General features: G+C 72.0%; 100 protein-coding genes and 2 tRNA genes (2 of these 102 only partly in view). 60 read left to right on the top strand and 42 right to left on the bottom strand.

All coding sequences use genetic code 11. The features are described from left to right. The 3 genes from pflB to ACZ7DY_RS26445 form a co-directional block, all read left to right on the top strand. Positions 1-747: the 3' end of a formate C-acetyltransferase gene (gene pflB / locus ACZ7DY_RS26455; protein ID WP_471139099.1), read on the top strand. 1524 nt of this gene lie to the left of the window's left edge; the window shows 747 of its 2271 coding nt (coding positions 1525-2271); the start codon falls outside the window, past its left edge; the stop codon is at positions 745-747. 114 nt (positions 748-861) lie between these two features. Next, positions 862-1683, top strand: a complete 822-nt coding sequence (gene pflA / locus ACZ7DY_RS26450) for a pyruvate formate-lyase-activating protein (protein ID WP_471139096.1) — start codon at positions 862-864, stop codon at positions 1681-1683. Between the two features lie 49 nt (positions 1684-1732). Beyond that, the gene (locus ACZ7DY_RS26445) at positions 1733-1975 is read left to right on the top strand and encodes a hypothetical protein (RefSeq protein ID WP_471139094.1); all 243 of its coding nucleotides are present in this window, start codon (positions 1733-1735) and stop codon (positions 1973-1975) included. A gap of 43 nt (positions 1976-2018) precedes the next feature. On the opposite strand, the gene mscL is transcribed toward ACZ7DY_RS26445, so the two are convergent. From mscL to ACZ7DY_RS26415, 6 genes are all read right to left on the bottom strand, one after another. Beyond that, positions 2019-2492: a large conductance mechanosensitive channel protein MscL gene (gene mscL / locus ACZ7DY_RS26440; RefSeq protein WP_471139092.1), complete on the bottom strand. Its 474-nt coding sequence runs from the start codon at positions 2490-2492 to the stop codon at positions 2019-2021. A 138-nt stretch (positions 2493-2630) separates the two neighbouring features. Beyond that, complete coding sequence (locus ACZ7DY_RS26435; RefSeq protein ID WP_471139090.1) at positions 2631-3038, bottom strand: hypothetical protein; 408 nt, start codon at positions 3036-3038, stop codon at positions 2631-2633. A 267-nt stretch (positions 3039-3305) separates the two neighbouring features. Further along, the gene (locus ACZ7DY_RS26430; RefSeq protein WP_471139088.1) at positions 3306-4163 is read right to left on the bottom strand and encodes an S-methyl-5'-thioadenosine phosphorylase; all 858 of its coding nucleotides are present in this window, start codon (positions 4161-4163) and stop codon (positions 3306-3308) included. Positions 4164-4251: 88 nt separating this feature from the next. After that, on the bottom strand, positions 4252-4590 hold the full coding sequence (locus ACZ7DY_RS26425; RefSeq protein WP_471139086.1) for an FmdB family zinc ribbon protein: 339 nt from the start codon (positions 4588-4590) through the stop codon (positions 4252-4254). Positions 4591-4657: 67 nt separating this feature from the next. After that, positions 4658-5929: an MFS transporter gene (locus ACZ7DY_RS26420; protein ID WP_471139084.1), complete on the bottom strand. Its 1272-nt coding sequence runs from the start codon at positions 5927-5929 to the stop codon at positions 4658-4660. A 238-nt stretch (positions 5930-6167) separates the two neighbouring features. After that, positions 6168-7673: a potassium/proton antiporter gene (locus ACZ7DY_RS26415; protein WP_471139897.1), complete on the bottom strand. Its 1506-nt coding sequence runs from the start codon at positions 7671-7673 to the stop codon at positions 6168-6170. A gap of 222 nt (positions 7674-7895) precedes the next feature. Here ACZ7DY_RS26415 and ACZ7DY_RS26410 point away from each other — a divergent pair, with 222 nt between their 5' ends. After that, entirely contained in the window at positions 7896-10724 is a 2829-nt protein-coding gene (locus ACZ7DY_RS26410) for a penicillin acylase family protein (RefSeq protein WP_471139081.1), read from the top strand. Between the two features lie 96 nt (positions 10725-10820). Here ACZ7DY_RS26410 and ACZ7DY_RS26405 read toward each other — a convergent pair whose 3' ends face one another. Then, a complete protein-coding gene (locus ACZ7DY_RS26405) occupies positions 10821-11396 on the bottom strand; it encodes a 5-formyltetrahydrofolate cyclo-ligase (RefSeq protein ID WP_471139894.1) in 576 nt (191 codons plus the stop codon). A 141-nt stretch (positions 11397-11537) separates the two neighbouring features. On the opposite strand from ACZ7DY_RS26405, the gene galU reads away from it, so the two are divergent. The 9 genes from galU (at position 11538) to ACZ7DY_RS26360 (ending at position 18996) form a co-directional block, all read left to right on the top strand. Then, positions 11538-12449 (top strand): UTP--glucose-1-phosphate uridylyltransferase GalU, encoded by a 912-nt coding sequence (gene galU / locus ACZ7DY_RS26400; RefSeq protein ID WP_471139079.1) that lies wholly within the window; start codon positions 11538-11540, stop codon positions 12447-12449. A gap of 4 nt (positions 12450-12453) precedes the next feature. After that, positions 12454-13800 carry a molybdotransferase-like divisome protein Glp gene (glp, locus tag ACZ7DY_RS26395; RefSeq protein ID WP_471139077.1) on the top strand — a complete coding sequence of 449 codons (1347 nt, stop codon included), beginning with the start codon at positions 12454-12456 and terminating at the stop codon, positions 13798-13800. Between the two features lie 84 nt (positions 13801-13884). After that, entirely contained in the window at positions 13885-14421 is a 537-nt protein-coding gene (gene moaC, locus ACZ7DY_RS26390; protein ID WP_471139075.1) for a cyclic pyranopterin monophosphate synthase MoaC, read from the top strand. After that, positions 14418-14945, top strand: a complete 528-nt coding sequence (locus ACZ7DY_RS26385; RefSeq protein ID WP_471139072.1) for a MogA/MoaB family molybdenum cofactor biosynthesis protein — start codon at positions 14418-14420, stop codon at positions 14943-14945. Before moaC ends, ACZ7DY_RS26385 begins: the two co-directional genes overlap by 4 nt. After that, a complete protein-coding gene (locus ACZ7DY_RS26380) occupies positions 14942-15565 on the top strand; it encodes a GNAT family N-acetyltransferase (RefSeq protein WP_471139891.1) in 624 nt (207 codons plus the stop codon). Before ACZ7DY_RS26385 ends, ACZ7DY_RS26380 begins: the two co-directional genes overlap by 4 nt. Positions 15566-15794: 229 nt before the next feature. Next, entirely contained in the window at positions 15795-17030 is a 1236-nt protein-coding gene (sepX, locus tag ACZ7DY_RS26375) for a divisome protein SepX/GlpR (protein WP_471139069.1), read from the top strand. A gap of 85 nt (positions 17031-17115) precedes the next feature. Continuing rightward, positions 17116-17189: transfer RNA gene (locus ACZ7DY_RS26370), tRNA-Ala, on the top strand. Between the two features lie 120 nt (positions 17190-17309). Beyond that, positions 17310-17768: a hypothetical protein gene (locus ACZ7DY_RS26365; protein WP_471139067.1), complete on the top strand. Its 459-nt coding sequence runs from the start codon at positions 17310-17312 to the stop codon at positions 17766-17768. Positions 17769-17784: 16 nt separating this feature from the next. Then, positions 17785-18996, top strand: coding sequence for a sensor histidine kinase (locus tag ACZ7DY_RS26360; protein WP_471139066.1), 1212 nt, complete (start codon positions 17785-17787; stop codon positions 18994-18996). Positions 18997-19017: 21 nt separating this feature from the next. Here the strand turns inward: ACZ7DY_RS26360 and ACZ7DY_RS26355 are convergent, their stop codons facing one another. Continuing rightward, positions 19018-19530 (bottom strand): GNAT family N-acetyltransferase, encoded by a 513-nt coding sequence (locus ACZ7DY_RS26355; protein ID WP_471139064.1) that lies wholly within the window; start codon positions 19528-19530, stop codon positions 19018-19020. 161 nt (positions 19531-19691) lie between these two features. On the opposite strand from ACZ7DY_RS26355, the gene ACZ7DY_RS26350 reads away from it, so the two are divergent. After that, positions 19692-20483, top strand: coding sequence for an exodeoxyribonuclease III (locus ACZ7DY_RS26350; RefSeq protein ID WP_471139061.1), 792 nt, complete (start codon positions 19692-19694; stop codon positions 20481-20483). Between the two features lie 131 nt (positions 20484-20614). After that, entirely contained in the window at positions 20615-21643 is a 1029-nt protein-coding gene (locus ACZ7DY_RS26345) for a DUF6528 family protein (protein WP_471139059.1), read from the top strand. A 12-nt stretch (positions 21644-21655) separates the two neighbouring features. Here the strand turns inward: ACZ7DY_RS26345 and ACZ7DY_RS26340 are convergent, their stop codons facing one another. Then, a complete protein-coding gene (locus ACZ7DY_RS26340) occupies positions 21656-22282 on the bottom strand; it encodes a MerR family transcriptional regulator (protein ID WP_471139889.1) in 627 nt (208 codons plus the stop codon). 178 nt (positions 22283-22460) lie between these two features. On the opposite strand from ACZ7DY_RS26340, the gene ACZ7DY_RS26335 reads away from it, so the two are divergent. From ACZ7DY_RS26335 to ACZ7DY_RS26325, 3 genes are read left to right on the top strand one after another with little or no spacing between them, the layout of a single operon-like run. Next, positions 22461-24035: a flavin-containing monooxygenase gene (locus ACZ7DY_RS26335; protein WP_471139057.1), complete on the top strand. Its 1575-nt coding sequence runs from the start codon at positions 22461-22463 to the stop codon at positions 24033-24035. Further along, entirely contained in the window at positions 24032-24961 is a 930-nt protein-coding gene (locus ACZ7DY_RS26330) for an alpha/beta fold hydrolase (RefSeq protein ID WP_471139055.1), read from the top strand. The genes ACZ7DY_RS26335 and ACZ7DY_RS26330 overlap by 4 nt, the downstream gene beginning before the upstream one ends. Next, positions 24958-25836, top strand: a complete 879-nt coding sequence (locus tag ACZ7DY_RS26325; protein ID WP_471139053.1) for an SDR family oxidoreductase — start codon at positions 24958-24960, stop codon at positions 25834-25836. The genes ACZ7DY_RS26330 and ACZ7DY_RS26325 overlap by 4 nt, the downstream gene beginning before the upstream one ends. Before the next feature lie 74 nt (positions 25837-25910). Here the strand turns inward: ACZ7DY_RS26325 and ACZ7DY_RS26320 are convergent, their stop codons facing one another. Both ACZ7DY_RS26320 and ACZ7DY_RS26315 read right to left on the bottom strand, forming a co-directional pair. After that, entirely contained in the window at positions 25911-26117 is a 207-nt protein-coding gene (locus tag ACZ7DY_RS26320; RefSeq protein ID WP_471139050.1) for a hypothetical protein, read from the bottom strand. A gap of 103 nt (positions 26118-26220) precedes the next feature. Further along, a complete protein-coding gene (locus ACZ7DY_RS26315) occupies positions 26221-29559 on the bottom strand; it encodes a S41 family peptidase (RefSeq protein WP_471139048.1) in 3339 nt (1112 codons plus the stop codon). Between the two features lie 163 nt (positions 29560-29722). Here ACZ7DY_RS26315 and ACZ7DY_RS26310 point away from each other — a divergent pair, with 163 nt between their 5' ends. Next, positions 29723-30313: a TetR/AcrR family transcriptional regulator gene (locus tag ACZ7DY_RS26310; RefSeq protein ID WP_471139047.1), complete on the top strand. Its 591-nt coding sequence runs from the start codon at positions 29723-29725 to the stop codon at positions 30311-30313. Between the two features lie 94 nt (positions 30314-30407). Next, positions 30408-32660 (top strand): MMPL family transporter, encoded by a 2253-nt coding sequence (locus ACZ7DY_RS26305; protein ID WP_471139044.1) that lies wholly within the window; start codon positions 30408-30410, stop codon positions 32658-32660. 37 nt (positions 32661-32697) lie between these two features. Here the strand turns inward: ACZ7DY_RS26305 and ACZ7DY_RS26300 are convergent, their stop codons facing one another. Next, positions 32698-33042, bottom strand: coding sequence for an SsgA family sporulation/cell division regulator (locus tag ACZ7DY_RS26300; RefSeq protein WP_471139041.1), 345 nt, complete (start codon positions 33040-33042; stop codon positions 32698-32700). A 196-nt stretch (positions 33043-33238) separates the two neighbouring features. Between ACZ7DY_RS26300 and ACZ7DY_RS26295 the strand changes: the two genes are divergently transcribed. From ACZ7DY_RS26295 to ACZ7DY_RS26280, 4 genes are read left to right on the top strand one after another with little or no spacing between them, the layout of a single operon-like run. After that, a complete protein-coding gene (locus tag ACZ7DY_RS26295; RefSeq protein WP_471139040.1) occupies positions 33239-34303 on the top strand; it encodes an energy-coupling factor ABC transporter permease in 1065 nt (354 codons plus the stop codon). A gap of 1 nt (position 34304) precedes the next feature. Next, on the top strand, positions 34305-35066 hold the full coding sequence (gene cbiQ / locus ACZ7DY_RS26290; RefSeq protein WP_471139038.1) for a cobalt ECF transporter T component CbiQ: 762 nt from the start codon (positions 34305-34307) through the stop codon (positions 35064-35066). Beyond that, a complete protein-coding gene (locus ACZ7DY_RS26285; RefSeq protein WP_471139036.1) occupies positions 35054-35818 on the top strand; it encodes an energy-coupling factor ABC transporter ATP-binding protein in 765 nt (254 codons plus the stop codon). Before cbiQ ends, ACZ7DY_RS26285 begins: the two co-directional genes overlap by 13 nt. A gap of 50 nt (positions 35819-35868) precedes the next feature. Next, on the top strand, positions 35869-37047 hold the full coding sequence (locus ACZ7DY_RS26280; protein ID WP_471139887.1) for a serine hydrolase domain-containing protein: 1179 nt from the start codon (positions 35869-35871) through the stop codon (positions 37045-37047). A gap of 64 nt (positions 37048-37111) precedes the next feature. Here ACZ7DY_RS26280 and ACZ7DY_RS26275 read toward each other — a convergent pair whose 3' ends face one another. The 9 genes from ACZ7DY_RS26275 to ACZ7DY_RS26235 form a co-directional block, all read right to left on the bottom strand. After that, on the bottom strand, positions 37112-37636 hold the full coding sequence (locus ACZ7DY_RS26275) for a hypothetical protein (protein ID WP_471139034.1): 525 nt from the start codon (positions 37634-37636) through the stop codon (positions 37112-37114). Next, positions 37633-38109 carry a hypothetical protein gene (locus tag ACZ7DY_RS26270; protein WP_471139032.1) on the bottom strand — a complete coding sequence of 159 codons (477 nt, stop codon included), beginning with the start codon at positions 38107-38109 and terminating at the stop codon, positions 37633-37635. The genes ACZ7DY_RS26275 and ACZ7DY_RS26270 overlap by 4 nt, the downstream gene beginning before the upstream one ends. 103 nt (positions 38110-38212) lie before the next feature. Beyond that, complete coding sequence (locus ACZ7DY_RS26265) at positions 38213-39388, bottom strand: helix-turn-helix domain-containing protein (RefSeq protein ID WP_471139030.1); 1176 nt, start codon at positions 39386-39388, stop codon at positions 38213-38215. A gap of 84 nt (positions 39389-39472) precedes the next feature. After that, positions 39473-40114 (bottom strand): HAD family hydrolase, encoded by a 642-nt coding sequence (locus ACZ7DY_RS26260; protein ID WP_471139027.1) that lies wholly within the window; start codon positions 40112-40114, stop codon positions 39473-39475. 46 nt (positions 40115-40160) lie between these two features. Then, positions 40161-41012, bottom strand: a complete 852-nt coding sequence (locus ACZ7DY_RS26255; RefSeq protein ID WP_471139025.1) for an EamA family transporter — start codon at positions 41010-41012, stop codon at positions 40161-40163. Continuing rightward, positions 41009-41533, bottom strand: coding sequence for a YbaK/EbsC family protein (locus ACZ7DY_RS26250; protein WP_471139023.1), 525 nt, complete (start codon positions 41531-41533; stop codon positions 41009-41011). Before ACZ7DY_RS26250 ends, ACZ7DY_RS26255 begins: the two co-directional genes overlap by 4 nt. 91 nt (positions 41534-41624) lie before the next feature. Next, entirely contained in the window at positions 41625-43349 is a 1725-nt protein-coding gene (locus ACZ7DY_RS26245; protein ID WP_471139021.1) for a penicillin-binding transpeptidase domain-containing protein, read from the bottom strand. 117 nt (positions 43350-43466) lie between these two features. After that, on the bottom strand, positions 43467-45095 hold the full coding sequence (locus ACZ7DY_RS26240) for a penicillin-binding transpeptidase domain-containing protein (RefSeq protein WP_471139019.1): 1629 nt from the start codon (positions 45093-45095) through the stop codon (positions 43467-43469). A 121-nt stretch (positions 45096-45216) separates the two neighbouring features. Then, positions 45217-46956 (bottom strand): dolichyl-phosphate-mannose--protein mannosyltransferase, encoded by a 1740-nt coding sequence (locus tag ACZ7DY_RS26235; protein ID WP_471139016.1) that lies wholly within the window; start codon positions 46954-46956, stop codon positions 45217-45219. 62 nt (positions 46957-47018) lie between these two features. Here ACZ7DY_RS26235 and rsmI point away from each other — a divergent pair, with 62 nt between their 5' ends. From rsmI to ACZ7DY_RS26200, 7 genes are all read left to right on the top strand, one after another. Next, complete coding sequence (rsmI, locus tag ACZ7DY_RS26230; RefSeq protein WP_471139014.1) at positions 47019-47915, top strand: 16S rRNA (cytidine(1402)-2'-O)-methyltransferase; 897 nt, start codon at positions 47019-47021, stop codon at positions 47913-47915. Positions 47916-48112: 197 nt separating this feature from the next. Further along, entirely contained in the window at positions 48113-48583 is a 471-nt protein-coding gene (locus ACZ7DY_RS26225; RefSeq protein ID WP_471139011.1) for a hypothetical protein, read from the top strand. A 56-nt stretch (positions 48584-48639) separates the two neighbouring features. Beyond that, complete coding sequence (locus ACZ7DY_RS26220) at positions 48640-49515, top strand: TatD family hydrolase (RefSeq protein ID WP_471139009.1); 876 nt, start codon at positions 48640-48642, stop codon at positions 49513-49515. Between the two features lie 133 nt (positions 49516-49648). After that, positions 49649-51112 (top strand): ubiquitin-like domain-containing protein, encoded by a 1464-nt coding sequence (locus ACZ7DY_RS26215; RefSeq protein WP_471139007.1) that lies wholly within the window; start codon positions 49649-49651, stop codon positions 51110-51112. Positions 51113-51653: 541 nt separating this feature from the next. Beyond that, on the top strand, positions 51654-52520 hold the full coding sequence (gene rsmA / locus ACZ7DY_RS26210) for a 16S rRNA (adenine(1518)-N(6)/adenine(1519)-N(6))-dimethyltransferase RsmA (protein WP_471139006.1): 867 nt from the start codon (positions 51654-51656) through the stop codon (positions 52518-52520). Then, complete coding sequence (locus ACZ7DY_RS26205; protein ID WP_471139004.1) at positions 52517-53404, top strand: 4-(cytidine 5'-diphospho)-2-C-methyl-D-erythritol kinase; 888 nt, start codon at positions 52517-52519, stop codon at positions 53402-53404. Before rsmA ends, ACZ7DY_RS26205 begins: the two co-directional genes overlap by 4 nt. 83 nt (positions 53405-53487) lie before the next feature. Further along, positions 53488-54831: an acyltransferase family protein gene (locus ACZ7DY_RS26200; protein ID WP_471139001.1), complete on the top strand. Its 1344-nt coding sequence runs from the start codon at positions 53488-53490 to the stop codon at positions 54829-54831. On the opposite strand, the gene ACZ7DY_RS26195 is transcribed toward ACZ7DY_RS26200, so the two are convergent. Beyond that, positions 54809-55408 (bottom strand): Uma2 family endonuclease, encoded by a 600-nt coding sequence (locus ACZ7DY_RS26195; protein WP_471138998.1) that lies wholly within the window; start codon positions 55406-55408, stop codon positions 54809-54811. The genes ACZ7DY_RS26200 and ACZ7DY_RS26195 overlap by 23 nt on opposite strands. A gap of 167 nt (positions 55409-55575) precedes the next feature. Here ACZ7DY_RS26195 and ACZ7DY_RS26190 point away from each other — a divergent pair, with 167 nt between their 5' ends. The 4 genes from ACZ7DY_RS26190 (at position 55576) to ACZ7DY_RS26175 (ending at position 62324) form a co-directional block, all read left to right on the top strand. Continuing rightward, complete coding sequence (locus ACZ7DY_RS26190) at positions 55576-57387, top strand: ABC-F family ATP-binding cassette domain-containing protein (RefSeq protein WP_471138997.1); 1812 nt, start codon at positions 55576-55578, stop codon at positions 57385-57387. Between the two features lie 156 nt (positions 57388-57543). Beyond that, on the top strand, positions 57544-59349 hold the full coding sequence (locus ACZ7DY_RS26185; protein ID WP_471138995.1) for an outer membrane protein assembly factor BamB family protein: 1806 nt from the start codon (positions 57544-57546) through the stop codon (positions 59347-59349). A gap of 64 nt (positions 59350-59413) precedes the next feature. Next, positions 59414-61309, top strand: a complete 1896-nt coding sequence (locus ACZ7DY_RS26180; RefSeq protein ID WP_471138992.1) for an outer membrane protein assembly factor BamB family protein — start codon at positions 59414-59416, stop codon at positions 61307-61309. Between the two features lie 274 nt (positions 61310-61583). Continuing rightward, positions 61584-62324: a helix-turn-helix transcriptional regulator gene (locus tag ACZ7DY_RS26175; RefSeq protein ID WP_471138991.1), complete on the top strand. Its 741-nt coding sequence runs from the start codon at positions 61584-61586 to the stop codon at positions 62322-62324. Positions 62325-62356: 32 nt separating this feature from the next. On the opposite strand, the gene ACZ7DY_RS26170 is transcribed toward ACZ7DY_RS26175, so the two are convergent. Next, entirely contained in the window at positions 62357-62641 is a 285-nt protein-coding gene (locus tag ACZ7DY_RS26170; RefSeq protein ID WP_471138988.1) for a hypothetical protein, read from the bottom strand. Between the two features lie 23 nt (positions 62642-62664). After that, the gene (locus tag ACZ7DY_RS26165; protein WP_471138986.1) at positions 62665-64350 is read right to left on the bottom strand and encodes a sodium:solute symporter family protein; all 1686 of its coding nucleotides are present in this window, start codon (positions 64348-64350) and stop codon (positions 62665-62667) included. A gap of 214 nt (positions 64351-64564) precedes the next feature. Between ACZ7DY_RS26165 and galT the strand changes: the two genes are divergently transcribed. The 4 genes from galT (at position 64565) to ACZ7DY_RS26145 (ending at position 68304) form a co-directional block, all read left to right on the top strand. Continuing rightward, the gene (galT, locus tag ACZ7DY_RS26160; protein ID WP_471138984.1) at positions 64565-65671 is read left to right on the top strand and encodes a galactose-1-phosphate uridylyltransferase; all 1107 of its coding nucleotides are present in this window, start codon (positions 64565-64567) and stop codon (positions 65669-65671) included. Then, the gene (gene galE / locus ACZ7DY_RS26155; RefSeq protein ID WP_471138983.1) at positions 65668-66621 is read left to right on the top strand and encodes a UDP-glucose 4-epimerase GalE; all 954 of its coding nucleotides are present in this window, start codon (positions 65668-65670) and stop codon (positions 66619-66621) included. The genes galT and galE overlap by 4 nt, the downstream gene beginning before the upstream one ends. A 25-nt stretch (positions 66622-66646) precedes the next feature. Next, the gene (gene galK / locus ACZ7DY_RS26150) at positions 66647-67801 is read left to right on the top strand and encodes a galactokinase (RefSeq protein ID WP_471138980.1); all 1155 of its coding nucleotides are present in this window, start codon (positions 66647-66649) and stop codon (positions 67799-67801) included. 155 nt (positions 67802-67956) lie between these two features. After that, entirely contained in the window at positions 67957-68304 is a 348-nt protein-coding gene (locus tag ACZ7DY_RS26145) for a DoxX family protein (protein WP_471138978.1), read from the top strand. Between the two features lie 10 nt (positions 68305-68314). Here ACZ7DY_RS26145 and ACZ7DY_RS26140 read toward each other — a convergent pair whose 3' ends face one another. Beyond that, positions 68315-68770 carry a GNAT family N-acetyltransferase gene (locus ACZ7DY_RS26140; RefSeq protein ID WP_471138977.1) on the bottom strand — a complete coding sequence of 152 codons (456 nt, stop codon included), beginning with the start codon at positions 68768-68770 and terminating at the stop codon, positions 68315-68317. Between the two features lie 263 nt (positions 68771-69033). Here ACZ7DY_RS26140 and ACZ7DY_RS26135 point away from each other — a divergent pair, with 263 nt between their 5' ends. After that, a complete protein-coding gene (locus ACZ7DY_RS26135; protein ID WP_471138975.1) occupies positions 69034-69849 on the top strand; it encodes a LuxR C-terminal-related transcriptional regulator in 816 nt (271 codons plus the stop codon). Here ACZ7DY_RS26135 and tamR read toward each other — a convergent pair. Next, complete coding sequence (tamR, locus tag ACZ7DY_RS26130; RefSeq protein WP_362376856.1) at positions 69808-70305, bottom strand: MarR family transcriptional regulator TamR; 498 nt, start codon at positions 70303-70305, stop codon at positions 69808-69810. The genes ACZ7DY_RS26135 and tamR overlap by 42 nt on opposite strands. A 142-nt stretch (positions 70306-70447) precedes the next feature. On the opposite strand from tamR, the gene ACZ7DY_RS26125 reads away from it, so the two are divergent. The 3 genes from ACZ7DY_RS26125 to ACZ7DY_RS26115 all read left to right on the top strand — a co-directional run bounded on the left by ACZ7DY_RS26125 (position 70448) and on the right by ACZ7DY_RS26115 (position 72388). Further along, positions 70448-71281, top strand: coding sequence for a trans-aconitate 2-methyltransferase (locus ACZ7DY_RS26125; RefSeq protein ID WP_471138972.1), 834 nt, complete (start codon positions 70448-70450; stop codon positions 71279-71281). Then, the gene (locus ACZ7DY_RS26120) at positions 71281-71643 is read left to right on the top strand and encodes a VOC family protein (RefSeq protein ID WP_471138971.1); all 363 of its coding nucleotides are present in this window, start codon (positions 71281-71283) and stop codon (positions 71641-71643) included. The genes ACZ7DY_RS26125 and ACZ7DY_RS26120 overlap by 1 nt, the downstream gene beginning before the upstream one ends. A 124-nt stretch (positions 71644-71767) precedes the next feature. After that, positions 71768-72388 carry a Uma2 family endonuclease gene (locus ACZ7DY_RS26115; RefSeq protein WP_471138969.1) on the top strand — a complete coding sequence of 207 codons (621 nt, stop codon included), beginning with the start codon at positions 71768-71770 and terminating at the stop codon, positions 72386-72388. A gap of 31 nt (positions 72389-72419) precedes the next feature. Here ACZ7DY_RS26115 and ACZ7DY_RS26110 read toward each other — a convergent pair whose 3' ends face one another. Then, entirely contained in the window at positions 72420-73106 is a 687-nt protein-coding gene (locus ACZ7DY_RS26110) for a TetR/AcrR family transcriptional regulator (RefSeq protein WP_471138967.1), read from the bottom strand. Then, positions 73103-74137 (bottom strand): acyl-CoA desaturase, encoded by a 1035-nt coding sequence (locus ACZ7DY_RS26105; protein ID WP_471138965.1) that lies wholly within the window; start codon positions 74135-74137, stop codon positions 73103-73105. Before ACZ7DY_RS26105 ends, ACZ7DY_RS26110 begins: the two co-directional genes overlap by 4 nt. A gap of 277 nt (positions 74138-74414) precedes the next feature. Here ACZ7DY_RS26105 and ppc point away from each other — a divergent pair, with 277 nt between their 5' ends. Continuing rightward, entirely contained in the window at positions 74415-77159 is a 2745-nt protein-coding gene (ppc, locus tag ACZ7DY_RS26100) for a phosphoenolpyruvate carboxylase (protein ID WP_471138963.1), read from the top strand. Positions 77160-77237: 78 nt separating this feature from the next. Here the strand turns inward: ppc and pth are convergent, their stop codons facing one another. From pth to ACZ7DY_RS26070, 6 genes are all read right to left on the bottom strand, one after another. After that, the gene (gene pth, locus ACZ7DY_RS26095) at positions 77238-77840 is read right to left on the bottom strand and encodes an aminoacyl-tRNA hydrolase (RefSeq protein ID WP_471138962.1); all 603 of its coding nucleotides are present in this window, start codon (positions 77838-77840) and stop codon (positions 77238-77240) included. Between the two features lie 93 nt (positions 77841-77933). Continuing rightward, positions 77934-78530: a 50S ribosomal protein L25/general stress protein Ctc gene (locus tag ACZ7DY_RS26090; protein WP_471138960.1), complete on the bottom strand. Its 597-nt coding sequence runs from the start codon at positions 78528-78530 to the stop codon at positions 77934-77936. Between the two features lie 195 nt (positions 78531-78725). Further along, positions 78726-79700, bottom strand: coding sequence for a ribose-phosphate diphosphokinase (locus ACZ7DY_RS26085; RefSeq protein ID WP_125513234.1), 975 nt, complete (start codon positions 79698-79700; stop codon positions 78726-78728). A 114-nt stretch (positions 79701-79814) separates the two neighbouring features. After that, complete coding sequence (gene glmU, locus ACZ7DY_RS26080; protein ID WP_471138958.1) at positions 79815-81263, bottom strand: bifunctional UDP-N-acetylglucosamine diphosphorylase/glucosamine-1-phosphate N-acetyltransferase GlmU; 1449 nt, start codon at positions 81261-81263, stop codon at positions 79815-79817. Positions 81264-81387: 124 nt separating this feature from the next. Beyond that, positions 81388-81462, bottom strand: a tRNA-Gln gene (locus tag ACZ7DY_RS26075). A gap of 26 nt (positions 81463-81488) precedes the next feature. Beyond that, the gene (locus ACZ7DY_RS26070; protein WP_471138956.1) at positions 81489-82364 is read right to left on the bottom strand and encodes a hypothetical protein; all 876 of its coding nucleotides are present in this window, start codon (positions 82362-82364) and stop codon (positions 81489-81491) included. 167 nt (positions 82365-82531) lie between these two features. On the opposite strand from ACZ7DY_RS26070, the gene ACZ7DY_RS26065 reads away from it, so the two are divergent. Continuing rightward, positions 82532-83851: a sensor histidine kinase gene (locus ACZ7DY_RS26065; protein WP_471138953.1), complete on the top strand. Its 1320-nt coding sequence runs from the start codon at positions 82532-82534 to the stop codon at positions 83849-83851. 16 nt (positions 83852-83867) lie between these two features. On the opposite strand, the gene ACZ7DY_RS26060 is transcribed toward ACZ7DY_RS26065, so the two are convergent. Continuing rightward, positions 83868-84398, bottom strand: a complete 531-nt coding sequence (locus ACZ7DY_RS26060) for an SUKH-3 domain-containing protein (protein WP_471138950.1) — start codon at positions 84396-84398, stop codon at positions 83868-83870. Between the two features lie 80 nt (positions 84399-84478). After that, positions 84479-85060, bottom strand: a complete 582-nt coding sequence (locus tag ACZ7DY_RS26055; RefSeq protein ID WP_471138949.1) for a YwqJ-related putative deaminase — start codon at positions 85058-85060, stop codon at positions 84479-84481. 329 nt (positions 85061-85389) lie between these two features. On the opposite strand from ACZ7DY_RS26055, the gene ACZ7DY_RS26050 reads away from it, so the two are divergent. From ACZ7DY_RS26050 to ACZ7DY_RS26040, 3 genes are all read left to right on the top strand, one after another. Further along, complete coding sequence (locus ACZ7DY_RS26050) at positions 85390-86376, top strand: SMI1/KNR4 family protein (protein WP_471138946.1); 987 nt, start codon at positions 85390-85392, stop codon at positions 86374-86376. A gap of 7 nt (positions 86377-86383) precedes the next feature. Further along, positions 86384-89287, top strand: a complete 2904-nt coding sequence (locus ACZ7DY_RS26045) for an SUKH-4 family immunity protein (RefSeq protein WP_471139884.1) — start codon at positions 86384-86386, stop codon at positions 89285-89287. A 239-nt stretch (positions 89288-89526) separates the two neighbouring features. Continuing rightward, complete coding sequence (locus ACZ7DY_RS26040; protein WP_471138943.1) at positions 89527-90429, top strand: cellulose-binding protein; 903 nt, start codon at positions 89527-89529, stop codon at positions 90427-90429. A 35-nt stretch (positions 90430-90464) separates the two neighbouring features. Here ACZ7DY_RS26040 and ACZ7DY_RS26035 read toward each other — a convergent pair whose 3' ends face one another. Next, positions 90465-92003 (bottom strand): MFS transporter, encoded by a 1539-nt coding sequence (locus tag ACZ7DY_RS26035; RefSeq protein WP_471138941.1) that lies wholly within the window; start codon positions 92001-92003, stop codon positions 90465-90467. Between the two features lie 375 nt (positions 92004-92378). Here ACZ7DY_RS26035 and ACZ7DY_RS26030 point away from each other — a divergent pair, with 375 nt between their 5' ends. Beyond that, a complete protein-coding gene (locus ACZ7DY_RS26030; protein WP_471138939.1) occupies positions 92379-93167 on the top strand; it encodes an ABC transporter ATP-binding protein in 789 nt (262 codons plus the stop codon). Next, the gene (locus ACZ7DY_RS26025; protein ID WP_471138936.1) at positions 93164-95746 is read left to right on the top strand and encodes an ABC transporter permease; all 2583 of its coding nucleotides are present in this window, start codon (positions 93164-93166) and stop codon (positions 95744-95746) included. Before ACZ7DY_RS26030 ends, ACZ7DY_RS26025 begins: the two co-directional genes overlap by 4 nt. Positions 95747-95859: 113 nt before the next feature. Here ACZ7DY_RS26025 and ACZ7DY_RS26020 read toward each other — a convergent pair whose 3' ends face one another. From ACZ7DY_RS26020 to ACZ7DY_RS26010, 3 genes are all read right to left on the bottom strand, one after another. Next, positions 95860-97338, bottom strand: a complete 1479-nt coding sequence (locus ACZ7DY_RS26020) for a DUF2079 domain-containing protein (protein WP_471138934.1) — start codon at positions 97336-97338, stop codon at positions 95860-95862. Between the two features lie 67 nt (positions 97339-97405). Then, on the bottom strand, positions 97406-97852 hold the full coding sequence (locus ACZ7DY_RS26015; RefSeq protein WP_471138933.1) for a hypothetical protein: 447 nt from the start codon (positions 97850-97852) through the stop codon (positions 97406-97408). Continuing rightward, a complete protein-coding gene (locus ACZ7DY_RS26010) occupies positions 97845-98348 on the bottom strand; it encodes a SigE family RNA polymerase sigma factor (RefSeq protein ID WP_471138931.1) in 504 nt (167 codons plus the stop codon). The genes ACZ7DY_RS26015 and ACZ7DY_RS26010 overlap by 8 nt, the downstream gene beginning before the upstream one ends. Before the next feature lie 306 nt (positions 98349-98654). On the opposite strand from ACZ7DY_RS26010, the gene mfd reads away from it, so the two are divergent. After that, on the top strand, positions 98655-102185 hold the full coding sequence (gene mfd / locus ACZ7DY_RS26005) for a transcription-repair coupling factor (RefSeq protein WP_471138929.1): 3531 nt from the start codon (positions 98655-98657) through the stop codon (positions 102183-102185). A gap of 36 nt (positions 102186-102221) precedes the next feature. Further along, positions 102222-104261, top strand: coding sequence for an NACHT domain-containing protein (locus ACZ7DY_RS26000; RefSeq protein WP_471138927.1), 2040 nt, complete (start codon positions 102222-102224; stop codon positions 104259-104261). Positions 104262-104276: 15 nt separating this feature from the next. On the opposite strand, the gene ACZ7DY_RS25995 is transcribed toward ACZ7DY_RS26000, so the two are convergent. Further along, positions 104277-104717: a nuclear transport factor 2 family protein gene (locus ACZ7DY_RS25995; protein ID WP_471138925.1), complete on the bottom strand. Its 441-nt coding sequence runs from the start codon at positions 104715-104717 to the stop codon at positions 104277-104279. 169 nt (positions 104718-104886) lie between these two features. Here ACZ7DY_RS25995 and ACZ7DY_RS25990 point away from each other — a divergent pair, with 169 nt between their 5' ends. From ACZ7DY_RS25990 to ACZ7DY_RS25980, 3 genes are read left to right on the top strand one after another with little or no spacing between them, the layout of a single operon-like run. Further along, positions 104887-105591, top strand: coding sequence for an MOSC domain-containing protein (locus ACZ7DY_RS25990; protein ID WP_471138923.1), 705 nt, complete (start codon positions 104887-104889; stop codon positions 105589-105591). Further along, positions 105588-106319 carry an HNH endonuclease family protein gene (locus ACZ7DY_RS25985; RefSeq protein ID WP_471138921.1) on the top strand — a complete coding sequence of 244 codons (732 nt, stop codon included), beginning with the start codon at positions 105588-105590 and terminating at the stop codon, positions 106317-106319. The genes ACZ7DY_RS25990 and ACZ7DY_RS25985 overlap by 4 nt, the downstream gene beginning before the upstream one ends. Before the next feature lie 53 nt (positions 106320-106372). Beyond that, positions 106373-107122, top strand: coding sequence for an N-acetyltransferase (locus ACZ7DY_RS25980; RefSeq protein WP_471138918.1), 750 nt, complete (start codon positions 106373-106375; stop codon positions 107120-107122). Positions 107123-107135: 13 nt separating this feature from the next. On the opposite strand, the gene ACZ7DY_RS25975 is transcribed toward ACZ7DY_RS25980, so the two are convergent. Then, positions 107136-107921: a hypothetical protein gene (locus ACZ7DY_RS25975; RefSeq protein WP_471138916.1), complete on the bottom strand. Its 786-nt coding sequence runs from the start codon at positions 107919-107921 to the stop codon at positions 107136-107138. Positions 107922-108097: 176 nt separating this feature from the next. On the opposite strand from ACZ7DY_RS25975, the gene ACZ7DY_RS25970 reads away from it, so the two are divergent. The 5 genes from ACZ7DY_RS25970 to ACZ7DY_RS25950 all read left to right on the top strand — a co-directional run. Further along, a complete protein-coding gene (locus tag ACZ7DY_RS25970; protein WP_471138914.1) occupies positions 108098-110158 on the top strand; it encodes an N-6 DNA methylase in 2061 nt (686 codons plus the stop codon). Between the two features lie 127 nt (positions 110159-110285). After that, positions 110286-110864 carry a hypothetical protein gene (locus ACZ7DY_RS25965; RefSeq protein ID WP_471138911.1) on the top strand — a complete coding sequence of 193 codons (579 nt, stop codon included), beginning with the start codon at positions 110286-110288 and terminating at the stop codon, positions 110862-110864. A gap of 47 nt (positions 110865-110911) precedes the next feature. Next, positions 110912-112435: a protein kinase domain-containing protein gene (locus ACZ7DY_RS25960; RefSeq protein ID WP_471139881.1), complete on the top strand. Its 1524-nt coding sequence runs from the start codon at positions 110912-110914 to the stop codon at positions 112433-112435. 149 nt (positions 112436-112584) lie between these two features. Continuing rightward, on the top strand, positions 112585-113250 hold the full coding sequence (locus ACZ7DY_RS25955) for a SurA N-terminal domain-containing protein (protein WP_471138909.1): 666 nt from the start codon (positions 112585-112587) through the stop codon (positions 113248-113250). Positions 113251-113314: 64 nt separating this feature from the next. Beyond that, positions 113315-113457, top strand: partial view of a nucleoside triphosphate pyrophosphohydrolase gene (locus tag ACZ7DY_RS25950; RefSeq protein ID WP_471138906.1) — the start only. 874 nt of this gene lie beyond the right edge of the window; only the first 143 of its 1017 coding nucleotides appear in the window; it begins with the start codon at positions 113315-113317; the stop codon falls past the right edge of the window.

Here is a 113457-nt window from a genome sequence, read left to right as displayed (position 1 = left end):
GAGCGCATCGAGATGGCGCTGCACGACCAGGAGATCCTGCGCACCATGGCGTGCGGCATCGCGGGCCTCTCGGTCGCCGCCGACTCCCTCTCGGCGATCAAGCACGCCAAGGTGAAGGTGATCCGCGACGAGACGGGCCTGGCCGTCGACTACGAGATCGAGGGCGACTACCCCGCCTACGGCAACAACGACGAGCGCGCCGACGACATCGCCCGGCGCATCGTGCACGACTTCATGGAGAAGGTGCGCAAGCACCCCACCTACCGCGACGCGGTGCACACCCAGTCGGTGCTGACCATCACCTCGAACGTCGTCTACGGCAAGAAGACCGGCAACACCCCCGACGGGCGTCGCGCGGGCGAGCCGTTCGCCCCCGGGGCCAACCCGATGAACGGCCGCGACGAGCACGGCTACATCGCCTCGGCCATGTCGGTCGCCAAGCTCGACTACGACGACGCCGAGGACGGCATCTCGCTGACCAACACCATCACGCCCGACGCGCTCGGCCGCACCCCCGAGGAGCGGATCGCGAACCTCGCCGGCGTCCTGGACGGCTTCATGGCGAGCGACGGCTTCCACATGAACGTCAACGTGCTCGACAAGGCGACCCTGGAGGACGCCATGGAGCACCCGGAGAACTACCCGCAGCTGACGATCCGGGTCTCCGGATACGCGGTCAACTTCATCCGGCTCACCCGCGACCAGCAGCTCGACGTCATCAACCGCACCTTCCACGGCTCGCTCTGAGCCACCGGCCCCCTCCGGGGGGCCGCCCACGAACCGCGGCCCCGGGGCCGGGCCCTCACCTCGGCCCCGGGCGTCGCGCACACCATGTCCTGCCAGGAGTTCGGGAGTTCCGCCATGGCTGTCCTGCTCGGTACCGACATCCCCGTCCGCCCCCGCGGGGGCGATGAGGACGCGGCCACCCCCGCCGCGGCCGCCACCCACCGGCCCGTCACCGGCTCGGTCCACTCCTGGGACCTGTCGACCGGTGTGGACGGGCCCGGGTCGCGCTTCGTCACCTTCCTCGCCGGATGCCCGCTGACCTGCCTGTACTGCCACAACCCCGACACCTGGCGGATGCGCGACGGCAAGCGGACCACGGCGGACGACGTGATCGCGGAGGCCGCGAAGTACACCCGGTTCATCTCCGCCGCCGGGGGAGGGGCCACCATCAGCGGCGGCGAGCCCCTCCTGCAGCCCGTCTTCACCGGCGAACTCCTGCACCGCCTCAAGCACGAGCTGGGCCTGCACACCGCCCTGGACACGTCCGGCTTCCTCGGCGCACGCGCCACCGACGCCCTGCTCCGCGACGTCGACCTGGTCCTGCTCGACATCAAGTCCTGGAACCCCGAGACGTACCAGAAGGTCACCGGACGCCCCCTGCGCCCCACCCTCGACTTCGCCCACCGCCTCGCCGGCCTCGGCCAGGAGACCTGGGTGCGCTTCGTCCTCGTCCCCGGAGTGACCGACGACCCGGCCAACATCGAGGGCGTCGCCCGCTTCGCCGCCTCGCTCGGCAACGTCTCGCGCGTCGACGTGCTGCCCTTCCACAAGCTGGGCGAGGCGAAGTGGGACGCGCTCGGCAAGGACTTCACCCTGCGCGACACCCCCTCGCCGACCCCGGGCCAGGTGGTCGAGGCCAAGGAGATCTTCGCCGCTCAGGGCCTCACGGCCGTCTGAGACGAACCGCTCGCGGGAGCCGGCCGCGCCCCCGGCGTACCCTGGGAACATGAGCACCGCCCCCGCCCCCGAACCGCGAGATCCGGAAGAGCCGAAGACCTCGAAGACCCCGAAAGCGGCTCCGAAAGCCCCGAGGAAGCAGCCGGGGAACGGCCTGATCTTCGACGACCCGCTGTCGCAGCAGTCTTCGGACGATACGGACCGAGGGTGGGGTGAGCGGACCGAGGCCGGCCGGGACAGCGCCGCCGACCTCGGGCGCTTCCTCGACGAGAAGCCGCCCCACCACATCTGAGCCCACGCGGCCGCCCGCGCCGGGGCCCGCAGGACCGCGCGGGCTACTCCTCGCGGTGTCCCGGGCCGCGCTGCGCCACCAGGGCGTCGCGGATCTCCTTGAGCACCTCCAGCTCGGTGATCTCCATGACCTCCTTCGTGCCCTCCTTCTCGGCACGCCGGGCGGCCACCCGCGCCAGGTACTTGGACATCGGCAGCACCATCAGGAAGTACACGACGGCCGCGGTGATCACGAAGCTGAGGACGGCGCTGAGCACGGATCCCCACATGATGGGGATGCCCTTGACGACCTCCCCGCCCTTCATCTCGCAGGGCGACTTCAGGCACGAGTGGTAGTGGTCGAGATCCTTCGTACCGAAGGCGCCGACCAGCGGGTTGATGACACCCTTGACCACCGAGTTCACGATGTTCGTGAACGCGGCGCCGATGACCACCGCGACCGCCAGGTCGACGACATTGCCGCGCATCAGAAAGGCCTTGAAGCCCTCCCAGACGCCCGGTTCCTTCTTCTCGCTCACCACGAGGCCTTTCGTTGCATGTGCGGGTTGCGGAACAAACAGTTTCGCAACCTACGTCAGACCATGGTTCACCTGTCCAATTCGCGCACACCAACGGATTACTTGACAGGCTTTCAGTGCGATCGTGAACGTCTCGGATCATCGCAGCGTCACCGCCAGGCGGGTGTTCGCCCCGGCTCCCGCGAGCCGCGCCGCCGTCCTCGCCGGAGCGGAGAGGACGACCAGCGCGCCGCTCTCGGCGGGGCCCGCCCCCGGCTCGGGCACCTCGGTCACCCGCGCCCCTGACGCCACCACTCTCGGCCGCGCGGCGCCCGCGGACGGCCCGTCGGCCGCGATCACGTCGACCCGGTCGCCGGGGCGCAGCAGCCGGACCGCGTCCGCGTCCGCGATCCGCACCGGCGCCGTCACGGCCGCCTCGTCGACGGTGCCTCCGAGGGGCCGCCGCTCCCGCGCCGACTCCGCGATCGCCGCCTCCCGCGCCGGGACCGGCCCGGAAGCCCCCGGTGCCGTGGCCGCGAGGGCGACGGCGGCCGTCGCGAGCCCCACGGCCAGGGCCCGCCGTCTGTGCCGCAGGAGCCGGCGCAGCCTCGGATGACCTTCGCGCACCCGCACGGGCGGGAAAGGGGGGACCGGGGAGCTGTCCGCCGGCCGGGTCCGGGGAGGGATGTGCGACATGACGACCACCGCCTGCGGTGTGAGGAGCTCGGCTTCTGCTCCCACGATGCGGGCCCGCGCCGATCCCCGCTGAGCCCCGTGGACTACTCACCGGTTGTGGACAACTCCCTCACCCGAAGGGGCAATTCCACCCCCGCCTCAAGGCAGCCGAATCCCCGGATCCATCCCGCCCAGCGCCCTCGCGCACAGGCACTCCCGCCGCTCCGCGTCCCCCGGAAGCCCCGCCACCGCGTCGAACAGCACGCCCCGCAGCCGGTCCACATTGGCGGCGAACACCCGCAGGACCTCCTCGTGGGAGACGCCTTCGCCGGTCTCCGCACCCGCGTCCAAGTCCGTGACCAACGCCAACGACGTGTAGCAGAGCTCCAGTTCACGGGCGAGCGCCGCCTCGGGGTGTCCCGTCATGCCCACCACCGACCAGCCCTGCGCCGCGTACCAGCGCGACTCCGCCCGGGTCGAGAACCGCGGACCCTCGATCACGACGAGCGTCCCGCCGTCGACCGGCTCCTCCCAGCCGCGGCCCCGCGCCGCCTTCAGCGCGGCCGCGCGGCCCGCCGGGCAGTACGGGTCGGCGAGCGAGACGTGCACGACTTCGGGGACGCTGCCGTCGGGCAGCGGCACGCCGTCGAAGTACGTCTGCGGGCGGGTCCGTGTGCGGTCCACGAGCTGATCGGGCACCAGGAGCGTGCCGGGCCCGTACGTGGCCCGCAGCCCGCCGACCGCGCAGGGGCCGAGCACCTGGCGCACGCCGACGGAGCGCAGCGCCCAGAGGTTGGCCCGATAGTTGATGCGGTGCGGCGGCAGGTGGTGGCCGCGGCCGTGCCGGGGCAGGAAGGCGACCCGCCGTCCCGCGACCTCCCCCAGGAAGAGCGAGTCGCTCGGGGACCCGTAGGGGGTGTCGACCCGGAGCTCGGTCACGTCGTCGAGGAAGGAGTAGAAGCCGGAGCCGCCGATGACACCGATCTCGGCCCGCGCGGCGTTCGCCGTGTTCACCATGGCCCGCACAGTAGCCGGGGCCGGGAACGCCGACGACCCCGCCGTCACAGGACGGCGGGGTCACACGAAGAGCGTGCGGAAGTAAGTCCTACGCGGCCGAGCTCGACGACGTGGACGTCGCGGAGGAGCCGGACGACGCGGCATCCGAGGACGAGGACGAGGACGCGGACGACGACGCGGCCTTCGAGTCCGACGAGCCGGAGCCCGACGACTTCGACGACGCGTTCGCCGGCGTGCTGCTCGACGACGAGCCGCGGCTGTCGTTGCGGTAGAAGCCGGAGCCCTTGAAGACGATGCCGACCGCCGAGAACACCTTCTTGAGGCGTCCGTCGCAGTTCGGGCATACGGTCAGGGCGTCATCGGTGAACTTCTGCACCGCCTCGAGGCCCTCGCCGCACTCGGTGCACTGGTACTGGTACGTCGGCACTTGCTTCCTCCTGGCACTCTCACTCGATGAGTGCTAACGACGCTCCATAGTGACGTATTCCGCGAGATCAGTCCACCGTCACCGGCACGCGGTGACCGACGCCACGCGCGACGGTGCGTCCGGAGGCCTTTGGGACGAGCCGCGAACGGAGCGCCAGGAGGACCGTCAGGGCCAGTGCCGTGCCGCCCAGCGGGACCAGGAATCCGGCGCCGTCCCAGAGGCGGTCCTCCAGCTGTCCGGCGACCGTGACGGCCGCGGCCTGGCCGAGCGCGACCGCGCCCGTCAGCCAGGTGAAGGCCTCCGTGCGGCCGGTCGGCGCGACCAGCTTGTCGACCAGGGTGTAGCCGCTGATCAGCGCGGGCGCGATGCAGATGCCGACCAGCAGGCCGAGCCCGGCGAGCAGCAGCACGGAGTGCGCGGCCCACAGGCCGGAGGCCATCAGGGTGAGCGCCGTGTAGCCGACGAGGAGGCGGCGCTGCGGGGAGACCTTCCAGGCGATGGCGCCGCAGACGACGCCGGAGAGCATGTTGCCCGCGGCGAACGTGCCGTACAGGACGCCGTTCAGGCCGGGCTCGCCGATCGACTCGGTGAAGGCGGCCAGCGAGACCTGCATGCCGCCGAAGACGGCGCCGATGCCGAGGAACGTCACGATCAGGACGCGCAGACCGGGGACGCGCAGTGCGGAGACGTGCTCCACGCGCGCGTGGTCCTCGTGATGCGCGGACGGCTTCGGCTGGGTGCTCTTCTGCGCGGCGAAGAGGAGGCCGCCCACGAGGGTGAGTCCGGCCTCGGTGAGGAGCCCGGCCGAGGGGTCGATGGTGGTGCAGAGCGCGGTCGCGAGCAGCGGTCCGAGGACGAAGGTCAGCTCGTCGGTGACCGACTCGAAGGCGGCCGCCGTGGTGGCCAGGGGCGAGTCCTGGAGCTTGACGCCCCAGCGGGCCCGCACCATCGGGCCGATCTGCGGCGTGGAGGCGCCGGCGGGCACGGCGGCCACGAAGAGCGCCCACAGGGGCGCGTCGGAGAGCGCGAGCACCGTCAGGGTGACGACGGACGCGGAGTGGACCAGGACGCCGGGCAGCAGCACGGCGCGCTGGCCGAAGCGGTCGGCGAGCTTGCCGCTGAAGGGGGCGAAGAGCGCCATGGAGACGCCTGTGGCGGCCGAGACGGCGCCCGCGGCGCCGTACGAGCCGGTGGTGTGCTGCACCAGCAGCACGATGGAGATGGTCAGCATCGCGAAGGGCTGGCGCGCCGCGAAGCCGGGCAGCAGGAACGTCCAGGCGCGCGGGGTGCGCAGCAGCTGTCCGTAGCCGGGGCGGGATTCGGTGACCGTGGATGCCACGGCCCGTGCCTTTCTGCCGCCTGGTAGCGCGGTCGCCCTTGGGTGCGGGCGACGGTGCCGAGAGCTGTCCTCTTGCGCGGAACTGCGGTAGATGCCGGGGTCCACTGCGAGGACGCCACGGCCGCCATACGGTCGCGCCAGCTCTGCTTCAGGCAGAGTTGGTTCGATCTGGTGCCTTCATCGTACAGGGGGAGGTCCCATTTGACCGTGTGATTGCGGACAATGAGACCCCCGCCACCTACGATTGGTGTTTTTCTCCGTCGGTTCCCAGCCAACTGGCCAGCTTGCCGCCGTGGCCGACCGCGCGCAGCCGCTTCTCCGCGGCGTCCCGCACCGGGTCGGTCGCCACCACCAGGAGCTCGTCGCCGCGCCGCAGCACCGTCGTCGGCAGCGGCACGAACGATTCTCCCTCGCGCACCACGAGGGTGACCGCGGAGCCCGGGGGCAGTCGCAGCTCGCCGACCTCGACGCCGTGCATCCGCGAGCCGGCGGGGATGCCCACCGACAGGAGATGCCCTTGTAGCCGCTCCAGGGGAGCGGATTCGATGCCCAGGTCGGCGGCGTCCGAGGAGCTGCCGAGCCGCAGCGTCTTGGCCAGCCAGGGCAGCGTGGGGCCCTGGATGAGGGTGTAGACCACGACGAGGACGAAGACGATGTTGAAGATCCGCTGGCTGTCCTCGACGCCGTTCACCATCGGGATCGTCGCCAGGATGATGGGCACCGCGCCGCGCAGGCCGGCCCAGGACAGCAGTGCCTTCTCCTGCCAGGGCATACGGAACGGCAGCAGGCTGAGCACGACCTCAAGGGGGCGCGCCACCACGGTCAGGACCAGGCCGATGAGGATCGCGTGCCAGGTGTCGGCGAGCAGGTCGTGCGGGGTGACCAGCAGGCCGAGCAGGACGAACATGCCGATCTGGGCGATCCAGCCGAGCCCCTCGGCGAAGCCGCGGGTGGCCGGCCAGTGCGGGAGCCTGGCGTTGCCCAGCAGCATCGCGGCGAGGTAGACGGCGAGGAAGCCACTGCCGTGGGCCATGGCCCCGGCGGCGTACGCGGTGACCGCGATCGCCATCACGGCGATGGGGTAGAGGCCGGAGGCGGGCAGCGCGACGTGCCGCAGGCCATAGGCGCCGAGCCAGCCGACCGCGAGGCCGATCGCCGCGCCGATCGCCAGCTCCAGGGCGATCTCGCCGATCAGCACGTACCAGGCGTCCACCGGGCCCGCCGTGGAGAACGCCACGACGAGGATGACCACTGGGGCGTCGTTGAACCCCGACTCCGCTTCCAGGACACCCGTCACACGGGAGGGGAGTGGCACTTTCCGCAGAACCGAGAAGACCGCCGCCGCGTCCGTGGACGAGACCACCGCGCCGATGATCAGCGCCTGCCGCCACTCCAGCCCGACGAGGTAGTGGGCGCCCGCGGCCGTGACGCCGACGCTCACCGCGACGCCCACCGTCGACAGGACCGCGGCGGCGGGCAGGGCCGGTTTGATCTCTTTCCACTTCGTCCCGAGGCCGCCCTCGGCGAGGATCACGACCAGGGCCGCGTAGCCGATGACCTGCGTCAGCTCGGCGTTGTCGAAGTGGACGTCGCCGATGCCGTCCTGGCCCATGGCGATGCCGATGCCCAGGTAGAGCAGCAGGCTGGGGAGGCCGCTGCGCGACGAGATGCGGACCGCCGCCACCGCGACGAGCAGAACGAGCGAGCAGACGAGCAGGAGCTGGTTGAGGTGGTGGACAGTCAGGGGCCGTTCCTTCCTCCGTGATCGTTACTTCGTTACCTTACCTAATCGTTAACGCTTTCTTGACGCCGTCGAATGGCTATTCGATCTCCAAAGGCGCGGGTTCCTGACTCCGCGTCCGGAGCCACGACGCCCTGCGCCTATGGTTGCTCCAGCGCTCCCAGAGCCGCCCAAGTCGACAGCACAGCCCGCCCTGCCGCTCGCGTAAGGACAGCAAGGACAGCGATGCCCTCCAACACCACCGCCTCTTCCGGTCATAAGTCCGGCAAGAAGAAGGGGCGCCGAGCCCGACTCGTCGTGATCGTCCTGGTCCTGGCCATCGTCGGAGGCATCGGCTTCGGCGCGTACTGGAGCGTCAGCACCGTGCGCGCCTCCTTCCCGCAGACCAAGGGATCGATCAAGCTCGACGGCCTGGCCGGCAACGTCGACGTGAAGCGGGACGGAAACGGAATCCCGCAGATCTACGCCGATTCCGACGCCGACCTCTTCATGGCGCAGGGCTACGTCCAGGCGCAGGACCGCTTCTGGGAGATGGACGTACGGCGTCACATGACCTCCGGGCGGCTCTCCGAGATGTTCGGCAAGAGCCAGGTCAAGACGGATGAATTCCTGCGCACGCTCGGCTGGCACCGGGTGGCGAAGAAGGAGTACGACTCCAAGCTCTCGCCGCGGACGAAGAAGTACCTCCAGGCGTACGCCAAGGGAGTCAATGCCTACCTCGACGGCAAGGACGGCAAGGACATCTCCGTCGAGTACGCGGCGCTCGGCTTCAAGAACGACTACAAGCCGCAGGAGTGGACCCCCGTCGACTCCGTGGCCTGGCTCAAGGCCATGGCCTGGGACCTGCGCGGCAACATGCAGGACGAGATCGACCGCTCCCTGATGACGAGCCGCCTCGGCCCGTCGCAGATCAAGGACCTGTACCCCGAGTACCCGTACAAGCGGAACAAGCCCATCGTCCGTGAGGGCGCCTACGACAGCGCCACCGGGAAGTACGACCCCGAGGGCACCCCCGGCAGCACGGGCTCGGGCTCCGGCACGGGCACGGGTACCGGCACTGGTCTCGGCACCGGCACCGGCGGATCCACCGGCACGGGTGGCACCGGCGGCACGGGCGGCGCGGCGGGCACCGGCCTCGCCGGCGGCACCCGGCCCCCCGCCGGGATGACCTCGCAGCTCTCGGGCGTCTCCGACGCCCTGGACGAGGTCCCCGCCATCCTCGGCCCGAACGGCAACGGCATCGGCTCGAACTCCTGGGTCGTCTCCGGCAAGCACACCATCACCGGCAAGCCGCTCCTCGCCAACGACCCGCACCTCGCGCCGCAGCTGCCCTCCGTCTGGTACCAGATGGGCCTGCACTGCCGGTCGGTCTCCGACAAGTGCGGGTACGACGTCTCGGGCTACACCTTCTCCGGCATGCCGGGCGTGGTCATCGGCCACAACCAGGACATCGCATGGGGCATGACGAACCTCGGCGCCGACGTCACGGACCTGTACCTGGAGAAGTTCGCCGGGGACGGCTACCAGTACGGCGACAAGGTCGTGCCCTTCACCTCGCGCGAGGAGACCATCAAGGTCGCCGGCGGCAAGGAGAAGAAGATCACGGTCCGCGAGACCAACAACGGCCCGCTCATCTCCGACCGCGACGACGAACTGGTCAAGGTCGGCAAGAAGGCCCAGGTCGACAGCGCGGCCCCGGACCGGGGCGACGGCTACGGAGTGGCGCTGCGCTGGACCGCGCTGAGCCCCGGCAAGTCCATGGACGCGGTCTTCGAGCTCAACCAGGCCAAGGACTTCAAGGGCTTCCGCAAGGCGGCCGCTTCGTTCGAAGTGCCCTCCCAGAACCTGATCTACGCGGACCGCGAAGGCAACATCGGCTACCAGGCGCCCGGCAAGATCCCCACGCGGGGCAAGGGCGACGGCTCCCTCCCGGCGCCGGGCTGGGACCCCGAGTACCGCTGGGGCAAGCCCATCCCGCAGGACGCGCTGCCCTACGAGTACAACCCCGAGCGCGGCTACATCGTCACCGCCAACCAGGCCGTGGTCAGCGACAAGTACCCGTACAAGCTCACCTCGGACTGGGGCTACGGAGCACGCAGCCAGCGGATCGACGACCTCATCCAGTCGAAGATCAAGAACGGCGGCAAGATCTCCACCGAGGACATGCGCCTCATGCAGATGGACAACAGCAGCGAGATCGCCAAGCTGCTCGTGCCCAAGCTGCTGAAGATCGACGTCAAGGACAAGTACGTCCGCGAGGCGCAGAAGCTCCTCGAGGGCTGGGACTACACCCAGGACGCCGATTCGGCGGCCGCCGCGTACTTCAACTCGGTGTGGCGCAACATCCTCAAGCTGGCCTTCGGCAACAAGCTCCCCAAGGAGCTGCGCGTCAAGGGGCAGTGCCTGAGCGTCGAGCCGGCCGGCAACACCGGCCCCGCCGACGAGGGCGAGAAGGTGCGCGAGTGCGGTGAGCGCGACGCGGACTCCGCGCAGCCGGACGGCGGCGACCGCTACTACGAAGTCGTCCGCAAGATCATCGACGACCAGAAGAACGCCTGGTGGAAGGCGCCCGGCACCCGTACCGACGCGGAGACCAAGACCCGTGACCAGCTGTTCAAGCGGGCTCTGGAGGATGCACGCTGGGACCTGACGGCCAAGCTGGGCAAGGACGTCGACACCTGGAGCTGGGGCCGCCTGCACCGGCTCACGCTGAAGAACCAGACGCTCGGCACCGACGGGCCCGGCTGGCTGCAGTTCGTGCTCAACCGCGGCCCGTGGAACCTCGGCGGAGGCGAGGCCGCGGTCAACGCCACCGGCTGGAACGCGGCGGGCGGCTACGGAGTGGTCTGGGTGCCCTCCATGCGCATGGTGGTGAACCTCAAGGACCTCGACAAGTCCAAGTGGATCAACCTCACCGGCGCCTCGGGGCACGCGTACAACGACCACTACACCGACCAGACGGACAAGTGGGCCAAGGGCGAACTCCTGCCGTGGGCCTACACGGAGAAGGCGGTCGAGGACAGCACGAGCGACAAGCTGGTGCTGCGCCCCTGACGGCGGCGCACGCCGGCACGATCCGAAAGGGCCCTCCACGCGCGCGTGGAGGGCCCTTTCGGGCGTCCGGGCCCTCGGGCGCGGTCGTGGGCCCGCTCACCGGAAGCGGCGCACCCCGGACGGCGTCACGACGGCGTGCACCGGCCGGTCGTGCGCCTCGTCGGGGAGGTGCGGGACGACTTCGGAGTCGTACAGGAGCACCACGAGGGCGGGGTCGGCCGCCGCGCGTTCCAGGCGGGCCAGGACCCGGTCGTACGATCCGCCGCCGCGGCCGAGCCGCATCCCGCGCGCGTCGACGGCGAGACCCGGCAACAGCACGGCGTCCGCCTCCAGGACGGCGTCCGGCCCGAGCCGGTCCCCGGCGGGCTCCAACAGCTCGATCTTCCCCCGGTGTTGCACGCGGGCCAGCGAGCCCGGCCCCTCGTACACGCCCCAGGCCAGGTCGTTGTCGGCGAGCAGCACCGGCAGCAGGACGCGGGTCCCGCGCGCGTGGAGGGCGTCCAGCAGGGCGCGGGTGCCGGGTTCGCCGCCCACGGAGACGTACGCCGCGACGGTGCGCGCCCCGGCGAGCTCCGGGAGTTCCAGCGCGCGCTCGGCGAGAACCGCGGCGGCCTCGCGTGCGTCATCCACAGTCAACCCGCTCCTCACCGCGAGGAAGTCCCGCCGCAACATCCGCTTGGTTGGCTGACCGCCGGCCTCGGTACCGCTGGTTCCGCTCATGGGGATCACGCAATTCCTTCCTGATGGGCGCATATGCGCACAAATTAGCTGGACCCACAGATTCCGCACATACGCACCGGATATGGTGGCCGCATGACTGAGTCTCATCCCCCACACCACCGGATCACCAAGGCGGTCATCCCCGCCGCCGGTCTCGGTACGCGCTTCCTGCCGGCCACCAAGGCCACGCCCAAGGAGATGCTGCCGGTGGTCGACAAGCCGGCCATCCAGTACGTGGTCGAGGAGGCCGTCTCCGCGGGCCTCGACGACGTCCTCATGATCACGGGCCGCAACAAGCGCCCGCTGGAGGACCACTTCGACCGCAACTACGAACTGGAGTCCGCCCTCCTGAAGAAGGGCGACGAGGCCCGCCTCGCCAAGGTCCAGGAGTCCAGCGACCTCGCGACGATGCACTATGTGCGCCAGGGCGACCCCAAGGGGCTCGGTCACGCCGTCCTGTGTGCCGCTCCGCACGTCGGCCACGAACCGTTCGCGGTGCTCCTCGGCGACGACCTCATCGACCCGCGCGACCCCCTCCTCGCCCGCATGGTGGAGGTCCAGGAGCGGCACGGCGGCAGCGTCATCGCCCTCATGGAGGTCTCCCCCGAGCAGATCCACCTCTACGGCTGCGCGGCGGTCGACGCCACCGAGGACGGCGACGTCGTCAAGGTCACCGACCTGGTCGAGAAGCCCGACGCGGCCGACGCCCCGTCGAACTACGCGATCATCGGCCGGTACGTCCTCGACCCGCACATCTTCGACATACTGCGCAAGACCGAGCCGGGCCGCGGCGGCGAGATCCAGCTCACCGACGCCCTCCAGCAGCTCGCGGCCGACGAGAAGGTCGGCGGCCCGGTGCACGGCGTGGTCTTCAAGGGCCGCCGCTATGACACCGGTGACCGCGGCGACTATCTGCGTGCCATTGTCAGACTCGCGTGCGAACGTGAAGATCTGGGCCCGGACTTCAAGGCCTGGCTTCGCAGTTACGTCACCGAGGAGATGTAGCACTTTGAGCAGCAGCACGACGACACCGACCACCGACCGGCAGCCGTTCTGGTCGGTGGACGAGCATCTGGACGACATCCTCGAGACCGTCCGCCCGCTCGAACCCATCGAGCTCCAGCTCCTCGACGCCCAGGGCTGTGTCCTGGTCGAGGACGTCACGGTGCCCGTCTCGCTGCCGCCCTTCGACAACAGCTCCATGGACGGTTACGCGGTACGGGTCGCCGATGTCGAGGGCGCGAGCGAGGAGTTCCCCGCCGTCCTCACCGTCATCGGCGACGTGGCCGCGGGCGCGGGCGAGCGGCCCACCGTCGGCGCGGGCCAGGCCGCCCGCATCATGACCGGCGCCCCGCTGCCCCCCGGCGCCGAGGCCGTCGTCCCCGTGGAGTGGACCGACGGCGGCCTGGGCGAGGGCCCCGTCTCCGGGATGCGCGCCCACAGCGCCGCCCCCGAAGGCGCCTTCGGCGAGGTCCGCGTGCACCGCCCCGCCGAGGCACACGCGCACGTGCGCGCCCGTGGCAGCGACGTGCGGGCCGGCGACCGCGCCCTGACCGCCGGCACCGTGCTCGGGCCGCCGCAGATCGCGCTGCTCGCCGCCGTCGGCCGGGCCACGGTCAAGGTGCGCCCGCGCCCGCGCGTGGTCGTCATGTCCACCGGCAGCGAACTGATCCAGCCCGGCGAGCAGTTGGCCGAGGGCCAGATCCACGACTCCAACAGCTTCGCCCTCACCGCCGCCGCCCGCGACGCCGGAGCCATCGCCTACCGCGTGGGCGCGGTCGCCGACGACGCCGAGACGCTGCGCTCCACCATCGAGGACCAGCTGATCCGCGCCGACCTCATCGTCACCACGGGCGGCGTCAGCGTCGGCGCGTACGACGTCGTCAAGGAGGCCCTGAGCTCCATCGGCGACCCGGACGCGGAGGGCGGCATCGGGGCGGGCGGCGGCGTGGAGTTCCGCAAGCTCGCCATGCAGCCGGGCAAGCCGCAGGGCTTCGGCTCCATCGGCCCCGACCACACCCCGCTCCTCGCGCTGCCGGGCAACCCCGTCTCCTCGTACGTCTCCTTCGAGCTCTTCGTGCGTCCCGCGATCCGCACCCTCATGGGGCTGCCGGAGGTCCGGCGGCGCTCCACGCGCGCGGAGCTGTTGACCGACGAGGCGCTGCGCTCGCCCGCGGACCGCCGCCAGTTCCTGCGGGGGCGGTACGACGAGGAGGCGGGCCGCGTGACGCCCGTCGGCGGTTCCGGTTCGCACCTGATCGCCGCCCTCGCGCAGGCGAACGCCCTCATCGTGCTCCCCGAGGAGACCACGTCGGTGGAGCCGGGCGCCGAGGTCGAGGTGGTCCTGCTCGGCTGAGAGGGGCGCCCGCGCGGTACCGTGTCGCGCACAACAGGCCTGCGCGCCGCACCGCGCGGAGCCCGGACCGGGAGCGCCAAGCACATGACCGCGATTTCCCGGGGGGACACCCCCGGAGCCCCTGAGCAGCAGCGACTGACCCACATCGACGAGGCGGGCGCGGCCCGCATGGTCGACGTCTCCGCCAAGGACGTGACCGCGCGCACGGCACGCGCCAGCGGTCGCGTACGGGTCTCGCCCCGCGTGATCGAACTGCTGCGCGGGGAGGGCGTGCCCAAGGGCGATGCCCTGGCCACCGCGCGGATCGCGGGCATCATGGGTGCCAAACGCACGCCGGACCTCATCCCGCTCTGCCACCCGCTGGCCGTCTCCGGAGTCAAGCTCGACCTCTCCGTGGCGGACGACGCGGTCGAGATCCTCGCCACGGTGAAGACGACCGACCGCACGGGCGTCGAGATGGAGGCCCTCACCGCGGTGAGCGTCGCCGCCCTCACCGTCGTCGACATGGTCAAGGCCGTCGACAAGGGCGCCGTCATCACCGACGTACGGGTCGAGGAGAAGACCGGCGGCAAGTCGGGGCACTGGACGCGCGAGCAAGCGGACGAGGGAGCAGGGGCATGAGTGGTCAGGACGCGTCGGCCGGAGCCGCGCCGTACCGCGCGCTGGTCGTGACGGCCTCCAACCGCGCCGCCGCCGGCGTCTACGCCGACAAGGGCGGCCCGATCCTCGCCGAGGGCCTGGCCGCGCTCGGCTTCGCCGTCGACGGCCCGCAGGTGGTCCCCGACGGCGACCCCGTCGGAGCGGCCCTGCGCGCGGGTGTCGAGGCCGGTTACGACGTCATCCTCACCACCGGCGGCACCGGCATCTCGCCCACCGACCGCACCCCCGACGTCACCCGCGGGGTCATCGACCACGAGGTCCCCGGCATCGGCGAGGCGATCCGCGCGTACGGCAGGGACAAGGTCCCCACGGCCGTCCTCTCGCGCGGGCTCGCGGGGGTCGCTGGCCGGACGCTCGTCGTCAACCTGCCGGGTTCCACCGGGGGCGTACGCGACGGACTCGCCGTCCTGGAGCCGCTGCTGAAGCACGCGGTCGACCAGCTGCGCGGCGGTGACCACCCCAGTCCGCCGGGGGGTGCGAGCTGAACAGCCCCTCCTGGCCCGTCGAACTGACGGACGGCGATGTCGTCCTCCGTCCCATAAAGCTGCGTGACCAGCGGGCCTGGCGGGAGGTCAACCGGCGCAACCGCGACTGGCTGCGCCCCTGGGAGGCCACGATCCCGCCGCCCACGCCCAGCGGCCCGGTGGTGCACCGCCCCACCTACCGCCAGATGGTCCGTCATCTGCGCGCCGAGGCGAACGCGGGCCGGATGCTGCCGTTCGTCATCGAATACCAGGGGCGTCTCGTCGGGCAGTTGACGGTCGCCGGGATCACCTGGGGATCCATGTGCTCGGGCCACGTCGGCTACTGGGTCGACGAGTCCGTCGCGGGCCGCGGAGTGATGCCGACCGCCGTCGCGCTCGCCGTCGACCACTGCTTCCGTTCGGTCGGGCTGCACCGTATCGAGGTCTGTATTCGCCCCGAGAACATGCCGAGCCGACGGGTCGTGGAGAAACTCGGATTCCGCGAGGAGGGGCTGCGGCCGCGCTATCTCCACATCGACGGGGCCTGGCGCGACCATCTCGTCTTCGCGCTCACCACCGAAGAGGTGCCGGAAGGACTGTTGCGCCGCTGGCACCAGGCGCGACCTCGGCACACGGCATAGCGCGGCACACCCGGCGCACCCCGACCCGGGAAATGAAATATATGTTCGAAATTGCGCGATGACGGTCCGTCCGAGACGGGTATGAGTCTTGTCTCAGGCATTAATTTCATGCCGACAGCGGCCTGTTGATCGCATCAGTCGCAAAAAAAGTTCGAGATATCAGCCAGATCGTGCGACACACCGGCTCAATTGGCAGATGGCCTCACGCAAACCCCTCTACCGTGTGAGCGTGAGCAGCAGCGGCCTCATCTACGCAGTCATCGTCGGGGCCTGGGCCGCCTACTTGGTGCCGATGTGGCTCCGTAGGCAGGACGAGCTGAACGAAGCCCGTCCGACGGAACGCTTCAGCACCGCCATCCGGCTGCTGTCCGGACGGGCGGGCATGGAGCGCCGATACGCCAAGGACCTGCAAGCGCGCTCGCCCGAGGAAGGGGAGTCGCACGACGACCCGGACGTCATCACCGGCTCGGTGGACGTCCGGTCCTTCGTCGCGCCCCCGTCCGACACGGCGGAGCACCGGCCGGAGCGGGCCGAGCCCCCCGCCGGGCGGCCCGAGCCCGCGGCCCGTCCGCAGGCGCGCCCCGAACGCGAACCCGAACCCGCGGTCCGGCACGGATCCGAGTCCGAGCGCGCGGCCGCCCCGGCTCCCCGGGCCAAGGCCCCGGCCAGGGCGACGCCCGCGCAGCGGGCCGCCTCGGCGGAGGCCGCCGCCCGCGCCCGGCGCTCGAAGGTCCTCGCCCGGCGCCGGCGAACGACGGTGCTCCTCTTCCTCGCCTTCACGGCCGGCACGGTCGTCGCCGCGGTCGGCGGCCTCGCCCTGCTGTGGGCGCCCGCCGCGCCCGGGGTGCTCCTGAGCGCGTACATCGTCTACCTGCGCGGCCAGGAGCGGCGCCGCTTCACGTACACCATGGACCGGCGCCGCGCCGAGGCCGCCGCCCAGCGGTTGCGCGAGCGGCAGCCGCGCCGCAGGCCCGCGGAGCCCCCGGCCGACGAGCCGGCCGACGACGGCCCGGCGTCCGGGACGGAGACCGGCCTCTCCGCGCTGGCCGCGGACCGCCGCGCCCTCGTCGAGCAGACCGACCACGCCGAATGGGTCGACCAGCAGCGCGAGCGGCAGCACGGCCCGGGCCGCGGCGACAGCTGGGACCCGGTCCCGGTGCCGCTGCCGACGTACGTGACGGCGCCGGTCGCCCCGCGCGCCACCGGCAGCGTCGACCTGGGCTCGCCGGACGCGTGGAGCTCGGCGCGGTCGAGCACGGCGGAGCCGTCCGCCGAGCGCGCGGCCGAGCGGGAGCGGCCGGCCGAGGGCGCGGGCGACATCGACGGGAGCGACGGCGCCGACGCCGTCGGCGGCCGCAGCGACCGGCGCCGGGCGGCGTCCGCGCGGCGCGCGCGCGAGCGCGGCCGCACGCCGCTCTTCGACCAGTACGAGGACGGCGACCGGCCGCGCGCGGCCAACGAGTGAGGCGCCGTGAGATCCACCCGGCTGACCAGCCAGGAACGGATTTCCAAGCACCCGGATGGGGATGCTAGAGTTTCACTCGTTGCAAGGGCCTGTGGCGCAGTCCGGTAGCGCACCTCGTTCGCATCGAGGGGGCCAGGGGTTCAAATCCCCTCAGGTCCACTGCACATGAGATCCCGTCCAGTTCATCGAACTGGACGGGATCTTTGCGTTGTCCCGTCCCCGGGGTCACCCTCCGATCGCCCCGGGTGTGGTTTTCTCCGGTGTGGATACATTTGATCCATGTTGTCCCCTTTGAGGGTTGCCGCCGTGTGCGGTACCGCACTGGTCGCCGCGCTGGCGGGCGGGTGCGCCGAGCCTCGGGGGCTGCGGGTGGAGGGCCCCGCGCTGCGCCCCTCGCGCGTGACGGGCCCCGTCTATCTGGCCGACGTGATGGGGCGGCCGTTGCAGCAGCCGGCGGCGGTGGGGCTCACCGAGTCGGTGTCGCTCACGGAGCTGAGCTGGCACGACTGGGGCGGCCCGATCGCGCGCGCCTCCGGGAAGCTCAGCGGGGAATGGTGCCTGCCCGGGTGCGGCAGGAAGCCGTACGACGCGACGCTGACGCTCAGCGGTCTGGAGCGCCAGGAGCGCGTGGCGTACTACCGGCGGGCCACCGTCGAGCCGAAGACGCCGGACGAGCTGCCCGCGAGCGCGGTGAACGTGCAGTTCCAGGGGATCCGGCTGTCGGTCCCGGACGTCTGAGGGGGCTGGGAACGGCATGGGGCTGCGTACCAAGATCGGTGTCGCCATCGCGGGCACCGCCGCACTCGTCTCCGTCGTGATGGGGCTGCTCGTGCACCACCGCACCGCCGAGGCGCAGTACGCGGGCGCGCGCACGCAGATCGGGGACCGGCTGCGGACGGCCGTGCAGGACCACGCGGCCGGCATCGACGGTGACCGCACCCTCGTCGACCCGCCCGATCTGCCGGGGCCGCTCGCCGGTGCGGTGGCGAGGGGGAAGTGGGGCGTCTACCTGGACCGCGACGGGCGGGTCCCGCAGCTGTGGGCGGCGAGCAAGGCCGGCGAGGAGATCGTCGCGTTGAAGCGGCCGTACGACAGGGAGGCCGAGACCGTACGCGACGTGGACCGGGTGCTGTGGGTCTCCGGCGGGCTCGGGACGGCGCTGGCCTGTGTGGCGGGGCTGCTCGTGGCCACCCGGCTCGGGCGTCGGCTGCGGGCGAAGGCCGGGGCGGCGCAGCGCATCGCCGAGGGGGATCTGACGGCGCGGCTGCCGCTGCGCGGCAAGGACGAGATCACCCGGCTCGCGTCCGCCGTGAACACGATGGCCGACGCGCTCGCGGCCCGGCTGCAGGCCGAGCGCGAGGTGACGGCGAACATCGCGCACGAACTGCGGACCCCGGTGGCCGGCATGGTCACGGCGGCCGGGCTGCTGCCGCCGGGCCGCCCCTCCGAACTGGTGCGGGAGTCCGCGCAGCGGCTGCGGGAGCTGGTCGACGACGTCATCGAGGTGGCCCGGCTCGACGGCGCGGGGGAGCAGGTCGCGGCCGAGGAGTGCGGGCTGGGGGAGCTGGTGCGCACGTCGGCCGCGACCGGGGCCGCGGGGGCGCCGGGCGTGACGGTGGACGTCGTACGGGACGTGCGGGTGGTGACCGACCCGCGGCGGGTGGAGCGGGTGGTCGGCAACCTCGTCAGCAACGCGCTGCGGCACGGGGCGGCGCCGGTGGTCGTCGAGGTCGACGGCGGGCTGGTGCGGGTGCGGGACTCCGGGGGCGGCTTTCCGGAGTCCCTGCTGTCCCGGGGGCCGCAGCGGTTCCGGAGCGGGTGCGGGGAGAAGAAGGTGGGGCTCGGGCTCGGGCTGACGATCGCGCAGGGGCAGGCGCAGGTGCTCGGGGCCGGGCTGCGGTTCAGCAATCCGGTGGGCGGCGGGGCCCTCGCCGAGCTGGACCTGCGGTCGGCGGTGCGGGAGTAGTCCCGTCGTCGTGTGCCGGGGTCACAGGGCCTTCGCGTAGCAGCGGCTCAGTTCCTCGAAGCGGTAGTGGCCGAACTTGGCGGGGGCGGGGGTGTAGCCGCTGGAGGTGTAGAGGGCTATCGCCTCGGGCTGCTTGGTGCCGGTCTCCAGGACCATGCGGACGCGGCCGGCGGCTCTGGCGTCCTCCTCGAGGGCGGCGAGTATCCGGCGGGCCAGGCCGAGCCCGCGCGCCTCGGGGGTGACGTACATCCGCTTCAGCTCGGCGTCGCCGTCCTGGTATCCCTCGCCGTTCTCGTCCATGCGGCGCCAGCCGCCCGTCGCCAGGGCGGTGCCGTGCTCGTCGTAGGCGATGAGGTAGAGCCCGCGGGGCGGCTCGAACATGGTGGCGTCGAGCGGGGTGACGTCGCCGTCGTCGCCGTAGCGCTCCGCGTATTCGCGCTGGACGCGGTCGTTGAGCCGGATCGCGTCCGGGTGCGCGAAGGTGACCGTGCGCAGCTCGACGGGGGCGGTGGCCTCACGGGCTTGGATACTCATGCGCTCCATCGTACTTCTATGCGATATGGGCGGGGCTCGACCATCCAGTGTGCCGGGAGGGCCCCGCAGGCGCCGTCGAGGGTGTCGCGGGGGATGTCCGACCCGTGTGGGAGCCTGGCTCCTGGCCCGTGGAAGAGGCCAGGGAGAGTTGGGCGAGTGTTGTGCTGACAGTGACCAGCGTGAATGTGAACGGGCTGCGGGCCGCCGCGAAGAAGGGCTTCGTCGCGTGGCTCGCCGGGACCTCGGCGGACGTGGTGTGCCTGCAGGAGGTGCGCGCCGAGGCGCATCAGCTGCCGGACGAGGTGCGGGAGCCCGAGGGCTGGCATGTCGTGCACGCGCCCGCCGCCGCGAAGGGGCGCGCCGGCGTCTCGCTGTACACGCGCCGTGAGCCGGACCGGGTGCGGGTCGGCTTCGGGTCGCAGGAGTTCGACGGGTCGGGCCGGTACGTCGAGGCCGACCTGCCCGGCGTCACCGTGGCCAGCCTCTACCTGCCCTCCGGCGAGGTCGGCACGGAGCGTCAGGACGAGAAGGTGCGGTTCATGGCGGAGTTCCTCCTGTACCTGAAGGAGCTCAAGGCGCGTGCCGCCGCCGAGGGGCGCCACGTCGTCGTCTGCGGCGACTGGAACATCGCCCACCAGGAGGCCGACCTCAAGAACTGGAAGGGCAACAAGAAGAACTCCGGCTTCCTGCCCGAGGAGCGCGCCTGGCTGGACGAGGTCTTCGAGGAGTACGAGGACGTCGTGCGGCAGCAGCACCCCGGCGTCGAGGGCCCCTACTCGTGGTGGTCCTACCGCGGGCGCGCCTTCGACAACGACACGGGCTGGCGCATCGACTACCAGGTGGCGACGGCGGGGCTCGCCGAGCGCGCCGTGAAGGCGTACGTGGAGCGGGCCGCGAGCCACGGGGAGCGGTGGAGCGACCACGCGCCGGTGACGGTGGTCTACGACCTGTAGGCCGTCCTCCAACGGGGTGGTCGGCGGCGGGACACGGGCACAAAGTCCGGTAGAGGGCTGTCCCGGGACCGGACGGCATGGCAGATTGCGGTCGCGCACCTGACCAACTGCCCAGGTTCCGGGGGGATTTCATGGCTGCCGTGCCGTCGAGACGTGCCGTCGTGCTGGCTGCGGCGGGTGCCGGGATCGCGGTGGCGCTGCCCACCGCACGGGCGTTCGGGGCGGGTGACGGTGGCGGGGTGCCCGCCGGTACGCCGCCCGTGCTCCTGACCGAGCAGGCGAGCAGGCGGATCCTCGTGCTCGACCCGCGGCGCCGCGTCTGGGACCCGGCCGCCGACCCGTCCGCCGTGCTCTGGCAGTTCTCGCCGCTCGGCGACCCGCGCTACCGGGACCTGGACCCGGACGCGAGCTGGGTGTACCCGTGCGAGGCGAAGGTGCGGCTGCGCCGGCACCGTGCGTACGTGCTGACCACCGCGTCGTTCGGCTTCGTGGCGGTGGCCGAGTACCCGACGGGACGGCGGTACTGGGGCACGGCGATCGGACCCGGCGACGACCTGTTCAACCCGCACACCGCGGAGCTGCTGCCGGACGGGAACGTGGCCGTCGCGTGCAGTACCGGCGCGCGGGTGCGGCTCTACGCGGCGTCGCTGGGGCCGCGGGCGGCGCGGTACACGGAGGCGGAGCTGAAGGGCGCGCACGGGCTGCACTGGGACGGTGCCCGCGAGGTGCTCTGGGCGCTCGGCGACGACGAGCTGGTCTCGTACGCCGTGGGCGGCACGGCCGCGCGCCCGACGCTGACGCGGCGCTCCGCCGTTGGGCTTCCGGTCGGCACGCCGGGCAAGACCCCGGGCGGCCACGACCTGTTCCCGGTCGCCGGGCTGCCGGGGCGGCTGTGGGTGACGACCGGTGCCGCGGTCTTCCAGTACGAGCCGCGGAGCGGGACGTTCGTCACGGACTTCGACGGGCACGAGACGATCTCGCGGAAGTCGGTGAAGGCCGTGGGCGACGACCCGCGCACCGGGCAGGTCCTGACCACCGTGCCGGAGAAGGGGCTCGGTGAGACCTGGTGGACCACGACGGTGAGCGTGCACCGCCCCGAGAGCTCGTACAAATACGTCGACGGCGGTATCTACAAGGCGCGTTGGTGGCTGCCCCGGTGAACACCCCTGCCGTCACTCTTTCTTGAGGCGGCGGTCCAGGGCCATCGAAAGCTCCGCCTCCACCACGGCCTTGGCGACCGGGCGGAGCTCCTCGATGTCCACGTCGGCGGTCTCCGGGACGTGGGCCCGCAGCACGGTGGTGAACAACTCCGCGAGCGCGTCGGCGTGTTCGCGCACGCGCTGGCCCGCCTCGAGGACCGCGGCGAGCGGAACCCCCTTGCGGACCAGGGTGGATGAGGCGTCGAGGAGACGGCGGCTGATGTGGACCAGCTCGTCGCCGTCGGTGCCGAGGTAGCCGAGGTCGAGGGCGGCGACGAGGTTCTCCGGGGTGACCTCGCCCGCGAAGTGGTCGGCGAGCTCCTCCGGGGTGAGGCGGACGGGCTGTTCCTCGGTCGGCTCGCCGAGGCCGAGGAGCTCGCCGACGTCGCGGCCCTTGTCGAAGGCGTCGGCGAGTTCGGCGATGCCGTTGAGGGTGTGGCCGCGCTCGAGGAGGGCGGCGATGGTGCGGAGTCTGGCCAGGTGGTGGTCGTCGTACCAGGCGATGCGGCCCTCGCGGCGCGGTGGCGGGATCAGCCCGCGCTCGCGGTAGAAGCGGACGGTGCGCACGGTGATGCCGGCCTCGCGCGCCAGCTCCGCCATGCGGTACTCGCGTACGTCCCCTGATCCGCTCTCGCGTTCGTCTGCCACGGGGGAAGCCTATGTTGTACCGCCGGTAACTTTCCCGTGCTCTACCCCTACCCATCAGTACGAGGGTGTTCTACTCTCCGGATTGCGCCAGTGGTTACTGGCAGAGTCGTGTACTTCGGGAGGCGGCGGCATGGCCGAGCGCGAGCGGAGCCCTGAGCAGGGGCACGAGCACGAGCACGTACGGGTGGCGGTGATCGGATCCGGGTTCGGTGGTCTCGGGGCCGCCGTGCGGCTGCGCCGCGAGGGCATCACCGACTTCGTCGTCCTGGAACGGGCCGGCGCGGTCGGCGGCACCTGGCGGGACAACAGCTACCCGGGCTGCGCCTGCGACGTGCCCTCGCACCTGTACTCCTTCTCCTTCGCCCCCAACCCCGACTGGCCCCGCACCTTCTCGGGCCAGGAGCGCATCCACGAGTACCTGGAACACGTCGCCGACACCTTCCGGCTGCGCCCGCACATCCGCCTCGACACCGAGGTGAAGCTGATGCGCTGGGACGCCGAGCGGCTGCGCTGGGAGATCGAGACCAGCTCCGGCACCCTCACCGCCGACGTCGTCGTCTCCGCCACCGGGCCGCTCTCCGACCCCAAGACCCCGGACATCCCCGGCATCGACACCTTCCCCGGCAAGGTCTTCCACTCCGCCCGCTGGGACCACGGCTACGACCTGCGCGGCAAGCGCGTGGCGATGATCGGCACCGGCGCCTCGGCCATCCAGATCGTCCCCGAGATCCAGAAGAAGGTCGGCAGGCTCACCCTCTTCCAGCGCACGCCCCCGTGGGTGATGCCGCGCGCCGACCGCGCCATCACCGGCGTCGAGCGCTGGATCCACAAGCAGCTGCCGTTCACCACCCAGGCCCGGCGCGGCATCCTCTGGGGCATCCGGGAGCTGCAGGTCCAGGCGTTCACCAAGCGGCCCGACGAGCTCGGTCTGGTCGAGAAGATCGCCAAGCGGAACATGTACCGGGCCATCAAGGACCCGGCGCTGCGGGAGAAGGTGACGCCCACCTACCGCATCGGCTGCAAGCGCATCCTGCTCTCCAACACCTACTACCCGGCGCTCGCCAGGCCCAATGTCGACGTCGTCGCCAGCGGACTCACCGAGGTGCGCGGCAGCACCGTCGTCGCCGCCGACGGCACCGAGACCGAGGTCGACGCGATCATCTTCGGCACCGGGTTCCACGTGACGGACATGCCGATCGCCGACCGCGTCGTCGGCGACGGGGGCGAGACCCTCATGGAGACGTGGAAGACCGGCATGAAGTCGCTGCGCGGCGCCACCGCGCCCGGCTTCCCCAACTGGATGACGATCATCGGGCCCAACACCGGCCTCGGCAACTCCTCGATGATCCTCATGATCGAGTCCCAGCTGAACTACATGGCCGACTACCTGCGCCAGCTGGACGTCCTCGGCGGCCGCGCCGCCCTCGCCGCCCGGCCCGACGCCGTCACCGCCTGGAACGACCGCGTCCAGGAGCGGATGAAGCGCACCGTGTGGAACACCGGCGGCTGCACCAGCTGGTACCTCGACGAGAACGGCGTCAACACGACCGTGTGGCCAGGCACCACCACCGAGTTCCGGGCGGCCACCCGCCGCGTCGACCTCTCCGAGTACGAGGTGCTGCGGCCCCCGAAGAATCCCCAGGAGGCGCGGGACGCCGGAGCGCGGCAGAACTCCGCCACGCAGAAGGTCGAGGCCAAGGCATGAGCCGGCCGGCCCGCACGGCGGAGGCCCCCTGCGCGCGGCCCGCCCCCGCCCGCGAACTGAGCGCCGTCTCCGCCGACGGCTCCCGCGTCCACGTCGAGGTGCACGGCCCCGAGGACGCGCCCCCCGTGGTCCTGGCGCACGGCTGGACCTGCTCGACCGCCTTCTGGGCGGCGCAGATACGCGCCCTCGCCACCGACCACCGCGTCATCGCGTACGACCAGCGGGGGCACGGGCGCAGCGCGGCGCCCTCGGCCGCCGACGGGTACAGCACGCGGGCGCTCGCCGACGACCTGGAGGCGGTCCTGCGGGCGACCCTCGCGCCGGGCGAGAAGGCCGTGCTCGTCGGGCACTCCATGGGCGGCATGACCGTCATGGCCGCGGGCGGCCGGCAGGCGGTGCGCGAGCACGTCGCCGCCGTCCTGCTGTGCAGCACGGGGAGTTCGGCCCTGGTCGCCGAGGCGACGGTGGTGCCGCTGCTCCGGGCCGGCCGGGTGCGGACCAGGATCACCCGCTCGGTCCTCGGCTCGCGCGCCCCGCTCGGCCCGGTCACGCCCATGGCCAGGCGGATCCTCAAGTACGCCACGATGGGCCCCGGCGCGGCACCCGACAAGGTCGACGCCTGCGCGCGGATCGTGCACGCCTGCCCGAGACTCGTGCGCCACGGCTGGTCGCACGTGCTCGACGCGCTCCAACTGGACGTCGAGGTCGGCGCGTTGCGGCTGCCCACCGCCGTCATCGCCGGCACCGCGGACCGGCTCACCCCGGTCGTGCACGCACGGCGGATCGCGGCCGCGCTGCCCGACTGTGTGGGACTCACCGAACTGGCCGGCGTCGGCCACATGACGCCCATCGAGGCGCCGGAGGCGGTCACCGCCCGGATCACGGAACTCGTCGCAACGTACGTACAGGTCAAGGAGGGCGCATGAGCAGGGTCAGCCTGGAGGGACAGGTCGCGGTCGTCACCGGCGCGGCGCGCGGGGTCGGGGAACTGCTCGCCCGCAAGCTGTCGGCGCGCGGCGCGAAGGTGGCCCTCGTCGGCCTGGAGCCGGACGAGCTGAAGCAGGTGGCGGAGCGGCTGCACACCGAGTCCGGGCACTGGCACGCGGACGTCACCGACCACGTGGCGATGGCGCGGGTCGCGCAGGAGGTCAAAGAGCACTTCGGAAAGGTCGACATCGTCGTCGCCAACGCGGGCGTGGCCAGCGGCGGTCCCTTCCTGGAGTCCGACCCCGACGCGTGGCGCCGCGTCATCGAGGTCAACCTCATCGGCAGCGCGGTGACGGGCCGGGCCTTCCTGCCCGTCCTCATGGAGAGCCGCGGCTACCTCCTGCAGATCGCCTCGCTCGCCGCGATCACGCCGGCGCCGATGATGACGGCGTACTGCGCCTCGAAGTCGGGCGTGGAGGCGTACGCGCACGCGCTGCGGGCCGAGGTCGGCTACAAGGGCGTCAAGGTCGGCGTCGGCTACCTCTCCTGGACCGACACGGACATGGTGCGGGGCGCTGACCAGGACGACGTGATGCGGGAGCTGCGCTCGCGGCTGCCGTGGCCGTCCAACAAGACGTATCCGCTGGGCCCGGCGGTCGACCGGATCGTCGCCGGCATCGAGCGCCGCTCCAGCCACGTGTACGCGCAGGGGTGGCTGCGGGGCATGCAGGGCATCCGCGGCTACCTGCCCGGCGTCATCGGTGCGGTGGGCCAGCGGGAGATGCGGCGGTTCGAGCCGCGGCTCGCGACCATGTCGACCGGTCTCGTCGGGGCCGGCGGCTCCGCGGACGAGCGGGCCCGGGCAGGCGTCTGACGCCGGCGGGCGGAGAGCGGCGAGAGGCCCCCGGCGTCCCGGGGGCCTCTCGGCGTGCACACCGCGTGGTGGCGTCAGGCGTCGTAGTCCTGGTCGAACTTGTCCTGCTGCTCCTGCGCGGCCCTCTGTGCCTCGTCGGGAGCCTGCGAGGACCGCTCGCTCGCCTCGTCCTGGGCCTGCGAGGCGCGGTCCTGCGCCTGGTCGCCCTTGTCGCCCATGGCGCTCTTGGCCTTGCCGGCGAGGTCGTTCGCCTTGTCCTGGAACTGGTCCTTGATGCCCATGCGGTTCACTCCCGTGGGTGGGTGAGGGGGATGGGGCCTCGACCAGATTTGCACGGTCGCACATTCCTCGCATTTCGATCATGTGGGGGTGAGGTACGGGCCCTCACGAGCGCGGCGGCAGCGGTGGCCGGCGGCGGTCCGGCACGTCCGAGTGGCCCGGAGGTGTGGCCGCCGGATTCTGCTCCAGGAGTTCGAGCGCCAGCTGCACCGCGTCGTCGAGCTGGGCGTGCCGCCCCTCCGCCCAGTCCAGCGGGGTGCGCAGGATGTCCAGGTCGGGGGCGACCCCGTGGTTCTCCACGCCCCAGCCGTACGCGTCGAACCAGCCCGCGTTCATCGGCACCGTGATCACCGTGCCGTCGCCGAGCGTGTGCCGTCCGGTCATGCCGACGACGCCGCCCCAGGTGCGCTGGCCGACGACCGGGCCGAGGCCGAGCAGCTTGAAGGCGGCCGTGATCATGTCGCCGTCGGAGGAGGTCGCCTCGTCGGCGAGGGCCACCACGGGGCCGCGCGGCGAGTTCGAGGCGTACGAGACGGGCTCGGCGTTCCGCGTCAGGTCCCAGCCGATGATCTTGCGGGTCAGTTTCTCCACGACGAGTTCGCTGATGTGGCCGCCCGCGTTGCCGCGCACGTCCACGATGAGGGCGGGCCGGTCCACCTCCAGGCGCAGGTCCCGGTTGAACTGCGCCCAGCCCGAGCCGCCCATGTCGGGGATGTGCAGGTAGCCGCACTTGCCGCCGCTCAACTCCCGTACGACCTCACGGCGTTTGGCCACCCAGTCCTGGTAGCGCAGGGGGCGTTCGTTGATGAGCGGGACGATGGCGACGCGGCGGGGCCTGCCGTCGCCCTCCGCGGGCCGGAAGGTGAGCTCGACCGTGGTGCCGCCCGCCGCCGAGAGGAGCGGGTAGGGGCCGGTCACCGGGTCGACCGGGCGGCCGTCGATGTGGGTGAGGACGGCGCCCTCGCGGATGCCCGCGCCGGCCAGCGGCGATCGCGCCTTGGAGTCGGAGGAGTCGCCGGGCAGGATCCGCTTGACCATCCACCCCTCGTCCCGGTGGACGAGGTTGGCGCCGAGCAGCCCCATGGCGCGCTGGTAGTGCGGCGGGCCCTCGTTGCGGCGCGCGGCGGTGACGTACGCGTGGGAGGTGCCCAGCTCGCCGAGGACCTCGCGCAGCAGGTCGGCGAACTCGTCGGGGGAGGCGACGCGTTCGACCAGCGGGCGGTACTGGGCGAGGACCGCGTCCCAGTCGATGCCGCACATCCCCGGGTCCCAGAAGTAGGCGCGGATGATGCGGCCCGCCTCCTCGTAGGCCTGGCGCCACTCGGCGGCCGGGTCGACCTCGTGCAGGATGCGGCGCAGGTCGATCCAGACGGTCGTGTCGACGTCGCCGACCTCGGTGGAGGGGACGGCGCTGAGGTCGCCCTCGTCGACGACGACGAGGCGTGAGCCGTCGCCGCTGAGCGCGAACCAGTCCAGGTGGTCGACGAGTTGGGACTTCTTCGCCTTGGTGAGGTTGAAGTGTTCGAGGGTGGGGCGGCCCGAGGTGTCGGCGGGGTTGGCGAAGGTCTCGCCGAGCGCGCCGGAGATCGGCCAGCGCAGCCAGACCAGGCCGCCGCCGCTGACGGGGTGCAGCGCCGAGTACTTCGAGGCGGCGACGGGGAACGGCGTGACCCGCGATTCGAGCCCCTCCACCTCCACCGTCGTGGTGCCGTACCCCGCGCCCCCGTCGGCCGGATCGAGGCCGCCCGCCGCCGGGCGGCCGTCGGGCAGCAGCGCGAAGGGCGACGGCGTCGCCGACGACAGCGGTACGAGGTAGGGGCGGCAGCCCAGCGGGAAGGAGAGGTCGCCGGTGTGCACGTCGTAGACCGGGTCGAAGCCGCGCCAGGAGAGGAAGGCGAGGTAGCGGCCGTCGCGGGTGAAGACGGGGTTCTCGTCCTCGAAGCGGCCGTTGGTGACGTCGACGACGGTGCGGGCGCCCGGCCCCTGGATGCGGGCCAGCTTGATCTGGCGCAGGGAGCGGCCGACGCCCGGGTGCGACCAGGTCAGCCAGACGCCGTCGGGGGAGAAGGCGAGGTCGCGGACGGGGCCGTTGAGGGAGCGGATCAGCTCGGTGACCTCGCCCGGGCCGCCGGAACCCGCGGAGTCCTCGCCGCCTTCGGCCGGCTCCTCGCCCGCCTCGTCGGAGACCGTGAGGAGGAGCAGCCGCCCGTCGTTGGAGGCGATGGCGAGGCGCCTGCCGTCGGGGTCGGACACCATCTCCTGCACCCGGCCGAGCTGCCCGCTCGCGAGCCGGCGCGGCTCGCTGTCGCCGCTGGCCCGGGGCAGGTAGGCGATCTCGACGGCGTCCTCGCCGTCGGCGTCGGTGATGTAGGCGACCTGGCCGCTGGTGCCGAGCATCTCGGGGAGGCGGACGCGGACGCCGGGGGTGTCGATGATGGTGCGGGCCGGGCCGTCCCGGTGGGTGAGCCAGTAGAGGGAGCCGCGGACGACGACGGCGCTGGCCCGGCCCGTCGTGTCCACGGAGAGCGCGTCGAGGTGCTGGGCGGCCGGCACCTGGTAGACGCGCCGCCCGGCCCGCGGTCCGCCGAGCCGCACGTCGAGCCGGCGCGGCACGGAGTCCGGGGCGAGGTCGTCGACCAGCCAGATGTCGCCCGCGCACTGGTAGACGACGCGGGTGCCGTCGGCGGCCGCGTGCCGGGCGTAGAAGGTGTCGTGGTCGGTGTGGCGGCGCAGGTCGGTGCCGTCGGGCAGGCAGGAGTAGAGGTTGCCGATGCCCTCGTGGTCGGAGAGGAAGGCGATGCGGCCGGAGACGAACATGGGCGATTCCAGGTGCCCGTCGAGGTCGGCGAGGATCTGCTCGCCGTGCATCCACAGGCGGCCCGTCGCCCCGCCCCGGTACCGCTTCCAGGCGGCGGGCTCGTGCGGTGGCTTGCCCGTCAGGAGCAGCGTCTTGCGGTCGCACTCGCCGTCGGCGAGGGAGTCGGTGATCGCGATGTCCCAGACCGGGCCCCAGGGCAGCTTGCCGCCGGGGGAGCCGTCGGTGGGCACGCTGTAGGCCCAGCAGAAGTACGAGAAGGGCTGGCCGTGCGAGGAGACGGCGAGGATGTCGCCGTCGGGGGACCAGCCGCAGACCCGGGTGTCGGTGCTGCCCCAGTACGTCAGCCGCCGCGCGGGCCCGCCGGCCACCGGCGCCAGGTGGATCTCCGGGTCGAGGCTGCGCCAGGTCGTGTAGGCGATGTGGCGGCCGTCCGGCGAGAAGCGGGGGTGGCTCACCTTGGTCCGGTCGACGGTGAGCCGCCAGGCCCGGCCGGCCGGGGCGCCCTCGGGGGTGAGGGGCGCCACCCACAGGTCGTCCTCGGCGGCGAAGCAGAGGCGGTCGCCGCTGAGGTGCGGAAAACGCAGGTAGGAGCGGTGGTCCTGGGTGTCGTCGCGCGCGTCGGTCACCTCACCATGCTTTTCCGCTCCGGGGGCCGCGGCAACTTGTGCCGGGCACGTGATGCAGCACACGTACGAAACGGTTTCGTTTCGTTAGGAGGCGGGCGTACAGTCCTGCTGTACGAAACAGTTTCGTACGAAGCGATGGGGGCACCCGGAGGAGGTGGAGACCGTGACGGAAGCGGCGACGACCAGACGCAGCAGGATCACGCCCGAGCGCGAGGCCGAGCTGTACGCGGCCGTGCTCGACCTGCTCCGCGAGGTCGGCTACGACGCCCTCACCATGGACGCCGTCGCGGCCCGCACGCGGTCCAGCAAGGCCACCCTCTACCGCCAGTGGGGGAGCAAGCCCGAGCTGATCGCCAAGGCGCTGCGGCACAACAAGCCGACCTCCCTCGAGGACATCGACACCGGGTCCCTGCGCGGCGACATCCACGCGATGATGGCGCGCTCGGACGACTGCCAGATGGAGCGGGACGCGGCGCTGATGCGCGGTCTTTTCCACGCCATCCACGACAACCCCGAACTGCACCAGGCGCTGCGCCAGTTGCTCGTCGAACCGGAGATCGACCACCTCAACACCCTGCTGCGACGGGCCGTGGACCGCGGCGAGGTCGCGGCGGACAACCCGGCCCTCGACTTCGTCATCCACATGCTCATCGGCGGATTCGTCGCCCGGGACCTGATCGAGGACCGCACGGTCGACCGCGCGTTCCTCACCTCCTACGTGGATGCCGTGATCCTCCCCGCCCTCGGCATCTGACCCACCCCCCCTGTTCCTGACGCGCTCGCTCACGTCGTCGGGCTGATCCCCCTGCCCAATCCGGACACCACGACCTGACCGGGAGTACGCCCTCGTGGCCACTTTCCTCTACAAACTCGGCAAACTCGCCTTCCGGCGACGCCACTTCGTCGCCCTGATATGGGTGGCGCTCCTGACGCTCGCCGGCGTCGGCGCGGCCTCGGCGCCCACCGCCGCCTCCAGCTCCTTCTCCATACCCGGCACGGAGGCCCAGAAGGCCTTCGACCTCCTGGAGAAGCGGGCCCCCGAGGCCAGCGCGGACGGCGCGAGCGCCCGCGTCGTCTTCAAGGCGCCGAACGGCGAGAAGGTCACCGACAAGGCCAACAAGGCCGAGATCGAAAGGACCGTCGCCGCCCTGAGGTCCGGCTCGGACCAGGTGGCCCGCGCGGAGAGCCCCTTCAAGGCCAAGACGGTCAGCAAGGACGGCTCCACGGCGTACGCCTCCGTCTCGTACAAGGTCACCGCCATGGAGCTGACCGACGACGACCGCGACGCGCTGGAGAAGACCACCGACGACGCGCGCGAGTCGGGGCTCACCGTCGAGGTCGGCGGCGACGCGCTGCAGGCCATGCCGGAGACCGGCGCCACCGAGGTCATCGGCATCGCGGTCGCGGCGGTCGTCCTCATCATCACCTTCGGCTCGCTGATCGCCGCCGGGCTTCCGCTGCTCACCGCGCTCATCGGCGTCGGCATCGGCGTCTCGTCGATCACCGCCCTCGCCGACGCGCTCGACCTCGGCACCACCACCTCGACGCTCGCCATGATGATCGGCCTCGCGGTCGGCATCGACTACGCGCTCTTCATCGTCTCGCGCTTCCGCGGTGAACTCGCCGAGGGCCGCGACCGCGAGGAGGCGGCGGGCCGCGCCGTCGGCACCGCGGGCTCAGCCGTCGTCTTCGCCGGCCTCACCGTGGTCATCGCGCTGGTCGGCCTCGCCGTGGTCAACATCCCGATGCTCACCAAGATGGGCTTCGCCGCGGCGGGCACGGTCGTGATCGCCGTCCTCATCGCGCTCACGCTCATCCCGGCGCTGCTCGGATACGCCGGCAAGCGGGTCCTGCCGATGGGCGAGAAGAGCAGGCTCTTCGGCGGCGGCACGAAGAAGGCGGCCGCGGAGAAGGCCGCCGCGGAGAACGGCGGCGAGCCGAAGCAGAACATGGGCACCCGCTGGGCCCGCTTCGTGGTCCGCCGGCCCATCGCCGTGCTGCTCGTCGGCATCGTGGGCCTCGGCGCCGCGGCGCTGCCGGTCTCGCAGCTGGAGCTCGGCCTGCCGGACGACGGCGCGCAGCCGACGTCCACCACCCAGCGCAAGGCGTACGACCTGGTCTCCGAGGGGTTCGGGCCCGGCTTCAACGGGCCGCTGATGGTGGTCGGCGACCTCAAGGGCGCCGACGACCCAAAGGCCGCGGCCGGTGAGATCCGCAGGTCGATCGGCAAGCTGGACGACGTCCTGACCGTCGCCCCGCCCATGTTCAATAAGACCCGCGACACCACGATCATCAGCGTCGTGCCGTCCTCCAAGCCCAGCGGCACCGAGACCGAGGACCTGGTCCACTCGATCCGCGACACCGGCGCGAAGATCACGTCCGACACCGGCGCCGACATCATGGTCACCGGCACCACGGCCATGAACATCGACGTTTCGCAGAAGCTCAACGACGCCCTGCTGCCCTACCTGGCGCTCGTGGTGGGCCTCGCGTTCCTGCTCCTGATCGTCGTCTTCCGCTCGATCCTGGTCCCGCTCAAGGCGGCCCTCGGCTTCCTGCTCTCGGTCCTCGCGGCCCTCGGCGCGGTCGTCGCGGTCTTCCAGTGGGGCTGGCTCGGCTCGCTCTTCGGCGTCGAGCAGACCGGCCCGATCATGTCGATGATGCCGATCTTCATGGTGGGCGTGGTCTTCGGCCTCGCGATGGACTACGAGGTCTTCCTCGTGACCCGCATGCGGGAGGCGTACGTCCATGGGGAGCGGCCCGGCCAGGCGATCGTGACCGGTTTCCGGCACGGGGCCCGGGTGGTCTCGGCCGCGGCGGTCATCATGATCGCGGTCTTCGCGGGCTTCATCGGCTCCTCCGAGCAGATGGTGAAGATGATCGGCTTCGGCCTCGCGATCGCGGTCTTCTTCGACGCCTTTGTGGTCCGCATGGCGCTGGTGCCCGCGGTCCTCGCGCTGCTCGGCAAGAAGGCCTGGTGGCTGCCGAAGTGGCTGGACCGGGCGCTGCCCAACGTGGACGTCGAGGGCGAGGGCCTGCGCACACAGACGGAGAAGGGCGCCGGGTCCGCGGGCGCGGAACGGGAGCCGGTGCGGGTCTGACCGTCCGGGCGGCGGAGTCCGCGGTCGCGGACTCCGCCTAACGGGTGACCGGGGTGGCGGCGGCGTAGGTGCGGCGCAGGAAGCGGATCAGCGCCGACGCGTCGAACTGGACGACCGTCACCCCGTCCCCGTCGTGGAACTCCATGACCGTCTGGACCCGCCCGCACGGCCAGACGTGCACCCCCTCGGAGGTGACCGGGGCCCGCAGGCCCTGCTCCAGGAGCCGGCGGGAACAGACCCGGTGGGGAGAGCCGGGGAGGCCGATCCGCACCGCGTGCGGGTCGGCCTCCGCGTCGTAGCGCAGGACGACGGGGACGGCGCGGTGCCCCTCGGAGGAGTCCGTGACGAGGTGGGCGCGTGCGTACTGCTCGACTGCGGACATCACCGAACTCCTCATCCCACCGGGCGCTCCGTCGGGCCCTTCCTCACCAATGTCCCATATGTACGGTATTCCGCCGCAGGGGGCGTAGCCGATTCGGGACCGCGGTGCTCTTGCAAACGGTTTGCAACAACGCCCTATCATTGAACGGTTCACGAGCGATCTGCCCTGTCCAGGGCCCCTGCCCAGGAGCGAGCGCATGCATGTCCCCGACGGGTTCATCAATGTCCCGGTGTCCGCCGCGGCCGGGGTCGTCGCGGCCGGTGCCGTGGCCGTCAGCCTCAAGGGCGCGCGGCGCGAACTGGACGAGCGGACCGCCCCGCTCGCCGGCCTCGTCGCGGCCTTCATCTTCGCCGTGCAGATGCTGAACTTCCCCGTCGCGGCCGGGACCAGCGGGCACCTCCTCGGCGGCGCGCTCGCCGCGATACTCGTCGGGCCCTTCACCGGCGTGCTCTGCGTCTCCGTCGTCCTGCTCATGCAGGGCGTCCTCTTCGCCGACGGCGGCCTCACCGCGCTCGGCGTGAACATCTCCGACATGGCGATCGTCACCACCGTCGTCGCCTACCTCGTCTTCCGCGGCCTGGTGAAGGTGCTGCCCAGGAGCCGCCGCTCCGTCACCGTCGCCTCCTTCGCCGCCGCACTCCTCTCCGTACCCGCCGCCGCCGTCGCCTTCACCCTCATCTACGCGCTCGGCGGCACCACCGACGTCTCCCTCGGCAAGGTCGCCACGGCCATGGTCGGCGTGCACGTCCTCATCGGCATCGGCGAGGCCGTGATCACCGCGCTCACCGTCGGCGCCGTCATCGCCGTACGGCCCGACCTGGTGTACGGGGCCCGCGGCCTCACTCAGCCCCTCAAGCTGCGCGTCGGCGGGGAACTGGTGGACGCGCCCGCCGCCGCCCCCGCCCCGGCCGCCGCCCGCTCCACCCGCCCCGTCTGGATCGCGGGCATCGTCGCCTCCCTCGTCCTCGCGGGCTTCGTCAGCTTCTACGCCTCCGCCGACCCCGACGGCCTGGAGAAGGTCGCCCACGACAAGGGCATCGACAAGAAGGCCGAGGAGCACGCCACCGCGGACTCCCCGCTCGCCGACTACGGCGTCAAGGACATCACCGACGCCCGCCTCTCCGGCGGCCTCGCGGGCGTGATCGGCGTGGGCGTCACGGTCGTCGCGGGGACGGCGGTCTTCTGGACGCTGCGCCGCCGCCGCGCGGGGGAGACGGGCCCGGCCGCGGTGCCCGAGAGCGCCTCCTCCGAGCGGGCCTGAGATGGGCGCGGGCCACGCCCACCGGCTCTACCGGCACGGCCGCTCACCCGTCCACGCGCTGCCCCCGCACACCAAGCTCGCGGCGGTCTTCTGTTTCGTGATCGTGGTGGTCTCCACGCCGCGCGAGGCGATGTGGGCCTTCGGGCTCTACGCGGTGCTGCTCGGCGCGGTCGCGTACGCCGCCCGCGTCCCGGCCGGATTCCTGCTCAAGCGCCTCCTCATCGAGATCCCCTTCGTGGCGTTCGCCGTGCTGATGCCGTTCGTCGCCCAGGGCGAGCGCGTCGACGTGCTCGGCCTCTCCCTCAGCGTCAACGGCCTCTGGGGCGCCTGGAACGTCCTGGCCAAGGGGACGCTGGGCGTCGCCGCGTCCGTCCTGCTCGCCGCCACCACCGAGCTGCGCGCCCTCCTCCTCGGGCTGCAGCGGCTGAGGCTGCCCGCGCTGCTCGTCCAGATCGCCTCGTTCATGATCCGCTACGGCGACGTCATCACCGATGAGATGCGCCGCATGAAGATCGCCCGCGAGTCCCGCGGCTTCGAGGCGCGCGGGGTGCGGCAGTGGGGCGTCCTCGCCAAATCCGCGGGCGCGCTCTTCATCCGCTCGTACGAGAGGGGCGAGCGGGTGCACCTGGCCATGGTCAGCCGCGGCTACACCGGGTCGATGCCGGTCATCGACGAGGTGACGGCCTCCCGGGCCCAGTGGACGTACGCGCTGGCCCTGCCCCTGACCGCCCTCGTCGTCTGCCTGTTGGGATGGACCCTGTGACCTCCGCACCCTCTCTGGAAGTGGCCGGACTGGCCTTCGCCTACCCCGACGGGCACCAGGCCCTCTTCGGCGTCGACTTCACCGTCGGGCGCGGCGAGCGCGTCGCCTTGCTCGGCCCGAACGGCGCGGGCAAGACCACCCTCGTCCTGCACCTCAACGGCATCCTGAGCGGCGGCGCGGGCACGGTCACCGTCGCCGGGCTGCCCGTCGGCAAGCGGCACATGGCCGAGATCAGGCGCCGGGTCGGCATCGTCTTCCAGGACCCGGACGACCAGCTGTTCATGCCGACGGTCCGCGAGGACGTGGCGTTCGGGCCCGCGGCGGCCGGCCTGCGCGGCGCCGAGCTTGAGGCGCGAGTCCTGAAGGCCCTCTCGCGGGTCGGCATGGCGGAGTTCGCGGACCGCCCGCCGCACCACCTCTCCTTCGGCCAGCGGCGCCGGGTCGCCGTCGCGACGGTCCTCGCGATGGAGCCGGAGATCCTCGTCCTGGACGAGCCGTCCTCCAACCTCGACCCCGCCTCCCGCCGCGAACTCGCCGACATCCTGCGCTCGCTGGACGTGACGGTCCTGATGGTCACGCACGACCTGCCGTACGCCCTCGAACTCTGCCCCCGCGCCCTGATCCTCAGCGACGGCGTCATCGCGGCCGACGGGCCGACCGGCGAGCTCCTCGCCGACGACGAGCTGATGGGCGCACACCGCCTGGAACTGCCCTTCGGCTTCGATCCGAAGACGGTGAAGGTCAGGAGCTAGGGAATCGATGGCCGTCGAGGGTCGTTGACCTTGTCATGGATGACGTCTTGGTGGACATACACGGCACGGTGACCGACGGCTTCGAGCCGGTCCGGGACGCCTTCGCGCGCAACTTCGGCGAACGCGGCGAGCGGGGCGCCCACGTGACCGTCTACCGGCACGGGCGTAAGGTCGTCGACCTCTGGGGCGGCACCAAGGACGTCGACGGGGACCTCGCCGCCGGGGACGCCCCGTGGGAGTCCGGCACCGCGCAGATCGTCCGCTCGGCCACCAAGGGCGTGGCCGCCGCCGCGCTGCTCCTGCTCCACCAGCGCGGCGAGCTGGACCTGGACGCGCCGGTCGGAGCGTACTGGCCGGAGTTCAAGGCGCGCGGCAAGGACCGGGTCCTGGTCCGGCACGTCCTCACGCACCGGGCCGGTGTCCCCGCCCTGGACCGCCCGCTGACGCCCGCCGAGGCGCTCGACGCGGACCTCGCCGCGGCCGTCGTCGCCGCGCAGGAGCCCGCCTGGGTGCCGGGCGAGGACCACGGCTACCACGCGCAGACGTACAGCTGGCTCACCGGCGAGCTGGTGCGGCGCGTGACGGGCCGGCCGGTCGGCGAGTGGATCGCGGCCGAGATCGCGCGCCCGCTCGGCCTCGATCTCTGGGTCGGACTGCCGGAAGCGGAGGCGGCACGGGTCGGCCGGCTCGGCCGGATCGACCCGCCCACGGCGCCGGGCGGCCTGCGGATGCGGCCCAAGCGGAACGTGGCGGAGGCGTACGCTGACCCCGCGTCGCTGACCCGCCGCGCGTTCGGCGCGATCGACCCGGCACCGGACGAGAACGACCCCGAGTACCGGGCGGCGGCCCTGCCCGCCTCCAACGGCATCGCCACCGCCGACGGCCTGGCCCGCTTCTACGCCGCGCTGATCGGCGAAGTGGACGGCGCGCGGCGCCTGTTCACCCCCGAGACCGTCGCCCTCGCCCGGACCGAGGCGTCCGCGGGCCCCGACCGCGTCCTGGTCGTCGGCACCCGCTTCGGCCTCGGCTACATGCTGCACGGCGGCGCCTCCCCGCTCCTGACCCCCGCCTCCTTCGGCCACCCCGGCCGCGGCGGCGCCCTCGGCTTCGCCGATCCGGAATCGGGCCTCGCCTTCGGTTACGTCACGAACGGCATGAACAAGGGCGTGACGGCCGACCCCCGGGCCCAGGCCCTGGTCCGCGCGGTACGGGCGGCGACGGCGCTCTGACGGGACCGGGCCGCGCCGCCCGAAAGGTGGCCGGTCACCTCACGGCTGGTCCCGTGTCAGGGGCCTACTCACGCTCCCTCACCGGCGGAAAGGGCCGGAGATCACGGAGCCGCCGACCGAGTTCGGACACGCGCATCGCCAGCACCAGTGGGCTGGGAGCATCGCCGGCCCCATCGGCCAGAGCATCCTGGGACGCATCGATGATGCGCCGATGCGCGTGCCACGTCAGGGTGCCTTCGCCCGCGCGGACGGCGGCCGTCACCGCAGCGGGCAGGCGACGTCGGATCTCGTGCCGGAGACGGAGGCAGAGGTCCATGAGCTGCTCCGGCGGCGGCAGCTGGCGACACGCGGTGAATGCCCCCTCGAGCAGGACATCCAGGTATCCACCGTCGGCACACGGGTGACAGGCGCGCGGGGACCAGCACACGACTTCCGCACGGTGGTCGAACTCGCGTACGCCGAGATCAACCGAGGCGTCACGGCCGAGGAGGACCGCACAGAACACACACGCCCGGCCTTGGACCTGGGCGTCGGACAACACGCTGAATGAGGGAAGCAAGGGAGACGAGAGGTGGTCGGTGGGCATCATCCGGCTGCCTCCGTGCGCGGTCCGACCCGTCCGGGTACAGAGGCGTATCCGATGTCGACGAGAGCCCGGAGGGACTGGTGTGGGCACAGGTCGCCCGGCCATCGAGGCGGGATGACCCAGTGAACGCCCACCGGGTCGAGACGGCCGACGACGGGAACCCCGACGTATGAACCCTTTCCCAGCAGGGGCACCTCGGAGCCGTACGGCCAGACGCGCGCGGACAGCGGCGCGACGAGGACGTAGTAGCAGCGGTTGTAGCCGTCCCGGAGCACCGGACCGGTGAGCACAGCGGTGACCAGCCGCGGGGTATCGCCGCCCGCGGCAGCATGGACGAACGATTCACGCAGACGGACCGCGCAGAAACGGTCGCCGAGAGGCAGCAGGGCGACGTCACTCTCCGACCACTCTCTCCGCGCTTGCCCCGGTGCCCCTTGGGCGCGCGCGAGCCAGTCCTCGACAGCTGTTCTCCCCATCGTCCGCCCCTGATCCGTCGTCGTCGGGATACAGATCATGGGCGCCGGGCGAGCGCGTCAGGGATACACCTTGTATCCCCTCGATTCGCCGGACCGGGTTGCGTCAGACGGCGCCGATCCACTGTGCGAAGCGGGTGAGGGACTCGTCATCGGCACGTTTCACGCGCCGGAGGGTGCCTGCGGTCTCCCGGGCCCAGGGGTGCTCGCGGGTGTGCTGCGGTGCAATGGAGCGTGCCACCTTCAGCGACTCGAACGCGGCGTCCATACGGCCGGCCCACAGCTGCGCACGGGCGAGCTCGATCCAGAAGCCGGAGCGCCGCTCCGCCGGCAGGGCATCGGACGGTGTCCATTCCAGGGCGAGGCGCAGGGCGTCGTCGATGTGGTCGTGGCCGAGACTCACCGCGACCGACAACTCGTGGACCCGTACCGATTCCGGTCCGAATGCCGTGCCCAAGTAGGTCCCTTCCGGCGTGTGCCGGCTCAGGCGGCGGGCTTCGGCGATGTGCAGGTGCGCGGTGTCGGCGTCTCCGCCACGTCCAGCGATGACCGCGGCGCGCATGTGCAGGGCACCACGGGCTGCGGCTGTCGCGCGGTCGGTCACCGCGGGGGCGGCATCGACTGCGGCTTCCAGGGCGCGGGTGCCCGCGGTGTAGGCCTTCGCGACGAAGAAGGTCTCGGTGCGGACGTACGCCACGCAGGCGTCCAGCAGGGGATCTTCGGCATGCGGTGCGGCCCACCGCATCAGTTCGATCAGTCGGGCCGACAGGTCGCGGGCCCCGTACTTGTACGCCACGGCGTCGGCGGAGCGGGCCACGGCGACGAGGAGCTCGGCCGCCTCCCGTCGGCCGCGCGAGTGGTGGAGGGCCGCGAGGGTGTCGACGAGGAGCGCTGGTGCGTGCCGCGCGATCCGTCCGTACTGCGAGGCCAGGCGCCAGCTCACGAGATGACCGACGAGGGAGGTGAACCCGTCGGGGCTGCGGCGGGGCTCGGCGGGAGCGATGTCGTATCCGGCGATGCTCGCCGAGATCGCGGGCATGGCGGCGTGTACGCGGCGCCCGGTACCGGTGAAGGTGCCGTCCAAGCGCGTCGGGTCGACACCGAGCGCCGCTGCGACCGCTTCCAGGGCTCCCGTGCTCGGACGACGCTTGCCCTGCTCAATGGCTTTGACCATGGCAAGGGACAGATGAGACCTGCGCGCGAGCGCAGTCTGGCTCATGCCCTTCGCGCGACGGGTGGCAGCGACCTGCCTTCCCAAGTTCACATCGTCAACGGTGGGCATGGCGACTCCAGTTCGCAGCGTCCACCGCGAACCGTACCCGCGCACTCACGCGGTGGTACTCGAACGGCCTTCTTCGCTTGCGGATCAGCGAGTGGCGAGGGGCACGAGGTCCATGAGCGAGTCGATCCGGTGGTCGGCCGCCGCGTTCACCTCCGGGGAGTCCGCCCACAGATGTCCCCAAGGCCCCCGCCGCAGATGAGCGGTGCGCAGCCCCGCCGCGCGTGCCGGGAACACGTCGTTCTGCGGGTGATCGCCCACGTAAAGGATCTCTTCGGCCTGTACCCCGGCCTCCGTGACGAGCCGCTCGAAGAAGGCGGGCGACGGCTTGGCCACGCCCCACTCGCCGGACGTGGCGATCAGGTCCGCGGGCAGTTCGAGGCCGCGGAGCAACTCCCCGGCGCGCACGGTCTGGTTGCCCGCGACGATGACGCGGACGCCGGCCTCGCGGAGCGCGGAGAGTGCCGGCCGGACGTCCTGGTACAGGTCGGTCTCGTCGAGGTACTCGCCGCGCCCCGCCGCCGCGCGGGCCCGGTAGGCGGCGTCGATGTCGATGTCCGGCCGGATCAGCCGGAGTGCTTCGGCATTGTCCTGCCCTTGGGCGACCACCGCGCCGACCAGCGCCGAAACGGTATGGCGCGGCACCCGCAGCCAGTCGGCCCAGGACGCCCAGTAGCGGTCGTCCCGGACGAGGGTCTCGCCTACGTCGAATGCGATGGTGCGGATCATTCGGCGACCCTAGTGGCCGTGCGACGAGGCGCGCTCGCGCACGCCCTCACCCCGCGTGGAGCATCAGGCCGATGCCCGCCACCATCAGGCCCGCCGCCAGCAGGCGCGGGGTTCCGAAGCGTTCCTTGAAGAAGATCGCGCCGATCGCCGCGCCCACGATGATCGACGATTCCCGCAGCGCGGAGACCGGGGCCAGGTCGGCCTTGGTCTGGGCCCACAGGACCAGGCCGTACGCCGCGACCGAGAGGGTCGCGCCCACCAGGCCCACCCGCGCGAACGGGCGGAGCCGGGCGGGGAGTTCGGCGCGCCAGCGGTGGACCGCGTAGAGGGGGATCGCGATGCCCTCCAGGACCATCAGCCACGCGACGTAGCCCAGGGAGGAGCCGGAGGCGCGCACGCCCAGGCCGTCCACCACCGTGTACGCGGCGATGGAGACGCCCGTCGCCACGGCCGCGCCGATCGCCGTCCAGTCCGGGCGGCGGCCCGAACTGCGGATGCCCCACAGGGCGAGGCCCGTCAGGCCCGCGCAGGAGACCGCGACTCCGGCCGCCTGCCAGGCGTCCGGGACCTCACCGGCGAAGACCGCCGCCAGGACGGTGACGACCAGCGGCGCCGTGCCGCGCGCGATGGGGTACGCCTGGCCGAAGTCGCCGAGCCGGAACGAGGTCATGAGCAGGGCGTAATAGCCGACGTGCAGGGCGGCGGAGAGGAACAGGTACGGCCACGCCCCGGCCGCCGGGAACGCGGCGAAGGGGGCGATCAGCAGCCCGATGAGGAAGCCGCCGCCGGATATGAGCGTGAACGCGACCAGCTTGTCGGTGATGTGGTGGGCGATCGCGTTCCAGCTCGCGTGCGTGACGGCGGCGAGCAGCACGGCCGCCGCGACCAGGGGGGTCACTCCGCGGTCTCGCGCACGTCCACCAGCGTGCCGCCCGCGTGGGCGATCAGCGTCTTCGGAGCCATCGGGAAGACCGCGTAGGGCGTGCCGGCCGCGGCCCACACCACCTCGTGGGCGAGGAGGGAGCGGTCGGCGAGCACGCGGGTCCGCGTGGCGTGGCCGAAGGGCGGCACGCCGCCGATCGCGTACCCGGTGGTCGCGCGGACGACGTCCGCCTTGGCGCGGGTCACCTTCTGCGCGCCGAGCTCCGCGCGCACCAGCTCCAGGTCGACGCGGGACGCGCCGTCCATCAGGACCAGGACGGGCACCCCGTCCGCCGCGAAGATCAGGGACTTGCAGATCTGGCTGAGGTCGCAGCCGATGGCAGCGGCGGCCTCCTGCGCGGTGCGGGTCTGCTCCGGGAAGCGGCGGACCCGGGGAAGCAGATCGCCGAGGCCCAGTTCCCGCAGGGCCTCGGCGAATCGGGGGTGGGCGTCGGAGGGTCCGGGTGCCGCGTCCGGTGCGGTGTCTGTGGCGCTCATGCCCGGCACGCTAGCGGTCCGTGTACGGCGCACGCGACCAGGTATCCGGATGGCGGACAAACCGTCCCGGGCGGTGGGCCGCGCCCCCGGCTCAGCCCCCGGCGAGCAGCATCGCCCGGACCACGGGACCCGCCGAGTCGCCGCCGTGGCCGCCCTCCTGAACGACCGCCGCCGACGCCAGGTCGCCGCGGTACGCGGTGAACCAGCCGTTGGGCTTCTTCTGGCCGTCGACCTCCGCCGAGCCGGTCTTCGCGCCCATGTCGGAACCGAGGCCGCGCATCGGCTTCACGGCCGTACCGGCGACCGCCGTGTAGTGCATGAGGTCGCGCAGCGCCGACACCGTCGGGCCGGACATCGTGCGCGAGGCCTTCGCCAGCTCGCGGTCGTCGAGGTCGGGTGAGACCAGGTAGGGCTGCTTGAAGGCACCGGACTTCACCGTCGCCGCCACCGACGCCATGTTCAGCGGGTTCATCCGCACCCCGCCCTGCCCGATCAGCGAGGCCGCCATCTGGGCGTCGCTCTGCACCGGCACGGCCCCGTCGAACGACGGGACGCCGATCGACCAGTTGTCGCGGCCGAGGCCGAAGACCTCCTGGGCCTGCCTGGTCAGGGAGTCGTTCTCCAGTTTCTTCGCCCGGCTGATGAAGGCCGTGTTGCAGGAGCGCGCGAAGCTCGCCCGGAACGTGCCGCCCTTGATCTCGAACTTGTCGTCGTTCTGGAACTTCCAGCCGCCGTACGTCACGTACTTGGGGCACGGGTGCTTCTTGTCGACGCCGGCGAGCTTCTTCTCCAGGAGCAGCGACGAGGTGATGACCTTCATCGTCGAGCCGGGCGCGATGGAGCCCTGGAAGGCCGTGTTGAAGCCGCCGGGCTCGGAGTTGGCGGCGGCCAGGATCTCGCCGGTGCTCGGCTTGATCACGACGACGGAGGCCCGCCGCCGCTTGGCCGTCTCCCGTTCGGCGGCCGACTGGAGCGCACCGCTGAACGTCGTCTTCAGCGTCCCCGGCGTGCCGGGGGAGAGCGTGAGCAGCGTCTTGTCGGGCGTCGCCTTCGCGTCGTCCTTCTTCGCGGCGGCACCCGCGCCGGCCTTGGCCGAGCCGCTCTTGGCCCGCACCACGCGCAGTTCGACGCCCGCCTTGCCGCCCGCCTTCTTGCCGTACTTCTCGCGCAGCCCGTCCAGAACCGTGCCGAGCGACGGGTACTTGGCGGCCGTCAGCGCGCCGCCGTCCCGGTCGACCGCCTTGATCGGCGGGTCGCCCGCCTCGCCGGTGACCAGCCGGTCGCCCGGCTTCAGCTCCGGGTGCAGCACCGAGGGGCGCCAGTCCACCAGTGTCCTGCCGTCGCTCTTCCTGCGGACGACGGTGAGTTCGGATGCGTACGACAGGGGCTTGCTCTTTCCCTCGTACGAGACCGTGGCCGCCGCCTTGAAGGGCACATCGGCGCCCGAGCGCCTGCCCGGTGTCAGCACGGTCTTCGTGAGGTGGCCGTCCTTGCGGTAGGACGTCAGCGCCTTGAGCGCCGCCGCGCGGTCGTCCGTGAGCGCGGCCGCCTTCGCCGCGTCGCCCTCGGCCCACGCGGTGAGGAAGGCCCGCGCGGTGGTGCGGACCTCGGCGGCCTTCGGCGGGCCCGTCGCCACGTGCTTCTCGTCGACCGTCGCGCCGTCCCCGCCGGAACCAGAGCCTCCGGACAGGGCGAACGCGGCGGCCCCCACACCGCACACGACGACCGCCGCCGCCCCGCCCAGCACACCCGGGTGCACCTTCATGTCTCTGACGCCGACGCTCTTGCGCCCGTCGGCGCGCCTCCGCTTGCCCACAAACCCTCCGCAGTTCCCCGAGAACCCCCGGCTCCTCACCGGAAGGCCACCTTAGAGGCGTACGGAGAGGCCCCTGACCACTTCGCCGCCCGCCCGGGCGGCGCACCGGCCGACCGTCTACCCTTCGCCCAGCACCGCCGCCACGATCGGGCCCGCCGCGTCACCGCCGTGCCCGCCGCGCTGCGCCATGGCGGCCGCCGCGACATCGCCCCGGTAGCCGGTGAACCAACTGTCCGACTTCTGCTGGCCGTCGACCTCGGCCGAGCCGGTCTTCGCGCCGATGTCGCCGCCGAGGCCCGCCATGGCGCGCGCGCCGGTGCCGCTGACCGCCGTGCGGTGCATCATCTGGCGCAACTGCTGGACGGTGGTGGCGCGCAGGCCCTCCGCGGTGGCCAGGTCGCGGTCGTCGAGGGACCGCGGCACGATCACCGGCTGACGGAAGGTCCCCGTCATCGCCGTCGCCGTCACCGACGCCATGTTGAGGGGGTTCAGCTGGACCTCGCCCTGGCCGATGGCGTTCGCCGCGCGGTCCGGTCCTGTGGACGCCGGCACGGAACCGTCGAAGGAGGGCACGCCCACCTTCCAGTTGTCGCCACCCAGGCCGAAGTTGGTCCGCGCCTCCTCGGTGAGCGAGGAGTCCGTGACGCCTTCCTCGTCGATGAGCTTGACGAACGCCGTGTTGCAGGAGCGCGCGAAGCTCTCCGAGAACGTCGCGGACTCGTTCGGCGTCATGCCCGTCAGATTGTGGAAGGTCTGGCTCTGCCAGGTCGCGGTGGCCGGGCACGGCGCCGGCCCGGACGCCTTGGTGACGCCCTTGTCGATGAGCATCGCCGCCGTGAGGATCTTCATCGTCGAGCCGGGCGCCACTTTGCCGGAGAAGGCCGCGTTGAACGCGTCCCTGCGGTTGTTGGCGACGGCGAGGACCTCACCGGTGCTCGGCTTCACCGCCACCACCGACGACTCGTCGCTGCGCAGCACCGCCCGCTCCGCGGCCTTCTGCATCCCCGCGCTCAGCGTGGTGCGCAGCTTGCCCGGTCTGCCCTTGGTGAGGGTGACCAGGGTGCGGGTCGCCGCGCTCTCGTCCTCGGACCTGACATAGAGCTCCACGCCCGGCTCGCCGCCCGCGCGCTCGCCGTACGTGGCGCGCAGCCGATCGAGGATCGGGCCGAGCGAGGGGTGGTCCTTCCTGCGCAGGACGACGCCAGCCCGGTCCACCGCCTGGATGGGCGGGGCGGCGGCCTCACCGGTGACCAGCGTGTCCCCCCTCTGCAGGGAGGGGTGGACGACGGCCGCCTGCCAGTCGACGAGCGCGCGCCCGGTGGTCCTGCCGCGGACCACGGTGAGCCGGGACCGGTAGGCGAAGGGCTTACTCTTCCCCTTGTACGACACCTTCGCCGAAACGGTGAACGGCACGCGGGTGCCGGCCGGTTTCCCCGGCGTCAGCTTCACCTTCGTCAGATGCGCGTCCTCGCGGTACCCGGTCAGCGCGGCCTGCGCCGCCTCGAGGTTGTTCGTGTACGACGCGGCCCCGCGCGCGTCGCCGTCGGCCCACGCCGCGAGGAACTCGCGCGCCGTCTCCCGCACTTCACCGCTGGTCGGCGGCCCCGATCTGACCTCGGGCCCGGAAGCGGCCGGGCCGCCGTCCCCGCTCACGCCGTTCACCACGTTGTACGCGCCGTATCCCGCGCCCCCCACCATGACGGCGAAGACCCCACCGACCAACGCGACCTTTGCTCCACTGCGCACGATGCGCTCCCCTCCCCAGGAGCCTCCCCGAAAGGAATTCGGGGAGGTTGTTCGCCCTGAACCCTAAGGGGAAGGAGTGGAGAAGGGGTCTGTCGTTATCCGAAGGTGTCCATGGTGTGCATTACACCCATGTATCCAGCCACATTCGGGACCGCCAGGAATCGATGGGGATCGCGGTGCCGGTGTAAATGGGCCAGAAATAGATGAAGTTCCAGAGGATGAGCAGGACGAGAACGCCCGAGGCCGCGGCCCCCGCGACCCGGCGCTGCTCGCTCGACCCCGGCGGCCCCAGCACCGCACCGACCAGCATCGCCACCGCGAGACAGAGGAACGGCACGAAGACGACCGCGTAGAAGTAGAAGATCGTCCGCTCCTGGTAGAAGAACCAGGGCAGATAACCGGCCACCACGCCGCAGAGGATCGCGCCCGCCCGCCAGTCCCGCCGGAACGCCCACCGCCACGCCACGTAGAGCAGCGCGAACGCCGCCGCCCACCACAGCACCGGCGTGCCGAGCGCGAGGACCTCCCTGGCGCACTTGTCGGCGGTGCCGGCGGGGCAGCCGTCCTTGCCGGGCAGCGGCGACTCGTAGAAGTACGAGACGGGGCGCCCGTCGACGATCCAGCTCCACGGGTTGGACTGGTAGGTGTGCGGCGAGGAGAGCCCCACGTGGAACTCGTACACCGCGTGCTCGTAGTGCCACAGGCTGCGCACCCAGTCCGGCAGCCAGGTCCAGCCGCCGCCCCTGCCCTCCGTCGCCGCCCAGTTGCGGTAGTAGCCGCCGGAGCCGTCCGCGGGGGAGAGGATCCAGCCGAGCCACGACACCACGTAGGTGGCGAGCGCCACCGGCACCGTCGACACGAACGCCGGCAGCACGTCCCGCCTCAGGACCGCGCGGTAGGGCCGCACCGCCCCGGCGACGCGGCGCGCGCCCACGTCCCAGAACACGGTCATCAGACAGAGGAAGACCATGACGTACAGGCCGTTCCACTTGGTGCCGAAGGCGAGCCCCAGGCACAGCCCCGCCGCCCACCGCCACGGCCGCCACCCCAGCCGCACCGTCTCGGCGACGCGGGCGTCCGGGCGCACGATGCCGTCCTCGTCGGCGGGCAGTGCGGCGGCCAGTCTCGCCCGCGCCCTGTCCCGGTCGACGAGGAGACACCCGAAGGCGGCCAGGACGAAGAACATCAGGACCTGGTCGAGCAGCGCGGTGCGGCTCATCACGAAGTGCAGGCCGTCCACCGCGAGCAGCGCGCCCGCCAGACACCCCAGGAACGTCGAGCGGAAGAGCCGCCGCCCGATCCGGCAGAGCATCAGCACCGACAGCGTGCCGAGCACCGCCGTCATGAACCGCCAGCCGAACGGGTCGAAACCGAAGAGCCACTCGCCGATGCCGATCACGTACTTGCCGACCGGCGGATGCACCACGTACGCCGCGTCGTGCGGGATCGCGATGTCGCCGCCCTGCCGCAGCACGTCGTCGTTGATCTTCTCCGGCCAGTTGACCTCGTAGCCGCGGTGGATGAGCGCCCAGGCGTCCTTCGCGTAGTACGTCTCGTCGAATATCACGGCCCTGGGATTGCCCAGGTCGCGAAAGCGCATCACCCCGGCGACCAGCGTGATCAGCAGCGGACCGACCCAGCCGGACCAGCGCACCACCCGGTCCGCGACACCCTTCGACAGGCCCAGCGCCATCCACAGGCGGGGACTCGGCTCCGTGTACGCGGGCACGAGCCGGGCCGTGACGTCCGCTCTGGGCCGCTCCACATGGCCGAATCGGCGCAGCCGCCGCTGCCACGAGGGCTGCTGCTCCTCGGCTGTCTGGCCCTCGCGGGTGTCCGGGGAAGACGCGGTACTGGTCACCGCGCCATCGTAGGGAACCAGACTGTGCGAGTCCCGCCCGTGGGCCCTGCGAGGATGGAACAGTGACAGGAAGCGCTGATTCCCCCGGAACCCTGGTCCTCGCGGGCACGCCCATCGGCGATGTCGCCGACGCCCCGCCGCGGCTCGCCGCCGAACTGGAGTCGGCCGACGTCGTCGCCGCCGAGGACACCCGGCGGCTGCGCCGGCTCACCCAGGCGCTGGGCGTGCAGGTCGGCGGCCGGGTCGTCTCGTACTTCGAGGGCAACGAGACCGCGCGCACGCCCGAGCTGGTCGAGGCGCTCCTCGGCGGCGCGCGGGTGCTGCTCGTGACGGACGCGGGCATGCCGTCGGTCTCCGACCCCGGCTACCGCCTGGTCGCCGCCGCCGTGGAGCGGGACGTGCGGGTGACCGCCGTGCCGGGACCCTCCGCGGTGCTCACGGCGCTCGCCCTGTCGGGGCTGCCCGTCGACCGCTTCTGCTTCGAGGGCTTCCTGCCGCGCAAGGCCGGCGAGCGCCTCTCCCGGCTGCGCGAGGTCGCCGAGGACCGCCGCACCCTCGTCTACTTCGAGGCCCCGCACCGCATCGACGACACCCTCGCCGCGATGGCCGAGGCCTTCGGCGAGGAGCGCAGGGCCGCGGTCTGCCGCGAGCTGACCAAGACGTACGAAGAGGTCAGACGCGGGACGCTGAAGGAGCTGGCCGAGTGGGCCGCCGACGGGGTGCGCGGTGAGATCACCGTCGTCGTCGAGGGAGCCCCCGAGAAGAGCGCCGGGGAACTCGGCCCCGAGGAGCTGGTGCGCCGGGTGCGGGTGCGCGAGGAGGCGGGCGAGCGACGCAAGGAGGCGATCGCCGCGGTCGCCGCCGAAGCGGGCCTTCCCAAGCGCGAGGTCTTCGATGCCGTCGTGGCGGCAAAGAATGCGGATCGGGGCAGCCCATCGGCAGGCAAAGGACTATCGTGAAAGGCAAAGCGCGGGCCGCGCACCAGGCTTCTTTCCTAAGGAAAGGCCAAAACGGCTCCAATGCTCGACAGGTCTGATGCGCCCGCTCCGGGAAAGGCGTCCACTGGTTGAAGGGACGCACCCGTCCCCACGCTTCCGGTCCGGGCTTTTCCCGGGCTCCGGAAGTGCTTGTCCCTCGGGCAAGAGGAGCAGCTGGCATGAGTGAGATCGCGGACACCGGCCACCCCACCACGGCGATGAATGTCGTTCACGAGTCGTATGCCTTCGCCTGCATGCGGTGCGGGCACGGCTGGGAGCAGTCGTACGAGATAGAGCACCACGTGGACGTCACGGGTCACGAATTCGTGAGGTACCTGGCCGACGGCAACCACGTGCCGTCGCCCCTGACCCGGCCCACGTGCCTGAACTGCGGTGGCCACGTCGTGCGGATCATGCGGGCGGGGCAGGTGTCCTCGGTGCTCGACATGATGCGGCGTCAGCACGACGGCAACCGGGTCGGCAAGCCGGCCGGGCCGGTGGATCCGCTCGACACCGACCCCGACGTCGTCGCCGCGGGTGGCGCGACGGGCGGCGCTACGGGCGGTGCCACGGCGGACGGGCACAAGGCCGACCACCACTGGCACCTCTCCGACCTCCTCCACCCCTTCCAGCACCGCAAGGGGCACTGAGCCGGGATCCCGGCCGGGGGCGGCCGTCCCGCGGGGGGCTTCGTAGGATCGGGGACATGCCTTCGAAGAACGCCGACGTCCCGCCGCCCCTGCCCGAACCGCTCCGGGTGGCGGTCGCCGACTCCCACACCCACCTCGACATGCAGTCGGGCACGGTGGAGGAGGCCCTCGCCAAGGCCGCCTCCGTGGGCGTCACGACGCTCGTGCAGGTGGGCTGCGACGTACGCGGGTCCCGGTGGGCGGCCGAGACCGCCGCCGCGCACGACGGCGTGCACGCCACCGTCGCCCTCCACCCCAACGAGGCGCCCCGCATCGTCCACGGCGACCCCGACGGCTGGTCCCGCCAGGGCGCCCGCGGACCGGGCGGCGACGGCGCACTCGACGAGGCGCTCGCCGAGATCGACCGGCTCGCCGCACTGGCGCACGTGCGCGGCGTCGGCGAGACCGGCCTCGACCACTTCCGCACCGGACCGGAGGGCATCGCCGCGCAGGAGCGGTCCTTCCGCGCCCACATCGAGATCGCCAAGCGGCACGGCAAGGCGCTCGTCATCCACGATCGCGAGGCCCACGACGATGTGCTGCGCATCCTGAAGGAGGAGGGCGCCCCCGAACGCACCGTCTTCCACTGCTACTCCGGTGACGCGGACATGGCCCGGATCTGCGCGGAATCCGGCTACTTCATGTCCTTCGCGGGCAACATCACCTTCAAGAACGCGCAGGGCCTGCGGGACGCGCTGGCGGTCGCGCCCCTGGAGCTGGTGCTCGTCGAGACGGACGCGCCGTTCCTCACGCCCGCGCCGTACCGCGGACGGCCCAACGCCCCGTATCTCATTCCGGTCACATTGCGGGCCATGGCCGAGATCCGCGGCATCGACGAGGACGCCATGGCCACGGCCGTCTCCGCGAACACCGCGCGCGCCTTCGCCTATTGATCGCCTGCTGATCGACCTGCTGGCCCGCACGGCTCAGGTCAACGCGGCGACACTGTGTAGTCGCGCTGCTTTGGAGAGTGACGAGAGCTCCGCTAGGTTCTGTCCGCCCGGTACGGACCCCTGGAGCGTCGTCGTGAGCAATTCGCCGTACGAGACGTACGAGACGTACGAACCCTTCGAGACGTACGAACCGTACGAGCCGCCGCGGGACGAGGCGTGGCGGCACGCGTCGTACCCGACCGAGGTCGCGCCCGGCGCGGTGTCCCCCGGCAGGGAGATGCCGGGTAGCGCGGCGTACGGCCGGGACACGTGCTGGCCGACGTACGAGGTCTACGAGGCGACGTTGCCGGACGTGGGGGTCGACGCCGGTGCCACCGGGGCGGACCCCGGCTGGGCGGAGGGGCGGTTGCCGCGGCAGCAGTCGGCCGTACTCCCCGAGGGTGGCGGGCGTGCCGCGCGCCGCAAGAAGGGCGGCGGCGGCCGGGGCCCGGCCGCGCCGGAGCGGCCCGAGGCGATGCGCAGGCTGCTGCCGCAGGCACTCGTCGTCGCGTTCCTCGCCGGCGGCACGTCCGCGTTCGTCGCCAACGACAAGGCCGTCGAACTCATCGTCGACGGCGAGCCGCGCACCCTGCACACCTTCGCGGACGACGTCGGCGAACTCCTCGCCGACGAAGGCGTCCACGTCGGCGCGCACGACATCGTCGCGCCCGCCGCCGGGACCGCCCTCGCCAGCGGCGACGAGATCGCCGTCCGCTACGGCCGGCCCGTCCACCTCACCCTCGACGGGGAGCGGCGCAAGGTGTGGACGACGGCGCGCACGGTCGACGGGGCGCTGCGGCAGCTCGGGGTACGGGCGGAGGGGGCCTACCTGTCGGCCTCGCGCAGCCGCCGCATCGACCGCGACGGGCTCTCGCTCGACGTCCTCACCGAACGCACCGTCACGATCATGGCGGACGGGCGGGAACGGACCATCCGCACCAACGCGGCGACCGTCCGGGAGGCCGTGGCCCAGTCCGGGGTGACGCTGCGCGGCCAGGACACGACGTCGGTCGCGCCCGGCAGCTTTCCGCGCGACGGCCAGACCGTGACGGTCATGCGGGTGACGGGGTCCAAGGAGGTACGGGAGGAACCGATTCCCTTCGAGGTGGAGAAGACCGAGGACCCCTCGCTCTTCCGGGGCACGGAGGTCGTGGCGCAGGCGGGGCGGCCGGGGGTCAGACGCGTCACGTACACGGTGCGGTCCGTCAACGGCGTCAAGCAGAAGCCGCGGCGGGTCAGGACCGAGGTGGTGCGGGAGCCGCAGAAACGGATCGTGAAGGTCGGCACGAAGCAGAGGCCCATGTCCGTGGCCGGGGCGGACGACCTCGACTGGAACTCGCTGGCCCACTGTGAGTCGGGGGGGCGGCCCGGGGCGGTGGATCCCTCCGGTACGTACGGAGGGCTCTACCAGTTCGACACGCGGACGTGGCAGGCGCTGGGCGGCTCGGGCCGCCCCCAGGACGCACCGGCGACGGAACAGACGTTCCGCGCGAAGAAACTGTACGTACAGAGGGGCGCCACCCCCTGGCCCCACTGCGGCGGCCGCTTGCGGGGCTGAGGGGCGTGTGCGGCTGCGCTTGGGCTGGGGTCTGCGCTTTGGGTTTGGTTGTGGGTGCGGGGCCGCGGGGGTATGTGCGTACTCGCTATCCCTGCGCCGCGCTGCACGAACAAAGGCGGCACAGTGTGCTCGGTGCTCCGTGCGCACATACCCCCACGTCCCCTCGCGTCTCATGCGCGAGTGCGGCCCGGCGGGGGTAGCTGCCACCGGTGCCCGCTGCGGGCCTGCGCGGCGAGGTGAACGCACCCCCGCCCCGGCCCCGACTCCAGCCCTACGCCGCGAGGTAACTCCCCCCACCCCCGCCCCTACTCCAACCCTGCGGTGCGGGGTAAACGGGTGGGTGGGTGGGAAGCATCCGCCGCGGAGCGGCGGGACTGTTCTCGGGGGCGGCCGGAGGGCGGCACCCCCCGGCCCCGGGGAAACCTTGCCTCGCCCCCCGCGTAGGGGGATCCCCTCGCCCCGCCCCCGCAGGGGCCCCCACCCCCCGGCCCCGGGGGCGGACCAGGTGAAGGCCAGAGGCCAGGGACCGTAACCTGGGGGCGTGAGCAATGAGCACGGCGCCCTCCTCGGCCCCGCCGACATCCGCGAACTGGCCGCTGCCCTGGGCGTACGCCCGACCAAGCAGCGCGGCCAGAACTTCGTCATCGACGCCAACACCGTGCGTCGCATCGTCCGCACCGCGGAGGTCCACCCGGACGACGTGGTCGTCGAGGTCGGCCCGGGGCTCGGGTCCCTGACCCTGGCCCTGCTGGAGACTGCGGCCCACGTCACCGCCGTGGAGATCGACGACGTGCTCGCGGGCGCGCTGCCCGCCACCATCGAGGCCCGCCTCCCGGAGAAGGCCGGTTCCTTCGGGCTCGTGCACCGTGATGCCATGCTCGTGAGCGAGTTGCCGGGCCCCGCCCCGACCGCGCTGGTCGCCAACCTCCCGTACAACGTGGCCGTACCCGTCCTGCTGCACATGCTCGACACCTTCCCGACCATCGAGCGCACGCTCGTGATGGTGCAGGCCGAGGTCGCCGACCGGCTCGCCGCGGGGCCGGGTTCGCGGGTCTACGGCGTGCCCTCCGTGAAGGCCAACTGGTACGCGGAGGTGAAGCGCGCCGGGTCCATCGGGCGCAACGTCTTCTGGCCCGCCCCCAACGTCGACTCCGGGCTCGTGTCGCTGGTGCGCCGCGCCGAGCCGGTGAAGACCAGCGCGTCCAAGCGCGAGGTCTTCGCCGTCGTGGACGCCGCCTTCGCGCAGCGCAGGAAGACCCTGCGGGCCGCCCTCGCCGGGTGGGCCGGCTCCGCGGCCGCCGCCGAGGCCGCCCTGGTCGCCGCCGGCGTCTCGCCGCAGGCCCGCGGCGAGGCGCTCACCGTGGAGGAGTTCGCGCGCATCGCGGAGCACAAGGAGGCCGCCGCGTGAGCGTGACCGTACGGGTCCCGGCGAAGGTCAACGTTCAGCTGGCGGTGGGCGCCGCCCGCCCCGACGGTTTCCACGACCTCGCCAACGTCTTCCTCGCCGTGGGCCTCTACGACGAGGTCACGGTGACGGCGGCCGACACCCTCCGGATCACCTGCGAGGGGCCGGGTGCGGACCAGGTCCCCCTGGACCGCACCAATCTGGCCGCCCGGGCTGCCGAACTGCTCGCAGGCCGGCACGGGATCGCGCCCGACGTCCACATCCACATCGCCAAGGACATTCCCGTCGCCGGCGGCATGGCGGGCGGCAGCGCGGACGGCGCCGGCGCGCTCGTGGCGTGCGACGCGCTGTGGGGTACCGGCGCGTCGCGGGACGAACTGCTCGACATCTGCGCCGAGTTGGGCAGCGACGTGCCGTTCAGCCTGGTGGGCGGGGCCGCGCTCGGCACCGGACGCGGCGAGAAGCTGGAGCCGCTGGACGTCGGGGGCGCCTTCCACTGGGTGTTCGCCGTCGCCGACGGCGGGCTCTCCACGCCCGCCGTGTACCGCGAGTTCGACCGGCTGACCCCCGCCGCCCCCGCACCCGAGGCGTCCCCGGCGCTGCTCGCCGCCCTGCGCGACGGGGATGCCGGGGCCCTCGCCGCCACGGTCGCCAACGACCTGCAGCCCGCGGCCCTCTCCCTCTTCCCCGCCCTGCGCGACACCCTCGCGGCGGGCACCGCGGCGGGCGCGCTCGCCGCGCTGGTCTCCGGGTCGGGCCCGACGACGGCGTTCCTCGCGCGGGACGCCGCGGCGGCCACCGGGATCGCGGCCGCACTGGAGTCCTCCGGCACCTGCCGTACGGCCCGGGTCGCCCCGTCGCCCGCGCCGGGCGCCACGGTGATCTAGTCACCCGGTACGCGGGTACTCAGACGCGCGGATGAGTACGGGCGCGCTGACGCCGGGACGCGCCGGCGCGCGACCGTACGTCCATGGGATCAAGCGTTCGTGAACTGGCCCGGCGGACGCCCGCGGGGCGCGACCGGTACGTCGACCTGCTGCGGGTCGCCTCGCTCGGCACGGTCGTCGCCGGGCACTGGCTGATGGCGGCCGTCACCGGGGGCGGCGACGGCCCGGCCGAGGTCGGCAACCTCCTCGCCGTCGTGCCGCGGCTCCAGCTCCTCACCTGGGTGCTGCAGGTCATGCCGGTCTTCTTCTTCGTCGGCGGTTTCTCGCACGCGCTCTCCTACCGTTCGCTGAGCCGCAGGTCCGAGGGGACACCGGTCTACCCGGCCTTCCTGCGGACGCGGCTGCGGCGGCTGCTGCGGCCCACCATGGTGTTCATAGGGGTGTGGGGCGCCCTCGCGCTGGCCCTGCAACTCGCGGGCGCGGGCGGCGGACTGCTCGACGTCACGCTGCGGCTGGTCGCCCAGCCCCTCTGGTTCATCGGCGTCTATCTGGCGATGGTCGCCTGCACACCGCCGCTGCTGCGGCTGCACGAGCGGTGGGGGTGGGGCGCGTTCGGCGTGCTCGTGGCGGCCGCGGGCGCGGTCGACGTGGCCCGCTTCGCCCTCGACGTGCCGTACGTCGAGTTCCTGAACTTCGCCTTCGTCTGGCTCGCCGTGCACCAGCTCGGCTTCCTGCGCGCCGACGGCATGCTGCGGATGCCGTACGTCCTCGCGGGCACGGGGCTCGCGGGCGCCTCGCTCCTCGTCGCCCTCGGCCCGTATCCGCTCTCCATGGTCGGCATGCCCGGCGAGCGCGTCTCCAACATGGCGCCCCCCACCTTCGCCCTCCTCTGCCACGGCGTGTGGCTGGTCGGCGCCGTGGAACTGCTGCGCACCCCGGCCGCGCGGTGGCTGGCCCGGCCGGGGGTGTGGCGCGGCGTGGTCGCCGCCAACGGCATCTCCATGACGGCGTTCCTCTGGCACCTGACGGCGATGCTCGGCGTGTACGGGGCGCTGCTCGCCCTCGACGTCCCGCTGCCAGAGCCGGCGTCGGCGGCCTGGTGGGCGCAGGTGCCGCCGCGGGTGGCGGGGGCCGTGGCGCTGACGGCGGTCCTGGTGGCGGCCTTCCGCCGCTTCGAACGATCGGCGGCGACGGAGCCGGCCGCCTCCGGAACGGCCGCCGGCCCGTCCGCGGCCCTCGGCGTCACGCTCTGCCTCTTCGGGATCCTCGGCCTGTCCATGGTCGGCTTCGGCGGCCTGCTGGAGGGACGCACGGCAATGCTGGTCGCCGTCCACGTGACGGCCCCGGCGGCGGTGACGATGGCCCTGGCGGGCTGGCTGCTGGTGGAGCGGGCGGGGGGCCGGGTCAGAGCTCGTCGATGGCGGTGAGGTCGATGTCGATGTCGTAGGGCTCGCTGACCTTGATCAGGTCCCGGTGAATGCCCACGTGGACGTAGGCGTTGGTCAGCCGGTCGAGTTCGTAGACGTGGATGACGGGCCTGCGGCCGCTTCCGCTCTGCTCGACGCGCCAGTAGTTCGGGATTCCGGCCGCGGCGTACTTGTGGGGCTTGGTCGTGCGGTCGCGGGACTCGGATTCCGGGGATACGACCTCGACGGCCAGGAGCACGTCCTTGACCGGGAAGCGGCTCAGACGGTCATCGGTGATCGCGGCGGCGCGGACGACGCTGAGGTCGGGTTCAGGGGCGTTGCGCTCGTCGATCATCACGGTCATCTCGCGTACGACCTTCAACTCCGGCGGCAGGGTCTGCTCGAGCCCGCGTTCCAGGAGTTTGATCGACAGCAGGTGGATGTAGCTCTGCGGACTCACGAAGATCAGGCTCCCGTCGATCAGCTCCGTGTGCGGCGGGAGATCAGGCAGCGTGAACAGATCGTCCACGGTGTAACCGGCCGATGGCGGCACCGGCCAGCGCCCGTGCTGATGCTGCTCTACGGGCTCAGCGGTCATGGTTCCTCCCATGGACGGGATTCTTCTGCCTGGTCTCCACGGTAGCCGTGGCTTCCTTGATCCGTCATCACAAAGAGTGAGGGAGCCGGCACTCCGCAGTGGCCGACGGGCCGCCGTCGCGGGCGACTACGCTTGGGGATCGATCGATCCCCCCTGTCAGGAGAGAAATGGCCGTCAATCTGGTCAATGTCGAGGCAGTCAGCAAGGTGTACGGCACCCGTGCCCTGCTCGACGGCGTCTCACTCGGCGTGTCCGAGGGGGACAGGATCGGCGTCGTCGGGCGCAACGGCGACGGGAAGACCACGCTGATCCGGCTGCTCGCCAAGTTGGAGGAGGCGGACACCGGGCGCGTCACGCACAACGGCGGGCTGCGGCTCGGCGTCCTGACGCAGCACGACTCGCTCGACCCGGCCGCCACCGTCCGGCACGAGGTCATCGGGGACCTCGCCGACCACGAGTGGGCGGGCAGCGCCAAGATCAGGGACGTGCTGACCGGACTCTTCGGCGGGCTTGACCTGCCCGGGTTCCCGCAGGGCCTCGACACCGTCATCGGCCCGCTCTCCGGCGGCGAGCGGCGCCGCATCGCGCTGGCCAAGCTGCTCATCGCCGAGCAGGACCTGATCGTGCTCGACGAGCCGACCAACCACCTCGACGTCGAGGGCATCTCGTGGCTCGCCGGCCACCTGCGGGCGCGGCGCTCCGCGCTCGTCTGCGTGACGCACGACCGGTGGTTCCTTGACCAGGTGTGCACCCGCATGTGGGACGTGCAGCGCGGCTCCGTCTTCGAGTACGAGGGCGGATACTCCGACTACGTCTTCGCGCGCGCGGAGCGTGAGCGCATCGCCGCCACCGAGGAGACCAAGCGGCAGAACCTGATGCGCAAGGAGCTGGCCTGGCTGCGCCGCGGCGCCCCGGCCCGCACCAGCAAGCCCAAGTTCCGCATCGAGGCCGCCAACGAGCTGATCGCGGACGTGCCGCCGCCCCGGGACCGCAGCGAGCTGATGAAGTTCGCCACGACCCGGCTCGGCAAGACCGTGTTCGACCTGGAGGACGTCTCCGTACAGGCCGGCCCCAAGCTGCTGCTGAAGCACCTGACCTGGCAGCTCGGCCCCGGCGACCGCATCGGCCTGGTCGGGGTGAACGGCGCGGGCAAGACGTCCCTGCTGCGCGCCATGGCGGATGCCGCGCGCAGCGACGGCGACGTGCAGCCCGCGGCCGGCAAGGTCGTCGTCGGCAGGACGGTCAAGCTGGCGTACCTGTCGCAGGAGGTCGCCGAACTGAAGCCGACGCTGCGGGTGTTGGAGGCCGTGCAGCAGGTGCGCGAGCGCGTCGACCTCGGCAAGGGCCGGGAGATGACCGCGGGGCAGCTCTGCGAGACGTTCGGGTTCAACAAGGAGAAGCAGTGGACGCCGGTCGGTGACCTCTCCGGTGGTGAGCGGCGCAGGCTGCAGCTGCTGCGGCTGCTGATGGACGAGCCCAACGTCCTCTTCCTCGACGAGCCGACCAACGACCTCGACATCGAGACGCTGACCCAGCTGGAGGACGTGCTGGACGGCTGGCCCGGCTCCATGGTCGTCATCTCCCACGACCGGTTCTTCGTCGAGCGCACCACGGACAAGGTGTACGCGCTGCTCGGCGACGCCACCATGCGGATGCTGCCGCGCGGCATCGACGAGTACCTGGAGCGCAGGCGGCGGATGGCCGAGACCGCCGCCCCGGCCCCGGCCGCGGCCCCCGCGCAGGCCGCGGCGGTGAAGACGGTCTCCGCGGCGGACGCCCGCGCCGCCAAGAAGGAGCTCCAGAAGATCGAGCGGCAGCTGGACAAGGTCTCCGAGAAGGAGGCCAGGCTCCACGCCCAAATCGCCGATAACGCCACGGACTTCGAGAAGGTGGCCAAACTGGACGGCGAACTGCGCGAACTGATCGGTGAGCGCGAGGAGTTGGAAATGCGCTGGCTGGAGCTGGCGGAGGACGCGTAGAGCTCCCGTGCAGCTCGCGTAACGGACGCATCACGGCCCGGTCCTCCCTTGGGAACAGGGACAGGACCGGGCCCGTGTGGTAGGGCGCCAGGGTGATAGAAAGGCTGCCCTGAGCACCACTTGGCGTGCCGAAAATCAGTGAAGGGGGAAGCGCTGATGACTCAGCCGCCCAACCAGCCGCCGCCCGGCGGCTTCGGAGCTCCGCAGGACCCACGGCAGGGCGGAGCGCCACAGCCACCGGGGCAGCCGCCGCAGGCGCCGCCCGCCGCCCCGCAGCCGGGGCAGCCGCAGCCCGGTTACGGCTACCCGCAGGCCCCGCCGCCGGGCACCCCCAACCCGTACACGCAGCCGACCCAGCCCGGCCAGGCCGGCCCCTACGGACAGCCGCAGCAGCCCGGCCCGTACGGACAGCCCCAGCAGCCCGGCCCCTACAACCAGCCGGGCCCCTACGGGAGTCAGCCGCAGTACGGCTACCCGCAGCCGCCGACGCAGCCGCAGTTCCCCGCGGGACCCGGCGCCCCCGGCACCCCGCCCGGCGGCGGCAACAAGCGCAAGAAGCTCGTCGTGACCGTCGCCGCGGCCGTGGCGGCGCTGCTCGTCGCGGCCGGCGTCACCTACGCCGTCGTCGGCGGTGACGACGGGGGCGAGAAGAAGCACGAGGCCAAGAAGAAGGACCCCGGCCCCTCGGCCTCCGCCCCGGCCAACCCGGGCAACGGCATGGGCGACGGCTACGAGGGCAAGGAAGACCTCAACGCGGGCCGCCAGTCCGGCGAGGCGAAGGTCCTCTGGTACAAGGAGGCGCCGAAGGTCCCCGGCTCCGGCGGCGACGGCCCCGGCATGTGGATCGAGGGCGACATCGCCGTCAAGGCCGCGTACAAGCAGCTCCTCGCGTACGACGTGAAGACCGGCAAGACCGCCTGGAAGGCCATCACCTTCCCGCAGAAGCTCTGCGCCGCGACCCAGACGGCCACCGAAGACGGCAAGATCGTCGTGGCGTACAAGGACGGCACCAAGAGCAACGCCAAGTGCAACCAGCTCCAGGTCATCGACCTGAAGACCGGCCAGAAGGGCTGGGGCAAGCCGGTGAAGGAGGAGGGCCTCTTCGACTTCGCGATGCAGAGCCACCTCGTCCTCGTCGGCGACGTGCTGATGGTCGGCCGCGATCAGTCGGGCACCGCGCTGCGGATGAGCGACGGCAAGAAGCTCTACGTCGCGGACAAGAAGGAGGAGGGCACCTGCTTCCCCAACGGCTTCGCCGGCGGCAAGAAGCTCCTCATGGGCCTGTCCTGCGGCGCGAGCACGCCCACCGAACACGACGAGCTGCAGCAGCTCGACCCGAAGACCGGCAAGGTCCTGTGGACGAAGAAGTTCCCCAAGGGCTGGCGCATCAGCAAGGTCTACTCGGTGAGCCCCACGGTCGTGTACCTCAGGAATGAGGACAAGAAGAAGTGGAACATCTCGGTGCTGAAGGAGAACAGCGACGCGACGCGCTCCGAGGTCAGCTCCGACGACGGCTTCGCGCCGGAGTGCGGCACCTCCGTGCTCGACCAGCAGCTGGACGGCTGCCTGGGCGTCACGGCCGACGACAAGTACCTCTACCTGCCGACCGACGAGAAGGGCGGCGCGAACAACGTCGTCGCGTTCAGCCTGGCCACCGGCAAGGAGGCCTGGCGCACCAAGTCGCCGCTGGACGAAACGATGCTTCCGATGAAGGTCGAGGACGGCGCGCTGATCGCGTACGTCACCCCGTCGTACGACTCCGGCGGCCGGGTCGTCTCCATCCCGACGTCCGGTGCGCACCGGCCCAAGACCCTTCTGCAGCACCCGAAGGGCACCTCGAAGATCGAGAGCGGCTTCTACTCGAAGGACGTCGACTACGTGGACGGGCGCTTCTACATCTCCACCACCAGCATCATGAGCAGTTCCGGCCCGTCGAAGCTCATGCTCGCCTACGGCGAGTGACCCGCCAGGCCCCCCTGCTCAGCACCCTCCCGACCGCTCCCGTCCCCAAGGAACAGACGACGTCATGACCCAGCCGCCCCAGCCACCGCAGCAGCCGCCGAACGAGCCCCCGCAGGGCGGCTTCGGCCCGCCGCAGGACCCTCCGCCCGTGGGCTTCGGCAAGGCCCCTGAGCCCTCGTACGGCTACCCGCAGGCACCGCAGCCCCCGGCCCAGCAGCCGCCGGCCCCGCAGACGCCGCCGCCCGCGCAGCCCCCGGCCCCGCCGGGACAGCCGCCGCAGACCCCGCCGCCCGCCGCCCCGGCCGCGCCCCCGGCGGGCCAGCCCCAGTACGGCTACCCGCAGGCGCCCCCGCCCCCGCAGGCGCCCCAGGGCTACGGCTACCCGACGCAGCCCGCCCAGCCGCAGTACCAGCAGGGCTACCCGCCCCAGTACCAGCAGGGCTACCAGCAGCCCCCGACCATGCCGACGCAGCCGCAGCCCGGCGCCGCGCCCGGCGGCGGCTCCGGCGGCGGCAAGAAGTTCAGCGGCCAGATGGCGATCATCGTCGCGGCGGTCGTCGCGATCGCGCTGATCGTCGGCGGCGGCGTCTACTACGCCTCCACCAAGGACGACGACTCCAAGTCGACCGCCCAGGGCTCCGGCGGCAAGGACGGCAAGGGCGGACAGGGCAAGGGCGGCGACACCCCGCCCGCCCAGGGCCCGGCCAAGGAGAAGGCCCCGGCCGACCCCGCCGCCGAGGTCCTCATGCAGGTGCCCCAGCCGAAGGTCCCCAAGGACCAGATCTGGAACGCCACGGGCTCGGTGCTGACCGACGACGTCTACGCCAAGGCGGGCGTCTACGAGCTGAACGGCTACGACCCCGACACCGGCAAGAAGAAGTGGACCATTCCGCTCTCCGGCATGGCCTGCGCGATGTCGCCCGAGGTCACCGACGACGGCATCGCCGCGATCGTCACCGAGGAGGCCAAGCGGAACAAGAAGGGCGACTACGAGCAGTGCTCGAACGTCTCCGCGGTCGACCTGAAGTCCGGCAAGAAGCTGTGGACCGAGAGCGTCGAGGCCAACGGCGTGAAGGCGACGTTCAAGGAAGTCACCATCTCGGGCACCACGATCGCCGCCGGCGCGGGCACCTCGAGCGGCGGTGCCGCCTGGGACGTCAAGGGCAACTCCCTGTGGAAGCCCAAGGTCGGCAAGTGTGAGGACGTCGGCTACGCGGGCGGGGACCAGCTGGTCGCGGTCCGCAAGTGCGGCTCGTTCGGCGACTACAAGCTGAAGGTCCAGCTCCTCGACCCGAAGACCGGCGACGACAAGTGGACGTACCCGCTCGCCGACGGCATCGACAACGCCAAGATCATCTCGACGAACCCGGTCGTCTTCGGCCAGGACACCACCGAGATCACCGCCTCCGGCGCGACCGACGTCTTCTCGCTCGGCAGCAACGGCAAGCTGCGCGCGAAGATCTCGCTGGAGGACGGCAAGTACGACCACGACTGCGGCGTCAACATGGTCCACAGCTGCACGTCGATCGCGGTCGGCAACGACCGCCTGTACGTCCCGACGCGCCAGCACGACGGCAGCGGTGAGAGCTACAACCGGACCAACGAGATCGTCTCGTTCTCGCTGGCCACCGGCAAGCCCACCAGCGACCGCGCGGTCGCCGGCGACAACGGCGAGATCTTCCCGGTCCGCATGGACGGCGGCAACCTCATCGCGTACAAGGCGCACGGCTACCAGAAGGGCGCCCAGATCGTGTCGCTCGACGGCAAGACGATGAAGGAGACCAAGCTCCTGGAGACGCCGAGCTCCCAGGCGGTCACCGACGCGATCAGCGGCATGGTCCCGCAGTCGAACGAACTCCTCTACAGCCAGGGGCATCTGTTCCTCGGCAAGAAGCTGCTGAGCAAGCCCTTCTCCAAGGACGAGAAGGAGTACGTGGCGATCGGCTTCGTCACGAAGTAGCCGGATCCGCGCATCCGCACACGGCGGCGGCCGCCCCCTGAACACCACGAGGGGGCGGCCGCCGCCGTTCGCGTACCACCCGGTACTTCCCCGCGCGCCTGAATGGCACGGATTTCGGCATTCCGGGCCGCTTCTGGCCGGTAGGGGGCGCGCAACGTCGAACAAGCGTGTAGCTTCCGGGGGATGGAGGGCCGGGGGGCCCGCGGTCCATGGGGAGCGGGAGAGCTGGGCGACCGGTGGATCTGGGGATCAGTCGGGGAATTGGGGGGTTGCTATGGGTGTGCGGCTCATGGTGGTCGACGATCATCGGCTGCTCGCCGAGGCCCTCGCCTCGGCGCTGAAGCTGCGCGGGCACCGGGTGCTGGCCGCCGCGGCGCCCGCGGCGGGAGCGGCGGAACTGGTCATCAGCCGGGCGCCGGAGGTCTGCCTCCTGGGCACGGCCACCCCCGCGGAACCGGGCATGTTCGATCCGGTCGTGAAGATCAAGCGGGAGCGCCCGCAGGTGGCGGTCGTGGTCCTTGGCCCGGTGCCCAACCCGCGCGGGATCGCCGCCGCCTTCGCCTCCGGCGCCTCCGGTTACGTGCGCCACGACGAGCGCATAGAAGGAGTGGAGCGCGCCATCATGAAGGCGCGCGCCGGTGAGGCCGCCGTCGCGCCCCAACTGCTCCAGGGCGCCTTCAGCGAGCTGCTCAACCCGGCCGCGCAACCCGACGACGAGGGGCAGCGCCTGCTGCAGATGCTCACGCCCCGCGAGGTCGAGGTGCTGGTGCGGGTCGCGGACGGCGAGGACACCCGGCTGATCGCCGCCGGCATGGGGATAGCCCCCAGCACGGCACGCACGCACGTGCAGCGGGTCCTGATGAAGCTGGGCGTCGGCTCGCGCCTGGAGGCCGCCGCGCTCGCCGCGCGCACGGGCCTGCTGGAGCGCGCCGAGCGGCCCGCGTCGGCGTACGCGAACAACGGGAACGGCGCCGAGGACCCACGGACGACGGCGGGGCCCGAGTCACCTCGGTGACCCGGGCCCCGCCGCCGGGGTGGGGTGAGAGGTCACCCGTCCTCCGGCTCCGGCGCGGGCGCCGCCACCATCGGGCGCAGCCACAGCCACACCAGGAAGAAGAGCCCGAGGGCGAGCATGGCGAGCCCCGTCCACAGGTTGATGTTGATGTCCTCGGCCTTCTTGAGGTCGGCGTCGGACGCGGTGATCCCGGCGATCGTCACGATGATCCCGTAGACGACGAACAGGCCGCCGATGATCCGCCTGATGTCGAAGAGGCGGGCCGCGGTGGCGGACTTGGCCTCCAGGTCGGAGACTTCCTTGCGCAGGTCGGACATGGTCTTCGGTCCTCCGATCGGGGCTAGAACGAGTACGGGACGTAGCAGGCGGCGGCGAGGACGACGGCGCCCCAGCCGAGCAGCGCCGGCTTGCGGTACCACGCGTCGTCACCGGACTCGGCGCCCTCGTCCGCGAGGCCGGGCGAGACCGTCCCGTAGACCAGACCGGCCAGTTCGGCCTCCGGCTTGGGCGCGGTGAACAGGGTGACGGCGACCATCACGAGGGCGCCGGCGGCGAAACCGACCATCGCCGAGACGAAGTTGGCGCCCTGGTCGGACGGGATGTCGATGATGCCCTGCTTGTAGATCCAGAAGTAGTTGACCATCGCGGCGGTGGTGCCCGCGACGAGACCCCAGACGCCGGATTTCATCGACGCCCGCTTCCAGAACATGCCGATGATGAAGACGACGAACATCGGGACGTTGAAGAACGAGAAGAGCGTCTGCAGGTAGCTCATGATGTTCGAGAACGACGAGGCGATGAACGCCGTGCCGATCGAGGCGAGCACACCGAGGGCGGTGATGAGCCGGCCGAACTTCAGGTAGTAGCCGTCCTCCTGGTCCTTCCTCACGTACTTCGCCCAGATGTCGTACGTGAAGACGGTGTTGAAGGAGGAGACGTTCGCCGCCATGCCTGCCATGAACGCGGCGAGCAGCCCGGTCACCGCGATGCCGAGGACGCCGTTGGGCAGCAACTCCTGCATCAGGTAGGGGATCGCGTCGTTGTACGTCAGGTCGGAGCCCGCCGTGCCGATCTTCGGCACGAGGACGGCGGCGACCAGGCCCGGGATCATCACCGCGAAGACGATGAAGATCTTCGGGAAGGCGGCGATCAGCGGGGTGCGCTGGGCGGCGCTCAGGTTCTTGGCGGAGAGTGCGCGCTGCACCTCGGCGAAGTTGGTCGTCCAGTAGCCGAAGGAGAGGACGAAGCCGAGGCCGAGGATGATCGTCAGCCAGTTGGCGCCGAGCGGGTTGGCGTCACCGATGCCGGTGCCGCCCCAGGCGGTCATGAAGTTGTCGCCGTGCTGCTTCTCGATCGATCCGGACAGGCCGTCCCAGCCGCCCACCTTCTTCAGGCCGATGACGCAGATGGGGATCAGCGCGGCGAGGATCACGAAGAACTGCAGCACCTCGTTGTAGATCGCCGAGGAGAGACCGCCGATGGTGATGTACGCGAGGACGAAGAGTCCGGCGACGACGATCGCGACCCACTGCGGCCAGCCGAGCAGCGCCTCGACGACGATCGACAGGGCGTAGAGGTTGACGCCCGCGATGAGGATCGCCGCGAAGGCGAAGAGCGCGGAGCTGAGCAGGTGGGCCGATTTGTCGAAGCGCTGGAGCAGGAACTCGGGGACGGAGCGGACCTTGCTGCGGTAGTAGAAGGGCATCATGACCAGGCCCAGGAAGACCATGGCCGGGATGGCGCCGATCCAGTACCAGTGGACGACCGCGACGCCGTACTGGGCGCCGGTGGCGGCCATGCCGAGGATCTCGGTGGCGCCCAGGTTCGCGGCGACGAAGGCGAGACCGGTGACCCAGGCGGGCAGGGAGCGGCCCGACAGGAAGAAGTCGAGGCTGGTCTTGACCGAGCGCCGGGCGGCGAAGCCGATGCCGAGGACCACGGCGAAGTAGATCGCCAGGATCGCGTAGTCGAGGCCGTTGGTGGGCAGCCGAAGCCCCTCGGCCAGGGTTTGAGTGGGGGACTGCATACGTGTACTCGCTTCGTTGCGCGAACGGATCAGACCGGAACCTACGCCCCCTGCTTCAATAACTGAACAGTTCTGTTGGTGTTCTTTGTTTGATTGTGATCGAGCGCGAGGCGCGGCTCAAGGGGATCGCCGGGGATCACGGGCATTGACTGAGCTGTTGGCTTGTGATTTGTTATGTTCGGTTCTGTTGGGTGGGTGGTGAGGAGCCCCGAACGTGAAGAAGACCTCGACCCGTCTCGCCGACGGTCGTGAGCTCATCTACTACGACGTGCGCGACGACACCGTCCGCGACGCCGTCGACCGCCGCCCGCTCGGCCCGGTCTCGACCACCTCGGAGATCCGCAGGGACCCCCTCCTCGGCGACAGCGTGGCCATCGCCTCGCACCGCCAGGGCCGCACCTACCACCCGCCGGCCGACGAGTGCCCCCTGTGCCCCTCGGCCGGGGACCGCCTCAGCGAGATCCCCGATTCCTCGTATGACGTCGTGGTCTTCGAGAACCGCTTCCCCTCCCTCGCGGGCGACGCCGGCCGCTGCGAGGTCGTCTGCTTCACGTCCGACCACGACGCGTCCTTCGCCGACCTCACCCCCGGACAGGCCGGACTCGTCCTGGAGGCCTGGACCGACCGGACCGCCGAGCTGGCCCATCTGCCCTCCGTGCGGCAGGTGTTCTGCTTCGAGAACCGGGGCGCCGAGATCGGCGTGACCCTCGGCCACCCGCACGGGCAGATCTACGCGTACCCCTTCGTCACCCCGCGCACGGACCTCGTGCTCCGCTCGCTCGGCGCGTTCAAGGAGTCCTCCGGCGGCGGCAACCTCTTCGACGACGTCGTCGCCCGCGAGAGCGCGGGGGAGCGGGTCGTCATCGAGGGCGAGCACTGGGTGGCCTTCGTGCCGTACGCCGCGCACTGGCCCTACGAGGTGCACCTCTACCCCAGGCGCCGGGTGCCCGACCTGCTCGCGCTCGACGAGGCGGCACGCGCGGAGTTCCCCCGGATCTACCTGGAACTCCTCAGGCGCTTCGACCGGATCTTCGACACGGGCGAGGGCACGGGCGAGGGCGCGGGCGAGGACGGGGATGCGGGCGGGAGCGGCCCCACCCCGTACATCGCGGCCTGGCACCAGGCGCCGTTCGGCCCGCTCGACGGACATGACGGGATCAACCGGGACGACTTCGCCCTGCACCTCGAACTTTTCACGATTCGCCGCACTTCGGGCAAGCTGAAGTTCCTCGCGGGTTCCGAATCCGGCATGAGCGTGTTCATCAACGACGTGCCGCCGGAAGCCGCGGCCCAGCGACTGCGAGAGGTAGCGAGTTCATGAGCGGTAAGTACCTGGTCACCGGTGGCGCGGGCTACGTCGGAAGTGTGGTGGCCCAGCATCTGCTCGAGGCCGGGCACGAGGTGACGGTCCTCGACAACCTCTCCACCGGATTCCGCGAGGGTGTCCCCGCCGGCGCCGCGTTCATCGAGGGCGACATCCGGGACGCCGCCAAGTGGCTGGACTCCTCCTACGACGCCGTGCTCCACTTCGCCGCCTTCTCGCAGGTCGGCGAGTCCGTCGTGAAGCCCGAGAAGTACTGGGACAACAACGTCGGCGGCACCATGGCGCTGCTCGCCGCCATGCGTGACGCGGACGTGCGCAGGCTGGTCTTCTCCTCCACGGCCGCGACCTACGGCGAACCCGTGAACACCCCCATCACGGAGACCGACCCGACCGCCCCCACCTCCCCCTACGGCGCCTCCAAGCTCGCCGTCGACCATATGATCACCGGCGAGGCCGCCGCCCACGGGCTGGCCGCCGTCTCGCTGCGCTACTTCAACGTCGCGGGCGCCTACGGCTCCTGCGGCGAGCGCCACGACCCCGAGTCGCACCTCATCCCGCTCGTCCTCCAGGTCGCCCAGGGCCGCCGCGAGGCCATCAGCGTCTTCGGCGACGACTACCCGACGCCGGACGGCACCTGCGTGCGCGACTACATCCACGTCGCCGACCTCGCCGAGGCGCACCTCCTCGCCGTCGCCGCCGCCACCCCCGGCGAACACCTCATCTGCAACCTCGGCAACGGCAACGGCTTCTCCGTGCGCGAGGTCATCGAGACCGTCCGCAAGGTCACCGGGCACCCGATCCCGGAGGTCGTGGCCCCGCGCCGCGGCGGCGACCCGGCGGTCCTGGTCGCCTCCGCCGCCACCGCCCGCGAGAAGCTCGGCTGGAATCCGACCCGCGCGGACCTCGCGGGCATCGTCGCCGACGCATGGGCGTTCGCCCAGCGCTGACCTGACCGGGACCAAGGGGTAACTGATGGACGTAGCGGGGAAGTTCGCCGAGCTCTACGGGTACGAGCCGGAGGGCGTCTGGTCGGCGCCGGGCCGGGTCAACCTCATCGGCGAGTACACGGACTTCAACGAGGGCTTCGTCATGCCGCTCGCGCTGCCGCACACTGCGGTGGCGGCGGTGGCACGCCGCAGCGACGGAGTCCTGCGGCTGCACTCCGCGGACATCGACGCCCCCGTCGCCGAACTCCGCGTCGACGCCCTCGAACCCCTGTCGAAGTACGGGCAGGGCGGCTGGGCCGCCTACCCCGCCGGGGTGGTGTGGGCGCTGCGGGACGCGGGCCACGACGTCTCGGGCGGCGCCGACATCCACCTCGCCTCGACCGTGCCGACCGGGGCTGGCCTGTCCTCGTCGGCGGCCCTGGAGGTCGTCACGGCACTCGCCATGAACGACCTGTACGGGCTCGGCCTCGACCGGCCGCGCCTCGCGGTCCTCGCCCAGCGCGCCGAGAACGCCTTCGTCGGCGTGCCCTGCGGCGTGATGGACCAGATGGCCTCCGCGTGTGCCACCGAGGGCCACGCCCTGCACCTGGACTGCCGCGATCTGGCGATACGGCAGGTCCCCTTCGACCTCGACGCGCACGGCCTGCGGCTGCTCGTCGTCGACACCCGCGTCAAGCACGAGCTGGGCGACGGGGCGTACGCCGAGCGCCGGGCCGGCTGCGAGGAGGGCGCGCGCATCCTCGGCGTGACGCACCTGCGGGACGTAGCGTACGAGCAACTCCCGTCCGCACTAGGCCAGTTGACGGACGAACAGATCTGCCGTTACGTCCGCCACATCGTCTCGGACAACCACCGCGTCGAGCGGGTCATCGCGCTCCTGGACGCCGGTGACGTGCGCGCGATCGGCCCCGTCCTCACCGAGGGCCACGCCTCGCTCCGCGACGACCTGCGCATCTCCTGCCCGGAGCTGGACCTGGTGGTGAGCTCAGCGAACGCGGCGGGCGCGCTCGGAGCCCGGATGACCGGCGGCGGCTTCGGCGGTTCCGCGATCGTCCTGGTGGAGTCGGCGGACGCGGACACCGTCACCAAGTCGGTCCTGGAGGCCTTCGAAGCGGCGGGCTTCACGGCGCCGCGGGTGTTCCCCGCCGTGGCGTCGGCGGGGGCACGCCGGGAGGCGTGAACGGGCGGTGACCGGGCCCGGCGGAACCCGGCGGAAAATGATTCCGCCGACCGGTCACATCGGTGTGGCGTGCTCCGTCATGGCAGTGAACAGCCAGAACGGCACCGGCCAGGGCGGCACCGCTCCGGCGGCCGCGCGACAGAGGAGCGTCCCAGATGTCCACCACCCACACCGTCGTCACCCTGATCGCCGCCGCGATGGTGGGCTTCTCCGCCGTCTCCGTCTTCCTGCGCGCCCAGTGGGTCGTGCAGCCGATGGCCGACTACGGCGTCCCCATGACGTGGCTGCCCTGGCTCGGCGCCGCCAAGGCCGCGGGCGTCGCAGGACTGCTCGCCGGCCTGTTCGTGCCGGTGGTCGGGACCGTGGCGGCGATCGCCCTGGTGCTGTACTTCGCCGGGGCGGTCGTCACCGTCGTACGGGCGCGCTGGTACACGCACATCCCGTTCCCGCTGCTGTACGCGGCACCGGTCGCCGGCGCCCTGGTCGTGGGGCTCGCGGCCTGAGCCCGCGGGGTCAGACCAGCCGCTTGGTGAGCGTGAACTCCTTGACACCCTCGGGGTAGTCCGGGATCACGCTCACCAGCTCGTACCCCTGGTTGCGGTAGAAGCCCGGCGCCTGGAAGTCCCACGTCTCCACACGGGAGTTGCGGCAGCCGCGCTCCTCGCGGGCCAGCCGCTCCGCCTCCGCGAGGAGCCGGGAGCCGAGCCCCGCGCCGCGGTGGCGGTCGTCGACCCAGAGGTGGTCCACGTGCAGCCAGCGGGCCCAGGTGTGCGCGGCGAGACCCGCCGCGAGCCCGCCCGCCCCGTCCAACGCCCACAGGGCCAGCGGCACTTCCTGGTCCTCGCGCGTCCCGCGCAGGGCCCGCAGCTCCGGGGACGCCGCCGTGTTGGCCTCCGTCAGCCGCGCGCGAAGCAGACCAAGCCTCTCTTTGTCGACTCCCGTCTCAATACGAAACATACGGCTCACCATAAACGCGCCGGCCAATCAGTTCTGCAAATCACCTTCCGCTCCCGGCGTCCGGCCCTACTCTGAAGGGCAGTGCCGGTGGGGGCCGGCACAGATCAGGGGGCGAGACAGTCGGGTACGACGCCCGGCGTGGGGGAGCGGTCACCGGACGGCGGCGGCCGTGCGGCCGCGTCGACCCCCGCTCCGGGCGCCGTACCCGCACCAGCCGTTCTCCGATGATGGGGTATCCCCTGCTCCTTGACGGGAGCGTGGGGAAGGGGGTTTCCGTGGTTCGCATTCGAGTCCTGGTCGTCGACGACCACCGCATCTTCGCCGAGTCGCTGGCCGCGGCACTGGCGGCCGAGCCCGACGTCGACGTCTCCGCGGCCGGCAGCGGCCCCGCCGCACTGCGCTGCATGGAGCGGGCGGCCACCGAAGGGCGCAGATACGACGTGCTGCTCGTCGACGCCGACCTCGGCAGCACCGCGAGCGCGCTGCAGGGCACCCTTCCCCAGCCGCTCGGCTTCGCCCGGGCCGGGGGGACTCCCATCGCCGCCTCCGTCCAGGACGGCGCCGCCGATGGTCTCGTCGACGGCATCTCCCTGGTGGCGGGCGTCCGTTCGGGGCAGCCCGCCGTGCGCACCGTGGTCCTCGCGGAGAAGGACGACCCGCGCCGCGCCGCCCTCGCGCTCCAGGCCGGCGCCTCGGGCTGGGTCGCCAAGGACTGCTCCCTCTCCCGGCTCCTCACGGTGATACGCGGCGTCCTGCGCGACGAGACCCACCTGCCGCCCGCCCTGCTCACCGGCGTGCTGCGCGAGCTGACCGCCGCCCGCAAACACCGCACCGAGTCCGAGCGCCTGGTGGAGTCGCTGACCCCGCGCGAGCGCGAGGTGCTGCGCTGCATGGTGGCGGGTCTCGGCCGCAAGGCCGTCGCCGAGCGCCTCTTCCTCTCCCCGCACACGGTGCGCACGCACATGCAGAACGTGCTGGGGAAGCTGGGCGTGCACTCCACCCTCGCCGCGGTGGCGCTGGCCCGGCGCGCGGGCGTCGGCCCGGCCGACCTAGCCGGGGATGTTGTCGAACGGGGCGGTCAACTGGCGTAGCAGTCCGGCCAGTTCACCCCGCTGGGCGCGGGAGAGCTCCGCGAGGATCGCCCGCTCCTGCTCCAGGAGCCCGGCGAGCGCCTGGTCCGCGCGGTCCCGGCCCTCGGCGGTGAGGCGGACGAGGACGCCGCGCCGGTCGCTGGGGTCGGGCAGGCGCTCGACGAGGCCCTTCTTCGCGAGGCGGTCGATGCGGTTGGTCATCGTGCCGGAGGTCACGAGGGTCTGCGTCAGGAGCTGGCCGGGGGAGAGCTGGTAGGGCGCGCCCGCGCGCCGCAGCGACGTCAGGACGTCGAACTCCCACGGCTCCAGGTTGTGCTCGGAGAACGCGAGCCTGCGGGCCCGGTCAAGGTGTCGCGCGAGCCTGCTCACGCGGCTGAGCACCTCGAGTGGTTCCACGTCGAGGTCCGGGCGCTCCCGGCGCCACGCTGCGACCAGCCGATCGACCTCGTCCTCCATGACGATCAGTGTAGGGGGTCTGTCGACATGAAGTCTCTTGACGTCAAGATACTTCGGGGTGAGGATGGCCCCGCGAACGCGTACGGGACGCCACCGCGACGTGGCCCCGCGTTCACCGCGCCGTCTTCGAGGAGGCCCACCCATGCCCGCGCCCGCCGCCCCCACCTGGGACCCCCACCAGTACCTGCGCCACGCCGACCACCGCTCCCGCCCCTTCCTCGACCTGCTCGCCCGCGTCCCCGAACCGCCCGCCACCGGCCGCCCGCCCCGCATCGCCGACCTCGGCTGCGGCCCCGGCAACGCCACCCGGCTCCTCACCGAGCGCTGGCCCACCGCACACGTCACCGGCCTCGACAACTCCCCCGAGATGCTGGCGCGGGCGGCGGAGCTCGCGGGCCCCACCCCCGGCGGCGGCCACCTCGACTTCACCCACGCCGACGCCACCCGGTGGACCCCCGCCCCCGGCACGTACGACCTGATCCTCTCCAACGCGACCCTGCAATGGGTCCCGGGCCACCCCGCCTCCTTCCCCGCCTGGATCGACGCCCTGACGCCCGGCGGCACCTTCGCCTTCCAGGTGCCGGGCAACTTCGACGCCCCCAGCCACGTCCTCATGCGGGAACTGAGCGGCTCCGAGCGATGGCGGGAACGGCTCGGCGGCAGCCTGCGGCACGCGGACGCCGTGCTCACACCGGGGGAGTACCTGGAGCGGCTCGCCGGCCTCGGCTGCGAGGTCGACGCCTGGGAGACCACGTACCAGCACCTCCTGACGGGCGAGGACCCCGTCCTGGACTGGGTGAAGGGCACCGGCCTGCGCCCCGTCCTGACCGCCCTGGCCGACGACCCCGAGGCCACGGAGGAGTTCCTGGCCGAGTACCGGAAGCTGCTCCGCGAGGCGTACCCGGCCACCGCCCACGGCACGGTCTTCCCCTTCCGCAGGGTGTTCGCGGTGGCCCGCAAGGGAGGCGGGGCCTGATGCTCACCGCACTCGACCACGTCCAGCTCGCCGCCCCGCCCGGCAGCGAGGAACTGCTGCGGGCCTACTACGTCGACGTGCTCGGCATGACGGAGGTGCCGAAACCCCCGGCCCTCGCCGCCCGCGGCGGCTGCTGGTTCGAGGCGGGCGGCGTACGCCTGCACCTCGGCGTCGAGGAGGGCTTCAGGCCCGCACGGAAGGCCCACCCCGGACTGCGCGTACGGGACATCGAGGCCTACGCGGACCGGCTGACCGTGCACGACGCCGACGTCACCTGGGACGAGAACCTCCCGGGCCACCGACGCTTCTACTCCTGCGACCCGGTCGGCAACCGCCTCGAATTCCTCGAACCCTTGGCCTGACCTCGCACGTTCGAGTGATCGCGGGGGGCTTTTCGGGTGACAGGGCACCCGGCGCCGTACCGTCACCGTGTCGCTTGTGCCGCAGTGGCGCCCGCGCCCACACTGATGGAGGAGGTGCTGCACGATGACCGCTCTCGCGCATGAGGTGACGCCCGTGGTGAACAACCCGGTACCCGACTTGGACGAGGTCCTGTGGCAGGCGTGGAAGGCCATGGATCTCCCCGAGGGCTACCGCGCCGAGATCATCGAGGGAGCCATCGAGGTGTCGCCCACCGGTCGCCGTCGTCACATGGTGTTGATCAACCGCCTTCGTCGAGCTCTGGATGCTCACCTGAAGGGCGGTGACCACGCCGTGTGGCACGACGGAAACATCTTTTACCGCCGCAAGTGCTGGATTCCGGACCTCTTCGTCGGTCCGCTCGATCCCGACGAGATCCCCGACGAAGAAGACCTGGGCGTGGACGCCTCCGGAGTCGCCCTGGTCGTCGAGGTCGTCTCACCCGGCTCCCGCAACATCGACCGCGACCGCGTCCGCAAGCGCCGCGAGTACGCCCGCGCGGGCATCCCCGTCTACGTGATCGTCGACGACTTCGACGAGGACGGTGCGGTCCTCGTCCTGACCGCTCCCAACCCGAAGAAGGAGAGCTACGAGGACGAGCACCGCGTCCCGTACGGCACCGAAGCCGTCGTCCCGAGCGGTCCCGCCAAAGGCTTCGCCATCGGTGCGGGGATCACGCGGAACTGACCCCCCGGCCCGCCGTCGGGCCGGGAGGGGTTCAGCTCTTTCTGTGGCCTATCAGGCGCGGCTTCGGCTCGAGGCCGTCGAGGCCGTGCCAGGCCAGATTGACCAGGTGGGCCGCCACCTCCGCCTTCTTCGGCTTGCGGACGTCCAGCCACCACTGGCCCGTCAGCGCCACCATGCCGACCAGCGCCTGCGCGTACAGCGGCGCCAGCTTCTGGTCGAAGCCCCGGCCCTTGAACTCCTGGCCCAGGATGTCCTCGACCTGCGTCGCGATGTCGGAGATCAGCGAGGCGAAGGTGCCGGTGGACTGCGCCACCGGCGAATCGCGGACCAGGATGCGGAAGCCGTCCGTATAGGTCTCGATGTAGTCGAGCAGGGCGAAAGCCGCCTGTTCGAGCAGCTCACGCGGGTGCCCGGCGGTCAGCGCCCCCGTCACCATGTCGAGGAGCGCCCGCATCTCGCGGTCCACGACCACCGCGTACAGCCCCTCCTTGCCGCCGAAGTGCTCGTACACGACCGGCTTGGAGACCCCGGCCTTCGCCGCGATCTCCTCCACCGACGTGCCCTCGAAACCCTTCGCGGCGAAGAGCGTGCGGCCGATGTACAGCAACTGCTCCCGGCGCTCGGCTCCCGTCATACGGGTCCGGCGGGTGCGCCGGGGCTGCTTCTCTTTGCCGGCAGGGCTGGAATTGCTGGAGTCGGTCGCCACGTCGTCAATCATGCCGCGTCGGACGAGCGCGCCCCGCGCCGGGAGTCGGCCGCGCCTTCGGGCCTGCGCCGCGAGTCGAGCCGCGACGGGGAGGGCCACCGCACGTCGTACGCCAGGCCGAGCTGCTCGCACCAGCGGATGATCCGCGCCGAGGAGTCCACCTGGCCCTTCATGACACCGTGCCGCGCCGACGTCGGGTCGGCGTGGTGGAGGTTGTGCCAGGACTCGCCGCAGGAGAGCACCGCGAGCCACCACACGTTGCCCGAACGGTCACGCGACTTGAAGGGCCGCTTGCCCACCGCGTGACAGATCGAGTTGATCGACCACGTGACGTGGTGCAGCAGCGCCACACGGACCAGCGAACCCCAGAAGAACGCCGTGAACGCGCCCCACCACGACATCGTCACCAGACCGCCCACCAGTGGCGGAATGCCCAGCGACACGATCGTCCAGAACAGGAAGTACCGCGAGATCCGGCGGATCGCCGGGTCCTTGATCAGATCCGGTGCGTACTTCTCCTGCGACGTGCGCTCCTCGTCGAACATCCAGCCGATGTGCGCCCACCACAAGCCCTTCATCAGGGCCGGCACCGTCTCGCCGAACCGCCACGGGGAGTGCGGGTCGCCGTCCGCGTCCGAGAACTTGTGGTGCTTGCGGTGATCGGCCACCCACCGCACCAGAGGACCCTCCACCGCCATCGACCCCGCCACCGCGAGCGCGATCCGCAGCGGCCGCTTCGCCTTGAAGGAGCCGTGCGTGAAGTAGCGGTGGAAACCGATGGTGATGCCGTGGCATCCCAGGAAGTACATGAAGACCAGCAGGCCGAGATCGAGCCAGCTCACCCCCCGCCCCCACGCCAGCGGCACCGCCACCAGCAGGGCGAGGAAGGGAACGACGATGAACAGGAGCAGGGCGATCTGTTCGAGCGAACGCTTCTTCTCGCCGCCCAGCGTCGCGGGCGGCAGCGGCGCGGCACTGCCGCCCGCCGGAGAAGCGTCGTCGATCACATCGGTGTCGGAGTACGCATCGGAGGTTGTCGTCATGGGCACGTCCCCTGGGGGGTCGAGGGTTGAGGTGGGTTCCGCGCAGGGGCACGGAACCTGCCGCGGCTGCGATACCACGTTTCCTACGGTTCCGTAACCTACGGCGACGTAAGTATGGCAGCGCGGAGCTCCGGGGCAAGAGCCCGCGAGCTCCGAGCCCGACGTGACGCCTATCCTTGGACACGGTCGGACAGCGCGGTCCGCTCTGTATCTCCCCGGGTTCCCACGGAAACCCCTCCCAGTCTTGACGTGCTTCACACTGCAAGGAGCCGCACCTGTGAGCAGTGCCGACGACCAGGGCCAGCAGGCCACCAGCAACGCCAGCGCCGAGCTGCGCGCCGACATCCGACGCCTCGGAGACCTGCTCGGCGAGACCCTCGTACGCCAAGAGGGCCCCGAACTCCTCGAACTGGTCGAAAAGGTCCGCAGCCTGACCCGCGAGGACGGCGAGGCCGCCGCCAAGCTCCTCGGCGGCACGGAACTGGAGACCGCGGCCAAGCTGGTCCGCGCCTTCTCCACCTACTTCCACCTCGCCAACGTCACCGAACAGGTCCACCGCGGCCGCGAACTGCGCAACCGCCGCGCCGCCGAGGGCGGACTGCTCTCCCGCACCGCCGACCGCCTCAAGGACGCCGACCCCGAGCACCTGCGCCAGACCGTGCAGAACCTCAACGTGCGCCCCGTCTTCACCGCGCACCCCACCGAGGCCGCCCGCCGCTCCGTGCTCAACAAGCTCCGCCGCGTCGCCGAACTCCTGGAGACCCCGGTCATCGAGTCCGACCGGCGCCGCCACGACACCCGACTGGCCGAGAACATCGACCTCGTCTGGCAGACCGACGAGCTGCGCGTCGTACGGCCCGAACCCACCGACGAAGCCCGCAACGCCATCTACTACCTCGACGAGCTGCACGCCGGCGCCGTCGGCGACGTCCTGGAAGACCTCACCGCCGAACTGGAACGCGTCGGCGTCCAGCTGCCCGAAGGCACCCGCCCCCTCAGCTTCGGCACCTGGATCGGCGGCGACCGCGACGGCAACCCCAACGTGACCCCCGAGGTCACCTGGGACGTCCTCATCCTCCAGCACGAACACGGCATCAACGACGCACTCGACCTCATCGACGAGCTGCGCGGCTTCCTCTCCAACTCCATCCGCTACACCGGAGCCACCGACGAGCTGAAGGCCTCCCTCCAGGCCGACCTGGAGCGGCTGCCCGAGATCAGCCCCCGCTACAAGCGCCTCAACGCCGAAGAGCCCTACCGCCTCAAGGCCACCTGCATCCGGCAGAAGCTGGAGAACACCAAGCAGCGCCTGGCCAAGGGCACCGCGCACGTCGACGGCCGCGACTACCTCGGCACCGCCGAACTCCTGCACGACCTCACGCTCATCCAGACCTCCCTGCGCGAACACAAGGGCGCCCTCTTCGCCGACGGCCGGATGAACCGCACCATCCGCACCCTCGCCGCCTTCGGCCTCCAGCTCGCCACCATGGACGTACGCGAGCACGCCGACGCCCACCACCACGCGCTCGGCCAGCTCTTCGACCGTCTCGGCGAGGAATCCTGGCGCTACACGGACATGCCCCGCGAGTACCGCCAGAAGCTCCTCGCCAAGGAACTCAGGTCCCGGCGCCCCCTCGCCCCCTCCCCGGCTCCCCTCGACGCCGCCGGCGAGAAGACCCTCGGCGTCTTCCTCACCGTCAAGAAGGCCCTCGAGGTCTTCGGCCCCGAAGTCATCGAGTCGTACATCATCTCGATGTGCCAGGGCGCCGACGACGTCTTCGCCGCCGCCGTCCTCGCCCGCGAGGCCGGCCTCATCGACCTGCACGCCGGCTGGGCCAAGATCGGCATCGTGCCGCTCCTCGAGACCACCGACGAACTCCGCGCCGCCGACGTCATCCTCGACGAGATGCTCGCCGACCCCTCCTACCGACGCCTCGTCGCCCTCCGCGGCGACGTCCAGGAGGTCATGCTCGGCTACTCCGACTCCTCCAAGTTCGGCGGCATCACCACCAGCCAGTGGGAGATCCACCGCGCCCAGCGAAGGCTCAGGGACGTCGCCCACCGGTACGGGGTCAGGCTGCGGCTCTTCCACGGCCGCGGCGGCACCGTCGGCCGCGGCGGCGGCCCCTCCCACGACGCCATCCTCGCCCAGCCCTGGGGCACCCTGGAGGGCGAGATCAAGGTCACCGAGCAGGGCGAGGTCATCTCCGACAAGTACCTCGTGCCGTCCCTCGCCCGCGAAAACCTCGAACTGACCGTCGCGGCCACACTCCAGGCATCCGCCCTGCACACCGCCCCCCGCCAGTCCGACGAGGCCCTCGCCCGCTGGGACGCCGCCATGGACGTCGTCTCCGACGCCGCCCACTCCGCGTACCGCAGGCTCGTCGAGGACCCCGACCTGCCCAACTACTTCCTCGCCTCCACCCCCGTCGACCAGCTCGCCGAACTCCACCTCGGCTCCCGGCCCTCCCGCCGCCCCGGCTCCGGCGTCTCCCTCGACGGCCTGCGCGCCATCCCCTGGGTCTTCGGCTGGACCCAGTCACGGCAGATCGTCCCCGGCTGGTTCGGCGTCGGCTCCGGCCTCAAGGCACTGCGCGAAGCCGGCCTCGACACCGTCCTCGACGAAATGCACGAGCACTGGCACTTCTTCCGCAACTTCATCTCCAACGTCGAGATGACGCTCGCCAAGACCGACCTGCGGATCGCCCGCCACTACGTCGACACCCTCGTGCCCGACGAGCTCAAGCACGTCTTCACCACGATCGAGGAAGAGCACGAGCTGACCGTCCGCGAAGTCCTGCGCGTCACCGGCGGAAACGAACTCCTCGACTCCCACCCGGCACTCCAGCGCACCTTCGCCATCCGCGACGCCTACCTGGACCCCATCTCCTACCTCCAGGTCGCACTCCTCAAGCGCCAGCGCGACGCCGCCGCCGCGGGACAGGACCCCGACCCCCTGCTCGGCCGCGCCCTGCTCCTTACCGTCAACGGCGTGGCCGCAGGACTCCGCAACACCGGCTGACCCGCCCCCGCCCGGAAACGGAAACGACAGGGCCCCGCGCCACCTCGGTGACGCGGGGCCCTGCCCCGTCCGCGGCCCTCAGGCGTTGTACGTGCTCTGCGCCCGCTCCAGACCCTCGATGACCAGCGCCTCCACCGCGTCGGCCGCCCGGTCCACGAAATAGTCCAGCTCCTTGCGCTCCGCCGAGGAGAAATCCTTCAGCACGAAATCCGCCACCTGCATCCGGCCCGGCGGACGACCGATCCCGAACCGCACCCGGTGATAGTCGGGCCCCATCGCCTTCGTCATCGACTTCAGCCCGTTGTGACCGTTGTCGCCGCCACCCAGCTTCAGCCGCAACGTGCCGTAATCGATGTCCAGCTCGTCATGGACCGCCACCACACGCTCCGTCGGCACCTTGTAGAAGTCCCGCAGCGCCGTCACCGGACCACCCGACACGTTCATGTACGACATCGGCTTCACCAGGATCACCCGACGGCTCGCGGGACCCGGCGCACCGATCCGGCCCTCCACCACCTGGGCCTGCGCCTTCCCCGCCCGCTTGAACGTGGCGCCCATCCGCCGCGCCAGCAGATCCGCCACCATGAACCCCACGTTGTGCCGGTTCATCGCATACTCCGGGCCGGGATTGCCCAGACCCGCGATCAGCCAGGGGGCACCGGCATCCGTCGTCACGTCCATGTCTCCTTCATACGCCCGGAACCTCTCCATACACGGCAGCCGCCGCCCCCCGCAGGGAACGGCGGCTGCCGGACAGAACGTACGCCGCGAGGATCAGCCCTCGGCGGACGCGTCGCCCTCGCCCTCACCCTCGGCCGGGGCCTCCTCGGCCTGCGCGGCCAGGACCTGCAGGACGACGGTGTCACCCTCGACGGCCAGCGTCGAACCCGACGGCAGCGGGATGTCCTTCGCCAGCACCGACGCGCCCGCGTCCAGACCGGCGATGGAGACCGTCACCGACTCCGGGATGTGCGTGGCCTCGGCCTCGACCGGAAGCGTGTTCAGGACGTGCTCCAGCAGGTTGCCGCCCGGCGCGAGCTCACCCTCGGTGTGAACCGGGATCTCGACCGTGACCTTCTCGCCGCTGCGCACGAGCAGCAGGTCGACGTGCTCCAGGATGCCGATGCGCAGCGCGTCACGCTGGACGGCCTTCGGGATGACCAGCATGCTCTTGCCGTCGACGTCCAGGTTGATCAGGACGTTCGAGGTCTTCAGGGCCATCAGCGTGTCGTGGTGCGGCAGCGTGACGTGGACCGGGGCCTCACCGTGACCGTAGACAACGGCCGGCAGCTTCTCGGCGCGACGCAGACGGCGCGCGGCACCCTTGCCGAACTCGGTACGGGTCTCGGCGGAGATCTTCACCTCGGACATGTGCACTCCTCGTATGCAGTGACGGAAAGAAACGGTCACCCGGCCACGACTGGCCTGCTACGAAGAGCGCGTCGATAACGGAGCGCCACACACAAGTGCGGCCTCCCTCGCCGAGCAACTCACTGAGTCTACCCGGCGGGAAGGCCGCCCAAGAAATCGATCTTCCGACCCGGGACGCCGACCGCGCCCCGAGGCCTACTGCTCCTCGAAGAGGCTCGTCACCGAACCGTCCTCGAAGACCTCACGCACCGCATTGGCGATCGTCGGCGCGATCGACAGCACCGTGATCTTGTCCAGCTCCAGCTCACCCGGCGTCGGCAGCGTGTCCGTGAAGACGAACTCACTCACCTTCGAATTCTTCAGCCGGTCCGCCGCGGGACCCGAGAGCACACCGTGCGTCGCCGTCACGATGACGTCCTCCGCACCGTGCGCGAACAGCGCGTCCGCCGCGGCACAGATCGTGCCACCCGTGTCGATCATGTCGTCCACCAGGACACAGACACGGCCCTTGACCTCACCCACGACCTCGTGGACGGTCACCTGGTTCGCGACGTCCTTGTCACGACGCTTGTGGACGATCGCCAGCGGCGCGCCCAGACGATCGCACCAGCGGTCGGCCACCCGCACACGGCCGGCGTCCGGAGACACCACCGTCAGCTTCGACCGGTCCACCTTCGCACCCACGTAATCCGCCAGGATCGGCAGCGCGAACAGATGATCCACCGGACCGTCGAAGAAGCCCTGGATCTGATCCGTGTGCAGATCCACCGTGAGAATGCGGTCCGCACCCGCGGTCTTCATCAGATCCGCGATCAGACGCGCCGAGATCGGTTCACGCCCACGGTGCTTCTTGTCCTGCCGCGCGTAACCGTAGAACGGCACGATCACGGTGATGGAGCGGGCCGACGCGCGCTTCAGCGCGTCGATCATGATCAGCTGCTCCATGATCCACTTGTTGATCGGAGCGGTATGGCTCTGGATCAAGAAGCAGTCGGCGCCGCGCGCCGACTCCTGATAGCGGACATAGATCTCACCATTGGCGAAATCAAAGGCCTTCGTCGGCACGATGCCGACACCCAGCTTGTGTGCGACCTCCTCGGCCAACTCGGGGTGGGCGCGGCCGGAGAAGAGCATCAACTTCTTCTCGCCGGTCGTCTTGATCCCGGTCACAGCACTGTCTCCTCAGAGAGTTCTTCCCGCTGCCGTACTCACGCGTCCCGGTGCGTCGAGTCGGCCGAATGTGCACCTATCACGGTACGCCGTGTCAGACGCACCTGTTTCCGGTCAGCTTTCGCCACCCGAATCCCGGGACGCCGCCTCCGCCGCCTTCGCGGCCGCGCTCCCCGGACGCTTACGGGCCACCCAGCCCTCGATATTCCGCTGCTGGCCCCGGGCGACGGCCAGCGAACCCGCCGGCACATCCTTCGTGATCACAGACCCGGCAGCGGTATAAGCACCGTCCCCGACCGTGACAGGAGCCACAAACATGTTGTCCGAACCCGTACGGCAGTGAGACCCCACCGTCGTGTGGTGCTTCGCCTCACCGTCATAGTTCACGAAGACACTCGCGGCGCCGATGTTCGAGTACTCACCGATCGTCGCGTCACCCACGTACGACAGGTGCGGCACCTTGGAACCGTCCCCGATCGTCGCGTTCTTCATCTCCACATACGTACCCGCCTTGGACCTCACCCCAAGCCGGGTCCCCGGCCGCAGATACGCGAACGGGCCCACACTCGCCTGCTCCCCGACCTCCGCGCCGTACGCCACGGAATTGTCCACCCGCGCCCCCGCACCGACCCGGGTGTCCGTCAGCCGCGTGTTCGGCCCGACCTCGGCACCCTTGCCCACATGCGTGGACCCGTGCAGCTGAGTGCCCGGATGCACCACGGCGTCCCGCTCGAAGGTCACCGTCGCATCCACCCACGTCGACGCCGGATCCACCACCGTCACACCCGCCAGCATCGCCCCGGTCAGCAACCGGTCGTTCAACGTGCGGCGCGCCGCCGCCAGTTGCACACGGTTGTTGATGCCCGCGATCTCCTCGTGATCCCCGGCCACCGAAGCACCCACCCGGTGCCCGGCCTCGCGCAGGATCCCCAGGACATCGGTCAGGTACTCCTCACCCTGACTGTTGTCCGTGCGCACCTTGCCGAGCGCCTCCGACAGAAGCCGGCCGTCGAACGCGAAGACCCCGGAATTGATCTCACGGATCGCGCGCTGCGACTCACTGGCGTCCTTGTGCTCGACGATCGCCGTCACCGAACCGTTCGCACCGTCGCGCACGATACGGCCGTACCCGGTCGCGTCCGGTACCTCGGCGGTCAGCACGGTCACGGCGTTCCCGTCGCCGTCGTGGGTCTCGGCGAGCTGCCGCAGCGTCTCGCCGGTCAGCAGCGGGGTGTCGCCACAGACGACGATCACCGTGCCGTCGACGGTGCCGCCGAGCTCCTCAAGACCGATGCGGACGGCGTGCCCCGTGCCGTTCTGCTCCGCCTGGTAGGCGGTGCGCACCTGCGGCGCGATGGCCCCCAGGTGCTCGCGCACCTGGTCGCTCTGGAAGCCGACGACGGTCACGAGCTGCTCGGGCGAGAGCGCGGAGGCGGCGTGGAGCACGTGTCCGATCAGGGAACGGCCACAGATCTCGTGCAGGACCTTGGGAAGATCCGACTTCATACGGGTGCCCTCACCCGCTGCGAGGACGACGACGGCTGCCGGGCAGGTTGCGCTCACGGGGGTGCCCTTCGGCTTCGGATGGCTTGGGGTGCCTGGTGGGGTGGACATCCGCAGGATACCGGGGCGTTGGGGGGTGGAAATGAGCGCGGGTCCTGACCTGGCGGTCAGGACCCGGAACGAGTGGCTCCCCCGCCAGGACTTGAACCCGGACAGATGGCACCAAAAGCCACAGTGCTGCCAATTACACCACGGGGGAATGAAACGGCTAAACCGGACATTTGGTCAGGTCGCCGATTCGGCACCCAACACTATGCCGTACCAAGTGCCTTCCATGCGACGGTACAACTCCGCACTCCCGCGCACGTAGATGATCAGGCAGCCGTGGTAGGACTCCCCGGTGTTCTTCCTGACGGTGCGGGGGTTGTGTTTCTTCAGGGTCGCCTTGCCGAATGCGGTGGAGTCGACTCCCGTCACGTCGGCCCAGAACTCCTGGGCGGCGGGTACGTCGGCGCTCTCGTGGATGCTCAGGCGCAGGGTCAGCCGTTCCTTGGTCACGCCCAGTAGGGCGAGCCAGCGCAGGAAGACGCGGATGACGTCGGGGTCGCTGTTGATGAAGTGCAGGACCTCGCTGCGCCGGTACGGCTTGCTCTTGGCTCCTTCGGCCCAGTAGAGGGCCACCCCGGCGAGGAAGAGCTCGCGGTCCGACAGGGCACCCACGGCAGCCGTCGCCTCCTGCCGCGCCCTTTGACGCTCGCGCTCCTGCCCGGCGCGCAGTTCCGCCAGTCCGGCATTCATGCGTGCCCGCTGCTCCTCGGGTGTGCAGCGTGGTGCGGGCGAGGGCAGGTCGCGCACCCACAGGGAGACGGAACTCTTCGAGCAGCCCAGCTCGGCCTGGATCTCGTTGTACGTCCGGCCTTGACCGCGCAGCTCTCGCGCCCTGTCTCGAAGCTCGTCCTTCGCCCTCGGGCGCTTGGTCCACTCTGCGGGCGGCTCACCCTGGACCAGTCGGCTCAGGGTCTCCTTGTTCCGTACCCCCAGCGCGTCGGCGATCTGCCGAAGACTCATTCCCTCGCGCCGCAGGGTGATCGCCTTCTGCCGTAGTCCCTCGAAGTCCCCGTACTTGTTCTTGGCGCCCTCGCCGGGCGTGATCTCTGTCATGGGACGACCGTTGTCCGGAATGCGGACGTCCGGTGGGGAAGCGGGAACGGTTCAACAGTTCGAGGGATACCGGCAGGTTTCGCTTCCGGTCGAACGCGGCGTGTGCTGGATCACCGAGCCGGAAACTCACCGGAAAACCGGGGCGGAACGCCCGTACGCTGGAAGACATGACCACGACGGGGGACGACCGCACCACGGCCATGACCGGGCCGTGGTGGTGGGAGCGGTGGCGCGGTGCCGCGCTGGATGTGGGGCTCGCGGCGGTGTCCGCGGCGGAGTGCGGGGCGGAGGGCGTCGCCTTCGCGCGGGATGCCGGGCTGCCCGCGCCGGTGGGTGTGGGTTTCGGCGCGCTCGCGGGGGCGGCGCTGCTGATCCGGCGGCGCTGGCCGGTCGCGGTGGTCCTGATATCGATCGCGATCACGCCTGCCCGGATGGGCGTCCTGCTGACCGTCGTGGGTCTCTACACGCTGGCCGCGTCGGAGCTGCCGCGCCGGATCACCGGCGCTCTGGCGGGGATGTCGATGGCGGGGACTCTGATCGTCGCGCTGGTGCGGACCAATCAGGACGCGGCGGAGGGCGGCACGGCGATCCACAGTGAGTTCGTGCCGTTCTTCGCGGTGACGGCCGCGATCGGGGTGACCGCGCCGCCGGTGCTGCTGGGGTTGTACGTGGGGGCGCGGCGTCGCCTTGTGGAGGGGATGCGGGAGCGTGCGGACAGTCTGGAGCGGGAGCTTCAGCTGTTGGCGGAGCGGGCCGAGGAGCGGGCGGAGTGGGCGCGGAACGAGGAGCGGACGCGGATCGCCCGTGAGATGCATGACGTGGTGGCGCACCGGGTGAGTCTGATGGTGGTGCATGCGGCGGCGTTGCAGGCGGTGGCGCGGAAGGATCCGGAGAAGGCGGTGCGCAACGCGGCGCTGGTGGGGGACATGGGCCGGCAGGCGTTGACGGAGTTGCGCGAGATGCTCGGGGTGTTGCGGGCGGGGGACGGGGCGAAGGAGAAGCCGGTGGAGCCGTTGCCGTTGGCGGCGGTGGGTTTCGCGGCTGCTGCGGCGGCGTCGCGGGCGGTGGACGAGGACGGTCCGTGTCTGGCGGAGCTGGATGAGTTGGTGGGGCAGTCGCGGGCGGCGGGGATGGCGGTGGACCTGTCGGTGCAGGGTGAGCCGCGGGACTGTTCGGCGGATGTGGAGCAGACGGCTTACCGGGTGGTGCAGGAGGCGTTGACCAACGTCCACAAGCATGCGGCGGGTGCGAAGACGTATGTGCGGTTGGCGTATCGGGGGGCGGAGATCGCGATGCAGGTGGAGAACGAGCCGCCGCCGGAGGCGGGGGGTACGGAGGATGCGCGGTTGCCGAGTGGGGGCAATGGTCTGGTGGGGATGAAGGAGCGGGTGACGGGGTTGGGCGGGGTGTTCGTGTCGGGTCCGACGGATGGTGGGGGTTTCCGGGTGTCGGCGGTGTTGCCCGCGGCGGCCGCGGCGATGGGCTAGTGGGGGTCGGGCGGGGTCAGGTTCCTGAGCCGGCGGAGAGCCGGGTGGGTTGTGCGCCGGTGATGAGGGTGGCGAGGGCCTGGTCGATGTGGGCGCCGAGGAACCAGTCGCCGCTGTGGTCGAGGCTGTAGACGCGGCCTTCGGTGTCGATGGCGAGGAGTGCCTGGGTGTCGGGTTCTTCGCCGATGGGGCAGAGCTGGGTGTCGAGGGCGCGGCCGAGGTCGCCGAGGGTGCGGGCGTGGTGCAGTCCGTACATGGGGTCGAGGTGCACGGTGGCGGGGGCTATCTGCCGGCCGGGGCCCTGGGGGGTGATGTGGAGTCCGCCGAATTCGGCCCAGGCTTCGACGGCGGCGGGGAAGACGGTGTGGCGGTGTCCGGCGGGTGAGGTGTGGCCGCGGAGGGCGTCGGCCCAGATTTCTGCCTGCTTTATGTCCCAGTGGCCGGGGCGCCAGCCCGCGGCGCGGAGGGCGGCGTCGACGGGGACGGGGAAGCGGGTGGTGCCGCCGGTGGCCGGGGTGGTGGTCGTGGCGGGGTGTTCGGGGTGCATGGGCCTCGTTCGGTGGGTGTGACGGTCGTGGGACGGGCGGATGGACGTGTGGGGCGTCGGTCCGGGTGTCCGGTGGACGGTCAGGCTTCGGTGGCGGTGGGGTCGATGATCCGTACGCCGAAGTGGGCCGTGAGGGCGGTGCAGGATCGGCAGGGCCGGGCGAAGCCGCCGTGGAGGGGGTCGCCGTCCTCGCGGATGCGGCGGGTGGTGAGTTTGGCGTGTTTGAGGGCTTTGCGGGCCTCGCCGTTGGTCATGGGTTTGCGGGCGGCGCGTTTGGAGCGTCCCGCGTCGGCTGCCGTGAGGTGGCGGGAGATGAGGATGGCTTCGGCGCAGCGGCCGGTGAAGCGTTCGCGCTGTCCGCTGGTGAGGGTGTCGAGGAAGTCCTGGACGAGCGGGTGGAGTGCGGGGGGTTCTTCGCCGCGTCCCGCGGTGCAGGTGAGGGTGGTCTGGCCGCGTACGGAGAGGGCGGCGGCGACGGTCGGCAGGATGCCGTCGCGGCGCTGGCGGAGGATGGGCGCGTGGGCGGCGGTGGCGCTCCAGCCGACGCGTGGGTCGCCGGTGCCCGGGATGGTGGCCGGGCCGTGTGTCCGGCTCGTGGTGTCGGTGGTGGCCGTCGTGGTGGACGCCGTGTGGCCGGTCAGGCCGCTGTGTGCCGTGTGCATGGTGCTCTTCCCTCCCCCTGCTCGCGGTCGTCACCGCGTGTGCCACGCCCCCGCGTTGCGGGGGACAGCCTGCCAAATGGGGCGGGTGGTGCGGAAGCTGGGGCACTGCGACACGCGTGGCTTTCCGTCGGGTTTCGTCGCACGGTGACCGTTCGGTGGCTGGTGGTCATGGAACCGGAGGCCCGGTGACCGGTGTCGTCCTTGCGCATAGGCTGTGTCGGCATCGCAGAACGAGTCGTGGAACCGGATGCGCACGCGTGGGCCGGTTCCGCGGCTGGGTGCACAGGACAGAGCCAGAACCTTTCACAGTGCCGCAGGGGGCAACCGCCATGACGACAGGTCGGCTGGGGCAGCAGTCCGCGCCGCCGAACGCGGCCTACGCCGGGCAGGTCGTGCACTTCCCGGATCCGGTCCGTGCCGCGCGCCATCCGAGGGGTGTGCGGGTGGATGAGCACGGTTATCCGGACTTCTCGGCGTATGCGCGTGCGGCGGCGGAGATCGCCGAGCCTCCGGAGGGGTTCGGGGTCGATGAGCTGCGTCTGACGGATTACGTGTCGGCGAACGCGGCGCTCGCGGCGGCTGGGCACGCGTTGTGGGACACGATTCCGGCGGTGGCGACTCCGCACGGCTGGACGTGGCATCACGTGCGGGGCGGTCGCCGCCTTGAGTTGGTGCCGGTCGAGGTGAAGGCGTTGCTGCGGCATCACGGTGGGATCGCGACGACGGCGGTTGATCAGGAGAAGCGGGGGACGCGTCCGTTGCAGGAGACGCGTCCGGCGCATTTCGGTCTGCCGAGGTCGGCGGTCGCGGTGACGGAGCAGCAGGTGCAGGGGGTGGAGGAGGATCTCGGTTACCGCCTGCCGGGTGCCTACCGTTCCTTCCTGAAGGCGGCGGGTGGCTGTGCGCCGGTGGGTGCGGCGCTCGACGCGGAGTTGGGGCTGCTGGTGGACCAGCCGTTCTTCACGGTGCGGGACGAGGCCGCGGTGAACGATCTGGTGTACGTGAACAAGTGTCTGCGCGACCATCTGACCAAGGACTATCTGGGTGTCGGTTTCGTGCAGGGTGGTCTGCTCGCCGTGAAGGTGAAGGGGGACCGGGTCGGTTCGGTGTGGTTCTGCGCGTACGACGACGTGCGGGATCAGGACGCGTGGCCGCCGGCGGAGCGGGTGCGGCGGTTGTTGCTGCCCTGTGGTGATGACTTCGATGAGTTCCTGTCCCGGCTGGCGGGCAATCCGCCGGAGCTGGAGACGGTGGCGAATCTGATGGTGGACGGTGGCTTCGCGCAGGCCGTTCCCGTGTCCTCGGGTCAGGAGTGACGTGGCGATGGTGACGTTCGCGCAGGCGCAGGATCGCGCCGAGGAGTGGATCAACGGTGATGTGCCGGGCTATCAGCACCGTGAGGTGCGGGTCCGGGAGTTCGATCTGGGTTTCGTGGTGTGGGCCGAGGACCGGGCGAACGGTCCGGTGTCCGACGGTGGCGGGCAGCGGCTCGTCATCGCGCGGGACAGCGGCGAGGCCACGTTGTGGCCGGCGCTGCCGGTGGGTGAGGTGATCCGCCGGTACGAGGAGGAGTACGGCCTGCCGGACGCGGTGCCGGAGGATGCGCCTCCGGCGCCTCCTGAGCGGGTGGACCTGAATCAGACGTCGTTCCTTCTGACGCCGCCGGAGTGGTTGCAGGAGGCGGCGGACAAGATGGGCATCCCGGACCGGCGCTCGGAGGCGGTCGCTTCGGACGCGGCTGTTTCGGGGGCCGGGGAGCCGGCTTCTGGTGTGGCTGACGCCGAGGTCGACGCCGATGCCGCGGCCGATGCCGTTCCGACGTCGGGGGCTGCGGGTGTGCCGGCGGCTCCCGGTGGCGGTACGCCGTGGCCGGCGGCGGGTTCGTCGGACGGGAGCGAGGTGTCCGAGTCCGCCGACAGCCTGCCCGTGACGTCGCCGGGCGTGCCGGTGGGGGCGACTCCGTGGGCGGGTACGGACACCAACGCCGATGCGGGCGAGGACCATTCGGTGCCGCTGCCGGCCACGGTGTTCGCGCCGCCGCTGGCCGGCCTGGACGAGGACGACACGCCGCCGCCGGGTGTGGCTCCGGATGCCAAGACGGCGCTGATGCACGGGGGGAGCCAGTTGCCGCGTACGGCGATCGCTCCGGCGCTGGACGCCGAGGCGCCGGGCGCGGCCGAGGCGCCTGCCGCTCCCGCCGCTCCTGCCCCTGGCCCCGTTCCCGGAGCCCCTGCGGCTCCCGCCGCCTCCGCCGCTTCCGACGCCGCTCCGGGCGTGCCCGCGGGTCCGCCGCCGGGCGCGCCGCTGCCGCCCGCCGCTTCGCCGGCGCCCGCGCCGTCCGGCGCCTCCGCGTACGGGTACCCGCAGGGTCCCGCGGGACCGGGTGCCGGGGACATCGCGGACGCGGCCACCAGCAAGGCCGAGGGCCTGCCCCGCGGGCCCCGCGGTGGCGGGGGCGGTACTCCGCCGCCGCCCGGCCCGCCTGGTGCGCCCGGTGCGCCCGCCGCGCCCGCCGGGGGGACGCCGCCGCCGTCCGGGCCGGGTGCTCCGGGCACGCCTGCCGGTGGCTACGTCCCGACGCAGCTCGTCTCCTCGCTCGGTCCGGACGGGCCCCGCCCGCCCGCCGCCGCGACGCCCCCGCAGGCCCCGGACGCGCCGGGTGCTCCCGGTACGCCGCCGGGGACGCCGCCCGGTACGCCTCCGGGTGGGGTGCACCACGCCGCGACGATGCTGGCGGACCCGAGCATGGGCGGCCCCGGCGGGGTCAGGCCCCCGCAGCCGCCCGCCGCACCAGGACCTCCCGGCGCCCCCGGCGCTCCGGGAGCCCCGCAGCCGCCCGGCCCGCCCGGCGCCCCGGGTGCTCCGGGGACGCCGCCCGGTACGCCTCCTCCGGGTGGGGTGCACCACGCCGCGACGATGCTGGCGGACCCGAGCCTGGGCGGCCCCGGTGGCATCAAGCCCCCGCCGCCTCCCGGCGCCCCGGGTGCTCCCGGTGCCCCGCAGCCGCCCGGCCCGCCCGGCGTCCCGGGCGCCCCGGCCGCACCCGGTGCTCCCGGTACCCCGCCGCCCCCCGGCGGCGGCGTTCACCACGCCGCGACCATGCTGGCCGGACCCCCGGTCGGCGGCCCCGGTGCGCCCGGGATGCCCCCGCCGCCCGCGCCGATGCACCCCGGTCCCGGAGCGCCCGGCGCGCCCGGCGCTCCGGGGATGCCCGGTGGGCAGCCGTACGGCTATCCGCAGCCGCCGGCCGGTCAGCCGACCGTGGGCCCCGGCTACCAGGCGGTGCTGCGCTACCGCGCGGCCGACGGTTCCGAGCAGCAGCTGATCCGCCGTTCGGCGCCCGGTACCCCGCACCCGGAGTGGCAGATCCTGCACGAGCTGCGCGGCATGAACGTGCCGCCGCAGCAGGTGCTCGAGCTCCACACGGAGCTGGAGTCCTGTGAGCTGCCGGGCGCGTACTGCGCGCGCATGATCCGCGAGACGTGGCCGCAGGCGCGGATCACGTCCATCGCCCCGTACGGCAGGGATCACGCCTCCCGTCAGCAGGGCATGCAGCAGCTCCTCGCGCATCAGGGGGAGCTGCACCAGGTGGCGGACGGTCCCGCGCGGCCGGCTCCGGTGCGGGCCCCGCTGCAGCAGCTGCCGCCGGCCCCGGCGATTCCGCCGGAGGGCGTCGCGCAGGAGCTGGCGGCGGCGTTCGGGCCGGGTCTCTTCCGGTTCGACCAGCGGGCGGTGTCGCGGCAGGGCGTGCCGGACATCGTGGCGCACACGCTCGTGGTGGCGGGTCTGCCGGTGGACTTCGGGCCGTTCTTCTGGGCGCAGGCCCAGCCGGGGCGGCCGGTCCCGACGCTGGCGGAGCTGGCGCAGGAGCGCGGTGTGCAGCCGGCCTCGGACGCGGGCTCGTATCTGGTGATGGGCAGCGACTTCGGGCGTGCGCTCTGTGTCCAGTACGGCACGGCGAACATCGTGGCCGTGCCGGTGGAGGCGGGTCCCGGCGGTGCGCCGGTGCCGCCGCAGTTCGTGAACACGGGGCTGCCGGAGTTCGCGCGCTGCATGGCGCTGCTCGGCCGGATGTGGCGGCTGCGTTTCGGGCTCAACCAGGAGCAGGCGGGCCGCTGGACGGTCGACTTCCAGAACCAGCTGGCCGCGCTGGACCCGGCGGCGCTCGCGTCGCCGGAGAGCTGGTGGTCGGTGCTGCTGGAGCAGATGTGGGACGGGCTGCTGTAGCCGGTTTCCGTCCGCGTGCCGCCGAGGCGTCCGGCCCGTTTCGTGGGGCGGGCGCCTCGGCCATTCGGGGCGCGGGGGCGGCGGAGCGTCACCCCGATTCCGACTTCTGGCGCCAATTGACGCATCCTTGACCGGGTGGAGTGGGCGGAGTGTCGCGTTATGAACGCTTCCGCTTGATCCATCAAGATGTGCGCCAATCGTGCAGTACGCGCGTGGTCCGTCGGAGAGGGGATCCAAGGATGAGCAGCAGCGGTGCACCGTCGTCGCCGCACGGCTTCGTCACCGTGCGGGGCCGCGGCTACCGTCCCGCGCAGGTGGAGGCGTACGCCGCCGGTCTTTCCGAGGAGCGGGACGGGGCGTGGGAGCGGGCCGCCCGGCTGACCGTCCTGGCCAAGGACATGGAGGTGGAGGCCGAGCACCTGCGGGACGTGGTGTCGCGGCTGGCCCCCCAGACGTACGAGACGCTGAGCGAGCGGGCCCGGCAGATCCTGGCGCTCGCCGAGGCCGAGGCGGACGCCGTGCGGGAGAGCGCGCGGGACGACGCGCAGCGGCTGACGGAGGAGGCGCGGGCCGGGGCGGCGGAGGTACGGGAGGCCGCGCGGGCCCATGCCGAGCAGGTCGGTGCCGACGCGGAGGAGCGGGTGCGGCAGCGGCTGCTCGCGGACCGGGCCACGGCCGACGAGGCGCGGGTCTCGGCGCGGCGGGACGTGAAGGCCTGGCGGGGCGAGGCGCTGGCCGTGCTGCGCGAGATGCGGCAGCGGTGCGAGGACCTGCTGGCCGAGCAGGAGAAGGAGCACGCCGAGCGGTGGGCGGCGGCCGAGCGGGAGGCCGCCGAGCGCGAGGCGGAGTCGGACGCGCGGGACGCGGAGCGGTTGGCCGCCGCCGAGGCGCGGCTCGCGGAGGCCGAGCGGGCCCTGGCGGAGGCGGAGGAGTCGGCGAGGCACCGGCAGGAGGACGCGCAGGCGCGGGGTGCGGAGCTGGTGGCGGAGGCCACGCTGCGCGAGGAGCGGGTGGCCCGTGAGACGGAGCGGGTGCTGCGCGAGCACGGTGAGCGGTGGGACGAGGTGCGGGCGCACATGGACCACGTGCGCAGCAGTCTGGCGACGCTGACCGGCCGGGCGCCGGCGGAGGAGGCCCCGTAGCGGCGGGGAAGTTTTTCCGGGGGTGGGGTGTGCGGTCAGGAGTCGGGCCGCTGTGTCGGGGACAACCGGTCCCGCGGGGGTCCCTGGCGGGGGCTGAGCTGTTTCTCCTTGAGTACGGGGAAGCGGCGGGGCGCGAGGAAGAGCAGGACGCACAGGGCGAGGAGGGCGGCGCAGCCCGCCCCGAGGTAGACCGAGTCGACGGCCGTGTCGACGGCCCGCCGCAGCCGTTCGGGGTCGGCGACGGCGGCGGGGTTCTCCAGGACGCGGGCCACCGAGTCGAGGGAGCCCGAGCCGCCGAGCCGGGCGCTGAGGACGGCGTTGGCGACGGCGCCGAAGAGTGCCGCGCCGAGGGTCTGGCCTATCTGGCGGCAGAAGAGGACGGAGGCGGTGGCGGTGCCGCGTTCGGCCCAGCCGACGGTGGACTGGACGCCGACGATCAGCGGCAGCTGGAAGAGGCCGAGGGCCGCGCCGAGCAGCAGCATGAGCAGGGCGGGCTGCCAGGCCGTGCCGGGGTAGGGCAGCAGGGGGAAGGCGAAGAGGAGCAGCGCGGCCGCGGACATGCCGGTGACCGCGGTGTCGCGGAAGCCGATCCTGCGGTAGACGTGCTGGCTGAGCGCGGCGGAGACGGGCCAGCTGAGCGTCATGACGGAGAGCACGAATCCGGCGGCGACGGGGGCGAGTCCGAGGACGGACTGGGCGTAGGTGGGCAGGAAGACGGTGGGCGCGACCATGAGGAGGCCGAGCGCGCCGAGGGCGAGGTTGACGGCGGCGATGGTGCGTCTGCGCCACACCCAGCCGGGGATGATCGGTTCGGCGGCGCGACGTTCGACGAGGACGACGACGGCGACGAGGACGAGGCCGGCGGCGAAGAGTCCGATGGAGGGTGCGGAGAGCCAGCCCCAGGCGACGCCGCCCTGGACGAGGGCGGTCAGGAGTGTGCCGCCGCAGGCGAAGACGGCGAGTGCGCCGGGCCAGTCGATGGGGCCGCGCGGGACGCTCTCCCGTTCGGGTTCGTGGAGGTGGCGCACGATGAGCCAGAGGGCGATGGCCCCGATGGGCAGGTTGACGAGGAAGATCCAGCGCCAGTCGGCGTAGGCGACGACGAAGCCGCCGAGTGCGGGTCCCGCGACGGACGAGGTGGCCCAGACGGTCGACAACTTGGCCTGGATCTTGGGGCGTTCCTTCAGGGGGTAGAGGTCGGCGGCGAGGGTCTGCACGGTGCCCTGGATGGCGCCGCCGCCCAGTCCCTGGATGACGCGGAAGGCGATGAGGGACTCCATGTTCCAGGCGAGGGCGCAGAGCGCGGAGCCGAGGAGGAACAGGACGCAGCCGGTGATGAGGACGGGTTTGCGGCCGAGGGTGTCGGAGAGCTTGCCGTAGACGGGCAGGGTGACGGTGGCGGCGAGGAGGTAGCCGGAGAAGAGCCAGGAGAAGATCGGGAAGCCGCCGAGCGCGCCCACGATCTGCGGGACGGCGGTCGACACGATGGTGGAGTCGACGGCGGCCAGCGCCATGGCGAGCATCAGCGCGGCGACGACCGGTCCTCTGCCGCGTACTGCGTCCTGGGTGCCCACTGAACTTCCTTCCCCCTGCAACCCGTTGCTGCGGGCCACCTTCTCACCCGGCGGGGGTGGAGAGGGGGGTGGAGGCAACCCTGAGTCGGTCTCCACCGGCGGGTGGAGATCCCCTAGGGGTTCCTCCGTACAACGGACCGGGGAGCGTTCGTCCCGGCGGATGATGAGGCGGGCCCCCGCGGTCCTTAGATTTGCTTTACGAGCCGGGCACGGGGCCGGCTCGGACAACCACACCACCGGGGGTGGGGTTTTCCCCCGGAAAAGAGTGCGCCGAGCACCAGCGCGCCACCCCTCGTCGAACGCCCAGACTGAGGCGCGAGAGCGCGCGGTACGGACACATCTGACATGACGCATGACCGACATAGGAGAAAAACCGTGACAACGGCTGTGACAACACCCAGGCACGGGGGCACTGGAGGACGCACGGCCGTCGCGGCGCGGGCGCGCCAGGTCGTGAAGGCGTACGGCTCCGGGGAGACCCGGGTCGTCGCCCTCGACCACATCGACGTGGACATCGCCCGCGGGCAGTTCACCGCGATCATGGGACCTTCGGGCTCCGGCAAATCCACCCTGATGCACTGCCTCGCGGGGCTCGACACCGTCAGCAGCGGGCAGATCTTCCTCGACGAGACCGAGATCACCGGGCTGAAGGACAAGAAGCTCACCAAGCTGCGCCGGGACCGGATCGGCTTCATCTTCCAGGCGTTCAACCTCCTGCCGACCCTGAACGCCATCGAGAACATCACGCTCCCGATGGACATAGCGGGCCGCAAGCCCGACCGGGCCTGGCTCGACCAGGTCGTGGAGACCGTGGGCCTGGCCGGGCGCCTCAAGCACCGCCCGACCGAGCTCTCCGGCGGCCAGCAGCAGCGCGTCGCCGTGGCCCGCGCGCTCGCCTCCCGCCCCGAGATCATCTTCGGTGACGAGCCGACCGGAAACCTCGATTCCCGGGCCGGCGCCGAGGTGTTGGGCTTCCTGCGCCGCTCGGTGACCGACCTCGGCCAGACCATCGTGATGGTCACGCACGACCCGGTCGCCGCCTCGTACGCGGACCGCGTCCTGTACCTCGCCGACGGCCGGATCGTCGACGAGATGCACCACCCGACCGCCGACCAGGTCCTGGACCGCATGAAGTCCTTCGACGCGCGGGGGCGCACGTCATGACCGTCCTCAAGACCTCGATGCGCAACTTCTTCGCGCACAAGGGCCGCATGGCGCTCTCCGCGGTCGCCGTGGTCCTTTCGGTGGCGTTCGTCTGCGGCACGCTCGTCTTCTCCGACACCGTGGGCACCACCTTCGACAAGCTCTTCGCGGCCACCTCCGCGGACGTCACGGTCAGCCCCAAGTCCGCCGGGGACCCGGACGACACCCCGCGCAGCGGCAGGCCCGAGTCGATGCCCGCCTCCGTCGTCCGCGAGGCGGCCCGCGTCAAGGGCGTGAAGGCGGCAGAAGGCGCCGTGGTCAGCCAGAGCGTGACCGTCGTGGACGCCGAGAACGAGAACGTGGGCCCCACCAACGGCGGACCGACCCTCGCCGGCAACTGGACGCACAACGACCTGCGTTCGATGGAGATCACCTCGGGCCACGCCCCGCGCGGCCCCACCGAGATGATGGTCGACGCCGACACCGCCGACAAGCACCACCTCAAGGTCGGTGACGAGCTGCGCACCGTCGCCGCCACCGGCGACCACACCGCGAGGATCACCGGCATCGCCACCTTCAAGGTGACCAACCCCGGCGCCGCGATCGTCTACTTCGACACCGCCACCGCCCAGCGCGAACTGCTCGGCGCCACCGGCCGGTTCACGCACGTCAACCTCACCGCGGCCACCGGCGTCAGCGACACCGCGCTGAAGCGGGACGTGGCGGCCGCCCTGGACAAGGGCGCGTACGACATCAAGACGCAGAAGGAGAGCGCGGACGACAACCGCGAGTCCGTCAGCGGCTTCCTCGACGTCATGAAGTACGCGATGCTCGGCTTCGCCGGGATCGCCTTCCTCGTCGGCATCTTCCTCATCATCAACACCTTCTCGATGCTGGTCGCCCAGCGCACCCGCGAGATCGGCCTGATGCGCGCCATCGGCTCCAGCCGCAAGCAGGTCAACCGCTCGGTGCTCGTCGAGGCGCTGCTGCTCGGCGTCTTCGGCTCGGTCCTCGGCGTCGGCGCGGGCATCGGCCTCGCCGTCGGCCTGATGAAGCTCATGTCCGGCATCGGCATGGAGCTCTCCACCTCCGACCTCACCGTCAACTGGACGACGCCGGTGGTCGGCATGGTCCTCGGCATCGTCGTCACCGTCCTCGCCGCCTACCTCCCGGCGCGCCGCGCCGGCAAGGTCTCGCCGATGGCCGCGCTGCGCGACGCGGGCACCCCCGCCGACGGCCGCGCGAGCGCCCTGCGCGCCGTCCTCGGGCTGGTCCTCACCGGCGCCGGCGTGCTCGGCCTCTACGCCGCCGCGCAGGCCGACAAGGCCAAGGAAGGCTCGCTCTTCCTCGGCGGCGGTGTCGTCCTCACCCTCATCGGGTTCGTCGTCATCGGCCCCGTGCTCGCCTCCGGAGTGGTCCGCGTCATCAGCGCGGTGCTGCTGCGCGCCTTCGGCCCCGTCGGCCGGATGGCCGAGCGCAACGCGCTGCGCAACCCGCGCCGCACCGGAGCCACCGGCGCGGCCCTGATGATCGGCCTCGCGCTGGTCGCCTGCCTCTCCGTGGTCGGCTCCTCGATGGTCGCCTCGGCCACCGACGAGCTCGACAAGTCGGTCGGCGCGGACTTCATCGTCCAGCCCACCCAGCCCGGCGTCTCCATCACCGAGCAGGCCGCGGCGGCCCTGGGGAAGGCCGACCACATCGGCCACATCACCCGCTACAAGCAGATCGACGCGGATCTGACGACGCCCGGCGGCAAGACCGTCGACGGGGTCGGCCTCAGCGCCGCCGACCCCTCCTACGCCAAGGACCTGCGCCGCGAGACGCTCTCCGGGGACCTCTCGGACGCCTACGGCAAGAACGCCATGTCGGTCGGCGACGCGTTCGCCGAGAAGCACGGCCTGAAGGTCGGCGACCAGCTGAAGATCGCCTTCGACCACGGCAGGACGGCGCGGCTGCGGCTCGCGGCCATCACCTCGGACGACACCTCGGTCGACAAGGGCGCGATGTACCTGAGCATCGCGACCCTCCAGAAGTACGTCCCCGCCGACCGCATGCCGCAGAACGACATGATGTTCGCCACCGCGGCCAAGGGCCAGGAGGACGCCGCGTACGCGTCCCTGAAGGACTCCCTGAAGAAGTACCCGCAGTACAAGGTGATGGACCAGACCGACTTCAAGCAGACGCTGAAGGACCAGGTCGGACAGCTCCTGAACATGGTCTACGGGCTGCTCGGCCTCGCCATCATCGTCGCGATCCTCGGCGTGGTGAACACCCTGGCCCTCTCGGTGGTGGAGCGCACCCGCGAGATCGGCCTGATGCGGGCCATCGGCCTCTCGCGCCGCCAGCTGCGCCGCATGATCCGCATGGAGTCGGTGGTCATCGCCCTCTTCGGCGCCCTGCTCGGCCTCGGGCTGGGGATGGGCTGGGGGGCGACCGCCCAGAAGCTCCTTGCGCTCGAAGGGCTGAAGGTCCTGGAGATCCCGTGGCCGACGATCGTCGCGGTCTTCATCGGGTCGGCGTTCGTGGGCCTGTTCGCCGCGCTGGTCCCCGCCTTCCGGGCCGGCCGCATGAACGTCCTCAACGCCATCGCCACCGAATAAGCACCCACCGAATAAGCACCCACCGAATAAGCACCACCGAAGAGCCACCGCCACGGGGGTGCGGGGGACCGGCCCCGGCAGACGCGCACCGCGCCTGCCGGGGCCGGCCGCCGTCACTCCTTGCGCAGCAGCACGAACCCGTAGGCGGTGTCCTCAAGGACGTAACGGGTGCCCGGGTGCAGCTTGCGGGCGTAGCCGACCGGGTCCTTCGTCCAGCCGTCGCGGACGTCGAGCGCCACGTACCGGGGGACGACCGGGCGGGCCGAACCCACCCAGAAGACCCGCGCCCGCGAGGTCAGCCGGCTGATCGGGCCGATGTTCGCCTCGACGGTCGCCCCGTCCGGCACCCGGTCGAGCATCCGCTCCACGGCGGCGACCCGCCCGCTCTTCTCGTACGTCGACCGCTCGGCGAGGCCCGCGATCGGCAGCGACGTGGTCAGGGCGAGCGCGGCGGCCGCGACGCAGGCCGGCAGCCGGTCGGCGTAGGCGCGCAGCCACGGCCGTCCGCTGCGGCGCGCGGTGTACGCGGCGTCGGCGAGGGCGAGCAGGACGACCGGCATCAGGACGGCGCTGTAGTGCCAGTCGGTGCCCCAGTAGTGGTCGTCGGCGGAGACGAAGCGCCAGCCGAGGGTGGGCAGCGCGACCAGGAGCAGTGGCGAGCGCAGGGCGAGCAGCCCGCTGGTGGGCACGAGCAGCCAGGCGAGGGTGCGCAGCTTGGTGCCGAGGCCGTCGAGGAGTCCGGCGCCGGCGCCCGCGTCACCGACCTTGTCCCAGTAGTCGTAGGCGCCGACGGAGTTGAAGGCGGGGATGACCAGGGTGAGGGTGACGAGGGTGGCGACCGCGCCGAAGGCGGCCGCGGCGAGGGCGTAGGGCACGGCCTTGGGGTCCGTGCGGCGGCACCGGATCGCCACGACCACGGCGATGGCCGCGAGGGTCGCGCCCAGGTCCTCCTTGACGAGGACGAGGGGCAGCGCCCAGAGCAGGGCGGGCCGCCAGCGGTGGCGCAGCAGCGCCTCCAGGGAGAAGGCGATCAGCGGCAGCGCGAAGCAGATCTCGTGGAAATCGAAGTCGACGGCGCGCTGGATCCCCCACGACAACCCGTAGGCGAGGCCGACGGCCGCACCGGAGGCACGTCCGAGGAGCCGGGTCGCGGCGCGGGTGACGGGCACGACGGAGACGGCGACGAGCAGCGCCTGCGCGACGAGCAGGGTGAACGGTGAGGGGAAGAGCCGGTAGGCGGGGGCCAGGAGGGCGGTGACGGGGCTGAAGTGGTCGCCGAGGATATTCGCCCCCGGCCCCTTGAGGTCGGCCACCGGCACCTGGAGGTGCGCGTACGCGCGCACGGCCTGCTCGAAGATCCCGAGGTCCCAGGAGCGGGATTCGAGACGCCGGTACCGGCAGACGGACACCAGCGTGTACGCGACGAAGAGTCCCGCCGCGAGGAGCAGGGGAGCGTGGTCCCCCAGGCGCCGGGCCCAGGGGTGGGGAGCTGTGGCGGGAGCGGGTGCCGGGGCGGCGGCGGTCCGGTCCCGCGCCGGTATGAGCGCGTCGGCACGCTCCGGGGCGGCGGTGTCGGTCTTGGCTCCGGGCATGGGATGGCTTTCTGGTGGGAGCGGGGCAAGGACGGGGGCGGGGCTCGGTGAGGGTGGCGTACGGGGGTCAGGTGCCCGGCACGTCCGGGTCCTGCGCGGTCAATGTCGCCGCGGGGGGCGCCGATGTGGACGGCGGCACGGTGGCGGGCGGGGTCGACGGTGATCCGGAGGGCGTGCGCGTCGGTGCGGGCCGGCCGGAGGGCGAACGGCCGTGTGACCGGTCGGCCGGTGAGGACGACTCGGGCAGGGACGCCGGCCTGGTGGGGCTCGGCGGCACCGCGGGGCCCACCGGCTCACCCCCGTGCCCCAGCTGGAGCGCGGCGAGCGCCGCGCCGCCGGAGACCACGCAGACGGCGAGCGCCGCGCCCGCCGCGTACGTCCGGCGTCTGCGGCGGGCGCCGCGCGTGGCGACCTGCCCGGCCGGGGCGGGGGCGGCGCGCCGGGCGCCCGCATCCGCGGCCCGCTTCAGTGCGACGGCGAGCGGGTCGTCGGCGGGGGACTGGGGCTCAGTCACGGTGCTCCTCCGAGGTGGTCGCGTCGTCGAGATGCGGCGCGAGCGCCGCCCGGGCACGGGACAGGTGGGACTTCACGGTTCCGGCCGCGATCCCGGTCTCCGCGGCGACGTCCCGCACGGTCAGGTCGCACACGTAGTGCAGCACTGCCACCCGCCGCTGCCGCTCGGGGAGCCGCCGCAGCGCGGCGACCAGCGCCACCGTCCCCGGGTCGGGCTCGGGCACGGTACCCGCGCGCTCCCCGTGGTGACGGCGCCACGCCTCCGCCGCCCGCCCGCGCCGCCGCCACCGGGAGACCGCGAGCCGCCACGCGACGGTCCTGATCCACGCCTCGGGTCCGGCGTCGCGCTCCAGGCGGGAGCGGCGGGCCCAGCCGCGCACGAAGGCCTCCTGGACCACGTCCTGCGCCTCGTGGAGGTCGCCCGTCATCAGATACACCTGTCCCACCAGCCGTCGCACGGAGTGCGCGTAGAACGCCTCGAACTCCTCGTCGGTCAAGTGGTCTCCTGGTGCGTGCGGTGCGTGGGGCGTCCGGGGTCGGTGGGGTTTCTGGTGTGTGCGGGGTTCGGGTTCCCGAAGCCTTTACGCCTGGCGCGGGCATCCGGTTTACCCGGCGGGGCGGGAATCCCCGGGAATTTCCGGACCATTGGTTCCGGGACATTGTGCTGGAGGGCGCGCACGGCCCCGCCCGCCGGGCCGCGCCGGCCGGCCCGGAGTCGTACGCTGGAGACCCCCGGCCCGTGTGACGTGCCGGGCCCTTCGCGTTGCCCCACCCACTCCGGTTATCTGGACGGAAAGCCTTCAATGAGCCTGCACGGTCTGCTCGACGCTGTCGTCAAGGACTCGGCACTCGCCGAAGCGGCCAAGGCCGCGACCGACGGTCACCGCATGCACGTCGACCTCGTCGGCCCGCCCGCGGCCCGGCCCTTCGCGGTGGCGGCCCTGGCCCGCGAGTCGGGCCGCACCGTCCTTGCGGTGACGGCCACCGGCCGGGAGGCGGAGGACCTGGCCGCCGCGCTGCGCACGATCCTGCCGCCGGACGGCGTGGTGGAGTACCCCTCGTGGGAGACGCTGCCGCACGAGCGCCTCTCGCCCCGCTCCGACACGGTCGGCCGCCGCCTCGCGGTGCTGCGCCGCCTCGCCCACCCCCGCCCCGACGACCCGGAGACCGGGCCGGTCTCGGTGATCGTCGCGCCGGTCCGCTCGGTCCTCCAGCCGCAGGTCAAGGGCCTGGGCGACCTGGAGCCCGTGGCGCTGCGCCCCGGCGAGAGCGCCGATTTGAACGAGATCGTGGAGGCCCTCGCGGCAGCGGCGTACTCCCGGGTCGAGCTGGTCGAGAAGCGCGGCGAGTTCGCGGTGCGCGGCGGCATCCTCGACGTCTTCCCGCCCACCGAGGAACACCCGCTGCGCGTGGAGTTCTGGGGCGACGACGTCGAGGAGATCCGGTACTTCAAGGTCGCCGACCAGCGCTCGCTGGAGGTCGCCGAGCACGGTCTGTGGGCGCCGCCCTGCCGTGAACTGCTCCTCACCGACGAGGTGCGGGAGAAGGCCGCCGCCCTCGCCGAGCTCCACCCGGAGCTCGGCGAGCTGCTCGGGAAGATCGCCGAGGGCATCGCCGTCGAGGGCATGGAGTCCCTCGCCCCGGTCCTCGTGGACGACATGGAGCTGCTGCTCGACGTCCTGCCGAAGGGCTCCATGGCGGTGGTCTGCGACCCGGAGCGGGTGCGCACGCGCGCCGCCGACCTGGTGGCGACCTCGCAGGAGTTCCTCCAGGCCAGCTGGGCGGCGACGGCCGGCGGCGGGGAGGCCCCGATCGACGTGGGCGCGGCCTCCCTGTGGGGGCTCGCCGACATCCGGGACCATGCGCGCGAGCTGGGCATGATGTGGTGGTCGGTGAGCCCGTTCGCCGCCGACGAGGCGCTGGACGACCACACCCTGAAGCTCGGCATGCACGCCCCGGAGACGTACCGCGGCGACACCGCGAAGGCGCTCGCCGACACCAAGGGCTGGCTCGCCGACGGCTGGCGCACCGTCTACGTCACCGAGGGCCACGGCCCGGCCGCCCGCACCGTGGAGGTCCTCGGCGGCGAGGGCATCGCGGCCCGCCTGGACGGCGACCTGGGCGAGCTGACGCCGTCCGTCGTGCACGTCTCCTGCGGCTCCATCGACTACGGCTTCATCGACCCGGCGCTCAAGCTCGCCGTGCTCACCGAGACCGACCTGTCGGGCCAGAAGGCGGCGGGCAAGGACGGGCAGCGCATGCCGGCCCGCCGCCGCAAGACGATCGACCCGCTGACCCTGGAGGCCGGCGACTACATCGTCCACGAACAGCACGGCGTGGGCCGCTACATCGAGATGGTGCAGCGCACCGTGCAGGGCGCCACCCGCGAGTACCTCGTCGTGGAGTACGCGCCCGCCAAGCGCGGCCAGCCCGGCGACCGGCTCTACATCCCCACCGACCAGCTGGAGCAGATCACCAAGTACGTCGGCGGCGAGGCCCCGACGCTGCACCGGCTCGGCGGCGCCGACTGGACGAAGACCAAGGCGCGCGCGAAGAAGGCGGTCAAGGAGATCGCCGCCGACCTGATCAAGCTGTACTCCGCCCGCATGGCCGCGCCCGGCCACGCCTTCGCCCCCGACACGCCCTGGCAGCGCGAGCTGGAGGACGCCTTCCCCTACGCGGAGACGCCCGACCAGCTCACCACGATCGCCGAGGTCAAGGAGGACATGGAGAAGACGGTCCCGATGGACCGGCTGATCTGCGGCGACGTCGGCTACGGCAAGACGGAGATCGCGGTCCGCGCGGCCTTCAAGGCGGTGCAGGACGGCAAGCAGGTCGCGGTGCTCGTGCCCACGACGCTCCTGGTCCAGCAGCACTTCGGCACGTTCTCCGAGCGGTACTCGCAGTTCCCGGTCAGTGTGAAGGCGCTCAGTCGCTTCCAGACGGAGACCGAGTCCAAGGCGACGCTGGAGGGGCTGCGCGACGGCTCGGTCGACATCGTCATCGGCACGCACCGCCTCTTCTCCTCCGAGACCAGGTTCAAGGACCTGGGCCTGGTCATCGTCGACGAGGAGCAGCGCTTCGGCGTCGAGCACAAGGAGCAGTTGAAGAAGCTCCGCGCCAACGTCGACGTGCTGACCATGTCGGCGACCCCCATTCCCCGTACGCTCGAAATGGCCGTCACCGGCATCCGCGAGATGTCGACGATCACCACGCCGCCCGAGGAGCGCCACCCGGTGCTCACCTTCGTCGGGCCGTACGAGGAGAAGCAGATCGGCGCGGCCATCCGCCGTGAACTCCTGCGCGAGGGCCAGGTCTTCTACATCCACAACCGCGTCGAGTCGATCGACCGGGCGGCGGCGCGGCTGCGGGACATCGTCCCCGAGGCGCGCATCGCGACCGCCCACGGCCAGATGTCCGAGCAGGCCCTGGAGCAGGTCGTCGTCGACTTCTGGGAGAAGAAGTTCGACGTGCTCGTCTCGACGACGATCGTCGAGTCCGGCATCGACATCTCCAACGCCAACACCCTGATCGTGGAGCGCGGCGACAACTTCGGCCTCTCCCAGCTCCACCAGCTGCGCGGGCGGGTGGGCCGTGGCCGCGAGCGCGGCTACGCGTACTTCCTCTACCCGCCGGAGAAGCCGCTCACCGAGACCGCCCACGAGCGGCTCGCCACCATCGCCCAGCACACGGAGATGGGCGCGGGCATGTACGTGGCGATGAAGGACCTGGAGATCCGCGGCGCGGGCAACCTCCTCGGCGGCGAGCAGTCCGGGCACATCGCGGGCGTCGGCTTCGACCTGTACGTCCGCATGGTGGGCGAGGCCGTCGCCGACTACCGGGCGTCCCTGGAGGGCGGCGTGGAGGAGGAGCCGCCGCTGGAGGTCAAGATCGAGCTGCCGGTCGACGCGCACGTCCCGCACGACTACGCCCCCGGCGAGCGCCTGCGCCTCCAGGCCTACCGCGCCATCGCCTCCGCCAACACGGAGGAGGACATCAAGGCGGTACGCGAGGAACTCACCGACCGCTACGGCAAGTTGCCGGAGCCGGTGGAGAACCTCCTCCTCGTGGCGGGGCTGCGGATGCTCGCCCGCGCCTGCGAGGTCGGCGAGATCGTCCTGCAGGGCAGCAACATCCGCTTCGCCCCGGTGGAGCTGCGCGAGTCGCAGGAGCTCAGGCTCAAGCGCCTCTACCCCGGCACGGTCATCAAGACCACCGCCCAGCAGGTCCTTGTGCCGCGCCCGAAGACCGCGAAGGTCGGCGGCAAGCCGCTGGTCGGCCGCGAACTCCTCGGCTGGGTCGGCGAGTTCCTGACATCGATCCTCGGCTCCTAGGGGCCGCCGCCCGCGTCCTGCGGCACCATGGCGACCATGGCAGCCGGGGGACGCGGGACGGGAATCGCCTGGGCGGGCGCGACCGCCGTTCTGGTCGCCGGGGCGCTGGTCTACGTACTCGCCCCGGAGCACGAGGCGTTGGGCGTCTCCGACCGCAGCGGCCTGATCTCCATGGTCATCGGCCTGCCGGGGCTGGTGGTCGCCCTGATCGCGCTGCTGTGGGCGCGGCCGGGCGCCTCCGCGGACCAGGCGGCCGCCGTCGCCAGGCTCGCCCGCGAGGTGCGCTCGGTCGGTGAACCGCAGTGGACGCACAGCCTCGGCGGCGACCTCGCCGCCATCGACGTGACGTTCACCTTCCGCCCCTACGCGCACGCCCGCGCGGCGGAGCTGCCGGCCACCCCGGCCGGGCAGCTGGGGCGCGTCGTCGAGGACTACCGCGCCCTGCGCCCGCGCCGCATGGTCATCACGGGTGCGGCGGGCGCGGGCAAGACCGTCCTGGCCAGGAAGCTGGTCCTGGAGCTCAACGAGGCGCGGGCGGAGGACGAACCGGTCGCCGTGCTCATCGCCCTTGCCGACTGGGACGAGGACGAGCCGCTGTCCGACTGGGTCGTCCGCCACCTGGAACGGGACTTCGGCCTGCCGCCGAGGTCCGCCCGCGCGGTCATGGCCGGACGGATGGTCCTGCCCGTGCTCGACGGCCTCGACGAGATGGACGCGGACGACGTGGCCGCGCCGGAGTCCAGGGCGCGCGGCGCGCTGGAGGCACTCGCCACCTACCAGAACGGCACGGACCCCGCACCGCTCGTCCTGACCTGCCGCACGCGCCAGTACGACGCATTGGAGGCGGACGGCAGCCACATGCTCGACGCCGCCCGCATCGACATCGACCCGGTCTCCCCGGAGCAGGCCGTCCGCTTCCTCGGGCAGCGCGGCGCGGCGCGCCGCCCCGGCCTGTGGCGGCCGGTCCTCGACGAGCTGCGGGCGGCCCCGCGGGGCGTCCTCGCGTCGGCGCTGTCGACGCCGTGGCGGCTGACGCTCGCCAGCAGGGTGTACGAACGCGACGGCGACCCGGGGGAGTTGGTGCCCGCGGCGAGCGTGGGGGAGGTCGCGGACCTGCTCCTCGGCCGGTTCGTCGAGGCGTCGGTGAGCAGCGCGCCCAGAGCCGGTGACCGGTACCGGCCGTACGACATCCACCGCAGGCTGCACCGGCTGGCCGTGCTGCTCGGCGCGGGCAGCGCGGCCGAGACCGACCTGGTGCTGCACCGGCTCGACGAACGGCTGCCGCCGCGCCGGGTGCGCGCGGTGGTCTGCGCGGGTCTGGTCCTGGCCGCCGGGCCGGCCGCCCTGGTGGTGGCCCGGGCCCGGACCGACGTCGACGTGCTGGTGATGGCCGCGATCACGCTCGTCGTGGTGGCCGGCTCGCTCGTCGAGGAGGTGCGCGGCAAGAACGCGGGGTGGCTGCTTGCGGAGGTCGCGATGCCCGCCCCGGGCAGCCCGCTGTGGCGGCTGGGGCTGCGCCGGCTCCTGCGGGTGAGTGTGCGCAGCCTCGCGGGGTACGGCGTGGGGGCGGTCCTGGCGTTCGCCGTGTGGCAGGTGCTCCCCGCGTCGGCCGGCGGCGGGGGCGGCAACACACTGAGCCTCCTGCTGCTCGGCTGGCTCGCGCTGGCGATACTGGCGTGGGCGTCCGCAGCCCAGCTGGACAGCACCGCCGTCGGGCCCGCCGGGCCCGTGCGGGCGGGCTGGTGGAGCGTCGTCTTCTGCGCGGGGGTGCCGGGCACCGGCGCGCTGACCACCGGGGGAGCCGAGGCCGCCGACGTGCTCATGGGCAGCCTGCTCCTGACGGGGATCCTGGCGCTGCAACGGGACTGGGTGGGATACCTCGTCTTCCTCGTCTCGCAGCGCGGGCTCGGTCTGCGCCTGGCGCGGTTCCTCGACTGGGCGGTCGGCGCGGGCCTGATGCGCACCTCCGGCATCGCCTACCAGTTCCGGCACCGCGAGTTCCAGGAGTGGCTGGTGCGCCACCCCGAGCCGGTGGTCCGGGCGGGCCGGCCGGGGAGCCCGCACCGTCACGGGTGAGGGCGGCGGGGCGGCTCAAGGGGCCGTGCACGCCTCGGCGATCGACAGGCTGTTCTCGTAGAGGTGGTGGCGGGTGATGCGGCCGTCCTCCACGGTGAGCCGCAGCGCGAAGGGGCCCTCGAAGGACTTGCCGGTGGCGCGCACGGTGCCGGAGAGGTGGCCGAAGAGGACGGCGTCGGTGCCGTCGACGAGGAAGGTGTCCAGGGTGGCGCGGGCGTCCTCGGGGACGGTGTGCTCGGCCAGTTCCGCGGACTGGGCGGCGCATTCGGCGCCGGTGGAGCGGGGGCGTATCCACGGCACGGCGGGGTTCTCGGCGAGCAGCCAGTCGACGTCGTCGGCGAAGAGCTCCGCCATCCGGCCGGTGTCCCCGGCAAGGCGCGCGGAGAGGAACTCCTGGACGACGGCGCGGGTGTGCTCGGCGGTGGCGTGTTCAGTGGTGGTGTGCTCGGTGGTCATGGGTTCTCCCCGGGGTCGGTTCGGCTGAGGTGATGTGTCCGATCCTGGCGGGGCGCGGGGGGCCGGTCGATTACCGCACGGGTAATGGCGCCCCGAGCGGTGAGGGAGAGGCAAGACCCGGACGCTACGGTGGGGATGGCGAAGTCCGCCCAGGGGAGGGGAGAGCGCAGTGACGCTCGAGGTCGTTGGTCTGCACCGGTTTCCGGTGAAGTCGATGCTGGGCGAGGAGCACGAGCGGCTCGACTTCGGTCCGCGCGGTGCCGTCGGCGACCGGGAGTGGGCCCTGCGCCACCCCGACGGCAAGCTCGCCAGCGGCAAGAACAACGCCCGCTTCCGCCGCGTTCCCGGCCTCCTGGAGCACTACGCGGCGTACGGCGGGGACGGCGGGCCCGTCATCACCGCACCGGACGGCGCCACGCTGCGCCCCGGCGACCCGCGGATCCCCGAGCGTTTCGGCGAGGGCGTCGAGCTGGTCAGGGAGGGCGAGGAGAGCCTCAAGGACGTCTCCGCCGTCTCCGTCGTCGGCACCGCCTCGCTCCGCGCCCTCGGTGACCTGCTCGGCGACGCCGACCCCGTCGACGTACGGCGGCTGCGCAAGAACATCGTCGTGGAGACCGACGAGCCCTGGATCGAGGAGAGCTGGCTCGGCCGCGAGATCCTCGTCGGCGGGGCGGGGGGCGGGCAGCCGCTGCGGCTGCGCGGCCTCAAGCGCGTCAAGCGGTGCGTCATGGTCACCCAGGCCCAGCCCGGACTCCCCGTGGACAACCGCGTCCTGAAGACCCTCACCGCCGCCCGCGGCATGTGCATCGGCATCCACACCGAGCTGCTCGCGCCCGCGCCGGTCGCCCTCGGCGACACGGTGGTGGTCCGGTGAACCGGCGTACCGCTTCGGCCCTCCTCGCCCTGGTCGCCGTCCCCGCGCTGCTCACCGGGTGCGAGCTCGACTCCAAGGACACCGGAGGCAAGGAGGGCGGCGCGGGCGGGCCCGCGGCCGGTGCGGGGTCCGCGCTGGCCGCCGTCGACACGCTCACCGTCAAGGGCCGCGCCCCCAAGACCGGTTACGACCGGGGCAGGTTCGGCACCGCCTGGGCGGACACCGACTCCAACCACTGCCCGACCCGCGACGACATCCTCAAGCGCGACCTGAAGGACGTCAGGTATCAGGGCGGGGAGTGCCGGGTCGCCTCCGGCAGGCTCGCGCCCGACCCGTACACGGGCAGGGACGTGACGTTCCGGCGCGGCCGCAGCCAGGTCGACATCGACCATCTCGTGGCGCTCTCGGACGCCTGGCAGAAGGGCGCCTTCCGGTGGGCGCCGAGCAAGCGCATCGCCTTCGCCAACGACCCGCTCAACCTCCTCGCGGTCGACGCGGGCACCAACCGCGGCAAGAGCGACGGCGACACCGCGACCTGGCTGCCGCCGAACAAGGCGTACCGCTGCGCCTATGTGGCGGGGCAGGTCGCGGTGAAGAAGAAGTACGGGGTGTGGGTGACCGGCGCCGAACGGGACGCCATGAAGAAGGTGCTCGGCACCTGCCCCGACGAGAAGCTGCCGGCCGGCGACGCCCCGACCACGGCGCCGGGCCGCTTCCACGCCCGCTGACCCCCGGGGAAAAGGGCGTTACAGAACGGTGCCCGGGCGCTAGCGTGCGGGACATGGAGCTGAAGATCACGACCCTCGCCGAGCGGCCCGGGCTGGCGGGCCCGGTCTGGGGCATGGCCGAGGACTGGCCGGAGTTCATCCTGCACGACCCCGTCGGCTGGTCGCTGATCGGCCGGATCGTCGCGGAGCTGCCGGAGTACGTCCTGGTCGCCACGGACGCCGCCGACGGCGACAGGGTCGTGGCCCGCGGCTTCAGCGTGCCGCTCGCGCTGCGCGCCCGCACCGGCGGTGAACTGCCCGACGGCGGCTGGGACCAGGTGCTGCTGTGGGCCTTCGCCGACCTGCGGCACGGCAAGGAGACGGACACCGTCAGCGCCATCGAGATCACCGTCGACGGGACGGCGCGCGGCAAGGGCCTCTCCGCGCGGATGCTCGCGGCCATGCGGGACAACGCCCGCGCGCGGGGCTTCACCGAACTCGTCGCGCCGGTCCGCCCCAACGCCAAACACCTCGAACCGGCCGCGCCGATCGACGAGTACGCGTACCGCACCCGCGAGGACGGCCTGCCGCACGACCCGTGGCTCCGGGTGCACGTGCGGGCCGGCGGCGTCATCGAGAAGGTCGCGCACGCCTCCATGACGGTGTCCGGGTCGATCGCGCAGTGGCGCGAGTGGACCGGGCTGCCGTTCGACGAGGAGGGGCCCGTCGAGGTGCCGGGCGCGCTGGTGCCGGTCCAATGCGAACCGGCGCGCGGCTACGGCGTGTACGTCGAGCCGAACGTGTGGGTGCGGCACGGTTGGTGAGGCGCCCGGTCCCTCAGAGTTTGTCCAGGTCGACGATGTCACCGGTGGGCGGCGCCGTCTTGACGGGCTTGTCGTAGTCGCCGAAGTTCATCGGCTCGGACTTGCCGCCGGTCGACGAGTCGATCCTCAGCAGGTACGGCTTGCCCTCGGTGGCGACGTAGATCGTGTACTTCGTCGCGCCGTCGCGCTCGGTGAGCTTGATCGCCGGGGTGCCGTCGACGGTGGTCAGCGGGCCCCTGTGGGCCGCCGAACGGGCGTCCTTGAACTCGGCGAGCAGGACGTCCAGGTCGCAGAAGCCGGCGATCTCCTTCGCGTCGGCGCTGGTCGCCTTCGTCTTCGACCAGCGGTTGGCGAACATGTCCACCGCGGCCTGGACGTCGGCCGCGGGCTCGCCCTTGCTCTGCGCGCGCAGGAACTTCTCGTCGTACTTCATGTAGACGGTCTTGCCCGGGATGATCAGCTCGATCGAGCCCTGCCCGCCCATCTTCATGGTGCCCGCGCACTTGCCGGACGTGTCCATGGCCATGTCCATGGAGGTCAGTCCTGACTCCTTGTCGGTGACCGCGCCGGAGATGCGGAGCGACTTCGCGTGGGAGGTCGTCTCGACGGCCTTCTCGGCGATCTCGCCCCCGGAGAGGCCGGCGAACGGCCCCTTGGGGGTCTCGCTCTTCCTCGCGGCGGAGCCCTTCGCGGATCCCGTGTCGCCGGAGTCCGGCCCGCAGGCCGTGAGGGCGACGGTGGCGGCGACGAGGCAGGCCGTCACGGCGGCGGTGCGGCGCGGGCGCAGGTGGTGATGCATGGGAAATCCCCCAGGGAGTCGTTCGATGGGGACATCACAGCAGGAGAGTGTGAACCGAGTCAACACGAGCTTCTGTGAATCATGGGTCACCGCCCGTGAAGCCCGCCGTACGAGGGCGTCGTGGGTATGCTCGACCCCGCGCGACTGACCCCGCGCGACGAGGGGAGCTGCCAGAGATGACGCCGCGGGACGACGCGACCGAAGTCACCGCCGCCGGGATCGCCCGCCTGGCCGGAGTCGGCCGGGCCGCCGTCAGCAACTGGCGCCGCAGACACGGCGACTTCCCCCGCCCCGTCGGCGGCACCGAGACCAGCCCCTCCTTCGCCCTCGCCGAGGTCGAACAGTGGCTGCGCGCCCAGGGCAAGCTCGTCGAGGTCCCCCTGCGCGAACGCGTCTGGCAGCAACTCGCCGGCCACCCCGCCGGCCCCGTCACCGCCCTGCTGCACACCGGCTGCGCCCTGCTCCTGATCCGCGACCGGCCGTCCGCCTGGCTCGCGGCGCACGCCGTCTCCGATGAACGGCTGGCCCAGCTCCTGCCCGGCGAACTCGACGAAGTGGTGACGATGCGCTTCGGCGTGCGGCGCCGGCGCGCCGTCCACGTCCCCGAGGCGGCCGAACTCCTGCCGTCCGTACCGCTGTTGCGCTCCGCCGCCGAACTCGCCGCCGAACTCGGCGCGCGCCGCACGTACGAGTTCCTGCTCGGCCGGCACACCGACGCCAACCCCCGCCAGTACACGCTCACCCCGGCCGGACCCGCCGAGCTGATGGCGCGGCTCGCCGGGCCCGCCCGCACCGTCCTCGACCCCGCCTGCGGCACCGGCGCCCTGCTGCACGCCGTCCCGGCCCGCCCCGACCAGTACCTGTACGGCCAGGACAGCTCACCGGAACTCGCCGCCCTCAGCGCCCTGCGCCTGGCCCTCGGCACCGACGCGACCGTGCGCACCATGGCCGCCGACACCCTGCGCGCGGATGCCTACGACGACCGCAGGGCCGACGCCGTGCTCTGCCACCCGCCGTTCAACGAACGCAACTGGGGCCACGACGAACTGGCCTACGACACCCGCTGGGAGTACGGCTTCCCGGCCCGCGCCGAGTCCGAACTCGCCTGGGTCCAGCACGCGTTGGCCCGCCTCACCGACGGCGGCACCGCCGTCCTGCTGATGCCGCCGGCCGCCGCCGCCCGCCGCTCGGGCCGCCGCATCCGCGCCGACCTGCTGCGCCGCGGCGCCCTCCGCGCCGTCATCGCCCTGCCCGCCGGCGCCGCCCCGCCCTACAACCTCCCCCTGCACGTGTGGATCCTGCGCAGGCCCGACCCGGCGGCGCGCCCCGCACCCGAACTGCTGCTCGTCGACACGGCGGGGCTGCTGGCCGCCGACGGCCGCGACAAACAGCTATGGCCCGCCGTGCAGGACACCGTCCTCGACGCCTGGCGCCACGCCGACCGGCACGGCACCCTCGACGAACGCCCCGGCCTCGCCCGCAGCGTGCCGGTGCTCGAACTCCTCGACGACGAGGTCGACCTGACACCCGCGCGCCGCCTGCCGCCCGCCACCGCGGGCGGCGGCGGACCGGAGCTCGCGACCGTACGACAAGGTCTCGGCGAGGCGCTGCGCCGGGCCGCCGACCTCGCCCCCGACCCGGACGCCCTCGTGCCGGCCGGCCCCGACACCCCGCACCCGCCGCTCACCACCGTCGGCGAACTGGCCCGCGCCGGCGCCCTGTCGCTGCACACCGGCACCGGCACCGGGCCCGGCGGCGCCCCCGTCCTCACCGACCACGACGTGCTCGCCGGCGGACCGCCGTCCGGCACCGCCCACGAAGGGACCGCGGGGGAGACCCCGGTGCGCACCGAACCCGGCGACGTCGTCGTCCCCGTCTTCGGCGGCGGCGCGGCGGCCCGCGTCATCGACACGAGCACCGCGGGCGCCGTCCTCGGCCGCGGCCTCGCCCTGCTGCGCCCCGACCCGGCCGCCCTCGACCCGTGGTTCCTCGCGGGGTTCCTGCGCGGCACCGCCAACCACCGCAGGGCCAGCAGCTACGCCTCCACCGCCGCCCGGCTCGACGTCCGCCGCCTCCAGCTGCCCCGGCTGCCCCTGGCCGGCCAGCGCGACCACAGCGAACGCTTCCGCCGCCTCGCCGACTTCGAGGACTCGCTGCGCCACGCCGCCCGGCTCGGCGAGCGGCTGGTGCGCGGCCTGCACGACGCACTCACGGACGGCACCCTTCCGCCCGGCTGACGGAACCGGACCGCCCCGCGGCGGCGTGACCAGTACGACAACGGTTCGGTACAACCCGGGACCGCTTCCCCGGGTCGGCCTATACGCTCGAATCCGCATTCGTTCGTCCTCAGTACCAGGAGCAGCCATGCACGGCCACGGCCATGCGCCACCGCACCAGCCGCCCCCGTCCGGCGGCACGCACGTGACGCTGCGCGTGGTCTTCGTGGCGCTCGCCGTGCTGACCTGCGGGATGCTCGCGTGGGCGCCGATGCTGCGGATCGCGTTCGTGACGCGCAGGGCCCACGACTGGCTGCTCTTCGCCCTCGTGACCGCGCTCGACGTCACGGCCCTCGTGCTGATCGGCGTCGACCCGGGCGAGGACGAGTTCCAGGGGCCGGGCAACGCCGGCATGGTGATCCTGCTCTGCACGCTGACGGCCGCCCTCGCCTACTACCTGTTCGCGGACATCCGGTACTTCAGCGCCCACCGGCAGCCGCACTTCGCCGGGTACGCGCCGCCGCAGGTCCACCCGCAGCCCGGCTACGGCTACCCGCAGCCCGCCCCCGGCCCGGCCCCGCTCGCCCCGACGCAGTTCCTGCCGCCCCCGGCCGCACCCACCCCGCCGCCCGCGCGCCCCGCCCCGGCCCGCATCAACCAGGTCAGGGCCGAGCTCGACGAGCTCAGCGACTACCTGCGCAAGCAGGAAGGCGGCAGCCGACCGTGACACCGGGCACGCCGCAGGGGACCGCGGCGGGCGGTCACGGCGGCCGCGTGGTCGCCGGGCGCTACGAACTCTCCACGCTCATCGGCCAGGGCGGCATGGGCCAGGTCTGGACCGCCTACGACCAGCGCCTGGACCGCCGCGTCGCCGTCAAGCTGCTCCGCCCCGACCGGGTCGCCGGCGCCGAGGCCGAGGAGCTGCGCCGCCGCTTCGTGCGCGAGTGCCGCGTCACCGCGCAGGTCGACCACCCCGGTCTGGTCACCGTGCATGACGCGGGCAGCGAACCCACCGAGGACGGTGCCCTCTTCCTCGTCATGCAGTACGTCGACGGCGCCGACCTCGGCGACCACCTCGCCGAGCACGCCCCCTACCCGTGGCAGTGGGCCGTCGCCGTCGCCGCCCAGCTGTGCGCCGTGCTCTCCGCGGTGCACGCCGTGCCGATCGTCCACCGCGACCTCAAGCCGCGGAACGTGATGGTCAAACAGGACGGCACCGTCTCCATCCTCGACCTCGGCATCGCCTCGGTCATGGACACCGACACCACCCGCCTCACCCACACCGGCTCGCCCATCGGCAGCCCCGCCTACATGGCCCCCGAGCAGGCGATGGGCGGCGCGGTCGGCCCGTACACCGACCTGTACGCACTCGGCGTGCTGATGCACGAACTCCTCAGCGGCGACGTGCCGTTCTCCGGCTCCACCGCGCTCGGCGTCCTCCACCGCCACCTGTACGAGCCGCCGCTGCCCGTCCGCCGGCTGCGCCCCGAGGTGCCCGAGGCCCTGGAGGCCCTCGTCCTGCGCCTGCTCGCCAAGGACCCCCAGCACCGCCCCGCGAGCGCCCAGGAGGTCTACGGGGAACTGGCGCCGCTGCTGCCCGCCCGGGGCACCCCGTCGGGCCGCCCCCTCGACCCCACCCGCCCCTTCCTGCGCCCGCACGCGCCGTGGCCGGACCGCGCGGCGACACCCGCGCCCGCCCCCGACCTGCCGCCCCCGCCGCCGGGCGCACCGCCGCGCCAGGACCTCGCACGGGCCGTCGAGGACGTCAAGCGGCTTCTCGGCGAGGGACGCATCACGCAGGCCGTGGACATCCTCGGCTCGATCCTCCCGGCCGCCGCCGCCGAGCACGGCGAGCACTCACCCGTCGTACGCAGCCTGCGCAAGCAGTACGCGGCCACGCTCATGGACGACGGCCAGTACCGCCGCGCCCTGCCCGAGCTGCGCCGCCTCGCCGACGAGCGGGCCGCCGAGTCCGGCCGGGCGGACCCGCACTCGCTGCAGTTCCGGTACGAGGCCGCGCAGTGCCTCGAACAGCTCGGCGAACCCGCCGCGGCACTCGCCGAGTACCGCTTCCTGCTCCCCTATTACGAGAACCAGTACGCGACGGACGACCGCCGCCAGTCCCTGGAGATCCGCCGCCGCATCGGCCACCTGCTCCTCGCCCTCGGCGACCGGGCCGCCGCCCACGACACGCTGGCCCGGCTGCTGCACGACGCCGAGCTGCTGCACGGGCCCGGCCACCCGTTCCCCGCGGAGATCCGGCGCACCCTCCAGTGGCTCGGACAAGTGCGCGGCTGACGCTTCCGACCCGGGTGGAGGGTGCCTCAACTCCCGGGAAATCGTTGGTCGAATAGGTGTCGAATGGCTGGCCGGGACGACGGCCACTGCCTACCATCGATCACCGCAAGACTTTGTGCACCGCCGCACAATCTCCACGGGAGGCTTCCTTGCACCGCCGTCGTCGCACCGCGCTCATCCTCTCCGCCGCCGCGATCGCCGCGGCCCCCCTCCTGACCGCCTGCGGCGGCGAGGCGCACCCAGGCGCCGCGGCCGTCGTCGGCGGCGACCGCATCACGGTCGCGCAGCTGGAGGGCCGGGTGAACGAGGTGCGCGAGGCGCAGCGGGCCGCCGTCCCCGACGACGCGCAGTATTCGCAGACCATCGCCAAGTCCGGCGGCCTCACGCGCAGCACGCTGCACACCATGGTCCTGGACAAGGTGCTGCACCGCGCGGCCACCGACGCCGGGGTGAGCGTCACGCGCCGCGACATCCAGACCATGCGGACCGGCCTCGAACAGCAGGCCGGTGGCCGCAAGGCCCTCGAGCAGGGCTGGCTCCAGCAGTACAGCGTCGCTCCCGCCCGCCTCGACGACAGCCTGCGCACGGAGATCGAGGCGCAGAAGCTCGCGCGCAAGCTGGGCGCCGACATGAACGCGCCCGAGGGCCAGGCCGTCTTCTGGAAGGCCCTCACGGCCGCGTCCAAGAAGCTCGACATCGACCTGAACCCGCGCTACGGCCACTGGGACGTCGACAAGAACAAGCGCGTCGACGCGAAGACGCCGTGGGTGCGCCAGGTCACCGGCACCGGCGCGGCACAGGACCAGCGGGCCTAGGGGGCGGGGCGCCCGGGGCACCCGGGGCCGGGGGGCTGTCGGCGGGCTGGGTTACGTTCGACGGGTGAACGAGACCGAGACCACGCCCCCGGCCGCCGGCTCCGACGTGCCGGTCGGCCGCGTCATCCTGCTGACCACCAGCCACCGGGTCGCGCCCGGCCTGCTGTCCTGGCCCGCCTGGCAGGCGCTGCACGCCGCCGACGCGGT

This window comes from Streptomyces sp. NPDC037013 (assembly GCF_055607265.1).
The sequence above is the reverse complement of the archived record's forward strand: the minus strand, read 5'-3'. Positions and strand labels throughout refer to the sequence as shown.

Bases quoted from the DNA above. Each gene is read 5' to 3' on its own strand.
- ACZ7DY_RS26025 (WP_471138936.1), top strand. From the start codon at position 93,164: ATGACCGTCCTCAAGACCTCGATGCGCAACTTCTTCGCGCACAAGGGC.
- ACZ7DY_RS26200 (WP_471139001.1), top strand. From the start codon at position 53,488: ATGGGATCAAGCGTTCGTGAACTGGCCCGGCGGACGCCCGCGGGGCGC.
- ACZ7DY_RS26065 (WP_471138953.1), top strand. From the start codon at position 82,532: ATGACCACGACGGGGGACGACCGCACCACGGCCATGACCGGGCCGTGG.
- ACZ7DY_RS26365 (WP_471139067.1), top strand. From the start codon at position 17,310: ATGTTGTCCCCTTTGAGGGTTGCCGCCGTGTGCGGTACCGCACTGGTC.
- ACZ7DY_RS26060 (WP_471138950.1), bottom strand. From the start codon at position 84,398: ATGCACCCCGAACACCCCGCCACGACCACCACCCCGGCCACCGGCGGC.
- ACZ7DY_RS26140 (WP_471138977.1), bottom strand. From the start codon at position 68,770: ATGGTGAGCCGTATGTTTCGTATTGAGACGGGAGTCGACAAAGAGAGG.
- ACZ7DY_RS26020 (WP_471138934.1), bottom strand. From the start codon at position 97,338: ATGCCCGGAGCCAAGACCGACACCGCCGCCCCGGAGCGTGCCGACGCG.
- ACZ7DY_RS26040 (WP_471138943.1), top strand. From the start codon at position 89,527: ATGAGCAGCAGCGGTGCACCGTCGTCGCCGCACGGCTTCGTCACCGTG.
- ACZ7DY_RS25995 (WP_471138925.1), bottom strand. From the start codon at position 104,717: ATGACCACCGAGCACACCACCACTGAACACGCCACCGCCGAGCACACC.
- ACZ7DY_RS26115 (WP_471138969.1), top strand. From the start codon at position 71,768: ATGACCGCTCTCGCGCATGAGGTGACGCCCGTGGTGAACAACCCGGTA.
- ACZ7DY_RS26045 (WP_471139884.1), top strand. From the start codon at position 86,384: ATGGTGACGTTCGCGCAGGCGCAGGATCGCGCCGAGGAGTGGATCAAC.
- ACZ7DY_RS26360 (WP_471139066.1), top strand. From the start codon at position 17,785: ATGGGGCTGCGTACCAAGATCGGTGTCGCCATCGCGGGCACCGCCGCA.
- ACZ7DY_RS26195 (WP_471138998.1), bottom strand. From the start codon at position 55,408: ATGACCGCTGAGCCCGTAGAGCAGCATCAGCACGGGCGCTGGCCGGTG.
- ACZ7DY_RS26165 (WP_471138986.1), bottom strand. From the start codon at position 64,350: ATGCAGTCCCCCACTCAAACCCTGGCCGAGGGGCTTCGGCTGCCCACC.
- ACZ7DY_RS26110 (WP_471138967.1), bottom strand. From the start codon at position 73,106: ATGATTGACGACGTGGCGACCGACTCCAGCAATTCCAGCCCTGCCGGC.
- ACZ7DY_RS26320 (WP_471139050.1), bottom strand. From the start codon at position 26,117: ATGGGCATCAAGGACCAGTTCCAGGACAAGGCGAACGACCTCGCCGGC.
- ACZ7DY_RS25980 (WP_471138918.1), top strand. From the start codon at position 106,373: ATGGAGCTGAAGATCACGACCCTCGCCGAGCGGCCCGGGCTGGCGGGC.
- ACZ7DY_RS26335 (WP_471139057.1), top strand. From the start codon at position 22,461: ATGGCCGAGCGCGAGCGGAGCCCTGAGCAGGGGCACGAGCACGAGCAC.
- pflA (WP_471139096.1), top strand. From the start codon at position 862: ATGGCTGTCCTGCTCGGTACCGACATCCCCGTCCGCCCCCGCGGGGGC.
- ACZ7DY_RS26250 (WP_471139023.1), bottom strand. From the start codon at position 41,533: ATGAGCGCCACAGACACCGCACCGGACGCGGCACCCGGACCCTCCGAC.
- ACZ7DY_RS26330 (WP_471139055.1), top strand. From the start codon at position 24,032: ATGAGCCGGCCGGCCCGCACGGCGGAGGCCCCCTGCGCGCGGCCCGCC.
- cbiQ (WP_471139038.1), top strand. From the start codon at position 34,305: ATGGGCGCGGGCCACGCCCACCGGCTCTACCGGCACGGCCGCTCACCC.
- ACZ7DY_RS26355 (WP_471139064.1), bottom strand. From the start codon at position 19,530: ATGAGTATCCAAGCCCGTGAGGCCACCGCCCCCGTCGAGCTGCGCACG.
- ACZ7DY_RS26000 (WP_471138927.1), top strand. From the start codon at position 102,222: ATGGCAGCCGGGGGACGCGGGACGGGAATCGCCTGGGCGGGCGCGACC.
- tamR (WP_362376856.1), bottom strand. From the start codon at position 70,305: ATGGAGGACGAGGTCGATCGGCTGGTCGCAGCGTGGCGCCGGGAGCGC.
- galE (WP_471138983.1), top strand. From the start codon at position 65,668: ATGAGCGGTAAGTACCTGGTCACCGGTGGCGCGGGCTACGTCGGAAGT.
- ACZ7DY_RS26300 (WP_471139041.1), bottom strand. From the start codon at position 33,042: ATGTCCGCAGTCGAGCAGTACGCACGCGCCCACCTCGTCACGGACTCC.
- ACZ7DY_RS26190 (WP_471138997.1), top strand. From the start codon at position 55,576: ATGGCCGTCAATCTGGTCAATGTCGAGGCAGTCAGCAAGGTGTACGGC.
- ACZ7DY_RS26090 (WP_471138960.1), bottom strand. From the start codon at position 78,530: ATGTCCGAGGTGAAGATCTCCGCCGAGACCCGTACCGAGTTCGGCAAG.
- ACZ7DY_RS25965 (WP_471138911.1), top strand. From the start codon at position 110,286: ATGCACGGCCACGGCCATGCGCCACCGCACCAGCCGCCCCCGTCCGGC.
- galU (WP_471139079.1), top strand. From the start codon at position 11,538: ATGACTGAGTCTCATCCCCCACACCACCGGATCACCAAGGCGGTCATC.
- ACZ7DY_RS26275 (WP_471139034.1), bottom strand. From the start codon at position 37,636: ATGATGCCCACCGACCACCTCTCGTCTCCCTTGCTTCCCTCATTCAGC.
- ACZ7DY_RS26175 (WP_471138991.1), top strand. From the start codon at position 61,584: ATGGGTGTGCGGCTCATGGTGGTCGACGATCATCGGCTGCTCGCCGAG.
- ACZ7DY_RS26180 (WP_471138992.1), top strand. From the start codon at position 59,414: ATGACCCAGCCGCCCCAGCCACCGCAGCAGCCGCCGAACGAGCCCCCG.
- ACZ7DY_RS26445 (WP_471139094.1), top strand. From the start codon at position 1,733: ATGAGCACCGCCCCCGCCCCCGAACCGCGAGATCCGGAAGAGCCGAAG.
- ACZ7DY_RS26340 (WP_471139889.1), bottom strand. From the start codon at position 22,282: ATGGCGGAGCTGGCGCGCGAGGCCGGCATCACCGTGCGCACCGTCCGC.
- ACZ7DY_RS26385 (WP_471139072.1), top strand. From the start codon at position 14,418: ATGAGTGGTCAGGACGCGTCGGCCGGAGCCGCGCCGTACCGCGCGCTG.
- ACZ7DY_RS26145 (WP_471138978.1), top strand. From the start codon at position 67,957: ATGTCCACCACCCACACCGTCGTCACCCTGATCGCCGCCGCGATGGTG.
- mfd (WP_471138929.1), top strand. From the start codon at position 98,655: ATGAGCCTGCACGGTCTGCTCGACGCTGTCGTCAAGGACTCGGCACTC.
- ACZ7DY_RS25975 (WP_471138916.1), bottom strand. From the start codon at position 107,921: ATGCATCACCACCTGCGCCCGCGCCGCACCGCCGCCGTGACGGCCTGC.
- ACZ7DY_RS26260 (WP_471139027.1), bottom strand. From the start codon at position 40,114: ATGATCCGCACCATCGCATTCGACGTAGGCGAGACCCTCGTCCGGGAC.
- moaC (WP_471139075.1), top strand. From the start codon at position 13,885: ATGACCGCGATTTCCCGGGGGGACACCCCCGGAGCCCCTGAGCAGCAG.
- ACZ7DY_RS26220 (WP_471139009.1), top strand. From the start codon at position 48,640: ATGCCTTCGAAGAACGCCGACGTCCCGCCGCCCCTGCCCGAACCGCTC.
- ACZ7DY_RS26055 (WP_471138949.1), bottom strand. From the start codon at position 85,060: ATGCACACGGCACACAGCGGCCTGACCGGCCACACGGCGTCCACCACG.
- ACZ7DY_RS26285 (WP_471139036.1), top strand. From the start codon at position 35,054: ATGGACCCTGTGACCTCCGCACCCTCTCTGGAAGTGGCCGGACTGGCC.
- ACZ7DY_RS26170 (WP_471138988.1), bottom strand. From the start codon at position 62,641: ATGTCCGACCTGCGCAAGGAAGTCTCCGACCTGGAGGCCAAGTCCGCC.
- ACZ7DY_RS26070 (WP_471138956.1), bottom strand. From the start codon at position 82,364: ATGACAGAGATCACGCCCGGCGAGGGCGCCAAGAACAAGTACGGGGAC.
- ACZ7DY_RS26345 (WP_471139059.1), top strand. From the start codon at position 20,615: ATGGCTGCCGTGCCGTCGAGACGTGCCGTCGTGCTGGCTGCGGCGGGT.
- ACZ7DY_RS26410 (WP_471139081.1), top strand. From the start codon at position 7,896: ATGCCCTCCAACACCACCGCCTCTTCCGGTCATAAGTCCGGCAAGAAG.
- ACZ7DY_RS26225 (WP_471139011.1), top strand. From the start codon at position 48,113: ATGAGTGAGATCGCGGACACCGGCCACCCCACCACGGCGATGAATGTC.
- pth (WP_471138962.1), bottom strand. From the start codon at position 77,840: ATGGACGTGACGACGGATGCCGGTGCCCCCTGGCTGATCGCGGGTCTG.
- ACZ7DY_RS26325 (WP_471139053.1), top strand. From the start codon at position 24,958: ATGAGCAGGGTCAGCCTGGAGGGACAGGTCGCGGTCGTCACCGGCGCG.
- ACZ7DY_RS25970 (WP_471138914.1), top strand. From the start codon at position 108,098: ATGACGCCGCGGGACGACGCGACCGAAGTCACCGCCGCCGGGATCGCC.
- ACZ7DY_RS26405 (WP_471139894.1), bottom strand. From the start codon at position 11,396: ATGTTGCGGCGGGACTTCCTCGCGGTGAGGAGCGGGTTGACTGTGGAT.
- ACZ7DY_RS26120 (WP_471138971.1), top strand. From the start codon at position 71,281: ATGCTCACCGCACTCGACCACGTCCAGCTCGCCGCCCCGCCCGGCAGC.
- ACZ7DY_RS26185 (WP_471138995.1), top strand. From the start codon at position 57,544: ATGACTCAGCCGCCCAACCAGCCGCCGCCCGGCGGCTTCGGAGCTCCG.
- ACZ7DY_RS26050 (WP_471138946.1), top strand. From the start codon at position 85,390: ATGACGACAGGTCGGCTGGGGCAGCAGTCCGCGCCGCCGAACGCGGCC.
- ACZ7DY_RS26270 (WP_471139032.1), bottom strand. From the start codon at position 38,109: ATGGGGAGAACAGCTGTCGAGGACTGGCTCGCGCGCGCCCAAGGGGCA.
- ACZ7DY_RS26265 (WP_471139030.1), bottom strand. From the start codon at position 39,388: ATGCCCACCGTTGACGATGTGAACTTGGGAAGGCAGGTCGCTGCCACC.
- ACZ7DY_RS26430 (WP_471139088.1), bottom strand. From the start codon at position 4,163: ATGGTGAACACGGCGAACGCCGCGCGGGCCGAGATCGGTGTCATCGGC.
- ACZ7DY_RS26105 (WP_471138965.1), bottom strand. From the start codon at position 74,137: ATGACGACAACCTCCGATGCGTACTCCGACACCGATGTGATCGACGAC.
- galK (WP_471138980.1), top strand. From the start codon at position 66,647: ATGGACGTAGCGGGGAAGTTCGCCGAGCTCTACGGGTACGAGCCGGAG.
- ACZ7DY_RS26295 (WP_471139040.1), top strand. From the start codon at position 33,239: ATGCATGTCCCCGACGGGTTCATCAATGTCCCGGTGTCCGCCGCGGCC.
- ACZ7DY_RS26125 (WP_471138972.1), top strand. From the start codon at position 70,448: ATGCCCGCGCCCGCCGCCCCCACCTGGGACCCCCACCAGTACCTGCGC.